Here is a 115,343-nt window from a genome sequence, read left to right on the forward strand (position 1 = left end):
CGCCGGTGCGTCAGTGATGGCGTCAAGGGCGAACTGGACGCTTGGCCGGACGTGTTGTGGCGCGGTCCGGCGCTGCCTCTTGCTTGTTCCCGCCGTACGCGCGAGATCGAACAGGTGTGCGCTCTCAGCCTCGTCTAGTTTCAGGGCCCGGGACAATGCTTCCAACACGCTCTCGGACACGCCTGCAAGATTTCCGCGTTCGAGCCGCGTGTAATACTCCACGCTGACCCCGGCCAAGGCCGCTACTTCGCCGCGGCGAAGTCCCGGCACTCGCCGGTTGCCGCCCGACTCCGGCAGCCCGGCCTGTTCGGGGGTGATTTTCGCGCGCCGGGAGGCGAGGAAATCGCGGGCGTCGTTCCGGTTGTCCATGCGATCAACGATAGTGACCTCTAGGTCCCGGGAGGGAGTCCATGCCGGTACCTCTATTGGCAGCGACGGGCACAGCGCTCAACGCGACGAGCCGAGGTCGGCCTAGAAAATGTGGAAATCACCGGCGTCGGCGTTTGCTGACGGATACACCACAGGTTCCCGGCCCAACTCAAGCAAGACGTCATTGATGCTCATCTGTCCGTCCAGTTGCACGGCCGGGACGAAGACGGTTTCGGATTCGACTTCAGCGGTCATGGACCGATCATATGTGCGGCGGGGGCCATGGACACGGTGAACACGCGGCCTTCAGCGTAAGAGCCGGGCCCACGTGTCCCATAGCTAACGGTGAACACGCTGATTCAACGAGATGGTTTTGAGACGTGGTAGCGGGCACTTGTGGGCCCCTTCCCGAGGGTGCTTGCGGCACGGGGGAGTACTTCCCCGTGCCGCGCGGAGGAATCGCGCTCAGCGCCTCGTCTCGTACCTGGTCAGGACCACGCCGCCGGGAAACGTCCGCGTCTCCACCAGGTTCAGGTTCACCCAGCTGTCCAGCGAGGTGAAGAACGGAGTGCCGCCGCCCACCAGGACCGGATGGGTAACGATCGCATACTCGTCGATCAGCCCGGCCCGCATGGCCGCCCCGGCGAGCGTTGCCCCGCCGACGCTCACCGGGCCGCCGTCCCCGGCCTTGAGCCGGGTGACCTCGGCGACCGCGTCGCCCGTGACCAGTCGGGTGTTCCAACCGACCTTCTTGATCGTCGAGGAGAACACCACCTTTGGCGTGTCCCGCCAGTTCCGCGCGAACTCGACCTCCGCCGGGGTGGCGTTGGGCTGCTGGTCGCCGGTGGGCCAGTAGGAGCTCATGGTCTCCCAGAGCTTCCGGCCGTACAGCGACAGGCTGCTAGCCCGCTCCTGATCGAGCCACCACTGGAACAGTTCCTCGCTCGGCCCGCTCCAGCCGATGTCGTCGCCAGCCGCGGCGATGTAGCCGTCCAGGGTCAGATTCATGCCGTAGATCAGTTTCCGCACGGCGCCAGCCTTCCGTCTCGTAGTGGGCGAGGGCGTCATGGAACTCTGTCGTCCCGCATATGATCGGCAGCATCCTGTCCCTCATGGAGCCACCGTAACTACCCATGATTCGGATGCGATAGCTTTCGGTCCGCGTTTCACGGAGCTGCCCGGTGAAGGACCCTCTGCGGGCGGAATCTGGACGCCGGATAAGGACGCGATCGGGAGTCCAGGGCGGAGGCCGCCATCGGGGAGGCGTCTGTCATTGAGCGATAACAGCTCGTGTGCCCATCCATTCGGCGCGAAGTATTGAAAATACCTCCTTGTCGTAACGATTCTCGTCGTAGACCCAGCTGCTGCGAAGAACGCCCTCTGAACGCATACGTAGTCGCTGCGCGACAGCAACACTGCGGTCGTTGTCGGTGCGGCACCGCCATTCAACGCGAGACATCCCCCGCTCTACGAAGGCCCACTCCATGAGCAGTTCGACTGACCGGGTGATGAGGCCGCCTCCGACAGCATCGGGTTCGAGCCAGCAGCCGAGCTCGCAAATGCCCCAGACGGGATCAAACGTGACAAACATCACGCCTCCAACGATCTTGCCGCCGTCCCAAAGGCCATAGATGCGCGCACCATCACTTGCGGTGGCTGTCGCGTAACGCTGAAGGGTAGCGCGGGCACCTTCGACGGTGTCTGTAACAAAAGTCGGTCCGACCCACGGACGGATATGGTCTCGTGCCCTGCTCATGTGCTCGGCAAACTCGTCGGCGTGCCATGTCTCAAGAGGCTTCAAGACGACCGCGTCTCGCACGACTGTTTCAAACACAGTTTCTCCAGAGGGTCTGCCCAGGGCTTGGTTGCACTGGGGGCTTGGTGGGATGGGAGGACTCTGAGGCAGGAATGGCCCGGGTTACGGCTTTTGGGATGCGGCCGCGGAGGGGGAGAGCTCGGACAGTTCCAGCCGATGGGCCGGTTCCGCAGGGAAGGGATAACTTATTGTCACCCCCAAATCGGGACTCACGTGGACCAGCGAGCCACCCTCCAGTGCACGCCACTCCGGGTTGTCATCCATCGGTTCTGTGGCGATGATGACGTGACGCGAGCGGCCGAGATCCTTGCTGAGCGCCCGGATGCGGGAGCTCCGCGCATCGAGCGGAGCAGCCTCGCCGGAGCTTGCAGGCAAGCGTTCCAGAATATGCAGCTCATGCGTGTCCGGGTACCTGACTGCCCACAGCTCTGTTGCTGTCGTCAGGATGAGGTTCAAGCTGAACACGGGAAGCTCCCTGGCGATCCAGTTGATTGCCCGGGTGATTCCTTTCCCGACGTCCCCTTCGGCACGCCGGCTCTCCGCGGTGATCAGCGCGAAGAGCCGCTCACTGTCCGTCTGGCCCTTGACCAGATTCGAAACACCCAACTCGGCCAGCCGCCCATCCAGCCGTTCGAGATCGGCGAAGGTGCCGTTATGGGCGAATAGCCGCCCGTCCTGTTCGAACGGATGCGTGTTGACCATGGTGTGAGCGCCGGTGCTGGCATACCGCACATGGGCCAGGAACGTGGTGCTTTTCAGGACACGTGCCTCGCGCGCAAAGGCGTGGTCCTCCCAAGCGGCGAGCGGCTGTTTGGCTACGTGGGCATCACCGTCAGCGTCAAAGGTACCTATGCCGGCGCCGTCGGGCTCGCGTCGGCTCTGATCAGCCAGGCTGTCCGGTGCGTCCAGAAGCCAGAAAGTGGCCCGGACTGGCTCCGAACCGGCATGCAAACCGAACAAGCGGCACATGAGCGCTCCTCCTTGAAACTAATTAGTGGTGGAACGCCTGGGTTTGTCCGCCGGCAGGCATGGGTGCGGTGAGGCCATCCAAGTAGGCAACCTCTTTTTTCAGATCTCTGAGGAAACTGGATGCGAGATCGCGCGTGAAACCGTTGCGGACAACGATCCTTTGGACGGTAATCTCGCTCAAGCCTTCTGGCAACGGGTAGGCGGGGACGAGCCATCCATTCATCCGCAAGCGTTCGGAGAGGTGGTGCAGATTCCACTTGTCCGTGTAACCGTCGGTGAGTTGCCAGGCAAAGACCGGGATGTCCGATCCGTTGCTCCACAAAGTGAACGACTCCATCGCGCCAATTTCGTTGGAGAGGTAGAGCGCAACATCCTGGGAGGTTGCCTGAACGGCTTTGTATCCTTCGTAACCCAAGCGGAGAAACAAGTAGTACTGAAGAAGCACCTGCGCACCGGGGCGTGAGAAATTCAGGGCGAAGGTCGGCATGTTCCCGCCGAGGTAGCTGACGTGGAAGACCAAATCCTCCGGGAGGGCCTCCTCATCCCGCCAAATGACCCAGCCAAGGCCCGGGTACACCAAACCGTACTTGTGGCCCGAGGTATTGATCGAGGCCACCCGTGCCAAACGGAAGTCCCAGACTGTCTCCGGCTGCAGGAAGGGGGCAATCATGGCACCGGATGCGCCGTCCACGTGGATGGCGATATCCAAGCCGCGCTGTGCCTGGATCTCGTCCAGGGCCTCGGAGATCTTTTCGATCGGTTCATAGGCGCCTGTATAGGTCACTCCCATGATGGCCACAACGCCGATCGTGTTCTCGTCCACGTACTTGTCCAGCTCATAGCCGTCGAGCACCGGGTGTTCTTTTGACACTGGAACGTACCGGGCTTCCACGTCCCAGTAGTTGCAGAACTTCTCCCAGCACACCTGCACGGCCGAACTGAGGACCAGATTGGGTTTGTCGGTCGACTGACCGGCCGCCCGCCGCGCGTGCTGCCAGCGGCGCTTCAACGCGAGGCCGCCCAACATGCACGCTTCCGAGGAACCGATGGTCGAGGTTCCAATGGCTTTGGCGGGATCGGGCGCGTTCCACAAATCTGCGAGCATCCGCCAGCAACGGGTCTCGATCAAGGCCGTCTGCGGGTATTCGTCCTTGTCGATCATGTTCTTGTCGAACGTCTCGGAATAGAGTTTCGACGCTTCCGATTCCATCCACGTCCCAACGAACGTCGCGAGATTCAAGCGCGAGTTCCCGTCCAGCATGGCTTCGTCGTGGACAACCTGGTAGGCCGTCGAAGGCAGGGACTCGCCGTCCGGGAGGGTGAATCGCGGGAAGATGCTGGACTCTCCGGGCCGGCTGAAGATGGGGTTCAGCTCCACTGTGGTGTCCGGTTCATGAGCTGATGTGCGGTGTGACCTATTGATGGTTCGCTCCTTTGACTCGCCATGACGCCGGTCAATGCGGTGGCAGCGACCGGCCCACGCCCACGCTACCGCGCGTGGCGGCCACGCCCAAGCGCTGTCCTGCATGGTGCCAAGGAGGTTCCGGGGGCATAATCGCAGGGAACGGAGCTCTGTCACGCGAGCGTAGGAGGCAATAATGTCCACGGAGACCCCCGAAGAGCAGCGGCCGGAGGAAACGCAAAGTGTCCCGCTGGCAGGATCGGAAAGGGCACCCGCTCCGGGTGTTCGCGACATTCACGGTCCCGTTGACCCTTCCCGCCGGATTGAGGTCACGGTCATCCTTCGGCGCCAGGAAGAATTGACGGAACTTCCAACTACTCCGATTTCGCGGGACGAACTGGCCTCGCGGTATGGTGCTTCGGCAGCGGACCTTGATCTTGCAGTGCTCACTTTCTCCGGCTTGGGACTCGACGTCATCGATTCGGATGCGGCCAGCCGCCGGATTCGGCTGGCCGGCACTGTGGGGCGGCTAAGCAGCGTTTTCGGAACGTCGCTGGATGAGCTGACAAGCCGCGGTCCGGACGGCACCGCAGTCACGCACCGGCACCGCACGGGAGGCCTCCAGGTGCCTGCAGCGCTCGACGGCATCGTTGTCGCCGTCCTTGGCCTTGACGACCGGCCCCAGGCCCGGGCTCAATTCCGCATCGTTCCCCTGGCTTCGACGGGCACCAGCTACACCCCACCCCAGTTGGGAAAGATCTATAACTTCCCTGACGGTACCGACGGCTCCGGGCAAACCGTGGCGATCCTCGAACTCGGCGGCGGGTTCGGGCAACAGGACCTCGACACTTACTTCCAAGGCCTCGGCATTTCGACGCCGACTGTCACCGCCGTGGGAGTCGACGGCGGGTCCAACCAACCCGGGCAGGACCCTACCGGGGCCGACGGGGAAGTCCTGCTCGACATCGAGGTGGTCGGCGCCTTGGCTCCCAAGGCCAACATCGTCGTCTACTTTGCCCCTAATACCGACGCCGGGTTCCTCGACGCGATCGTCGCGGCCTCCCACGCGAGCCCGGCACCGACGTCGATCAGCATCAGTTGGGGCCAGAGCGAGGACGCGTGGACGGCCCAAGCCCGGGCAAGCTTCGACCAGGCCATGGCCGACGCCGCGGCCCTCGGAGTGACGGTAACAGCGGCAGCCGGAGACAACGGCAGTTCCGACGGCGCAACAGACAGCAAGGACCACGCGGATTTCCCGGCGTCGAGCCCTCACGTCCTGGCTTGCGGCGGAACCCGACTTCAAGCGGATGCCGCCACGGGAGCGATCAGCGCCGAGACCGTCTGGAATGATGGCCCGAACTCGGCAACCGGCGGGGGATACAGCGATGTCTTCCCTGTCCCCTCCTGGCAGTCCGGGAGCGTGGGACACGCCAAGCACAAACCCGCTCCGAAGCAACCGGGACGGGGCGTGCCCGATGTCAGCGGCGTCGCCGACCCGCAGACCGGCTACCAGGTTCGCGTTGACGGGAAGGACGTGGTGATCGGTGGAACGAGTGCGGTCGCGCCTCTCTGGGCGGCGCTGCTCGCCCGGCTGGCCCAAGCCACGAATCGGCGCTTTGGGCTGATTCAGCCTCTGCTTTACCAAAAAGGCATCCCCTCGGCGTCAGGATTCCACGACATCACCAGCGGTTCCAATGGAAGCTACAACGCCGGGACCGGCTGGGATCCCTGCACGGGCCTGGGTAGCCCGGACGGCAAAGCTCTCCTTGCGTTGCTGGAGGCCCGGTCCTGAAACGGACGCCGGTGCCGGTTGAGTCAAAAAGGGTGGGCCGCGGCGTGCTTTGGCGGCCCCAGCCGGAGCGGATACGATGGACGGTGGCTGGCTGTGGTCCCCGTACGCCACAAGCTATGAAGCCTTATCAATGAATAGGAGACACCGTGTCAGATGCCCAGCAGATCACCCTCATCGTCGATGGCGAAGAGACCAAGGTGACGGAAGGGACCACCGGCGCGGAACTCTTCTTTGAGCGCCGCGACGTCGTAGTAGCCCGAGTCGACGGCGAACTCAAGGACCTTGACCAGGTGCTGCCCGAAGGCGCCCAGGTTGAAGGCGTTACCATCGAATCGCCGGACGGCCTGAACGTCCTTCGCCATTCGACCGCACACGTCATGGCCCAGGCCGTGCAGCAGCTGCGTCCTGACGCCAAACTCGGAATCGGCCCGTACATTACCGATGGCTTCTACTTCGACTTCGATGTTGCCGAGCCCTTCACCCCGGAAGACCTCCGCCAGCTCGAAAAGATGATGCAGAAGATCATCAACCAGAACCAGAAGTTCGTCCGCCGCGTCGTCACTGAAGACGAAGCCCGCGAAGCCATGAAGGGCGAGCCCTACAAGCTGGAACTGCTGGGCAAGAAGAACGAGGCGGCCGACGCCGGCGAGGGCGTCAATGTCGAGGTGGGCGCTGGAGACATCACCATTTACGACAATGTAGACCGCAAAAGCGGAGACAGCGTCTGGTGCGATCTGTGCCGCGGCCCGCACCTTCCCAATACCAAGCTGATCTCCAACGCTTTTGCGCTGACCCGCTCGTCGGCGGCTTACTGGCTGGGCAACCAGAACAACCAGCAATTGCAACGTATCTACGGCACCGCCTGGCCCACCAAGGACGCCCTGAAGGCCTACCAGGAGCGGATCGCAGAGGCGGAGCGTCGCGACCACCGCAAACTCGGCGCCGAGCTGGACCTGTTCTCCTTCCCGGACGAGCTGGGCTCGGGCCTGCCGGTGTTCCACCCGAAGGGCGGCATCATCCGCAAGGCCATGGAGGACTACTCCCGCCAACGGCACGTGGACGCAGGCTACGATTTCGTGTACACGCCGCACATCACCAAGGGTCACCTCTACGAAGTTTCCGGGCACCTTGATTGGTACAAGGAAGGCATGTTCCCGGCGATGCACATCGATGCGGAACTGAACGAGGACGGCACTGTGCGCAAGCCCGGCCAGGACTACTACCTGAAGCCGATGAACTGCCCCATGCACAACCTCATCTACCGTTCGCGCGGGCGCTCCTACCGGGAACTGCCGCTGCGGCTCTTCGAATTCGGCTCCGTGTACCGCTATGAGAAGTCCGGCGTCGTTCACGGACTGACCCGCGTGCGCGGCATGACACAGGACGACGCCCACATCTACTGCACGCGCGAGCAGATGAAGGACGAGCTCACCACCACCCTGAACTTTGTCCTCGGCCTGCTCAAGGACTATGGACTGGACGACTTCTATCTCGAACTGTCCACCAAGAACGAAGACAAATTCGTTGGTGAAGACGCTGCATGGGAGGAAGCAACCCGAACCCTGGCCGAAGTGGCGGAGGCTTCGGGGCTGGAGCTGGTCCCGGATCCAGGTGGAGCAGCGTTCTATGGTCCGAAAATTTCCGTGCAGGCCAAGGATGCGCTGGGCCGCACGTGGCAGATGTCAACCATCCAGCTCGACTTCAACCTGCCTGAGCGTTTCGAGCTGGAGTTCCAGGCGGCCGATGGCACACGCCAGCGTCCGGTCATGATCCACCGTGCGCTGTTCGGCTCGGTGGAACGGTTCATGGGCGTTCTCACCGAACACTATGCAGGAGCCTTCCCGGCATGGCTTGCCCCCGTTCAGGTCGTCGGCATTCCGGTGGCGGAAGCGTTCAACGACTACATGTTCGACGTCGTTGACCAGCTCAAGGCCGAGGGCATCCGTGCCGAGGTGGACATTTCCTCGGACCGCTTCCCGAAGAAGATCCGCACTGCGAGCAAGGACAAGATTCCCTTCGTTCTCATCGCCGGCGGCGAGGATGCGGAGGCCGGTGCCGTGTCGTTCCGCTTCCGCGATGGCAGCCAGGACAACGGAGTGCCCGTTGCCGAAGCCGTCCGGAGAATCGTGGACGCCGTCAAGAACCGCGAGAGCTGACGAGCCGGGCGACGCAGGGGACAGGAAAAGTGCAGGAGAATACGGGCGTGACAGCTGACTATCCGGGCGATGCCGAAGTGACCGACGACTTCAGCCTGGCAGGTGTTCCTGACGCCTTCCAGCGCCTCTGGACTCCGCACCGCATGGCCTACATCAAGGGTGGGCAGAACCAGTTCAAGAACGAGGACGACTGCCCGTTCTGCCTGGCTCCAAGCCGCCCGGACAAGGAATCCCTCATCGCGTACCGTGGCAAGACGTGCTACGTAGTGCTCAATTTGTTCCCCTATAACCCGGGCCACTTGCTGGTGTGCCCGTACCGGCATGTGCCGGACTACACGGACATCACCGTCGAGGAAACAGCCGAGATGGCGGAACTTACCCAGACCGCAATGCGCGTACTGCGCAAGGTGGCCAACCCGAGCGGCTTCAACCTGGGCATGAACCAGGGCGTCGCCGGCGGGGCGGGAATCGCTGCCCACCTGCACCAGCACGTGGTTCCGCGCTGGGGCGGGGACGGAAACTTCTTCCCGATCATCGCCCAGACGAAGGCCGTCACCCAGACCCTTGACGAGGTCCGTCAGCAAGTGGCCGACGCCTGGCCAGGGGAGTCGGATTTGTCCGGGGAGACGGATGCTTAATCGGCATGCCCGCGGGTTTTTCACCGGGCTGTTTTCGCCCCTTGCCCGCTTCCTGCTCAAGGCGGGGGTATCGCCCGACGCCGTAACCGTCGTCGGGACCGCCGGCGTCATACTCGGGGCCCTGATTCTGTATCCCCTAGGCCAGCTCTGGTGGGGTTCGCTCGTGATTGCGGTCTTCGCCTTGTCCGACGTGGTGGACGGCATCATGGCGAGGGAACAGGGCCGTAGCGGCCCATGGGGAAACTTTCTCGACTCCACGCTGGACCGGCTGGCCGACGGCGCCATTTTTGCCGGCGTCGCCATCTGGTTTTTCACGAGTGGCGCGAACATCTCCATCGCCATGGCGGCCCTCGCCTGCCTGGTGCTCGGAATGGTGGTTTCCTACGCGCGGGCCAAGGCCGAGTCGCTGGGCTTCTGTGCCAACGTCGGCATTGCCGAACGGGCCGAGCGGCTCATCTCCGTGCTGCTCGTGACAGGCCTGAGCGGTCTGGGGCTGCCGCCCGTCGTGTTGCTTGTGACGCTCGTGCTGCTCGCCGCAGCGACGGGCGTCACCGTCGTCCAGAGGATGGCGGCTGTCCGCGAACAGGCCATGGCAGACGTCGACGGCGGCACGCCCGCCTAGCCGCGCACCTGGCCTGCGCAAGGCCTGCCCGGACCCCGGGAGCTGGCAGCATCGATGCCGGTAATCAAGTACGACCGGCCCAGCACAGGGGACTAGTATTGAAGGTACTTGGTCAATGTGACCTGGAAATCCGGTGTGCGCTGTGTATGGCCCCCTGTCCGCCTGCGCCCCGGCCAAGGTCTTCTATCTACCCATAGGGGTTTTTGTGTCTACACCTGATGTAAGCAACGAAGCCGGTTCGTCCGCAGCCAGCGTTACGGGCAGCAGCCGCGTCAAGCGCGGCATGGCCGAGATGCTCAAGGGCGGCGTCATTATGGACGTCGTCAACGTCGAGCAGGCCCGCATCGCCGAAGACGCTGGTGCCGTTGCCGTGATGGCGCTCGAGCGAGTTCCCGCGGACATCCGCGCTCAGGGCGGCGTGTCCCGCATGTCGGACCCGGACATGATCGATGCGATCATCGCCGCCGTGTCCATCCCTGTCATGGCCAAGGCCCGGATCGGCCACTTCGTCGAAGCCCAGGTCCTGCAGTCGCTCGGGGTGGATTACATCGACGAGTCCGAGGTCCTGACCCCGGCCGACTACACCCACCACATCGACAAGTGGAACTTCACGGTCCCCTTCGTCTGCGGTGCCACCAACCTCGGTGAGGCGTTGCGCCGCATCAACGAGGGCGCTGCCATGATCCGTTCCAAGGGCGAGGCCGGCACCGGAGACGTCTCCAACGCAACCACCCACATGCGCCAGATCCGTGCGCAGATCAAGAACCTGGCCTCCCTGCCCGAGGACGAGCTGTACGTCGCGGCCAAGGAGCTGCAGGCCCCGTACGAGCTCGTGAAGGAAGTTGCCGCCACCGGCAAGCTCCCCGTGGTGCTGTTCACCGCCGGTGGCATCGCCACCCCGGCCGATGCTGCCATGATGATGCAGCTGGGCGCGGACGGCGTGTTCGTCGGCTCGGGCATCTTCAAGTCCGGCAACCCGGCCCAGCGTGCCGCGGCCGTTGTGAAGGCCACCACGTTCTTCGATGACCCCGACGTCATCGCCAAGGTCTCCCGCGGCCTGGGCGAAGCCATGGTCGGCATCAACGTCGAGGACATCCCCGAACCGCACCGCCTCGCCGAGCGCGGCTGGTAACCAAACCCCGGAAGCAGTTCGACGGCGGTGGGTCACCAATCAATGGAGACCCACCGCCGTCGTGCGTTAACCCAACTAGTCCCCACCGCCACCCTCGCCTCGCAAGCTCGGCCAGGGAACCCCGGCGGTGTGGGCCCACGCAGTTGTCGTCGTTATGAGCCTTCATAACGACGACAACTGCGGGGGGACTACTTGGGTTCGAGCTCAGCGATCGCGACCCGTGTTGCGGCTGCGATGAGTGCGTCGTCGTACTTGGCGTCCTTCGTGCCCTTGCTGGACATGACTGCGAGGACAATGGGGGCACCTGTGGGGGGCCAGATAACGGCGATGTCGTTGCGGGTCCCGAAACTGCCGCCTCCGGTCTTGTCTCCGACTGTCCAGCCGCTGGGGACGCCGGTACGGATGAGTTTTCCGCCGGTGGTGTTTCCTTTGAGCCAATCGGTCAGGAGCGTCCGGGATTCGCTGGGGAGGGCGTCGCCCAGGGTGTATGCGGCCAGGTCTGTTCCGAGGGCTTTCGGGGTGCTGGTGTCGCGGATGTCCCCGGGAACGGCTTCGTTGAGCTCGGGTTCGGTACGGTCTACGTGGGTGGTGTTATCGCCGATTTTTTTGAGGCTGTCGCCGAGACCCTGCGGACCGCCGAGCTGCTTGAACATCAGGTTCGCTGCGGTGTTGTCGCTGTATTGCAGGGCCGCAGCGATCACCTCACGCATCGGCATACCGGTATCGAGGTGCTTCTCGGTGACGGGTGAGTAGCTGACCAGATCGCCGCTGGTGTATCGGATGACTTGCTCGAGGTCCGGGATGCTGGTCTTGGCAAGGACGGCCCCGGCAAGCAAAGCTTTGGACGTTGAGGCGTAGGCAAAGCGTTCGTCGGCCCGGTGCGTCACGGTTTTCCCCGTGCCAGTATCGATTCCGTACACGCCAAGGCGCGCGTCGTACTCCTTTTCGAGCAGCGAGAACGCCTCTGTGGGTGCTGAGGAGATCGTGTTCGAGGCTTGGAAGGAGGTCGGAGATGGGTGGGCGATTCCCGAATCCGGGTTTGGACCATTCGAACACCCGGACAGCAGCCCGGTGACGATGGTGAATGCTGTGATGATTGGGAGGAGTTTCTTGCTTTCCACGATGGTTCTCCTTAGCTGACGTGAACTGCGCCCACGCGGGTGGCTGGCAGTGATTCCGCTCTGACTAAACGCGACGACATCCCAAGCGTCAAAGGCTAGAAAGGCATGCGGTCATGCACATTTCGCATGCGCGCCCCGTCCGTCACCCCGGTTAGGATGTGCAGATGAATCTCCTCGCCGCCTGCGAAGCGTTCGTGCACGTTTGCGACGCGCGAAGTTTCACTGTCGCCGCTGCCAGGATCGGGATTCCCCAGTCGGCAGCAAGCCGCCGCGTCGCGGCCCTTGAACAGCACCTTGGACACATTGTGATCGACCGTGACAACCACCGACCAAGCCGGTTCGGGGCAACCCTCCTGCCCTATGCCCGCCGTCTGACCCAACTTGCGGGCCGGATCGAGGAGATCGCTGGGCAATCCCATCTGCAAGCGATTACCTTGGCTGTCCCCGAGGGCTGCCTGGCCCAGAAAGTGGCCCGCCTCATACGTGACGCCCAGAAGGGCTCGATCGACCTCGAAGTGGTCTATGCCGGGTGGGACCTTGGAGACAAAGACATGAGCGACCCTGAACCGAGGACAGCCCTTGTTCCTTCCCCACCGGACATTTCAGCGTGGGCGATTCCGTTGGGTGTGGGGCAGGCCCACAGGGAAGAGACCGGACCCTTCTTTCTCGATTGCCTCCGCCCGCGGCGGCGGCTAGACGCACGCACGAGCCGGCTGTGGATACTGCCGGAGGACGACGTTTCCCACATTCGGGACCGTCTCTACCACCTCCGGGACAGCAACGGCCTCAAACCCGGCCAAGTGGAACGTGCACCATCAGCCCAGGCTGCTGCACTGGCTGCCTTCCGTGACGATGACCTCGTCCTTTGCACACCGGGGGAAGCACAGCGATTCGAATTGCACTGGCGGCCCCTCGGCGAAGTTCGCCTCAACCGCACCTACGCGATCACCGGCGTTGACACCACTGAGGTAGCGACACTGAAAGACAAGCTTTGGGCCCACATCGCAGACGTCCTTGGAGCCCAGGCGATTGAATACTGAAACCCTCCTGGACCGGCTCCGCACGAAACTCCTCGAAGGCGGAATCCTCGGGTCCTTCACAGCCCGCAACCTGGCAACGGGCCAGCAGATCAGCCTCGACCCAGACCGTGTTTTCCCCGCCGCGTCGCTCGTCAAGGTCCCGCTTGCGCTGGCCACCATGCAACGCATCATCGACGGTGAGATCAGGGGGAGCACACGCGTTGACGTCAGCCCTGGCCGGCTCACCATTCCAGGTCCCACCGGGCTGAGTAAATTCCGGCACCCTGCAACCATTGCCATCGACGATCTGCTCTACCTCAGCGTCAGGATCAGCGATAACTCCGCCACGGACGCGCTCTTGGAAATCACTCCGCCCGAGCACGTCACTTGGCTGATGCGGGAGCTGAACCTGGGCGGCATCATCCTACGGCACAGCCTGGGTGAGCTGGCCGATACCGCAGAGGCGCGGCTAAGGCCCGAGGAACGATACCTGGCCCACCACCTCGCTATCGATGGCGTGAACCGGGCCGCCGGCCCATTGCTCCCTCAACTGGATCCAGCCCGCGCCAACACCGGCACCGCGGAAGCTTTCACGAACCTGTTGAACGAAATCTGGCGCCCCACCCGAATCCATGAGGCCGCAGCCCAACGACTCCGACAGCTCATGAAGGCCAACGTCCTCCGCCACCGGCTCGCTCCTGAATTCGACACCGACGCCACCGTCTGGTCATCAAAAACAGGGACGCTTCTCAACCTCCGGCATGAAATCGGCGTCGCCCAACACCGCAACGGCCACACCATCGCAGTGACAGCACTCACCGAATCCACCACCGCCGCGGCGAATCAACCGGCCGCGGAAGAGCTCATCGCCCACGTCGCCCGCCAACTACACAACCGTGTGCGCACACTTCAGGATTTCTAGGAGCCTTCCGCCGAGGCGAAATCCACGGCTCCCGGGGCCCGGTCCACCACGATCTTCAGCGGGGGCGCTTTGCCGCGTGTTCGCGCGCGAGGCGGGCAAAACCGTCGTCGGGCGTTCCAGGGACAAAGGTGCCGTACTTGCGTTCTACGGCGGTCCGGATCAGGAAGTCGGCGATGGCCGGATTCTTGGGCAGGAGGGACCCGTGCAGGTAGCTCGCAACCACATTCCGGTGCCTGGCACCTTCATGACCATCTTTGCTGTTGTTGCCGGCGCCCTTGGACACTGTGCCGAGGGGCTCGACGCCGCCGCTGAGGGTGGTTTGCCCGCTGTGGTTTTCGTAGCCCAGGATTTCGCCGAACTCGGGAGACGTGAGCGTGACGTTTCCGATGAGTCGTTCATCGGTGCCGACGGTCTCCACATCCAGGATGCCGATACCGGGAATGACCGGGCCGGCCTTCGTTTTGAAGAACTTGCCGAAGAGCTGGTAGAGCCCGCAGATCACCAGCATGGGCGTTCCTCCCTCGGCCATTTCGCGGAGGTGCTCGGCGCGTGATTGGAGATCGTCCTGGATGACTATTTGGCCGCTGTCCTGGCCGCCGCCGCCCACAATGATGTCGATATCTTCGGGGAAGTCGTCGCCTACGTTGTATTCAAGGAGCTCAGGCGTGTAACCGTGCCAGAGTAAGCGCTGCTGCAAGACCAGTGCGTTGCCCCAGTCTCCATAGATGTTCATCTCACGGGGATACAGCTGCAGTACCCGGATAGTGCCTTTGCTAGCGTAGTGTGCGGTATCTTCGGCCGGGGTCATGAGACTACCTCCACAGTGGTGATCTTGGAGAGTTCGCGCCGGATGGCCAACATTGCCGTGTAGGTGCAGAAAATCCGTTTCGGTTTGCCCGCCGAACCCCGGATGAATTCAGCCAAGGCCGCGGGAATGTCGGTGTCCACCGAGCCGCAGCGGACGTCGTCGTATTGGAGGCGCAGCGCCATGTCGTACGCTCGGACCCCGGTGACGAGCTCGACGCCGTCCTCGCGCAGGGATTCGAATTCAACGTCCCACAGCCACGACATGTCACGGCCATCGGCATAGTTGTCATTGATGGCGATCATGGAGGCGTAGCCCTTTGCCGGAAAAGACTTCAGGCCCAGACGGAAACCGCTCGGGTTCTTCACCAGCACCAGCTCAAGGGGCTGGCCATCCACTGTCAGGCTCTCCCCGCGGCCAAAGGCCGGAGCCACCTCGGAAAGCGCTTTGACCAGCTTGGCCGCATCGCCGGGCCTTCCGCTTGCGCCGGTGATGCTTCTGGCAAGTACCAACGCAGCGGCCGCATTGAAGATGTTGTAGACGCCACGGAGTTTCATGTGCGTCGTCACCCGGGTTCCGTCGAACTCGAAGTCCGCGTCGTCGGTACCGACCCGGCGGAGTACGACGTCGGCCGTTTCGACGGCGGGAACGTCGCCGTGGGCGCTGGTTCCGGGAGCCGCCGCGCGCATGTCGTCGTCGTTCGGGAAGGTGCTGCGGAGCGATTCGTCCAATCCGAAGTAGCGCACCTCGGGACCGCTGATGGCCCCCGCGATGCGGGCAACCCTGGGGTCTTCGCGGTTCAGCACTACGGTTCCGGTGGTTCTTTCGGCGATCCGCTGGAGGAGCATCGCCGTCGCGTCGATTTCGCCGAAGCGGTCCAGCTGGTCGCGCAGGACGTTGAGGAGGAGGCAATAGCGCGGCGGCACCTTGTTCACGAAGTGCACGGCATGTGCCTCGTCGAGTTCCAGGACGGCGACGTCGGCGTCCAGCCTGCCGCGCCAGTCCACCTCGCCGAGGATGGCCGCTGCCACCCCTCGGGTGAAATTGCTCCCTGTCCGGTTCGTGAAGACCTTCAGGCCTTGGCTTTCCAGGAGCTCCACGACCATTTTGGTGGTGGTCGTCTTGCCGTTGGTCCCACTCACTACGGCTACCCCGTGGGGGAGTGAGGACAGTGTCCGCTGCATGAAGCCGGGGTCGATTCTTTCGACCACGAGACCGGGCAATGCCGAACCTCCGCCGCGAAGCCGGGACACAGCACGGACCAGCTTGCCGAGTGGAACGGTGAACGAAAACATGCTCTGTAATATATCCCAGTTGGTGCATAAACCACGTGCCGCCGGCGCGTAGCCGGGTTGCCAAGGCGAGCCCGGCAGCGGCGGCGCATTATGATGGTCGAATGACCAATCCCCCTTCCGAGGCGTCATCAAGCGTGGGCTCGGGCCTACGCATCGGCGTCCTCGCACTACAAGGCGATTTTCGTGAGCACATTCACGCCGTCGAAGCGGCCGGAGCCACCGGCATCGGCATCAGGCGGCCCGCGGAGCTCGACGATATTGACGGCCTCATCATCCCCGGCGGCGAATCCACCACCATCGACAAGCTGGCGCGCATCTTTGAACTTGCCGATCCGATCCGCAAGCAGATCGCGTCCGGGCTGCCGGTCTATGGCTCCTGCGCGGGCATGATCCTGCTGGCGGACGACATCGCCGACCCCGCCTCCGACCTCGCCGGGAATCCGCAGCAGACGTTCGGCGGACTGGACATCACGGTCCGTCGCAACGCTTTCGGCCGGCAGCGGGAATCCTTTGAGACGGACCTTGACTTCAAGGGTCTCGACTTCAGCGCGGGGGAGTCCGGCGTGGCTCCCGTCCACGCGGTCTTCATCCGCGGACCGTGGGTGGAACGCGTTGGTCCCGGCGTCGAAATTCTCGCCCAGGTGGAGCCGGGCAAGGCAGCCCACACGGATACGTTGCACGGGTTGGCTAGAATTGTTGCAGTTCGCTCGGGCCAGTTGCTGGCCACCTCCTTCCACCCGGAAGTGACGGGGGAGAAGCGCGTGCACGAACTATTCATTCGAATGATCAGAGGAGAAGCGTAAAGCATGTCAGGCCACTCCAAATGGGCAACCACCAAGCATAAGAAGGCCATCCTCGATAGCCGTCGCGCGAAGTCGTTCGCCAAACTGATCAAGAACATCGAAGTCGCCGCCCGCATGGGCGGACCAGACCTTGCCGGCAACCCCAGCCTGGAGCTGGCTGTCACCAAAGCAAAGAAGACGTCGGTTCCCGCTGACAACATCGATCGTGCCATCAAGCGCGGTGCCGGCCTGACCGGCGAAGTGGTCGACTACACGGAAATCATGTATGAAGCCCGCGGCCCGCAGGGATCGGCACTCCTGATCGAGTGCCTTACGGACAACAAGAACCGTGCTGCTTCGGAGGTCCGGCTCGCTATCTCCCGCAACGGCGGCACCATTGCCGACCCCGGCTCCGTGAGCTACCTCTTCACCCGCAAGGGCGTCGTCAACCTGCCGAAGAACGGGCTCAGCGAAGACGACATCCTGATGGCCGTGCTCGACGCCGGCGCCGAGGAAGTCAAGGACAGCGGAGAGAATTGGGAAATCCACTCGGAGCCCACCGATCTCCAGGACGTCCGTGACGCCCTCAAGGAGGCCGGCATTGAATACGAGTCGGACGAAGCCGAGTTTGTGCCGTCCATGCAGGTGCCCCTTGACCTCGACGGTGCAAAGAAGTTCATGAAGCTCGTGGACGCCCTCGAGGACCTCGACGACGTCCAGAACGTCTACACCAACGCGGACATGAGCGAGGAAGTCCAGGCTGCGCTCGAAGCCGAGTAACAGTTTCTTTCGATAGACAAACACAGCCTGACAACTAAAAAGGGGGCCCGGACTTGACTCTTCGCGTACTAGGAGTCGATCCGGGCCTCACCCGTTGCGGCATCGGAGTGGTCGACGTCGAACGGAACAGGCGCGCCACGATGGTGGCAGTCTGCGTCGTGGGAACCTCCCCGGAACAGTCGCTGGACCAGCGCTTGCTGGTTATCGCCGAAGCCATCGATGAATGGCTCGACCTGTACAAACCCGACGTTCTGGCCGTCGAACGGGTCTTCTCCCAGTTGAACGTCAGTACGGTCATGGGAGTGGCCCAGGCGTCCGGCGTGGTCATCGCGGCTGCTGCACGGCGCGGCATCCCGGTGGCGCTCCATACGCCGTCGGAGGTCAAAGCCGCCGTCACGGGAAGCGGTACCTCCAACAAGGAGGCGGTAACGAAACTCATCACCAAGATTCTCCGCCTCGACGCGCCGCCCCGGCCGGCCGACGCTGCCGATGCCTTGGCCCTCGCCGTCACGCACGCGTGGCGGGCAGGCAGTGGCGCCGCCGTTTCCACCGCCGGGTCAGGTACCGGTGCCTTGACGCCGGCACAGCGGGCCTGGGCGGAAGCGGAAGCGAAAGCGCGCCGCGCCCGGTAATTGTCGGTGGCACTTGTTAGGGTATTCGTAGATATGTTCGGATAGCCCGCGGCGCAGCATGCACGGGGCAGTACTTCAGGAGCCGGGTCTTGATCAGTTTTCTTCGCGGAACCGTGGCACACGTCAGCCTTTCCACGGCCGTCATCGACCTCAACGGTGCCGGAATGAGCGTCTACGCCACGCCCCAAACTCTCAGCCACCTGCATGTCGGGGAGGAGGCGAAGCTGTTCACCTCGTTGATCGTCCGGGAGGACTCCCTGACACTCTTTGGTTTCTCGAACGACGACGAACGGGAAGTCTTCGATGTCCTGCTCAGTGTGAGCGGGGTGGGGCCGCGGTTGGCCCTGGCGGTCCTTGCCGTCCATGAACCCGAGGCAATCCGGGTGGCCGCCCATTCCGGTGATGCCAAGTCATTCACCAAAGTCCCCGGCATCGGGCCCAAAGTGGCCGGCAGGATCGTGCTGGAGTTGGCTGGCAAGCTCGTGCCGCTCGGCACCGCGCCAGGGCTTGCCCCCGCCGTCGCGTCCGAGTCCGCTTGGAAGCCGCAGGTGGTTGCTGCCATGGCAAGCCTTGGCTGGTCGGAGAAGGACGCCGCCGGCAGTATCGATAAAGCCATGGCAGATTCCCCGGAGCTGGCCGACGCCGGCAACGTCGCCCAGATCCTGCGTGCGACGCTCCGCTGGCTTGGCCAGGACGGTGCCCGTGCGGGAAACCGGGTAGGCAGCCGTGGCTGAGCCGTCCCTCGTTACCGGGGGAGAGGAGCCCGAGGAACGCATCATCGAGGCGGCCCTGCGCCCGAAGAACCTCCACGACTTCGTTGGCCAGCACCGCGTTCGCAAGCAACTTTCGCTCGTGCTGGAAGCCTCGAGAATGCGCGGCCGCAGCGCGGACCACGTTCTGCTTTCCGGCCCTCCGGGTCTGGGCAAGACCACGCTCTCCATGATTATCGCCGCCGAGATGAATGCTCCCTTGCGGATCAGCAGTGGACCCGCCATCCAACATGCCGGCGACCTGGCGGCTATCCTCTCTTCGCTCTCGGAGGGCGAGGTGCTCTTCCTCGATGAAATCCACCGGATGTCCCGGCCTGCCGAGGAAATGCTGTATATGGCCATGGAAGATTTCCGGGTGGACATCGTGGTAGGCAAGGGCGCGGGGGCAACGGCCATTCCGCTTGAGTTGCCGCCCTTCACCCTCGTGGGCGCCACTACCCGGGCCGGCCTCCTGCCGGGCCCCCTTCGCGACCGCTTTGGTTTCACCGGACATTTGGAGTTCTACTCCGTCGCCGAGCTCGAGTTGGTTCTGCGCCGTTCGGCGGGACTGCTTGACCTGAAGGTCAACTCGGCCGGATTCAGTGAGATCGCAGGCCGTTCCCGGGGGACGCCGCGTATCGCCAACCGGCTGCTGCGCCGTGTCCGGGACTGGGCGTTGGTCCACGGGATCGAGCAGATCGACGCCCGCGCGGCTTCCGCCGCTTTGGACATGTACGAAGTGGACGAGCGCGGACTGGACCGTTTGGACCGCGCCGTCCTGGAGGCGCTCATCACCAAGTTCAACGGGGGTCCTGTGGGGCTTTCCACCCTCGCGATTGCGGTAGGTGAAGAGCCGGAGACAGTCGAGACCGTGGCTGAGCCGTACCTCGTACGCGAAGGACTTTTGGGGAGGACGCCGCGCGGCAGGATTGCCATGGCGTCCGCATGGACCCACCTTGGATATGCAGTGCCGGCCGGAGTGTTCGGACAGGACCCTCTGACGGTGTTCCAGGACGGCGAAATTGAGGCCGAAAGCATAGATACCGGCCGCTAGCGCGATCTATTCAGCTTATGCCTCTAGACTGGTATGACACTCGGCACGTTCGAGTCCTTGGTTCTGTGCCCGCCCGTCGGAGCATTGTGCGGCCAAATGGAGGAAGCTCCACGGCCGCCGGATCCACCGGGCAGACATAGCCGTGAAACTAAAACGTAAGTAAAGAACGGAACTTCCCTGTGGATCCAATGACAATCCTGCTGTTTGCCATGCTTGGCGTTTTCATCTTCATGATGTTCCGCCGCAACAAAAAGACGCAGCAAACGCAGGCCAAGCTGCAGTCCCAGTTCGCTCCCGGCGTTGACGTCATGACCAGTTTTGGTTTGTTCGGCCGGATCGTCTCGATGGACGACGCTGAGAACAAAGTTGTCCTTGAACTGTCTCCGGGCAACCTCGCTACGGTGCACCGCCAGGCTGTGACCAAGATCGTTGAGCCCACCGAGGAAGCGGCTGTTGACGTTCCGGATGACGCTTCGTCGCTGACGGCCGCTGACGCCGACGCGCCGGCACCGGCTGAGACTTCCGAGGAAACCCTCAAGCGCCTCAATGATGAGGGCAAGAAGGACAGCTAGTCCGTACCCGTACAACCAGCGGGAATAGTTCTACGGCAATGAACCGCCGCCGGCCTGCGCTTACAAGTGCACGTCGGCGGCTGTTCCGTCATCAACAGGAAGATCGAACATGGCACGAACCGGCCACAAAAATGCAGCCCGCAGGGTGCTGATCTGGCTTGTCGCAATATTTGCTGTACTGACCGCAGTCCTCGGTGGCGGCGTTATCACTGGCCACGCAAGTTGGGCACCAAAGCTCGCACTTGACCTCGAGGGTGGCACGCAGATGATCCTCGCGCCCAAGGTCGAAGGATCCTCGGGCATCAATGAGGAGCAGTTGAACCAGGCCGTTGCGATTATTCGTCAACGCGTTGACAGCTCCGGCGTGGCCGAGGCGGAAATCACCACCCAGTCGGGCCGTAACGTGGTGGTGAGCCTACCCGGCACACCAAGCTCGGAAACCCGCGCCCTGATCCAGGCTTCGGCCGATATGAACTTCCGCCCGGTCATCACCACCGGGGACCCTGCGGCGGTCCCGGTGGCATCGCGAACGCCGGACGCCAGCCTGCCCAAGCCCACAGCTGCGCCCACCAACGCCAGCGACAGCAACTGGGTGACGGCCGATGTCTACAAGGCCTTCGAAGCCCTGGACTGCGTCAATCCTTCCCAGGACAAGCAACCCCGGTCCGATCCGGCCAAGCCGCTGGTCACCTGCGAGGCAGCAACCGCCACCACTCCTGCCGTCAAGTACATCCTCGGACCTGTGGAAGTGAAGGGCCAGGACATTGTCTCGTCCTCCTTCGATCCCGTCCAGGGCGCACAGGGTTCGGTCACCAACGCCTGGGGCGTGACCATCACGTTCGACTCCGCCGCCACCAAGACGTTCAAGGACGTTACCCAGAGGCTCAACCAGTTCTACGTGGCATCGCAGGCCTCGGGCGGCAACGATCCCAAGTCCCAGTTCGCCATCGTTTTGGATGACCAGGTGATTTCTGCTCCGCGATCCCTCGCTGTGATCACTGATGGCAAGCCGCAGATTACGGGTAACTTCACGCAGGCATCCGCGCAGGCTTTGTCGGACCAACTTCGCTACGGCGCCCTACCCATCAGCTTCGACATCCAGTCGGAGGAACAGATTTCGGCAACCCTTGGTGGGGAGCAGCTGCGACTTGGGCTGATGGCCGGTGTGATCGGCCTCCTGCTCGTGGTGGTCTATTCTCTCTTCCAATACCGCGCCTTGGGCTTTGTCACCATCCTCTCCTTGGTGGTAGCTGGCGGACTTACCTACCTTGCGATTGCGATTCTTGGCTGGACTGAAAACTACCGTCTCTCTCTTGCCGGTGTGGCAGGTCTCATCGTCGCGATCGGGCAAACCGCGGACTCCTTCATCGTGTACTTCGAACGTATCCGCGACGAATTGCGTGAGGGCAAGGGACTCGTGTCCGCCGTCGAGAACGGCTGGAAGCGGGCCAAGCGCACAGTCCTTGCCTCCAAAGCGGTCAACCTGCTCGCCGCCCTGGTGCTGTACTTTGTCGCTGTTGGGAACGTCCGTGGTTTTGCCTTCACTCTTGGGCTCACCGCGCTGGCCGACCTCCTGGTCGTGTTCATGTTCACGCACCCGACGCTCCAGGTGCTGGCCCGGACCAAGTTCTTCGGTGAAGGTCACCGCTTCTCCGGGCTGGACCCCGAGCGCCTGGGAGCAGTGCCGCTGTACCGCGGTGCGGGGAGGCTTCGTACGCCAACGGAAAAGCCCGCCGTCGTGCGCGCCCGCAACACTGGTGCCGCCGCGGAAGCCGAGCGCCGCATGACCATCGCCGAGCGCCGACTTGCCGAGAAGCAAGCCCAGCTGGCCGGTTCTTCCAATGGCACCAAGGAGGAGAAGTAATGACCACCAGCTTCGCAAAGTTCGGCAATGAGCTCTACACGGGCAAACGCTCCTACGACTTCGTAGCCAACAAAAAGATCTGGTTCATCATCGCCGCTGTAGCGGTGGCGATCTCGATCCTCCTGCCGGTGGTCAAAGGTGGTTACAACCTGGGCATCGACTTCCGGGGTGGTTCCGAGTTCACCGTTTCCAACGTCAAAACCACTGATTCCGGCGTGGGTGAAAAGGCGGTCCATGACGTCGTGCCCGGTGCTGTTCCGCGCGTTGCGAACGTCGCCGGCAACACCATGCGTATCCAGACGGACAAACTCAGCGATGACCAGACGATCAAGATCAAGACGGACCTAGCCAAGGCCTACGGCGTCACGGACAACGAGGTCACCTCGACCTTTATCGGCCCCACATGGGGGCAGGACGTCACCAAGCAGGCGCTGATTGGCCTGGCGGTGTTCGTGGGATTGGCTGCGCTGTTGATGGCCTTGTACTTCCGCACGTGGAAGATGTCCGTCTCGGCCCTCGCCGGCATGCTGGTCACGATGTTCACGACGGCCGGTGTCTACTCGCTCAGCGATTTTGAAGTGACCCCGTCGGCCATCATCGGCTTCCTGACTGTTCTCAGCTATTCGCTTTACGACACCGTGGTGGTTTTCGACAAGATCCGCGAAAACACCTCTGACATCACCACCTCGAGTCGGCGTACGTTTGCCGAAGAGGTCAACCTTGCCGTCAACCAGACCTTGGTACGCTCCATCAACACCATGATGGTGGCCGTGCTGCCCGTCGCCGCGATTCTCTTCATCGGTGCCGGACTTTTGGGCGCGGGCACGCTCCGCGACCTGTCCCTGGCGTTGTTCGTCGGTATCCTCATCGGCACCGCAGCGACAATCTTCATCGCAGCTCCGCTCTATGCCTGGCTGCGCCAGAGCGAACCGCAACTGCAGAAGCAGGCCAAGAAGGTCGCGAATCGTCGCTCAGCGGCCGCCGCATCGGATTCGGAAGCCGCTACTGTTTAGCCTGGTTTCCTTGTGAAAGGCCGGTCACCGCCCAGGTCAGTGACCGGCCTTTCGTGTTCCTGCCTCCGTCATCTGGGTACCGGTTCTTGGACAGGTCACCGGCGGGAATAGACTGGAAGAATTAAGTCAGTCGTGAGGGGTGCTCTTGTGGAGGAACGTACGACGTCGGCGCCGCCGACGGGCGGGGAAGACGGCCTGAGCCGCGTGCCCGGCACCGCGACCGCATCTACGGGGAACACTGCGGGCGGTGTTCCCGTGGACAGCCCAGGCGTGCGTCCAACGTTTCCCGGACGGCGCGAAAGGACACGCTCCAGGCTCGCGAAACTGACGGGGCGCGGCGCGAGCACCTATTCGCCCATTCTCGAGCCGCTCCTCAGGACAGTGCGGGCGAATAACCCCAAGGAAGACCTCGACCTGATCCAGCGGGCCTTCACGGTCGCGGAGCGCAGTCATCAAGGACAGAAGCGCAAGAGCGGCGATCCCTACATCACCCACCCGGTAGCGGTGGCCACGATCTTGGCCGAGCTCGGGCTCACCGGCACCACCTTGGCCGCTGCGCTCTTGCACGACACCGTGGAGGACACTCCTTACACGCTCGCTGACCTGACCCGCGACTTCGGTCCCGAGGTTGCGATGCTCGTGGACGGTGTCACGAAGCTGGACAAGGTCCAATTCGGTGAGGCTGCGCAGTCAGAGACCGTCCGCAAGATGGTTGTGGCCATGGCCAAGGACATCCGCGTTTTGATGATCAAACTTGCGGACCGGCTGCACAATGCCCGCACGTGGCGTTTCGTTTCCGCTGAATCATCTTCCCGCAAAGCCCGTGAAACGCTTGAGATCTTTGCTCCGCTGGCCCACCGCCTCGGCATGAACACGATTAAATGGGAACTTGAGGATCTCTCCTTCGCCGCCCTGTACCCGAAGGTCTATGAAGAGATCGTCCGGATGGTGGGGGACCGCACGCCGGAGCGCGAGAAGAGCCTGAGCGTCATCCGCAACCAGATTGCCGAAGACCTCCGGGCTGCCCGCATCAAGGCAACGATCACGGGCCGGCCCAAGCACTACTACTCGATCTACCAAAAGATGATCGTCCGTGACAAGGACTTCGACGACATCAACGACCTCATGGGCGTGCGTGTCCTGGTGGACTCCGTCCGTGACTGTTACGCAGCTCTTGGCACCTTGCATTCGCGGTGGAACCCCCTGCCGGGGAGGTTCAAGGACTACATTGCGATGCCGAAGTTCAATATGTACCAGTCCTTGCACACCACGGTGATCGGGCCTGGCGGCAAGCCTGTCGAGATCCAGATCCGCACGCACGAGATGCACCGCCGTGCCGAGTACGGCGTGGCGGCCCACTGGAAGTACAAGGACCAGCCCAACCGGACTGCCGTGGGCCCAGGGAGTCCCAAAGACGGCGACATGGGCTGGTTGCGTTCATTGGTCGACTGGCAGCAGGAAACATCTGATCCGGGCGAATTCCTGGACTCCTTGCGTTTTGAGATCAATGCCCGCGAGGTGTTCGTCTTTACGCCAAAGGGCGAGGTCATGGCCCTTCCTGCTGGATCGACGCCGGTGGACTTCGCTTATGCTGTCCACACCGAGGTGGGTCACCGGACTATCGGCGCGCGTGTCAACGGCAAGCTGGTACCGCTTAACAGCGAACTGAATCACGGCGACTGGGTGGAAATTTTCACGTCCAAGGCCGAGGGTGCAGGGCCGAGCCAGGACTGGCAACATTTCGTCAAGAGCGCCCGGGCCCGTAACAAGATCCGGCAATGGTTCAGCAAGGAGCGCCGCGAAGAGGCGATCGAGCGGGGCAAGGACCAGCTGACCCGTGCGATGCGCAAGCAGAACTTGCCCCTTCAGCGGCTCATGACGCATGACGCCCTCTCCACGGTGGCGGAGGAATTCCACTACGTTGATATTTCGGGTCTCTACGCCGGTGTAGGTGATGGCCACACCTCGGCGCAGTCCGTCATGGAAAAGCTCATGGAGCACCTCGGTGGCCATGAAACTCCAGACGAGGACCTGGACGAAGTCAGTATCCCCTCGCAGCTCCAGAAAGCCCGGTACTCGGACTCCGGCGTCGTTGTCCGGGGAGTGGGAGATGTCTGGGTGAAGCTCGCCCGCTGTTGTACGCCCGTACCGCCCGATCCGATCCTTGGCTTCGTCACCAGGGGCTCGGGTGTTTCGGTTCACCGCACGGACTGTACGAATGTCTCGGATCTCCGGGACCAGCCGGACCGTATAGTCGAAGTCGAATGGGCCCCGACCCAATCCAGCGTTTTCCTGGTTGAGATCCAAGTGGAAGCTCTCGACCGGAAGTCCTTGCTCTCGGATGTCACCCGTGTTCTGTCGGAGAACCACGTCAATATCCTGGCTGCTTCCGTGCACACTTCCAGCGACCGTGTGGCGATCTCCCGCTTCGCTTTCGAAATGGGCGATCCCAAGTACCTGCACCATGTACTCAGCGCCGTGCGCAGGATCGACGGCGTCTTCGACGTCTACAGGACCACCGGAAACCACCGGCGAAGCTGAACCATCGAAACTCACGCGGCCGCCTTGGGCGGGAGAGCGTCAGTCTGAAGCGCGTCTTGTTGAAGGGCGTCTTGTTGAAGCGCAAGGGCTGTGAGCTTGCGCAAGGCGGCTTTTTTGTACGGGACCCTGGGGAACGCCTCCACGGCAAGCGTCAGGAGCCGAAGCCGAACGCCCAGCTGCTCCTGGGACAACAACATCCGCAGGGCCGGCACGGCCCTGTCCGCTTCCACATGCAGGGCCACATCCACAGCCGTCCGGAGGGGAGTGGTTACCAGAAGGCCGCCGATGCTGACCACGTCCAGTTGGCCCAAGCGCACTTCGTGCAGAATGCAGGCCCGGGCCGAGCGAAGGCTCGATATGCGGTGTTTGGCGTCAACTAGCAGCGAGAGCCTTTCGGGAGCATCCGCGCATCCGTAGATCCAGGCCGCCGTCATTCGGCCTGCAATGACTTTCCTCCGGATGCGATCCGGAACTACCAATGCAGCTGCACGGGCGCGGAGTCGTGGGGTGACGGCCAGTCCGGGAGGGGTGAAGCTCTTCTCGTAGAGGGGCGTGAGCACGCCGTCGGCGGCCATTGACTGAAGCTCAGCCCACGTGAACAGCGGACTGGGCGAGTACAGTTCCTGGGCAGGAGAGTCCTGTTGTTGCGAAGGCGGGAATCCTGTGTCCATTCAGCAATCATCGCGTGGCGGCCGCAACGGGAACAGGCCCCGTCCTGGTTATGTGGATAACCGGGACGGGGCCTGTCAGCTCAGTTCGTACTGTCAGCCCACGTAGTACTAGGCGAGATCGCTGGCCGAGCGCTGAATCTGGTCAAGCCACGCCTCGCGGGCCTCGAGGGCCTCGCGGGCATTCTTGATGCGGCGCTGGTCTCCGGCGTTTTCGGCCTTCTCCAGATCTTCCTTGAGGCCGACGATGGCAGCCTCAAGCTGTGATAGGGCGCTATTGGTGCGGGCCTTCGTCTCCGGGTTGCTCCGGCGCCACTTGTCCTCTTCAGCTTCCCGGACGGCGTCCTCGACCTTGCGCAGGCCGGCTTCGATCCTGCCCATGTCGGCACGGGGGACCTTTCCGGCTTCTTCCCAGCGGTCACGGATGGACTGCAGGGACTTCTTGGCCGCGTTGAGGTCCGCGATCGGCAAGAGGGCTTGGGCCTCCACAATGAGCTCTTCCTTGACGGCGAGATTGGCCGTGTATTGCTGGTCGATCTCATCGTTGGCAGCCTGGCGGTTGCTGAAGAAGACGTCCTGGGCGGCACGGAAACGGAGCCACAGGGCGTCGTCGTCCTTGCGGCTGGCGCGGGGCGTGGCCTTCCACTGGTCCATAAGGCGGCGGTACTCGCCCGCCGCGAAGCCCCAGTCAGTGGAACCCGAGAGTGCTTCGGCCTCCTCGATCAGCTGTTCCTTGGCCACCTTTGCGGCCGAATTGGTGCTGTCCAACTGCGAGAAATAGGCGCGCCGGTGGCGGTCGAAGACCGTACGGGCCGAACGGAACCGCTTCCACAGCGCGTCCTCGTTGCTGCGTCCAAGCCGGATGCCGTTCTTCTGGGCTGTCTTCCAGCTCTCGAAGAGTTCGTTCATGCGGGCGCTGGACGTCTTCCACTGCACCTGGGAGGGATCCTGGGAGGCGATGGATTCGGCTTCGGAAACGATCGCCTCGCGGGCGGCCAGCTCCGCGGAACGTGCGGCTTCGTGCGCAGCTTTCTCGGACTTTTCCAGTTCGGAAATCTGCCCAGTCAAAGCATCCAGGCGGGACTCAGCGGTGCGGATGTCCCCCACCATATTGCGCTCGGCGAGCTGCTCACGCAGGTGGTCCACTGTCTTCTGCATGTCCGTGGCCGGAGCCTTGGATTCCACACGGTGTTCCATGAGGACGATCTGCGCGACCACGTCCTCATACTTCCGGGCGAAGTACGCCAATGCCTCGTCGGTGCTTACTCCCGGGTACTGTCCCACCGGCTGTTCTTCGCCGTCGATGGTCAGGAAAACATGGCCGTCACCCTCGGCGCGCCCCCACTTGGCGGCCTCCGCGAGCGACACAGCCGTGGGCTGGGCCGCCGGAGCGGCCGGAATCACGCTAGCTGCGGCCTTCGGACGGGCAGCAAAGGCTGCAGGAGACGGTGTATGCGAGGGGGCCGGACGTGGCGTCGGAGAAGCAGGCGTCGGGGCGGACTCTGCCGCTTCGTCTGCCGGCGCAGCCGACTCAACGCCGGCGTCGGCGGCTGCCGGTGCCTGGACTTCTTCTTCGTTGGCCACTACTGCAGTTTCGTCGGATTTCTGACTGTCTGTCACCGCTAAAAGTCTTTCGCTTGGAGGGATTACTAAGGTAAGGCGCCGCGAACGGTAGTCCGGGCTGGTTACTTCAGAGAAAACGAGTCTATCGTGACAGGTGCCACAGGGGCGCCGTCGGTGGTGCTGCTGCCCGGATTAATACCCGCCTGGGCAATCTTCGTCACGACGTCCATGCCACTCGTCACTTTCCCCACCACCGTGTACCCACCTGCAGAATCCGGCGGAATGACAGTGTCTTTATAGACAATAAAGAACTGGTGCCCGTTGCCGTACGCATTGTTGCCAGTACGGGCGACGGCGATGGTTCCGGCCGGGTAAGTGTTATTAGCGGGCGTGTTCTCCAGCGGTCCCCAGTGGAAGTTGGGATCATCGCTCGTGTCCGTGCCCTTGGCCCCGCACTGCAGCACCGCAAAGTTGTCGGCGGTGGTGAGTCGAGGGCACTTGAGCCCGCTGTAATAACTCGCGTCAGTGAGGGATTTGAACACCGCTGCGGCTTGGGGAGCCGTTGTGCCATCCAGTTCGACGCCGACCGCCCCTCCGTTGAGGCTTAGCTGGCCAGTGAACGTCTTACCCGCGGCGGTGTCCGCTTTGGGAATGTCGGCACTATTCGACCCTGTCGCCGCGGTGGAAGCGGATGGGTTCGCTGAGGGAGCGGCGGACGGCGAACTCAGCCCGGCCTGCGCCGCTGCGAACTGCGATTCGCTCGGGTTCGAGTTGAACACCGTGAGTTGAAGCACGACGGCGGCAATCAGGGCGGCAGCGCCCACACCGACGGCGATCACATTGTCCCGACGGCGGCGCTTGCCCTGTGTACGCCGAAGCTCGCGCTTGGCTTCCATCTGCCTGATGCGCCGTTTGGCTTCACGGTTGTCCCGCGGCCTTGTAGACAAGAGTCCTCCTGGTTGTATGGACAAGCTTCCATCACAGGCAACCCGAATCGGGTACCCGCATTAGATGTGCAGGCGCCGAAAGCATAAACTGGCTGCCGCACATAGTTTATGCATGACTGGCTGGGCGCCCGCCTAACCTGAGCCGAATCGGCCCGTGGTTCGTGGCGCAAGGTCCGGCCCGCGCAATCATTGAGGAGAAATTTCCACCATGGCCCGTACCGCCTCCCTGTCCGGATTCCCCGAGTGGCTTCCCCAGGAGCGGTTGGTGGAACTGCATGTCCTGGACACTTTGCGCAAGACGTTCGAACTCCATGGCTTCTCTTCGATCGAAACCCGCGCTGTGGAAACAGTCGGCCAACTCCTGCGCAAAGGCGAGATCGACAAAGAGGTATACGGCCTGAGCCGCCTGCAGGAAGACGAAGATACCAGCGAGGGCGGGAAGTCGGACAAGGCAGATCCCAACGCCCTGGCCCTCCACTTCGACCTCACAGTGCCGTTTGCCCGATACGTCGTGGAGAACGCCGGTTACCTCGCCTTCCCGTTCCGCCGCTACCAGATCCAGAAGGTGTGGCGGGGGGAGCGTCCCCAGGAAGGCCGCGCCCGGGAGTTCACGCAAGCGGACATCGACGTCGTGGGCGACGGCGAGCTGCCCTTCCGCTACGACGTCGAGATCGCCCTCGTCATCGCCGAAGCGCTCAGCGCACTTCCCATTCCGGATTTCCGCCTGCGCATCAACAACCGCAAGTTGGCCGAGGGCTTCTACCGCGGTATCGGCCTGACGGACACGGCCGGCGTGCTTCGCAGCATCGACAAACTCGAGAAGATCGGTGAAGCGAAAGTCGCCGAATTGCTCAAGAGCGAGCTTGGCGCCACGGACGAGCAGGCAGCACTTGCCTTGAAGCTCGCAAGCATCCGCACCGAGGACACGTCCTTCGTGGCGCAGGTCCGGGCCCTTGGCGTCACGGACGAGCTTCTGGAAGAGGGCCTCAGCGAACTGGAACAAGTCATCGAGGCCGCCGTGCAGCGCGCCCCCGGCAAGGTTGTGGCGGACCTGAGCATCGCCCGCGGCCTTGACTACTACACCGGTACCGTCGTCGAAACCGTCCTGGTGGGACATGAGCAGCTCGGTTCCATTTGCTCCGGCGGCCGCTACGACGCCCTTGCCAGCAAGGGCAACCGCAAGTTCCCCGGCGTCGGCCTGTCGATCGGCGTGACCCGCCTTGTCTCGCGCATCCTGAGCCAGGAATTCGCGACGGCGTCGCGCTCGGTGCCCACCGCAGTGCTCGTGGCGCTGAACAACGATGACAGTTGGTCTGCTGCCCAGGATGTCGCGGCCCAGCTGCGCGGGCGGGGGATCGCAACCGAGGTTGCGGCCAAGGCCGAGAAGTTCGGCAAGCAGATCAAATTCGCCGATCGCCGCGGCATTCCTTTCGTCTGGTTCACGGACGACGACGGCAAGCACCAGGTGAAGGACATCCGCACCGGGGAGCAAGTCGACGCGGATCCGGCCAGCTGGGAGCCGTCCCCCGAGGACCTACACGTCCGCGTCACCACGCGCTAGGGACGAACCGGCGCCTCAAAGGCAAAACGCCGTGGGCCTCAGCCGGGAACGGGCCGCGCCCGGTGGGGCGGCGCTTCATCCATGCGGGTAAACTCGAACGGGATCGTTTTTATCATGATCCGCTGAAAATCATGTTGAAAGGAATGCTGTGCTGCGCACACATGACCTCGGATCCTTGCGTTCCGAGCACATTGGACAGACCGTCACCCTGGCAGGCTGGGTCGCCCGCCGTCGAGATCACGGTGGCGTGGCCTTCGTCGATCTGCGTGACGCGTCCGGTGTCGCCCAGGTGGTTGTCCGCGAGGAAGAGGTCTTCCACGGCCTGCGCAATGAATACGTGCTGCAGATCGTGGGCACCGTGAGCAAGCGTCCCGAGGGCAATGAAAACCCGCACCTCGCCACCGGAGAGATCGAGGTCATCGCCGAGAAGGTAGTGATCCTCAACACCTCGGATCCCCTTCCGTTCCAGATCGACGAGCACGTTGAGGTCGGCGAGGAAGCCCGCCTCAAGCACCGCTACCTTGACCTGCGTCGCCCGGGCCCCGCGCGGAACCTGCGCCTGCGCTCCGAAGCTAACCGCGTGGCCCGCGAACTGCTTCACCAGCAGGGTTACGTGGAGATCGAAACCCCCACGCTGACGCGCTCGACGCCGGAAGGCGCCCGCGACTTCGTTGTTCCGGCGCGTTTGGCGCCGGGTTCCTGGTACGCGCTTCCGCAGTCGCCGCAGCTTTTCAAGCAGCTGCTGCAAGTGGGCGGTTTCGAAAAGTACTACCAGATTGCCCGTTGCTACCGCGACGAAGACTTCCGTGCGGACCGCCAGCCGGAATTCACCCAGCTCGACATCGAGGCCAGCTTCGTTGACCAGGACGACGTCATTGAGCTCGGCGAAAGCATCGTCAAGGCACTGTGGCAGCTGATCGACGTCGAGATCCCGACGCCGATCCGCCGCATGACGTACCACGAGGCCATGGCCAAGTACGGATCCGACAAGCCGGATCTGCGCTTCGGCTTGGAGCTCACCGAATTGACTGAGTTCTTCAAGGACACCAACTTTGGTGTCTTCAAGGCACCCTATGTTGGAGCTGTCGTCATGCCTGGTGGAGCGTCGCAGGCCCGCCGCGCGTTGGACGCCTGGCAGGAATGGGCCAAGCAGCGTGGCGCCAAGGGACTTGCTTACGTGTTGTTCAAGGAAGACGGTGAGCTCACCGGTCCTGTTGCCAAGAACCTCACGGACGCCGAGCGGGCCGGTTTGGCCGACGCCGTGGGCGCAAAGCCCGGCGACTGCATCTTCTTTGCCGCTGGTGAGAAATCCCCGTCCCGCGCTCTGCTGGGCGCTGCCCGCGTCGAGATCGGCCACCGCACCGGCCTGATCGATCCCAAGGACTGGGCTTTCGTCTGGATCGTGGACGCTCCGATGTTCGAACCCGCAGCCGCAGCCGTTGCCTCCGGCGACGTCGCAGTGGGCGGCGGCCAGTGGACGGCACTGCACCACGCATTTACTTCTCCGAAGCCCGAGTTCCTGGACTCCTTTGACAAGGACCCGGAATCGGCCCTGTCCTACGCCTACGACATCGTGTGCAACGGCAACGAGATCGGCGGCGGATCCATCCGTATTCACGAGGCCGATGTCCAGGAGCGTGTTTTTGAGCTCATGGGTCTGGACAAGGAAGACGCCCAGACCAAGTTCGGCTTCCTGCTCGAGGGATTCAAGTACGGCGCACCTCCCCACGGCGGCATGGCCTTCGGTTGGGACCGCGTGGTGGCCCTGCTCGCCGGCGTCGATTCGATCCGCGACGTCATCGCTTTCCCCAAGTCCGGCGGCGGCTACGACCCCCTGACCGCTGCTCCTGCCCCCATCACGGCGCAGCAGCGCAAGGAAGCCGGAGTTGACTTCAAGCCTGAAGCCAAGGCTCCCGCAGCACCGGCAGCCAAGCCGGAGTAGCTGGAAACCTTGGAAGTAACCCGAAGGCCCTCGCACATTGCGGGGGCCTTCGGCATAGCATGACGGCGATTGACGTTGAGGAGGACTCGTGGCGCAGGAAATGGGCTTTGCATTGCTTGAGGAGCTGATGGACCGTGCGTGGCCGGCCCCGGATCGTGAGGACGCCGGTGGATGGGTCCTGCGGGCCGCGGGAGGTGTCACACAGCGGGCAAACTCGGTCTGGCCGAGGGAACAGGCCCATGACCACGAGTCGGCAGTACGCATCGCCACGCAGTGGTATCGCTCCCGGCGCCTGCCACTGATCTTCCAGGTTTTCGACGACGAACGAAGCGTGGGCCTCAACGCGGTGCTGGATGCGCAGCGATTCACCCGGCAGTCCGAGACCCTCATTATGATTCGCGCGGCCAGGGCCCTTCCCGTTGCCCCGCCGGCTGGCTGGGTGAACGACGTCGAGCTCTCCGACGAGCCTTCCGAAGAGTGGCTCCGGCTGTGGTGGTCCGTCGACGGGCGCGGCGGGGACGCCGAGCTGGAGATTGCCCGGAAGATCTTGGCGCCGTGTCCCTCGATCTACGCCCTCGTAAGGGACGACGACGGCGCTTCGGCCGCCGTCGGGCGCCTCGCCCTGGTGGACGGCGGCGGAGGCATCTACTGCATGGCAACCGAGGCCGGACGCCGTCGGCAAGGCTTCGGGCGGCGGGTGCTGGGTGCACTTCTGGAAGCGGGCGGCCACCGAGGCGTATCCGAGTTCTGGCTACTGGTGATGGCCTCGAATACCGGCGCCCAGGCTCTGTACGAGGGCGCCGGGTTCGCAGAGCGAGGCAGGTACCTCTACCGGCAGGCACGGCCCCGGCGGGCGTTGTCAGGCTGCTAGGAAACGTGGTCGCGCTGCGCCGTTTACGAGGGCGTTCAGAGCCGGAGCCGTTGTCCCCTGTATGAAGTTTTCGCCGATCAGGCGCCTTCGAACGCGCTGGATTCCGGGAAGGGGTCGTTCATGTCGTCCATGTCGGCGTCTGGCCATGGGTGTGCGGCCGTGAAGGAGTGCCAGTCCGGGAATGGATCCGGGGGCATTTCCGGTCCGGGGTATGCGGGCAGCTCCTCGTCGGGGCTTGGATCTGGGCCTGGCTGTGTTTCGGTGATCGGGATGTGGTGTGGCCAGTGGGGTGGTTCCCAGTCTTGGTGTTCGCTGGGGTAGTGGCGTTGTGAGGGTGATGTCCATCCCGGTGGACTATTTTTGCTGGCTGTGGTGGGGGTCCAGCCGGTCCGGTGTTTGAGGCGGTGGTGTTTGGGGCAGGGCTGGGCCAGGTTGGAGATGCCGGTGGTGCCTCCGTGGGCCCAGGCCAGGAGGTGGTCTGCTTCGTTGTCCAGGGAGTGGTTGTTGCAGCCGGGGAAGGGGCATTTGCCGTCGCGGAGCCGGAGCCATTGGCGTTGGGCTTTGGTGACGCGGTAGCTGGTGCGTCCGATTTCCAGCGGGGCACCGTCGCGGGGGTCGGTCAGGACGCGGTGGAAGGAGTCTGCGCCGTCGGTGATCAGGCGCCGCGCCATGGACGGCGGGATCGGCCCGTACCCGTCCAGCATGGCCGGTTCGTCCGTGGCGCCCAGCAGTGACAGGACGGGGACGGTGATCAGGACCTGTGCTTTGGGGGAGGGGACGCGCCCGGCCTGTCCTGGTTCCGCCCCGCTGACTTCCGTGCCGCCGTCGGGCATTTCATCGTTGGTGTTGTTGGTGCCGTTGGTGAGGAGCCAGGTGGCGGTGATGTCGGCGCGGAGCTGGGCGAGGGTCCGGGGTTCGTGGGGGCTTTGGAGGGCGCGGGCCGCGGTGGTGGTGCGGTTCCAGATCGCCGCGGCGGTGGCTGCGGGGAGGTGGGCTGAGAGCCATGCCATGCCGTCCTTGTCCGGGGTGTATTCGACGCGCCGGTCCTGGGCTCGTTTGGCGTGGCGTTTTTCGATGCTGATCGGGTGGTGGCGTTCGCGCCAGGTGAGGGCTTTGGCGCGGAACCGGGAGGGGACGAGGTCTCCGGCGGGGCAGCCGCGGGCGGGGGTGGGCGTGTCGGGGTCCAGGAAGTGTGTTTCGAGGGCGGCGGGGTCCAGGGTGTCGGTTTCGTCGATGATGATGCGGGCGTGCTGCCAGGAGATCGTCCCGGATCCAAGGGCGGTCAGGGTCCGTGGCAGGGCCGTGGTCAATGCGTGGCTTTCGGAGAGGAGGGCTGCGGCGGTTCGTTCGCTGACGGTCAGGGCGCAGGCGAGCTCGGCGATCAGGGCGAGTTCGTGGGCGGTGCGTTCCTGCGGGGAGGGGGCCGGTGATGCCAGGGCCCTGGCTGCCTGGACGTAGTTGGCGGCGAGCTTGGCTTTCAGGGCGGCGGTCCGGGCTTCCAGGCGGGCGACCTCGGCGAGGCCGTCCAGGCAATCATCCGCCAGGCTGCGCAGGGGATCGGGGCGGTCCGTACCGGCTTCGGCCAGGGCAGCAAGCACGGCAACGGACGCGGCAACGGCCTCCACGGCCGCGCTGCTGTCAGCACTGTTGTCCGCGCTGCTGTCCACACTCAAAGCTGTCCCTCCATCCATACCCACAGCATCGCAGGAGGCGCCGACAATTTAGCGCGGTCGCGAGGAAGATGCCGCGGTGTTGCGCTGCGGTTCGCTACAGCGGGTCCGTGACCTGTATCTGCACGGCGCATGCATCTGCCGCAGCCCTGCGGAGCACGGTGGCGTTGGGATCGGCAACCGCCAGGAACGCGAGCCTTTTCCGCGAGGCGTATTCCCTCAACGCCGCTTCCTCCACGACCGCCACGGACAGCGCTGCGTCACCGCCCAGGACCAAGTATTCAATGCTGTGCCCAGCGAACACACCAGCGGCATATCCGGCCACAGCTTCCGTCAGCGCGTTGGCCTGGTTCTCGCGCCGCCGGGCAAACCGCTGCTGCGAGGATCCCCCCGCTGCGGACCGCGACTGAACGTAACGGGAACCCGATTTGGACGCAGACACTCTCCCGCCGCTCACGACCCCTACGGCATAGCCGCCCCGGCGAACCAGAATGATGCCGAGCCGCCTTTCCTGTGAAGCAAGCGACGCCAAACGCTCAACCGTGGTGGATCCCTTGCCGGGCCTTCCATCGACGGGCCAGGGGGCTGTCAGTAGCGCCGTGGCGCCATCAGCCGCCCGCAGGAGGGTACCGCCGTCGTTGGGCTCTTCCTCAACAGCGCCATGGCTCGCGGCGAAGCGTTCCACCCAGCCGGTGAGGCGCGGGGCAGGGATGAACGCGGTGCGGGACGCCGCCGATGGTTGCTTTCCGCTGGGACCAGATGGCCGGATCTGCACGTCGATGTCTCCTTAACTGGAATCATGAGTAGCCTATCCATGTGGAAGATCTCTTTGGTGCCGGCGCGGACAACGACGACGACGCCGGCAGCCGGGCGACGGACCCGGACCGTTCCGGGGCAGGGCGCACGGCGTCGCCGCGCAGCCCCCTGGCCGTCCGGATGAGGCCGCGAACGCTGGACGACGTCGTGGGCCAGCAGCATTTGCTGGGCCACGGGTCGCCCTTGCGGCAGCTCGCCGCCGGAGCTGACGCCGCCGGCCCCGCCGGTCCCAGCTCAGTCATCCTGTGGGGACCGCCAGGAACAGGAAAGACAACGCTGGCACACGTCATCGCCCGCGGACCGGGCAGGAAGTTCGTGGAATTGTCCGCCATCACCGCCGGTGTCAAGGATGTCCGGCTCGTCATGGAAAATGCGTTGACTGCACGGGATCTTTACCGGACCACCACCGTGCTGTTCCTCGATGAGATCCACCGCTTCAACAAAGCCCAACAGGACGCCCTGCTTCCCGGAGTCGAGAAGGGCTGGGTGGTGCTGGTCGCAGCCACCACGGAAAACCCCTCGTTCTCGGTGGTTTCGCCGCTGCTGTCGCGGTCATTGCTGCTTACTCTCAAGCCGCTCACGGGCGGTGACATCGAAGGGCTTCTGCAAAGGGCTGTTGCCGATGCCCGCGGCTTGGCCGGGGGAGTGCAGCTCACGCCCGAAGCCCTCGAGCATTTGGTCCGGTTGTCCGGTGGAGATGCCCGCCGTGCGCTCACGGCCCTTGAGGCCGCTGCCGGGGTGGCCTACGGAGACCGCACCAACGACGGCGGCGACGCTTCCGAAGACGCGTCCGAAGAGGCAAGACTGGCGGGCGACGACGCTCCGGAGCTTCCAGTGCGCGTCGAGCTCCGCCATACGGAGCGGGCCCTGGATGTGGCCGCAGTTCGATACGACCGGGCGGGCGACCAGCACTACGACGTCGCCAGCGCGTTTATCAAGTCGATCCGCGGCTCCGACGTCGACGCGGCCCTCCACTACCTGGCCCGTATGCTCGAAGCAGGCGAGGATCCGCGCTTCGTGGCCCGCCGCATCGTTATCTCTGCGGCCGAGGACATCGGAATGGCAGATCCCACGGCACTACAGACCGCCGTCGCCGCTGCCCAGGCCGTACAACTCATCGGCATGCCCGAGGGCCGGATCATCCTCGCCGAAGCCGTGGTGCATTTGGCAACGGCGCCCAAGTCCAACGCCGCTTACATGGGCATCAACAAGGCCGTCGCCGATGTGCGCGCCGGCATGGGAATCGGGATTCCGGCGCACCTGCGCGACGCCCACTACCAGGGCGCGAAGGGACTTGGCCATGGACAGGGCTACCAATACGCCCATGATGCCCCGCACGGCGTTGCCACCCAGCAATATGCTCCGGATGATTTGGTGGGCAGGGACTATTACGAGCCCACAGCGAACGGCGCGGAACGGGACATTGCTCCCAGGCTTGAGCGACTACGCAGGATCATCCGGGGCACTTAGCCGTCATGGTAGGCTAGATGCTTGTCTGGCAAGGCACGGAGGCACAATCCTTCAGAACGTAGCTTCTGATGTTGTGCCCTGCGCCCCGTAGCAAAAGGCAGCGGTTGGCCGATGCTCTCCCTCATGGAGGCCAGTAACACTGACACACCGCAGATATTGGAAGGACACAAGTGGCTAACAACACTCGTGCTCGCCGTACCGCACGTCTTTCGCGTGCACTCGGCATCGCTCTGACTCCCAAGGCCGCCAAGTACATGGAGCGCCGTCCGTACGGCCCCGGTGAGCATGGCCGTGCCCGCAAGAAGCAGGACTCTGACTACGCTGTACGTCTGCGCGAAAAGCAGCGTCTGCGCGCCCAGTACGGCATCCGCGAAGCCCAGATGACCCGTGCCTTCGAAGAAGCACGCCGCACCAAGGGCCTGACCGGTGAGAACCTGATCGAGCTGCTCGAAATGCGTCTCGACGCCCTCGTGCTGCGTGCCGGCTTCGCCCGCACCATCGCCCAGGCCCGCCAGCTGGTTGTGCACCGCCACATCCTTGTTGATGGCATTCGCGTGGACCGCCCGTCATTCCGCGTTGCGGAAGGCCAGCTCATCCACGTTCACAGCCGCAGCGAAGTCATGGCTCCGTTCCAGGTTGCAGCTGCCGGCGCACACGTCTTGAACGTCGTTCCGGCTTACCTGGACGTCAAGATCGACGCCCTCCAGGCTCGCCTGGTTCGCCGCCCGAAGCGCTCTGAGGTCCCCGTGACCTGCGAAGAGCAGCTCGTCGTCGAATTCTACGCTCGCTAAATTCCAGCGCGCATACAAAGAAGCCCGTGGCACGCGCCGCGGGCTTCTTTGTATGTAAGGTACTTGGGGAAGCCACGCCGGGGGTGCTTGCGCAGACCCGCAAGGAGAACTGCACCGTGCGTCCACCGCTACGCAACAAATGCTAGGAGATGAGTGTCCATGACTGGTGGCGATATTGCAGGCCTGATCGCGGCCGGAGTTTTCGCGCTCCTTGTGCTGCTGTTGGCTGTGCCGATCCTCAAACTTGGGCGCGTCTTTGACGAAGTCCGCACTTCCATCCGCTCTTTGAGCGACGGAGCGACGCCCCTGATGGACGAAGTCACAGCGACCGTTTCCACCACGAACCAGCAGCTGAAGAAGGTGGATGGCATCACCTCCAACGTCTCTGATGCCTCCGCCAACATCTCGGCGTTGTCCTCGCTGGTGGCAGCGACGGTCGGTTCGCCCCTTATCAAGGTGGCTGCGTTCAGCTACGGAGTGCGTTCGGCCTTTGCCAACCGCCGCAAACCGGGCAGCGGCCGTCGCAGCCGCTGAATCCGTTCGTCAATCTCGGCCTTCGTACGTCAGGAATATTGTGAAAAGAATCGTCTGGATGGGGATCGGTATGGCAATCGGTGTCATCGCCTTCCGCAAGTTCACCGAAGCACGGGCCAATATCGGACCCGACGGCCTGAACCGCGCCGTAACTCGCCTGGCTGATGGTGTGTACGACTTTGCCGACGCCGTGCGAGCCGGAATGAGTGAACGCGAGGGCGAGCTCCGGGCCGCACTCGGCGTCAACGGGCCGGACGCCGATAGGCGCTAGCAGCCGGGGTACAAGCTGCCGCGGTTCGCCCAAGCGGCCGTCAACAGGGCAGAATTAGAAGCTGCGGCAATGGCACATGCCAGAACCGCGCACAAACTCATGTGCAGTGAATTGAGAAGGGTAAGTAATCAGCTAATGAAGTCGCAGGAGATCACCAAACGCTGGGTGGACTTTTTTGTCAGCAAGGGCCACACAGCCGTGCCCTCCGCGTCGCTCGTATCCAGCGACCCCTCCCTGCTTTTCACTGTGGCCGGTATGGTTCCCTTCATTCCTTACCTGACCGCCCGCGAAGAGCCGCCCTTCAAGCGCGCCACGAGCGTCCAGAAGTGCATCCGCACCGGGGACATCGAGGAAGTGGGCAAGACTGCCCGCCACGGCACGTTCTTCCAGATGTGCGGCAACTTCTCCTTCGGGGACTATTTCAAGGAAGACGCCATCAAGTTCGCCTTCGAACTGCTCACCAAGAGCGTCGACGACGGCGGCTACGGACTGGACGTCGACCGTCTCTGGGTGACTGTCTACGAAGAAGACGACGAAGCCCAGGAATTGTGGCTGAAGAACACCGGCATCCCGGCCGAGCGCATCCAGCGCATGGGCAAGGCCGACAATTATTGGTCCACGGGACAGCCCGGACCTGCCGGTCCGTGCTCGGAAATCTACTACGACCGCGGTCCTGCCTATGGTGCCGAGGGCGGCCCCATCGCGGATGAGAACCGCTATGTGGAGATCTGGAACCTGGTGTTCATGCAGTACCAGATCGACAACGTCCGCTCAAAGGTGGACTTCGACATCGTGGGCGAACTGCCCAAGAAGAACATCGACACAGGCCTCGGTATGGAGCGCCTCGCGATGATCCTGCAAGGCGTCGAGAACATGTATGAGACCGACCAGGTCCGTCCGGTCATCGACAAGGCCGCAGCGCTCTCCGGCAAGGAATACACTTCCGCCGAGTCCGCTGACGATCCACACCACACGGACGATGTCCGCATGCGGGTCGTCGGCGACCATATCCGTTCGGCCCTTATGCTGATCTCCGACGGCGTGTCCCCGTCCAATGAGGGCCGCGGCTACGTGCTGCGCCGGCTCATCCGACGTGCCGTCCGTGCCATGCGCCTCCTCGGCGTCGAAGAAGCCTGCCTCCCGCAGCTGCTTCCGGCATCACGCGACGCCATGAAAGGCGTGTACCCGGTGGTGGAGACCGACTTCGACCGCATCAGCCGTATCGCCTACGCCGAAGAGAGGGCTTTCCTCCGCACCATCGCTTCAGGTACTGCGCGCCTGGAGGAAGCCGTGGTGCTCTCTAAAGCCGCCGGTAAGCCGTTGTCCGGCGAAGATGCCTTCGCGCTCCATGACACGTACGGATTCCCGATCGATCTCACTCTCGAAATGGCCGAGGAAGCCGGGCTGAAGGTTGATGAGGCTGAATTCCGCAGCCTCATGCTGGAACAGCGTCAGCGCGCCCAGGCCGACGCCAAGTCCAAGAAGGGCGGGCACGCCGATGTCTCGGCCTTTCAGGAGCTCCTGGCAGAAGGTGCGACCGTCTTCACGGGCTACACCGAGTTGGAAGGCGAAGCCCGCGTCCGCGGCATCGTCAGTTCCGGAAAACGCGTCGCCCACGCTTCCACGGGCGACGAAATCGAGCTCGTGCTCAACGAAACTCCGTTCTACGCCGAGGCCGGTGGCCAGTCTGCCGACAAGGGACTTATCACCGGCGACGGCTTCGTCGTCGAGGTTCTCGACGTCCAGCGCCCCGTGAAGGGCCTGAGCGTCCACAAGGCGATCGTCCGCGAAGGGGAGATCGCCTCGGACGCCCTGGTGCGTGCCGCCGTCGACCGCGAGCGACGCCACGCTGCAGAACAGGCGCACACCGGCACCCACATCGTGCACGCGGCCTTGCACCAGATCCTTGGCCCGGAAGCCACCCAGCGTGGTTCTTTCAACAAGGCCGGCTACCTGCGCTTCGACTTCGCCTGGGGCGAGGGGCTGAGTCCAGCCACGAAGTCCGAGATTGAAGAAGTCTCAAACATCGCTATCCGGAACAACTTCCGGGTGGACACCAAAGTCATGGGGCTCGCTGAGGCCAAGGCATTGGGCGCCATGGCCCTGTTCGGAGAGAACTACGGCAGCGAGGTTCGCGTCGTGGAGATCGACGGCGCATGGTCCCGTGAACTCTGCGGTGGCACCCATGTGGCCAACACGTCCCTCATCGGAAGCCTCTCGCTGCTCGGCGAACAGTCTGTCGGTTCGGGAAACCGCCGCGTGGAAGCCTTTGTCGGCCTTGACGCCTTCCGGCACCTTGCTGCTGAGCGCGCCTTGGTCACAGAGCTCACTGAGATGCTCAAGGTTCCGTCGGGCCAGTTGGCGGACCGGATCTCCAGCACCCTGGCTAAACTCAAGGCGACCGAGAAAGAACTTGACCGCCTCCGGAAAGAACAGCTGACCGCAGCCGCGGCGAACCTCTTTGCCACAGCGCGGGATGCCGCCGGTGTTCGGGTAATCGCGCACGACGCCGGCCAGGTCGGGGGAGCGGACGACCTCCGCGGCCTCGCCATGGACCTGCGCAACCGGCTCGGCTCCGACGCGTCCACCGTGGCGGTGGCGGGTGTCAGCAACGACCGTCCCGTGATCATCGTGGCGACGAACGAAGCGGCCCGCGAAGCAGGCGTCAAGGCAGGCGCCCTTGTGCGGGTGGCTGCAGGAATACTCGGCGGCGGCGGTGGTGGCAAGGACGACGTCGCCCAAGGCGGCGGAACCGACCCCTCGAAGATCGCACCGGCCCTTGCGGCCGTTGTGGACGCGATCGCCAAGCGCTGATCTTGGAGGCCATTGCGAGCAACGACGACTACCCGCGGGGAACCAAGCTGGGGGTAGACGTCGGCACGGTCCGTGTGGGCGTTGCCATCTGTGATCCCGACGGGATCCTGGCTACGCCGTTCAAGACCGTGAGCCGGGACGCCAAGAAGAATTCCGATATCGGGGTCATTGTCCGGCAGGCTGCCGAGCTCGGCGCCGTCCAGATCTTCGTCGGCCTGCCTCGAACCATGAAGGGTGAGGAACACGCGTCCGCGGTCATGGCCAGCGACTACGCCGAGTTGCTCGCCGCCCACTTGCAGCGGCGCGGACTTGACGTTCCTGTCAACCTGGTTGACGAGCGGCTCAGTACCGTGACGGCTCACCGCAATCTCCATGAAGCTGGCATGAGCAGCAAAGATCATCGTAAAGTGGTGGATCAGGTTGCCGCTGCCGGAATTCTGCAGCACGCGATCGACATGCAAAAAGCCAGAGGTGCAGATGTAGGCAGGCGCGTGCAGGCGCCGTTGCCGCTCCAACACGTTGACGGTGCCACGGCGCCGCTGCAATCCTCCGACATTGATCCACACTCTCGAACGAGGGGAAGACAATCGTGAGCCCGGTCAACAACGACCCCTCCAACGACGCTTCAGAAGACCGCACCCGGCAGCTGACTCGTCGTGAAATCCGTGCCAGGGAACGCTTCCTGGAGACCCAAAACCAAGAAATACTTCCACCGCCCGTGCCGGTCCACGTTGAACCTGTAGCGGTACCGAAACCACAGCTGGCATACGTTCCGGACTACGCGTCGGCCGACTCGGAAGCGACCTCCCACGCCTCTGAGCTCCATGACGACGGAATCCAGGATGAATCCGTTCCTTCCGAAAGCTTGCCTCTCCAGGCCGAAGCGGCTCAGCACGCAGAAGACGCGCACCCGGAGACTGCCGAGCCCCACGACGTCGAGCACTTCGCCGCTGTTCCGGCCTACGAGGACGCGCATGGTGCAGAGTTCCACGATCCACATGCGCATGACGAAGTTTATGAGCACCACGATCCTGCCTTTGATTACGAACTCCACGACACGCATGACCCCCATGAACTCATGGCGTCCGCCACGCCTGCGCCAAAGGCTCCGTCGAAGAAAGTCCGCAGGCGGCGTCGCCTCGTCGCGCTCCTGCTCAGCCTCACAGTGTTCGTAGCAGCGGTCGCGATCGGGGCGCAGTTCCTGAAGCCACTTCTCGGGATGGACAAGGTCAGCGACTACCCCGGCCCGGGCACTGGTTCCGTCACCGTGACGGTCGCCCCAGGTTCCGGCCCCAAGCTGGTCGCGACCACGCTCCAGAGCCAGCACGTCATTGCCAACGCCGACACGTTCCTTGCTGCGTTCACTGCTGCCGGTGGTGAACTCTCACCCGGCGATTTCACTTTCCGCACGGAAATGAAGAACTCAGATGCAGTGAATGTGCTCCTCGGCAAGGATTCCTCCAAGGTCATGTACTTCGCGCTGAGTGCGGGGCTGCGCATCGGCGAGTCGCTCGATGCTATCTCCAAGGGCTCGGGTATCCCCGTCTCCGAGTTGAAGGCCCTCAGCGATTCGCCGGCCCAATTCGGCGTCCCCGCCCCGGCAAAAAATCTCGAAGGCTTCCTGGCACCGGGGGAGTACCGCTTCCCCCTCGGAACCTCCGCGAAGGACATCCTACAGAAGCTCGTCACCGCTACGACCGATGAGCTCAAGGCGCAGGGTGTCACTGATCCCGCCAGGCAGTACCAGATCATCACGGTCGCCAGCATCGTCCAGGCTGAAGGCGGCCAGGCCGACTACGGGAACGTGGCCGGGGCCATCTACAACAGGCTCAAGCCGGGCAACACTGAGACAAATGGCCTCATCCAGTCCGACGCAACCGTCACCTACGGCCTCGGTACCAAGACCTTCCACTTGACCGATGCCGAGAAGGCCGACAAGAGCAACCCCTACAACACCTACGCCAATGTGGGCCTGCCGGTTGGCCCGATCGGCTCGCCCGGCAAGACGGCAATCGATGCTGCAGCGAAGCCGACAGCCAACAACTACCTCTACTGGGTGACCATCAACCTGGACACCAAGGAGACGAAGTTCTCCAGCACGTTGGCGGAACACCTCAGGTACGTTGACCAATACAACCAATGGTGTGCCGCCAACGCCGGACGGTGCGTGTGAGCAGACGTGCCGCCGTCCTGGGGCACCCGATCAGCCACTCGAAGTCTCCGGCGCTCCACCGTGCGGCTTACGCGAAGCTGGGGCTCGACATCTACTACTCAGCGATCGACGTCACTGTCGAGCGGCTGCACGCCTTTATGGCGGACCTTGAGGACAGGGACAATTGGTGCGGCTTGTCGGTGACCATGCCGCTCAAAACCGCCATGGTGGACGAAGTCGACGAAGTCCGTGGGGCCGGTTTGCACCTGGGTGTCATCAATACGGTGTCGTTTGAAGCCACAGCGCACGGTGTGCGGCGGGTTGGCCACAACACGGATGTGGCCGGCATCGTGGAAGCTGTCCGGAATGCAGGGGGCCGGGCGCAGCCGAAGTCCGCTATTCTCGGCGGCGGCGGAACTTCCGCCGCGGCCATCGCGGCGCTGCGGGAGCTCGGTTCGCACCACGTTGATGTCTACGTGCGCGACACCGGACGTGCCGCCGAAGCGAAAGCCGCGGCTGCCGGCGTCGGGCTCTCTCTTCAACTCCGCCCCATGACTGAGGCGGCCGAGGGGATGGCGGGCGCCGATCTGGTGATCTCCACCCTTCCCCCGCGGGCGGCAGACAGCATTGCCGCGCAGCTCGGCAGGCTGTCCGACGGCGGGGCGGGTGTCCTGCTCGATGTCGCCTACGATCCGTGGCCCAGCCGCATCGCCGAAGCATGGCATTCACGGGGTGGGGTTGTGGTTCCTGGGCTCGAGATGTTGCTCTATCAAGCCGTGGAGCAAATCCGTTTGTTTTCCGGCGCTGACGTCACGGCCGATGTCATAGATGTGATGTGTGACTCAGTCGGGCTTCCCCGGCGGGTCTACTAAGGGCCTTACATGGCAGGATTGGATATATGTTGCGTTGGTTGACCGCCGGTGAATCCCATGGCCCGGCACTGCTCGGAATTGTTGAAGGCGTTCCCGCCGGTGTGGAACTCACCAGCGAGGAAATCCGTGACGCTTTGGCGCGCCGCCGTCTCGGATATGGCCGTGGCGCCCGGATGAAATTCGAGCAGGACGAAGTGAGCATCCTTGGCGGCGTGCGTCACGGCGTCACACAGGGCGGACCCGTCGCCATCCAGATCGGCAACACGGAATGGCCCAAATGGGAGCAGATCATGTCTGCCGACCCCGTGGACCCGGCGCTCCTTGCCGACCAGGCACGCAATGCGCCCCTGACCCGTCCGCGGCCGGGGCACGCGGACTTCACAGGCATGCAGAAGTACGGGTTTCCTGAGGCCCGCCCCGTTCTGGAACGGGCCAGCGCCCGGGAAACCGCCACACGAGTCGCGTTGGGCACTGTTGCCTCCCAATTCCTGAAGCAGCTCGGCATCGAGCTCGTCAGCCACACGGTCTCCATTGCGAGCGTCTCCGTGCCTGAGGGCCGTCCCCTGCCCGTGCCCTCCGACGTTTTGGCGCTCGACGCCGATCCTCTGCGTTGCTTCGACCGCGAGACCTCGAACGCCATGGTGGCCGAGGTTGACGCGGCACACAAGGAAGGCGAGACCCTCGGCGGTGTTGTCGAGGTTTTGGCCTACGGACTTCCCCCGGGACTGGGCAGCTACGTGCACTGGGACCGTCGCCTCGATTCCCGACTGGCTGCTGCCCTGATGGGAATCCAAGCCATCAAGGGCGTCGAAGTGGGCGATGGCTTCCTCACCGCCGCCCGCCGAGGCTCAGCCGCCCACGATGAGATAGTCAAGGACGACACCGGCCGGATCGTTCGCCAGACCAATCGGGCCGGCGGCATTGAAGGCGGCATGAGCATCGGCGAAGTCCTGCGTGTCCGCGCCGCCATGAAGCCCATCGCCACCGTCCCGCGCGCACTCAAGACCATCGACGTCAGCACTGGTGAAGCCGCCAAGGCCCATCACCAGCGCTCCGACGTTTGTGCCGTCCCGGCTGCGGGCGTCGTGGCCGAAGCCATGGTGGCCCTGGTACTCGCCGAAGCTGTTGCTGAGAAGTTCGGCGGGGACTCGGTCGCCGAAACCGCCCGGAACCTTCGGGGTTACCTGGACAGCATCCCGGCAACCCTGGACTCGGTCGGCCACTAGTGATCCCCAATACCTCGGGCGCCAGTGCCGGGCGTGCGATTGCCCTGGTGGGGCCGATGGCGGTTGGCAAGTCGGTCATTGGGCACCAGCTTTCGCAACAATTGGGCGTCCCGTTCGTGGACACCGACGCCGTCATTGTTGAACACCACGGAACCATCGCCGATATTTTCGCGGGTCGCGGAGAACACGCGTTCCGGGAGATCGAGGCCAGGACAGTTGCGCGGGCCATTGAAGCCGCGAACATCAGCGGTGCGGTTGTCTCGCTTGGCGGCGGAGCGGTACTGGACTCCGGCACGCAACAACTGTTGGGTGACTGCACGGTGGTCTACCTCGAATGTGATGCCGGGACTGTCGCCGAACGCATCGCCCGCAACACCGGCCGGCCGCTCCTTGCCGGCGACGCGATGGCCCGATGGGAGACCCTTTTTGCGGCCCGGCGCCCTGTCTACGAACGCCTGGCAGATATCGTCATCGACGTCCGGACTGGAACCGTGGCGGAAATCGCGCTCGACGTGGAGGAAGGACTGCGTGAATACGCGGCCTTGAAAGAGGAAGTGCAAAAGTGAGTAACGAAGCAACTGTCATCAAGGTCACTGGCCAGTCGGCCAACGAGAATTACGACGTCGTCATCGGACGAGGCCTCTTGGAGACCCTTCCCGCGAAGCTGGGGGAGCGCGTCAAGCGCGTCCTGGTGGTCCATCCACGGGCCCTGCGCCTTACGGGCGACACGGTCCGCGCTGAGCTGGAGGCTTCCGGATTCACCGCCGTCACGGCCGAGATCCCAGATGCTGAAGAAGGCAAGCATATCCAGGTTGCCGCTTTCTGCTGGCAGGTGCTTGGCCAGAATGACTTCACCCGCTCCGACGCCATTGTGGCGGTCGGCGGCGGTGCGGTCACCGATTTGGCTGGCTTCGTCGCCGCCACGTGGCTGCGCGGTGTCAAAGTCATCCACATGCCCACGAGCCTCCTCGGCATGGTGGACGCCTCCGTGGGCGGTAAGACCGGCATCAACACGGCCGAAGGAAAGAACTTGGTGGGTTCCTTCCACCCGCCCGCAGCTGTCTTGGCGGACCTGGACACGCTTCAGACGCTTCCCAAGAATGAGTTGATTTCGGGAATGGCGGAGGTCATCAAATGCGGTTTCATTGCTGATCCCGCCATCTTGGACCTCGTCGAGAACAAGCCGGAAGAGGTCACCGACCCCGGTTCGGCCGTGCTCCGCGAGCTCATCGAACGGGCCATTGCGGTCAAGGCGAAAGTGGTTTCCGAAGACCTCAAGGAATCCGGCCTGCGCGAAATCCTGAACTACGGCCACACCCTCGGCCACGCGATCGAGCTCGTGGAACGCTACTCCTGGCGCCATGGAGCAGCGGTCTCTGTGGGCATGATGTTCGCGGCCGAGCTCGCCCGCAGCGTCGGTAGGCTTTCCGAGGTCGACGCCGACCGGCACCGCACCATCCTCGAGGGACTTGGGTTGCCTGTCAGCTACCGCCGGGACCGCTGGCAGGGCCTGCTCGACGGAATGCGTCGTGACAAGAAGTCGCGCGGCGACCTTCTGCGTTTCGTGGTGCTCGACGGCGTGGCCAAGCCTGGAATCCTCGACGTTCCGGACACATCGCTCCTTTTCGCTGCCTACCAGGAGATCGCATCATGACGACCGAAACGTTCAGCAGCATCAGCGATTGGCCCACGGGCGGCTTTCCCGGTGTGCGCATCAACCCGGACACGCTCCTGCCAGCCATCGTCAACGAGGAAGCCATGCATTCCGCGTTGGCCGAGTCCGCCGATCCAGCCGACCGGATCATGGCCCTCATGCTCGAAGGACACCCGGGTGAAGCTGCGGAGTTGCTCGCGGAGGCCCGTTACAACGCCCCCGAGTGCTTCAATCTGCGGATTATCGAAGCCGAACTGCACCGCGCCACGGGCCGCTTCGACCGCGCCGTGGAGCTCTTCCGCCAGCTCCTCGCGGAGGTCCACGGAACCGTCAGGGAGCCAATCGTCCAGCAGTATCTGGGGCGGGCGTATTTCGTAGCCGGAAATCCGGTCGCCGCGGCGGAGTCGTTCAACAAAGCCTTGAACCTGCGCGTCGCCCAGGCAGCCGACGCTTCACTGATCTATTCCTCTGCTGTGGCCCTTCAGCGCGCCCGGTACGTCCTCGAATTCGCGTCCTAGGCGGGCTCGCCGCCTGGACAATCTCCCGCTTGGACATGGGCCGCTGCAGCCGGAGTGCTTTTTGCCGGTAGAATGGTCTTTGGATTTTTGATAAATACGCGCTGGCGGCCGTCAAGGCATGCCTGCTTGGCATAATCGGCTGGAACCCAGCGAGCGTAGCTAGAACCAGTGAGAGAAACCAGAGGATACTAGTGGCAACCACAAATGACATCAAGAACGGAACGGTGCTGAAGCTCGAGGGCCAGCTCTGGAACATCATTGAGTTCCAGCACGTCAAGCCGGGCAAGGGCGGCGCGTTCGTGCGGACCAAGATGCGCAACGTTATGTCGGGCAAGGTGGTGGACAAGACCTTCAACGCCGGCCTCAAGATTGAAACCGCCACGGTGGATCGCCGCGATTACCAGTACTTGTACCAGGACGGTGCAGATTTCGTCTTCATGGATACCCAGGACTTCGACCAGATCACCGTTTCCGGTGCCACGGTTGGCGATGCCACCAACTTCATGTTGGAAAACCAGATGGTCAACATCGCCATCCACGAGGGCACCCCGCTCTACATTGAACTACCCCCGAGCGTGGTCCTCGAAATCACGTACACCGAGCCGGGCCTGCAGGGCGACCGCTCCTCCGCCGGAACCAAGCCGGCCACTCTTGAGACCGGCTACGAGATCCAGGTGCCCCTGTTCGTTGAGAACAACACCAAGGTCAAGGTCGACACCCGCGACGGCAGCTACCTGGGCCGGGTCAACGACTAGTGAGCGCCCGTGGCAAGGCCCGCACAAGGGCCCTCGAAGTACTGTTCGAAGCGGAGCAGCGTTCCGCCTCCGCGTTCGAGGTCTTGAAGGCCCGCAGGGAAATGACCGATCTCGTGGTCAACCCGTACACAACGGACATCGTGGAGGGCGTGGTTTCCATGCAGCCCACTATCGACGAATTCCTGCAGACCTACGCGCAAGGCTGGACCTTGGAGCGGATGCCCGCCGTTGACCGCATCATCTTGCGTATCGGCGCTTGGGAACTTCTCTACAACGACGACGTCCCGGACGGTGTCGCGGTCAGCGAAGCCGTGGCACTGGCCAAGACCATGTCCACCGACGAATCGCCCGCGTTCATCAATGGCCTCCTCGGCCGCCTGCAGACGCTGAAGCCTTCCCTGCTCGCCTAGGCGGCGCAGAAAGCACACGCAGGGCCGGTGGCCGCAGGAAACTGTGGGCACCGGCCCTGCGTTTTGCGCCGGCCGTGATGGGAACTCCGCCAATGCCGGCGCATGTGAGCTAAAACGCATCCTCGGCGCCCCCGGGCGCGTCGGACCGGCGTCGCCCCTGTGGTAATTTTGAAGGGCAAATGTTCCTTTTTTAATTCCGTCCCGTGAGGCGGGGAAAGGGGAGACGAGCGTTGACTGAAGTCACTGCACCGGTGCCGTCCCGGGTTGTCCTCAACCATGCGGATATCGACCGTGCTCTCACTCGTATCGCCCACGAGATCCTCGAAGCCAACAAGGGCTCCCAGGATTTGGTTCTTTTAGGCATCCCACGCCGCGGCTATCCGCTGGCCGTGCGGCTGGCAGACAAGATCGCCTCCGCAGATCCGTCCGTCAATGCCTCGGCCATTGTCGGCCAGCTGGACGTCACCATGTTCCGTGACGATCTTTCACACCAGCCCGCCAGGCCGCCTTATCCCACGAGACTGCCGTTGTCCGGCATCGACAACAAGGTTGTTGTCCTGATCGATGACGTCCTGTACTCAGGCCGTACCATCCGGGCCGCCCTCGACGCCATCATCGATCTTGGCAGGCCGCGCATCGTCCGCCTTGCAGTCCTGGTTGACCGCGGCCACCGCGAACTCCCCATCCGCGCGGACCACGTAGGCAAGAACCTGCCAACGTCTTCCTCGGAAAAGGTCCGGGTCCACCTCGAGGAAATCGATTCGGTGGATGGCCGGCCCATCAATGAAGTAGTCATCGAGGCCGGCGCGTGAAACATTTACTCTCCACCGAGAACCTCAGCGCGGGCGACGCTATCCGGATCCTGGACACCGCGGAAGAGATGGCTGCAGTGGGGGACCGGGAGGTCAAGAAGCTGCCCGCCTTGCGTGGCCGGACCGTGGTCAACCTCTTCTTCGAGGACTCCACCCGCACCCGCATTTCCTTCGAGGCGGCGGCAAAGCGGCTTTCTGCCGACGTCATCAACTTTGCCGCCAAGGGTTCGTCGGTGTCCAAGGGCGAGTCGCTCAAAGACACCGCGCAGACCCTCGCAGCCATGGGGGCCGATGCCGTGGTCATCCGTCACTGGGCGTCCGGGGCGCCGCACCGCCTGGCGTCCACTGACTGGATCGACGCCGCGGTCATCAACGCCGGGGACGGCACCCATGAACACCCCACGCAGGCTCTCCTGGATGCGTTTACGATGCGTCGGCATTGGGCCAAACTCAAGGGCTCGGCGTCCACTGGCGCCGATCTCGCGGGCATGCGCGTAGCGATCGCGGGTGACGTCCTGCACTCCCGCGTCGCCCGTTCGAACGTGTGGCTGCTGCGCACGCTCGGCGCGGAAGTAACATTGGTGGCCCCGCCCACCTTGCTGCCGATCGGCGTCGAGCATTGGCCGTGCAAGGTCAGTTACAACCTCGACGAGACACTTGAGGCCGGTGTGGACGCGATGATGATGCTGCGCGTCCAGGGTGAGCGCATGAACGCATCCTTCTTTCCCTCCACGCGCGAGTATTCGCGCCGCTGGGGCTTCGACGATGCGCGCCTGCGCGCGCTCGACGACCTCGGCCTCAAGGACACCATCATCATGCACCCCGGCCCCATGAACCGCGGACTGGAGATTTCGTCCGCCGCCGCCGATTCACCCCGCTCCACCGTGCTGGCCCAGGTTCGCAACGGTGTATCCGTCCGGATGGCCGCCCTGTACTTGCTGCTTTCGGGGGATTCCCGTGAAGCCGCCAGCCCGCCGGGCACCGCCCGTTCCGACAAGGAGAACAACTGATGACCGAGACCGCACCAGGTACAGCAAGCGGCACCTATCTGATCCGCGGCGCGGCCATCCTGGGCGGCGGCGCCGAAGACCTGTTGATCCGCGAAGGAGTTATCGCCGAGCGTGGCACGGGCCTTTCCGCCGAAGGCGCCACCGTCATCGAAGCCGCTGGCCTCGTGGCACTTCCCGGCATGGTCGACATCCACACCCACTTGCGCGAGCCCGGTCGCGAAGACGCCGAAACGGTTGAAACGGGGACGCGCGCCGCAGCCCTTGGCGGCTACACAGCCGTACACGCCATGGCCAACAGCAACCCGGTGGCCGACACTGCCGGCGTCGTCGAGCAGGTCCACAGCTTGGGCCGCGCCTCGGGCTGGGTGGATGTCCGTCCGGTAGGTGCGGTCACAGTGGGACTTGCCGGCGAGCAGCTTGCCGAGCTCGGCGCCATGGCAGACTCGCGCGCCCAGGTCCGGGTCTTCTCCGACGACGGCATCTGCGTGCACGATCCCGTGCTCATGCGCCGGGCCCTGGAGTATGTGAAGGCGTTCGACGGCGTTGTCGCCCAACATGCGCAGGAACCCCGCCTTACTGCCGGAGCACAGATGAACGAGGGCACTGTCTCCGCGGTGCTCGGCCTTGCAGGGTGGCCTGCAGTGGCCGAGGAGAGCATCATCGCCCGCGATGTTCTGCTCGCCCAGCATGTGGGGTCCCGCCTGCACGTCTGCCACGTTTCCACGGCAGGATCCGTGGAGATCGTCCGCTGGGCCAAGGAACGCGGCATCAACGTCACCGCCGAGGTCACGCCCCACCACTTGCTGCTCACCGATGAGCTGGTCCGCAGCTACGACCCCGTCTACAAGGTCAACCCGCCGCTCCGCACCGATGCGGACGTCCAGGCGCTCCGAGCCGGGCTGGCCGACGGCACCATCGACGTCGTCGGAACGGACCACGCTCCGCATCCGAGCGAGCACAAGGAATGTGAATGGGCCCAGGCAGCCATGGGCATGACGGGACTGGAGACCGCCCTGTCGGTAGTCCAGGAAACCATGATCGAAACCGGGCTCATGACGTGGGCCGACTTCGCCCGCGTCACGTCCACGGTGCCCGCCGCCATTGGCCGCGTGACTGACCAAGGACGTCCGCTCGAGGCCGGTGAACCCGCCAATGTGATCCTCGTGGACCCGGCTGCCCGCTGGACAGTGGATCCACATAAGATGGCGACAATGGGCCGGAACTCACCCTTTGCGGGCAGGGAGCTGCCGGGCGCCGTCGTAGCCACGTTCTTCAAGGGCCACCCGACCGTACTGGATGGCAAGCTCAACACGCCATACCGCTACGCCGCGGATTCTTCCGGCACAGGCAGCAGCAACTGATGGACAAGATCGCATCCTTGCTCATTGTCGTCGTCCTAGCTGCGCTTGCCGCGGGGCTCATAGCGAAAGGCTGGCGCAGCCGGCTCAAACGGCAGGCCAGCCTCGGGCAACTTCCGGATGTGCCCGAACTACTCAGTCCAGCGGTGCTTGTGACGGAGGGACAGTATGTGGCCACGACGACGGCGGGAGACTGGCTCGACCGGATCGCCGTCCACGGGCTGGGCTTCCGTGGGAACGCGGAAGTGAGTGTCCATCCGGAAGGCGTCTTGTTCGACCGCACCGGGACAGGACCATTGTTCGTTCCGGCGGGCGCCGTGTCCGATTGCCATAGTGCCAACGGAATGGCCGGCAAGTTTGTAGAAAAGGACGGACTCGTGGTCTTGAGCTGGATGCTCGGGGAACGTGAGCTCGATACCGGATTCAGGACCAGGCACGCCTCAGACAAGCAGCCGCTCCTCGAAGCGCTTGAAGATTTGATTTCTGCAGCCCCCCAGGCAGATGCCGATAGTGGAAAGTAACAAAGTGACGGATAGCAATGCAGTAGAAGGCACAGTGACAGGCAATACCACCCCCGTAGAATCCACCGCAGCGGTGCTGGTGCTCGAAGACGGCCGCACGTTCCGCGGCCGCAGCTATGGCGCCACGGGCGTCGCCCTAGGCGAGGCGGTCTTCGCTACAGGCATGACCGGGTACCAGGAAACCATCACGGACCCCTCTTACGCCCGCCAATTGGTGGTCCAGACGGCTCCGCACATTGGGAACACCGGTGTGAACAAGGAAGACGCCGAGTCCCGCCGCATTTGGGTGGCCGGCTATGTGGTCCGCGACGCCGCACGCCGCCCCTCGAACTGGCGTTCTGAGCGATCTCTCGACTCTGAACTGGTTGAACAAGGCATCGTCGGCATCCAGGCCGTGGACACCCGCGCCATTACCCGGCACTTGCGCGAGCACAAGACCATGCGCGCGGGAATCTTCTCCGGCGAGGCAGCCAACGCCACTGATAAGGAGCTCCTGGACACGGTCCTCGCTAGCGCCCCGATGGAAGGCGCCCGCCTGGCCGAGGAAGTAAGCATCGATAAAGCGTATGTCGTGGAACCCGCAGACCACGGCTGGACGGGCGAAGCGAAGTTCAGCATCGCCGCGATCGACCTTGGCATCAAAGCCATGACTCCCACCCGCTTCGCTGAACGTGGCGTTCGCGTCCACGTGCTGCCAGCCACCGCCACGCTGGAAGACGTCAAGGCAGTCAATCCGGACGGCTTCTTCATGTCCAACGGTCCTGGCGACCCTGCCACCGCCGACGCCCAGGTGAAGCTGCTCCGTTCGGTGCTTGACGAGAAACTGCCATACTTCGGAATCTGCTTCGGCAACCAGATCCTGGGCCGGGCTCTCGGATTCGGCACCTACAAGCTCAAGTACGGCCACCGCGGTATCAACCAGCCGGTGATGGACCGCCGCACCGGGAAAGTCGAAATCACTTCGCAGAACCACGGCTTCGCCGTCGATGCACCCATGGACGGCGCCACCCTGGCTCCGGAAGAGCGCTTTGGCCGCGTCGAGGTCAGCCACGTCAGTCTCAACGACGACGTCGTCGAGGGACTTGCGTGCCTCGACATCCCGGCCTTCTCGGTCCAGTACCATCCCGAAGCCGCCGCCGGACCGCACGACGCCGCGTACCTCTTTGACCGCTTCATCGAGCTGATGGAGAGCACGAAGAACAGCCAGACCGTGCAGGCAGCCGACACTCAGACATCGAACTCCGCGAAGAACGAGGACACCAAGTAATGCCAAAGCGTACAGATCTCAAGAGCGTCCTGGTCATCGGTTCCGGCCCGATCGTCATCGGCCAGGCGGCTGAATTCGACTACTCCGGAACCCAGGCGCTGCGCGTGCTCAAAGAGGAGGGCCTGCGCGTCATCCTCGTGAACTCCAACCCGGCCACTATCATGACCGACCCCGAGTTCGCCGATGCCACCTACATCGAGCCCATCACTCCCGAGGTGGTCGAGAAGATCATCGCCAAGGAACGCCCGGACGCGATCCTGCCCACCCTGGGCGGCCAAACGGCCCTCAACACCGCCATCGCCTTGGACAAGAACGGTGTACTCGAGAAGTACAAGGTCGAACTCATCGGCGCCAACATTGCTGCAATCGAACTTGGCGAAGACCGCGAAAAATTCAAGGGCGTGGTGGAACGCTGCGGTGCCGAGTCGGCCCGCAGCCATATCATCCACACGATGGATGAGGCACTGACTGCGGCGGAAGACCTCGGCTACCCCATGGTTGTCCGCCCGTCCTTCACGATGGGCGGCTTGGGCTCGGGACTGGCGTACAACGAGGAGGACCTGCGCCGCATCGTGGGCCAAGGCCTGCAGTACAGCCCCACGTCCGAGGTCCTGCTGGAAGAAAGCATCCTCGGCTGGAAGGAATACGAGCTTGAGATGATGCGGGACAAGAACGACAACGTCGTTGTTGTCTGCTCCATCGAGAACTTCGACCCGGTAGGCGTCCACACGGGCGACTCGATCACCGTTGCTCCGGCGCTGACCTTGACTGACCGCGAGTACCAGCGGCTGCGGGACATCTCCATCGCCGTGATCCGCGAAGTCGGCGTCGACACTGGCGGTTGCAATATCCAGTTCGCCATCGAACCGGACACTGGCCGTGTGGTCGTCATCGAAATGAACCCGCGCGTTTCGCGTTCCTCGGCGCTGGCCTCCAAGGCTACGGGCTTCGCGATCGCAAAGATCGCTACCAAGCTCTCCCTTGGCTACACCCTCGATGAGATCCCGAACGACATCACCCAGAAGACTCCGGCGAGCTTCGAGCCGACGCTCGACTACGTCGTCGTCAAGGTTCCGCGCTTCGCGTTCGAAAAGTTCCCGGCCGCGGACAACACGTTGACCACCACCATGAAATCCGTGGGCGAAGCGATGGCCATGGGCCGAAACTTCACGGAAGCCTTGCAGAAGGCCCTCCGCTCCTTGGAGCAGAAGGGCTCGCAGCTGGACTTCAGCCACGTGCCCGAATGGGAAGTCCCGGAGCTGATCGAAAAGTCAAAGCGCCCGACGACGGACCGCCTCTATCAGGTCCAGCGCGCCTTGCTCGGTGGTGCTTCGGTGGAAGACCTTTACGCCGCCACGAAGATCGATCCGTGGTTCCTGGACCAGCTCCAGCTGCTCAACGAAACGTCCCAGGAGATCCGTTCGGCCGGCGCCCTGACCGAAGACATGTTGCGCCACGCCAAGCGCCATGGCTTCTCGGACGAGCAGATCGGTCTCTTGACCCACAATCCGGAAGCTGTGGTCCGCGGCGTCCGCCAGGCCCTCGGCATCCGCCCGGTCTACAAGACCGTGGACACTTGTGCCGCTGAATTCGCCGCGTACACCCCTTACCACTATTCGGCGTACGACGAAGAGGACGAGGTTGGCCTGCACTCCAAGCCGTCCATTATCATTCTGGGTTCCGGTCCCAACCGCATCGGTCAGGGCATCGAGTTCGATTACTCCTGCGTCCACGCCTCCATGGCGCTGCGCAAGGCCGGCTACGAGACCGTCATGGTCAACTGCAACCCGGAGACTGTCTCCACGGACTACGACGTCTCCACTCGCCTCTACTTCGAACCGCTGACCCTGGAGGACGTTCTCGAGGTCATCGCGGCAGAGGAGCGGACCGGCGGTGTCATGGGCGTGTTCGTGCAGCTCGGCGGCCAGACCCCGCTCAAGCTCGCACAGCAGTTGGCGGATGCAGGCGTGCCGATCCTGGGCACCTCGCCCGAAGCGATCGACCTCGCCGAACACCGCGGCATGTTCTCCCTCGTGCTGGACCGTGCCGGCCTGATCGCCCCGAAGAACGGCACCGCGGTGTCCTTCGAGGATGCGAAGAAGATCGCTGACGAAATCGGCTACCCCGTCCTGGTCCGCCCGTCCTACGTGCTTGGCGGCCGCGGAATGGAAATCGTCTATGACGAGCCCAACCTGTCGCGCTACATCGCCAATGCCACGGAAATCACGCCGGATCACCCGGTGCTGATCGATCGCTTTCTGGAGGACGCCGTCGAAATCGATGTGGACGCGCTCTTCGACGGTACGGACATGTACCTCGGCGGGATCATGGAGCACATCGAGGAAGCCGGCATCCACTCCGGTGACTCCGCTTGCGTGTTGCCCCCGATCACCCTCGGCAACAACGTCATCGAACGCGTGCGCACGGCTACCCGGGCCATCGCGGAAGGCGTCGGCGTGCGCGGCCTCATCAACATCCAGTTCGCGCTGGCCTCCGACGTTCTGTACGTGCTTGAAGCCAACCCGCGGGCTTCCCGCACCGTGCCGTTCGTCTCCAAGGCAACGGGCGTGCAAATGGCCAAGGCCGCTGCCCTGATCGGTACCGGCGTCACGATCAACCAGTTGCGCAGTGCCTACAAGATGTTGCCGGAAACGGGTGACGGCTCCAATCTTCCGCTGGACGCGCCCGTGTCAGTGAAGGAAGCCGTGCTGCCCTTCAGCCGTTTCCGGACGCCTGAGGGCAAAGTGGTGGACTCACTGCTTGGCCCTGAAATGCGCTCGACCGGCGAAGTCATGGGCATCGACAAGCACTTCGACACCGCCTTCGCCAAGAGCCAGGCAGCGGCTAACAACGCGCTGCCCACCGAAGGAAAGATCTTCGTCTCGGTGGCCAACCGGGACAAGCGTTCGGTCATCATGGGCGTCAAGCGCCTGTCCGATCTCGGCTTCGAGATTGTCTCCACGGGTGGCACCGCGGATGTCCTGCGCCGCAACGGCATCCAGGCCACCCCGGTCCGCAAGGTCGCAGAAGGCAGCAGCGCCGAAGGCGAAGGCACCATCGCAGACCTCATCATTGCCGGCGAGATCGACATGGTCTTCAACACCCCCTCCGGAGGCGAAGCCCGCAGCGACGGCTACGAACTCCGGGCGGCTGCTACGTCCATCGGCATCCCCTGCATCACCACGGTGGCGGAGTTCAATGCGGCGGTGCAGGCAATCGAGGCGCAGCGCACCTACGAATGGTCGGTGACCAGCCTGCAGGAGCATGCCGCGGCGCTGCTTGCGTCGCAAAAGGCAGCCACCGAGGCCGTCAATGCCTGAGTCTGCCGCAGCCCGGCAGCCGTTCGGCTCGCGGCTGGCTGCCGCCATGGCCGCACGCGGCCCCCTGTGTGTCGGTATCGACCCCCACCCGGCTCTCCTGGCGGACTGGGGATTGAACGACGACGTCGCCGGGCTGGAGCGTTTTTCGCTCACGGTGGTGGAGGCCGTGGCGGTCCTCGCTGCCGCGGTCAAGCCGCAAGTGGCGCTTTACGAGCGTCACGGTTCGGCAGGCATGGCTGTCCTGGAACGGACCCTCGCGGCGGCATCCGACGCCGGAGTGTTGAGCATCGCCGATGCCAAACGCGGAGACATCGGCTCCACGATGGCTGCCTATGCCGACGCTTGGCTGCGTGACGGATCGGCCTTGGCAGCGGACTCCGTCACCCTGAGCCCCTACCTGGGATTCGAGTCACTGCGGCCCGCGCTGGATCTCGCAGCCGAGTATGGCCGTGGGGTTTTTGTGCTCGCCTTGACGTCCAACCCCGAGGGCAAGTCAGTGCAGCATGTTGGCGGTTCCGAGTCCGTGGCCCGGCGGATCGTCGAGGCTGCGGCCGATGAGAACCGCCGCTATGCCGGAACCGTGGGCCCTGGGGGTCTGGGATCGGTCGGGCTCGTGGTAGGTGCCACGATCGGCGTAGCACTCACGGAACTTGGATTGGACCTCAATGCCGTTCACGGACCCATCCTGGCTCCGGGCCTGGGTGCCCAAGGAGCTACCCCGGCAGATTTGCGTGCCACCTTCGGTGACGCGTATCCGGCGGTCCTTGCGACGTCGAGCCGTGGAATCCTCGCCGCAGGTCCGACGATTTCCGGACTGCGCTCGGCCACCGAGGCCACCCGTGACGGCTTGTTGCAAGCCTGAGCGCAATCTTGGTGGGTCTGGTGCATTGCGCTCTGCACGGAGCAGGCGGTAGCTTCGGGATCAGTCCAAACCGCTACGCGCTCGATTGCAGCCAAAGGGGGATGTGTCAGTGACGTTGAAGGCTTTGTCTCCAGAGGAACGTTCCGACGCCTTGGAAAAGGCGGCGAGAGCCCGGGCACGGCGGGCTCTCGCGAAGGAACAGCTCAGGACGGGTGGACTGAGCATCGCCGGGCTGATCAAATCTGCGCAGACAGACGAGGCCATCGCGCGCATGCGTGTCTCCGAGCTCCTTGAGGCTGTTCCGGGTATCGGTCCGGTCAGGGCTGCTGCCATCATGGGGGAGATCGGAATCGCCGCTTCACGAAGACTCAGGGGTCTGGGAATTCACCAGTCCCGGTCGCTGATAGATTTTATGGAAGACAAATACAGCGTTTAAACAAATACAGCGTTTAAACAAATACGGCGTTTAAGCAGAAATGCAGCGTATTAATCCTCTCCACGAAGGACGATGTGAGCAAGAATCCGGGACTGACCGTCCTCGCAGGCCCCACTGCCGTTGGCAAGGGAACCGTATCCACGTATATCCGTGACAATTACCCCGAGGTCTGGCTTTCAGTTTCAGCCACTACCCGCGCGCCGCGTCCAGGGGAGACCGACGGAGTCCACTACTTCTTCAAGTCTGCCGAAGAATTCGACGCACTGGTTGAAGACGGGCAGTTGCTTGAGTGGGCCGTCGTCCATGGCAAGAACCGCTATGGGACCTTGCGCACCACGGTGGATGCCGCGATCGCCGAAGGCAAGTCCGTGCTGTTGGAGATCGATTTACAGGGTGCCCGCCAGGTCAAGGCCGCAGTACCGCACGCCAATTTCGTCTTCCTCGCGCCACCCAGCTGGGACGAAATGGTCCGCCGCTTGGTCGGACGCGGCACCGAAACCCCGGAGGAACAGCATCGACGGCTGGAAACCGCTAAACTGGAACTTGCCGCTGAACCGGAGTTTGACCACACTGTCATCAATGACGACGTACGCCGGGCAGCGGACGAGCTTGTTTCACTCATGGGGCTTACCCCGCACCAGCGCTGAGCGCTAGCACTAGTCGGCCCGTTAGAATTTGGAGAATTCGTGTCCACGAACCTTGAAGGCATCATCAACCCGCCGATCGACGAGCTTCTTGCTGCCGCCGATTCGAAGTACGGCCTGGTGATTTTCGGCGCCAAGCGCGCGCGTCAGATCAACGCCTACTACGCCCAGTTGCACGAGGGCCTCTTCGAGTACGTTGGCCCGCTGGTCGACACGAAGCTTAACGAGAAGTCGCTTTCGATCGCCCTGCGCGAGATCAACGAAGGCCTGCTGGTTTCCACCCCCATCGAACCCGCAGAGTAGTACAGACTGCTTGTTGACGGAGGTCACGTGCGCATAGTCCTCGGAGTCGGGGGAGGGATCGCAGCCTACAAGGTTGCATCGCTCCTCCGGCTTTTTACTGAGGCCGGACACCATGTCACGGTCATCCCCACGGAGGCCGCCAGCCGATTTGTCGGTGTCGCTACGTGGGAGGCCCTCTCGGGCAACCCGGTGAGCAACAGCGTCTTTGACGACGTGGAGAAGGTCAACCATGTCCGGCTCGGTCACGAAGCCGACCTCATCGTGGTTGCCCCGGCAACCGCCGATCTGCTGGCCAAGGCCGCAACCGGCCAAGCGGGGGATCTGCTCACCAACACGCTCCTCATGGCCCACGGCCCGGTGGTTTTCGCCCCCGCGATGCACACCGAAATGTGGCACAACCGAGCCACCCAGGCGAATGTGGAAACACTGCGCAGCCGGGGCATTACCGTCCTGGAACCCGCAGTGGGCCGGCTGACAGGCGCGGACTCCGGGCCCGGCAGACTGCCCGAGCCGGAAGCGATCTTCGCAGCCGCTATGGCTTTGGTCGACGACTCCTCGCCCTCAACCCAGCTTGCCGGCCTGAAGCCGCTGTCCGGACGAACCGTTACCATTTCCGCGGGAGGTACCAGGGAAGCCCTGGATCCGGTCCGCTTCCTGGGGAACAGATCGTCCGGCAAGCAGGGCGTTGCGCTGGCCACCGCGGCCCTTGACGCCGGGGCCCAAGTCCGGTTTCTCGCCGCCCACATGGATGTCCAGCCACCCGCTGGCGTCGAGCTGATCCAGGTTGAATCCGCTCTGGAACTCCGCGATGCGGCGCTGAAAGCCGCGATCGGCTCCGACGTCGTGATCATGGCCGCCGCGGTCGCTGACTTTCGTCCTGCTGAAGTCTCGGGTACCAAGATCAAGAAGGTCAACGGCAGCGACGCTCCGGTAGTACACCTTGTGCAGAACCCGGACATCCTCCATGAACTGGTTGAGCGCCGCGACGCTGAGGCATCCACCCAGTTGATCGTCGGATTTGCCGCGGAAACCGGGGATGAAGACGGCGACGTCCTGCAGCACGCCACCGCCAAACTGAAACGCAAGGGCTGCGACCTTTTGGTGGTCAACCAGGTCGGCGTCGGACGCGTCTTCGGACAAGACCAGAATTCTGTGATCATTCTCTCGGGCCGTGGCGCTGCGCCGCAGTCTGCGGCCGGTTCCAAATCCGACGTCGCTGCCGCCGTCATTGACCGGGTCAGTACTGAACTGAGCCACGTACACCCGGCCAGTTAGGCGCCGGATGACGCTCAATCCTTAGCTAGTCCATCCTTAGCATAGGGACATACGGCGGAAGCCGGTCGGCCCCAACCAAGTAAGGTAGTCGAGTGACTCTACCGCTGCACCATGAATCCCACGGAAACCCGTCCAAGCTCCGGCTCTTCACTTCGGAGTCGGTTACTGAAGGGCACCCGGACAAGATCTGCGACCAGATCAGCGATGCGATCCTTGACGCCCTCCTGGCGGTAGACCCGGAGTCCAGGGTTGCGGTTGAAACCATGGCCACCACCGGCTTGGTGCACGTGGCTGGCGAAGTCACCACGGATGCGTACGTCGAAATCCCGCAGATCGTCCGCGAGACCATCCTCGGAATCGGCTATGACTCCTCCGCCAACGGCTTCGACGGTGCACGTTGCGGCGTGTCCGTCTCCATCGGACAGCAGTCCAACGACATCGCTGGAGGTGTCTTCAACTCCCTCGAAGCACGGGAAGGCCGCCAGGAGGACGACTACGACCTGCAGGGTGCCGGTGACCAAGGCATCATGTTCGGCTACGCCAGCGACGAAACCCCGTCCTACATGCCTACCCCCATTTGGCTTGCGCACCGGCTTTCGGAGCGCCTCACCGTAGTCCGCAAGAGCGGCGAGCTGGCCTACTTGCGTCCTGACGGCAAGACCCAAGTGACAGTCGGATACGACGGCGACCGGCCGGTCTCCGTCGAAACCGTGGTCATTTCCAGCCAGCACGCCGAAGGAACCCACCTGGATCGCCTGCGCGCGGATCTTGCCTCGCACGTCATCGACCCCGTCCTGGCGGTTTCCAATCTGGATATTTCCCACGTCGCGAACATCCTGAACCCCGCCGGCGCATTCGTCATCGGCGGACCCGTCGGGGACGCCGGGCTGACCGGCCGCAAGATCATCGTCGACACCTATGGAGGCTTTGCCCGCCACGGCGGCGGTGCCTTCTCCGGAAAGGACCCGTCGAAAGTGGACCGTTCGGCCGCCTACGCAATGCGCTGGGTAGCCAAGAACGTCGTCGCGGCAGGATTGGCCAAGCGCGCGGAGATCCAGATCGCCTACGCGATCGGGCAAGCGCGTCCCGTCGGTACGTACGTCGAGACCTTCGGCACGGAGACTGTCGACCCGGCCAAGATCAGCGAAGCGATTGCGGAGATCTTCGATCTCCGCCCCCGCGCCATCATCGATGCGCTGGACCTCAAGCGCCCGATCTACGCCAAAACGGCGGCGCACGGCCATTTCGGCCGCGACGAGCCCGACTTCACGTGGGAACGCCTGGACCGCGTGGACGAGCTGAAGGAATTCTTCAACGCCTGAACCCGTCGCCGGAGCTCAGTCAGCCCGAGCCCAGCCAGCCGGAGTCCGATTGTCGGTGGTGTGTGTTTGGCTTGACCCAAGAGCCGAACCAGGGAGGTGACAAGTGTGAGCGATGATTCGCTGCTTCCCTTTGCCTTGGGGGTGCCTTCGCCGGCCCGTCAGCCGTCCTTGTTGCAGGGCTTCCCCAATCGAGCGAACGACTCCGGCGGTCCGCCGCTCGCGTCAATCAACCCCGTGGCGCGGGTTCTGGTCGAATCATCCTTGCCACATTTGGACCGGCCCTTCGACTACGGCGTCCCGGCCGAGCTCGCGGACAGTGCATCGGCGGGCGTCCGCGTGAAAGTACGCTTCAGCGGCCAGGAACTCAACGGCTACGTGCTGGAGCGTGCGGAATCGTCGGAGGCGAGGCACACCCTGACTCCGCTCCTCAAAGTGGTTTCGCCGCTCAGCGTGCTCACTCCTGTCTTGCTGGAGCTTGCCTCCAGCGTCGCGGCCCGTTACGCCGGGACCTTGAGCGATGTGCTCCGCACCGCTATCCCGCCGCGCGTCGCACGCCTCGAGAAGGCGTTGCTGTCCGGCGAGTCCCTTTTCGAGGGGCCGGCCGAATCCATCACGTCCGCACACGTTTCCTCCACCGCCGGGCAAACGGCGTGGGCTTCGTATACCAACGGCGCCCCGTACCTGCAGCACCTTGCCGCTGGTGGCGCGCCTCGGGCTGTCCTGACCGCAGTGCAAGGTTTTGGGATTGCGGGCTGGCCGCAGCTGGTGGCGTCAGCGGTAGCCGCGGTCCGCTCTTCCGGGAGGGGCGCCGTCGTGGTTGTGCCCGACTACCGAGATCTCGACCGCATGGAGGCGGCGTTACGCTGTGTCCTTCCCGATACGGACCTCGCCCGCCTGACGGCCGATGACGGCCAGACGCCGCGGTACCGAAGCTACCTTCGGCTCCTCAGCGGCGAGGCCAAGGTGGCTTTCGGCACACGTTCCGCGGCATACGCTCCGGTGCGGGACGTCGGGCTCGTGGTGTGCTGGGACGACGGCGACGACCTCCACATTGACCAGCGCGCTCCTTACGCCCACACGAGGGAAATCCTGCTTTTGCGTTCGGAACAGGAATCCTCAGCGTGCCTCATGGCCGCGCATAGCCGCAGCACTGAACTCCAGCGGCTTGTCGAGGTGGGCTGGGCCGTGCCTGTGGAAGCCCCGCGCACCGTGGTCCGCGCAAAGACGCCGCGTGTGCTCAACACCGCGGACAGCTTCGAGCAGGAGCGGGATCCTCTGGCAAGGATCGCACGTTTGCCTGGCGCCGCCTGGCGGGCTGCCAAGGACGGACTGGAGCGCGGTCCCGTCCTGGTACAGGTCGCCCGGGCAGGGTATGCTCCGTCCCTCGTATGCGAGGATTGCCGCGAACCCGCCAGATGCAACAACTGCCAAGGCCCTCTCGCCATCGCCGGGCAGTCGGCGCTGCCGCAGTGCCGCTGGTGCTCGACCCCGGCCCCGGAATGGCGTTGTCGCACGTGCGGTGGTGGCCGGCTTCGCAGGGGGGCAGCCGGAGTGCTCCGGACCGCGGAAGAGTTGGGCAGGGCCTTTCCTGGCAAGGCCGTTGTGACGTCTTCGGGAGACCAGGTCAAGGCCACCGTCCCGGATGCCGGTGCCTTGGTGGTGGCCACGGTGGGCGCTGAACCGGTCGCTTCCGGGGGTTACGCTGCCGCCCTGCTCCTGGACGGTGATTCGCTCCTACGCCGGGAAAACCTGCGTGCAGGTGAAGACACCGTGCGTCGCTGGTTCAACGCGGCTGCACTCGTCCGGCCCGCCAGCGAAGGCGGGCTCGTAGTCATCACGGCCGACGACACTACCGCGACCGGGGCCCTGTTGCGCTGGGACGCGGCCGGGTACGCCTCAAGGGAGCTGGCACTGCGGCAGGAACTCCAGTTGCCGCCTGCGGTGCGGATCGCGTCCGTGACGGGCCAGCGGGCCGACGTCGTGCACTTCATGGAAAGCCTGGCCAAAGGCATCCAATTGCGCACCGCCGGCCCGGCTCCGGTTTCGCTCACTCCCGCGGCACAGCGCGGAACGGGGCAGCGGGCAACAACGCAAGAGAGCGATCCGGAGGTCCGGACGCTGCTCTTCATCCCGTACGCCCACGCGGCCGAGGCCACCCGGGCCATGCGGGCAGTCAAGGCTGCCAGCGCGGCGAAGCGGACGTCGGGACCCGTGCAGTTGCGGCTCGATGGCGTCGACGTCCTCTAGCGCCGCTTGCCGACTCGCATCGCAACGATCTCTTCGGCCACGGCCAGAAGCTGCCGGGCCGACTCATCCCAGTTGAAGACTGCCGCGCGTTCCACCGACCGTCGTGAGCGGGCCCGCCATAATTCCCGGTCGTCAAGGGCTTGGACGGCCGCGGCAAATTCGGCAGCCGAGTTCGGGTGCACGTAGCTCACGGCATCCCCGCCTACTTCACGGAAGATCGGAATGTCGCTGGCGATCACGGGAGTGCCAAGCGCCATCGCCTCGACCAGAGGCAGGCCGTAGCCCTCTGCCTTGGACAGGCTGATGAGGGCGGTGGCCCGCAGCAAAAGCGAATCGTACTCGGCATCGGTGACGCCGTTGTGGAACTCCACCCGTGCACCCGGCGGAACCAAGGGCTCCAACTCGGCACGGCGTTGGGGGGTGATCCTGCTGAGCAGATGCAGGGTGAACTCGGGCAATTCGGCCATGCCCTGGAGCATGGTCTCCACATTCTTGTACGGCATGAACGAGCCCATGTAGAGCAAGGATTTCTCGGCACCCGCTGCGGGATCCCGCGGCGACTGGCCGGGCTGCGGGGCATTGCCTACGATCCGCACCGGGCGGCGGGTCAGATTGAACTTGGCCATGAGCGACTCGGTGGTATGGCTGATGGTGGCAACGATGTCTGCCCGGTTGAGAAGCAGGCGCTGCGGCCAGTAGGCCTTGTGGTAGAGCCGCCAGAGCAGCCGCACCGGCGCAGGCAGGAAGCCCGGAGGAGCCGGGTGTTCGTAGTAGATGAGGTCGTGCAGGGTGAGGACCAAGCCGTATTTGCGTCCCCAGGTTCCCATGGTCTGCATGGGACAAACCACAACATCGGCCCCAAGCCTATTGACTTCGCGGGCCACGAACAGTTCACGGGGAGACAGCGGGCTGCTGATGTGCACGTAGGGGACGTCGGGAAGGAGCGCCAACTGGCGTTTGTCGCTGATCAGCATGGTGACATCCGCAATCTTGGACGTCGCCGCAATGAGGCTCGAGCCGTAGCGGCTGATGCCGTCATGATGGTCCGTGCGGGTAAAACGGGCGTCGATGACGATCTTCACGCGGGGTGTTCCTCCAGGAAGCTGCGGATGGCGGCCGCGGCCGGCGCCGGGGTCTCGTAGTGGATCAAGTGCCCGACGTCGGGAATTACTTCCAGCCTGCCGTCCGGGAGGACTTCCATCAGTTTGTGCTGGTCCCGGAGCAGCGCGATCTCGTCCTTCTCCCCGGCCACCAACAATACGGGGAGGTCCAGCTGCCCGGCGACCTCGGCCACATGGCTGGACACGGAGGCCCGGAAAGATTCCAGCAGGCTGGCGCGGTCGGCGAAGGCGGAGAAGTACGCATCGTGCTGTCCATGGACGAAGTTCCGGAGTTCCTTGTCGCGGGTTTTGGCCATCGTGGCACTCATGATGCGAACGATCACGCGGCTGCGCAGCATGGCAAGGCCCATCCGGCGCGGGAGGCCAGCGGAGAGCTGGTAGTAGAGAACTGCCAGTTTGGTCATGAGGCCCTTGGGCCCCTCAAGCGCGGGAGCCGCGATCGGATTGATCAGGATCAAGGGGCGCACGGCACCGGGGTTCGCGGCGACGAAATGGCTGGCGACTATGGATCCGAAGGAATGCCCCAGGAGGACCGTGTCCGATCCGAGATCCAAGGCCGCCATGAAACCGGTGATGAACTTCCCGTAGCGCTCCACGGTGTGGGGATCGCCTGCGAATGGCTCCGAGCTGCCAAAGCCGGGGAGGTCCGGCATGATGATCCGCATCTCGGGCAGATGGTCCACTACCCGCAACAGTCCGTGGTGGTCGCCGCGGAAACCGTGGATGACCAGTATGGTTCGTGTCTCCGCGGTCGGGGTGACCGGTTCGTAGCACCAATAGGCCACGTTGCTGCCGTCGAGGTCGATGTCCGTGGCACTGGTCCTGGAAGCCAGTGCCTTGCTGAAGAACTCCCGGGTGGAGGCTGGTGCGGGTTCGGGGGAGTGGTTGGAGTCCACTTGTTCCATTCGGCGGGTCCTAGTTGACGTTATCCGGGTGTGACCCGGCGCGGTGGTGGCGTTCGAGGGCGGCCAAGCCATCCATGTCATCGGTATCTAGCTCGAAGCCGAAGACACTGAAGTTCTCCTGGATGCGTGCGGCGGTGCTCGCCTTGGGAATGACGATATTCCCCAATTGGAGGTGCCAGCGGATGATGATTTGCGCGGGTGTCTTGCCATATTTGCCTGCGAGGGCTTGGATGGCCGGATCGTGGAGAACCTGTCCGCGGCCCAACGGGCTCCACGCCTCGGTGCGTATGCGCAACTGCTCATGCAAGGTCCGAAGCCGGGTCTGCTGCAGCCATGGGTGCAGCTCGATCTGGTTCACTGCGGGCACCACTTCGGCTTTTTGCATGAGGGCCTCGAGATGGGCCGGCTGGAAGTTGGAGACTCCGATCGCGCGCACGCGCCCCTCGCGGTACAAGGTTTCCATGGCCCGGTAGCTCTCCTGGAAGAGTCCGCGCGCCGCGCAGGGCCAGTGGATCAGGTACAGATCGACGTAGTCCAGTCCGAGGTTTGCCATGGAAGTGTCGAATGCCCGGAGCGTGGAGTCGTATCCCTGATCGTCGTTCCAGAGCTTGGTGGTCACAAAGACGTCTTCGCGTGCGAGCGAGTGGGTGCCTTCCCCGGAACCTCCCGTGTTGCTGTCGACGCCGGCCGGCGGTACTACGGCGCTGCCGATGCCGCGGCCCACACCGGTTTCGTTGCCATACATGGCGGCGGTATCGAAATGCCGGTAACCTGTGCCGAGCGCCGTGGCGACCAAGGACGTGGCGTCCGCCGGTGGCACTTTGTAGAGTCCGAACCCTAGCTGGTCAATCAAGACACCGTTGTTGAGACTGAGGCGGGGCGAGGGTTTCATAGCCAAGACTCTACCTACCTCGATGCCGGGAATGTTTCAGGATCATTCAAACATTCAGGACGGGCTGCCGAAACTCACCAGCCGTTTGGCCGTGGCCTCGTCCACGATCAGGTCGGTGGCCAACCTCGCTGCCAGGGCGCCGCGTAGGCCGTTGATCTTGGATGCACCGGATACGACGCAGATCCGCCGCCTGACCTGCCGTAGCTGCTCGTGGCTTGGACCGGTGGAACGCTCGTTGAGGGTAATCCCGTCAGAGGAGCCATCGGCACGGAAGAAGACCGTCGCGACATCACCCACGACGTCCGAGCCCGCCAGCAGATTGAGGTCTGTTTCGTCGAGGTACCCGCCGGCATATACGTGGCTGGGGTAGTCCGCATGCACCGACCCCACGCCGAAGATGGCGATGCTCATTTTGGCTTGGAGCTCGAGCACGCGTTGGACGCTTCGCTCATTCCACATGGCAGTCTTTGTCGACGCGTGGTCGAAGAATGCGGGCACGGGGAACTGTTCCACCCGTGCTCCATAAGCGATGCCAAAGCGCCGCATGATGTCGCTGGCGTACGTGATTCCGGTGGTTTGCATGTTGCCCGCACCGTTGAGCTGGACGATGGTGCTGTCGTGGGTGATCTTGCGGGTCAGATGCCTGCTGACGGCGCTGATGGTGGCACCCCAGGCGACGCCGATGATGGCATTTGAATCGACGAGGGGACCTATGGTGCGTGCTGCCTGCATCGCGACCCGGTCAAGGGTTTCCGCCTCGTTCAAGGTGTCCAGAACGGGAACCACGTGCACGTCGACCCCATATTGGCTGCGGATCATGCGCTCCAGTTCGGGGGCGGAGTCCAGCGGGCTGCGGATCTGGACTTGCACCAGTCCCGACTCGCGGGCCGAGGACAGCAGGCGGGAGACGGTTGAACGCGAGGTCCGAAGTTCCCGGGCGATCGCGTCCATCGTGAGGTCCTGAAGGTAGTACATCTGCGCTGCCCGGAGGGCGTCCGAAGCTCGTGATCGTGGCATCTGGGTTCCGTTCTGCACGTTTGTGCAAATAGCTTGACTTCATTTTCCACTCCTTCGAAGAATAGTTGTGCAAGGTGCGACGTCAAGAGATGCAGCGCACATACCAATGCCCAAGGGAGCAGTTTTGGGATACAACAGCATTTTCAGTTCCGCAGAGGGATCACCTCGCCGAAACTCGGCTTCCGCGCTTCGTGAACGTCCGCAAGCCCGGGTGCTGATCATCGGAGGCGGCATCAACGGCGTGGCTACCTTCCGTGATCTGGCGCTGCAGGGCGTGGACGTTGCCCTCGTCGAGCGCGGTGACTATTGCCAAGGTGCCAGCGGAGCCTCGTCCCATATGATCCACGGCGGTATCCGCTACCTTGAGAACGGCGAATTCCGCTTGGTGAAAGAGTCGGTGCTCGAGCGCAACCGGCTTTTGAAGATCGCTCCCCACTACGTCAAGCCACTGCAGACCACCATCCCCATCTTCAGCACCTTCTCCGGCATCCTTTCCGCTCCCACCCGATTCCTTACCCACAAGCAAGGGAAGCCGAAGGAACGCGGCGCCTTCCTCATCAAGCTTGGGCTGAGCATGTATGACTTCTTCTCCCGCGACGGGGGCAGCGTCCCCCGCCACCAGTTCCGCGGCAGGGAAAAAGCATTGACCGAACTGCCGCGGCTGCATCCCGGCATCAAATACGCAGCCACGTACTTTGACGCTTCCGTGCACAATCCCGAGCGGCTCACGCTCGACGTGCTGCAGGATGGCGAAAGGGCCGGCATCGGAAGCGGGCTGCCGGGCGGCAGCGCACGCGCAAGCAACTATGTGTTCTTGGTGTCCATGGACCACACAGCTGGTGTGGATGCTACAGCGGATTCTGTCTTGCTCCGGGATGAGCTCACGGGCGAGGAGTTCAGCTTCCATGCCGACGTCATCGTCAACACCACCGGGGCGTGGGTGGATCTCACCAACAAGGCGATGGGGACCGCGAGCCATTTCATGGGAGGGACCAAAGGTTCCCACATCGTGCTGGATCACCCGGAACTTCTCGCAGCCTGCGGTGGTCGCGAAATCTTCTTCGAACACACGGACGGGCGGATCGTCCTGATCTACCCCATGGGTGACCGTGTCCTCGTGGGCACCACCGATGTGGACGCCGACATGGCCGAGGACGCAGTGTGCACGGAAGCCGAGATCGACTATTTCTTCGATCTCGTTGGACACGTCTTCCCCTCCGTCACCGTGGACCGCAGCCATATCGTCTACAGTTTCGCCGGGGTCCGGCCGCTTCCGCGCCACGATGACACTCAGCCCGGGTTCGTTTCCCGCGACTACCGCATCGAACGAAGCGAGGGCCCGGCCTCCGGTCCTGTGGCCGCCGGTGACTTGACCGCCGGGGGCGGGAAGGCCGCCGTCGTACTTTCCTTGATCGGCGGAAAATGGACCACTTTCCGGGCCCTTGCCGAACACCTCAGCAATGATGTGCTCCGCGAACTGGGCATGGAACGCAAGGTCTCGACGGCGAAGCTCGCCATCGGGGGCGGATCCGGCTTCCCGGACAGTGAAGAAGGGATCCAAGACTGGGTCAAGGGACACATGGCTCCCGGCCTCGGCGCCGACCGGGTCAGCGGCTTGCTGACGCGCTACGGGACCCGGGCCGAAGACGTCATCGCCTACCTCCATGCGGGCGAGGACCGGAGACTGCGCTCCACGAACGAGCTCAGCGTCCGTGAACTGGAATTCATGGCCGGCAACGAACAGATCGGGCACCTCGTGGATGTCCTCATCCGCCGCACCTCGCTGGCTTTCCGGGGTCTCGTGACAGGGGAGCTCCTCAACGAAATCGCCGAAGTCCTTTCCGCGCAGCTTGCCTGGGACGCAGCGAGGCGTGACGCCGAGATCCAGCATGCACAGGAGGTCCTTCAACGTTTTCATGGCGTGACTGTTCACAGCCTCGTCGCATGAACGTAATGTACGTCACATCAGCTTGATTGTTCCGGCCAAAACGCCCTAACAAAACCTGCAGGGCTGACAACAGAAGAAAATGAGGAGTCAAAGATGTCTCTCGGAATAGTTTTCCTTTCCGAAGTGTTCGGAACCGGCATGCTTACCCTGCTTGGCTGTGGCGTTGTGGCAAACGTCGCGCTGAAGGGCACGAAGGGTAACAACGGCGGGTTCCTGATGGTGAATTTTGGCTGGGGCATCGCAGTATTTGCCGGCGTGTACGTGGCTGCCATGTCCGGTGCGCACCTGAACCCGGCCGTGACGCTTGGCCTTTTGGTTGATGGCAAGGCCGAGTTCGCCCCCGGGGTGGCGGTGAGTGCGGCATCCACGTTCACTTACTTCGGTGGAGAACTGACCGGCGCCTTCTTGGGTGCCATCTTCGCTTGGCTCGCCCACAAGCAACACTTCGATGCTGAGCCGCTGGCAGCCAGCAAACTCGCGGTGTTCTCCACGGGTCCGGCTATCCGCTCGTACCCTTGGAACCTGGTTACTGAAATCATCGGCACGTTTGTGCTTGTCTTCGTGATCCTGACCTTCGGCGGCACGCCTTCCGGCCTGGGTCCGCTGGCAGTGGCATTGCTCGTCGTCGGCATCGGCGCGTCCCTTGGCGGGCCAACCGGCTATGCCATCAACCCGGCACGTGACCTCGGCCCCCGCATCGCGCACGCTCTTCTACCGATCAAGGGCAAAGGCTCCAGCGACTGGGCCTACTCCTGGGTTCCGGTAGTAGGTCCCCTCCTGGGCGGAACCATCGCCGGTCTCGTCGCGCACTCGGTGCCGATCATGGCAACCGTGGCCAAGTAGTAAATCGCTCAGACCATATCCCGTATCCGCACCACAGCAAGCAGACAAGGACGTCAAAATGTCGCAATACGTCATCGCCATTGATCAGGGAACCACCAGCTCGCGAGCCATCGTGTTCGATCACACAGGCAACATTGTCTCCACCGGCCAGATGGAGCACGAGCAAATATTCCCTCAGGCCGGTTGGGTGGAGCACAACCCGGTGGAAATCTGGAACAACGTCAGGGAGGTCGTCGGTTCGGCGTTGTCCAAGGCCAACCTGACCCGCCACGACATCGCTGCCGTGGGTATCACCAACCAGCGCGAAACCGCCGTCGTGTGGGACAAGAACACGGGCGAACCGATCTACAACGCCATCGTCTGGCAGGACACGCGCACCCAATCGATCGTGGACGAACTCGCCCGGGACGGCGGTGCCGAGCGCTTCAAGCAAAAGGTCGGCCTTCCCTTGGCCACGTACTTCTCCGGCACCAAGATCAAGTGGATCCTGGACAACGTTGAAGGAGCGCGGGCCAAGGCCGAAGCCGGCGACCTGGTCTTCGGCAACACCGACTGCTGGGTCTTGTGGAACCTGACCGGCGGCGTCGACGGCGGTGTGCATGCCACCGATGTCACGAACGCCTCGCGCACGATGTTCATGGACCTCGACACCCTGCAGTGGGACCAGGACATTCTGGACGCGTTCGGCGTGCCGGCGTCGATGATGCCCGCTATCAAGTCCTCCTCCGAGGTTTACGGCACCGTCCACACTTCCCAACTGCTGCGCGAGGTACCGGTCGCGGGTATCCTGGGTGATCAGCAGGCGGCGACCTTTGGCCAGGCGGCGTTCGAGCCGGGAGAAGCGAAGAACACCTACGGCACCGGCTGCTTCCTGATCTTCAACACGGGCGAAGAGATCGTCCACTCGAAGAACGGCTTGCTGACGACGCTTTGCTACAAGCTGGGCGATGCCAAGCCGCATTATGCCTTGGAAGGTTCCATTGCCGTCACGGGTTCACTGATCCAGTGGCTCCGCGACAACCTCGGCATGATCAGCTCCGCTCCGGAGGTGGAGACGCTGGCGGCCAGCGTCGAGGACAACGGCGGCGTATACATCGTGCCCGCGTTCTCCGGCCTGTTCGCCCCGTACTGGCGCGCAGACGCGCGCGGAGCCATCGTGGGCCTCACCCGCTTCGCCAACAAGGGTCACATCGCACGCGCAGCGCTGGAGGCCACAGCGTTCCAGACCCGCGAAGTGCTCGACGCCGTCAACGCGGACTCCGGCGTTCCGCTGACCGAGCTGAAGGTCGACGGCGGCATGGTCGCCAATGAGGCGCTCATGCAGTTCCAGGCGGACATCCTGGGTGTGCCGGTGGTCCGTCCGAAGGTCGTGGAAACCACGGCCCTGGGAGCGGCCTACGCGGCAGGCCTCGCCGTCGGCTTCTGGAAAGACCTCGGCGAGCTCAGCGCAAACTGGGGCGAGGACAAGCGCTGGGAGCCGCAGATGGACGCGGGCGAACGGGACCGCCAGATGCGCCTGTGGAAGAAGGCAGTCACCAAGTCCATGGATTGGGTCGACGAGGACGTTAAGTAGGCCTCCTTGAGAGAGGTTCCGGGGACTCCCGCCCGCCCGTCCCCAGCTGCTCCCAACGCTCGCAAGCTCGCGTCGGGACCCTCGCAGCTGTGGGCCCACCGCGGTGCCCACCACACCATGGCGGGGAGTCCCCGGAACCTCAACCGGCGCTGCATCGGTTCTTGAAACCACGCCATGGACTTGGTGCGGTAAGGTGGCTTTATGCGTGCGATCCTTCTGCTTGGCTAGCCGCCCGGTAAACGTCGACCTTAGAGAACGCGAACCGAGCGGCCGCCCCTCCTTGCCGAGGGGCTTTTGTGTGTCCGGGACCTTCCGGGACCCGGAGCAGGAGGCAAAACCGTCATGGAAGAACAGAAGAGGGCAGCAGTGAGCGTTCAGCCGGAGACAGAAACCGGAGCACAGTCAGTAGTGGCAGGCGAGACGCCCGAGGAGGGTGTCTACAGCTTCGCTTCGATGGAGGCCAAGTGGCCGCAGGTCTGGGAAGACCTCAAAGTCTTCACTCCCGTTGACGACGGCTCCCGCGAGCGGCGCTACGTCCTGGACATGTTCCCCTACCCTTCCGGGGACCTCCACATGGGCCATGCCGAGGCCTTCGCCATGGGCGACGTCGTGGCCCGGTACCTGCGGCAGAAGGGCTTTGACGTCCTGCACCCTATCGGCTGGGACTCCTTCGGGCTGCCCGCGGAGAACGCCGCCATCAAGCGCAACGCCCACCCAAGCGAGTGGACGTACGCCAACATCGATACCCAGGCGGCATCGTTCAAGCGTTATGCCATCTCTGTCGATTGGTCCCGCCGGCTGCACACTTCGGATCCCGAGTACTACCGCTGGACACAGTGGCTGTTCAAGCGCTTCTACGAGCGTGGCCTGGCCTACCGCAAGGATTCCCCGGTCAACTGGTGCCCGAAGGACTTGACCGTACTGGCGAACGAGCAAGTGGTCAACGGCGCTTGCGAACGCTGCGGAACCCCGGTCACCAAGAAGTCCCTGAATCAGTGGTACTTCAAGATCACCGACTACGCTGACCGCTTGCTGGACGACATGTCCGAACTGCAAGGGCACTGGCCCGAGCGGGTGCTGGCGATGCAGCGCAACTGGATCGGCCGCTCCGAGGGCGCACACGTGCGGTTCGTCATCGAAGCCGCGGATACCAGGGCCGAACGTGAAGTGACTGTCTTCACCACCCGCCCGGACACCCTGTATGGGGCAACCTTCTTCGTTGTTGCCGCGGACGCGCACCTGGCATTGGACCTGGTCACGCCCGAACACCACGACGCCCTCATGGCCTACCGTGAAAGGGTCAAGGCCCTGTCCGACATCGAGCGCCAGTCGACTGAGCGCGAGAAGACAGGCGTGTTCACCGGCCGTTACGCCATTAATCCCCTCAACGGTGAAAAACTTCCCGTCTGGGCCGCCGACTACGTGCTCGCGGACTACGGCACGGGGGCCATCATGGCGGTACCCGCCCATGACCAGCGCGACCTTGATTTCGCCCGGGCCTTTGATCTGCCGGTGCGTCCCGTGCTGGACACCGGTGCGGAAAACCCCGCGGAAAGCGGCATTGCGTCCGCCGGTGAGGGAACCCTGATCAACTCCGGCGAACTGGATGGATTGTCCAAGGCTGAGGCCGTCCCGGCAGCCATCGACATTTTGGAGAAGCTGGGCACGGGGGAGAAGTTCGTCAACTTCCGCTTGCGCGACTGGCTGCTGAGCCGGCAGCGTTTCTGGGGAACACCGATCCCCATCATCCACTGCGCCGAATGCGGCGAGGTCCCGGTCCCGGACGATCAACTTCCGGTCAGGCTGCCTGAAGACCTTCGCGGCGAGGCTTTGTCGCCGCGGGGTACGTCTCCTCTCGCTGCCGCGGCTGAATGGGTCAACGTGGAGTGCCCGAATTGCGGACGGGCGGCCCAGCGCGACACGGACACCATGGACACGTTCGTGGACTCGTCCTGGTACTTCTTGCGCTTCGTTTCCCCGCATTACACCGAAGGCCCCTTCGATCCGGCCAAGATCAACGACTGGATGCCCGTGGGGCAATACGTGGGCGGCGTGGAGCACGCCATCCTGCACTTGCTGTACGCCCGCTTCTTCACCAAGGTCATCCACGACATGGGAATGCTTGCGGCCGACGAGCCATTCAGCGCCCTGCTCAACCAAGGCCAGGTTCTCAACGGCGGCAAGGCCATGAGCAAGTCCCTCGGTAACGGCGTGGACCTTAGCGAGCAACTGGACAAGTTCGGCGTCGATGCCGTCCGCCTGACCATGGTCTTCGCCTCCCCGCCCGAGGACGACGTCGACTGGGCGGATGTTTCGCCGTCGGGCTCGGCGAAGTTCCTTGCCCGCGCGTGGCGCCTCGGCCAGGACGTCGCGAGCGAACCCGGCGTCGACGTCTCCACCGGTGACCGTGCCCTGCGCACCGTCACCCACAGGACCATCGCCGACGCCGTGGAGTTGTTGGACAACAACAAATTCAACGTCGTGGTGGCCAAGCTGATGGAACTCGTCAACGCGACCCGCAAGACCATCGATTCCGGGGCCGGTGGCGCAGATCCTGCCGTCCGCGAAGCCGCCGAGGCCGTGGCGGTCATCTTGAGCCTCTTCGCGCCGTACACGGCCGAGGACCTGTGGAACCAGTTGGGCCACCCGGCCTCCGTGGCAAACGCGGGTTGGCCTTCCCACGATCCTTCGCTCCTTGTCCAGGACACCGTAACGGCCGTGGTCCAGGTCCAAGGCAAGGTCCGCGACCGCCTCGACGTATCGCCGGACATCAGTGAAGACGCCCTGCGCGAGCTTGCGTTGGCAAGCGAAAACGTGCAGCGGGCACTCGACGGCCGTGGCATCCGCACCGTGATCGTACGTGCGCCTAAACTGGTCAACATCGTCCCGGCATAGCCGGGAATGCGGCCGCCGGCGTTTGCCGGCGGCCGGGCAGCAGCCCAGGAGGCATCGTTGACGGACCGCGAACCACCTGCATGGATGTGGCTCAAGGAACGTCTGGCCCGCCTACGCCAGTCGACGACGCCGGGCCGCGGCGGAGCTGAACCAGCGCCTGTTCCGGTCCGCACCGCCGTCGTCACTGACTCGGCAGCCGCGCTCCCGGCCGAATGGGTCAAGGCGTTCGTCGCCGACGGGCGCCTCGCCGTGGTGCCGATGCCTGTGATGGTGGGTGAGGAAATCTACGGCGAGGGTGAAGACGATATCACCCAGACGCTCGCACTGGCACTGGCGGCCGGATCGCAAGTGAAGACTTCAAGGCCTTCTCCCGGCCAGTTCGAACAGGCTTATCTCGCCGCCAAGGCTCGCGGCTTCGAGGCGGTCGTCTCCATCCATATCTCCTCCGGGCTGTCGGGCACGGCCGACGCCGCCAGGCTGGCCGCCGAGCGCGTTTCAATCCCCGTCGAGGTCATTGACTCCCGCACTGTCGGAATGGCCCTGGGCATGGGTGTCCAAAGCGCCCTTGTGGCTGCAGCGGACGGTCGTTCGGCGGCCGAGGTCCGGCGCTTTGCCGAGGAGCGCATGGGCCGAACCAAGGTCTACTTCTACGTGCCGAGCCTTGAGCAGCTCCGGCGCGGCGGCAGAATCGGCACTGCTGCGTCTTTTCTGGGGACGATGCTGTCCATCAAGCCGATCCTCGCGGTCGACGACGGCAAGATCGTGCCGCTTGAGAAGGTGCGCTCGGCGGCGAGGGCCGTCGCCCGGCTTGAGGAAATCGTCGCTGCGGATGTCACTTCCCGCCCGGCAGGACAAGCGCGGCTTGCCGTGCACCACTTTGGAAACCTTGCAGAGGCCGAGCGGCTCGCCGCACGGCTGGAAGCGCACTGCCCGGGGTGCCCACCCGCACAAATCAGCACCTTACCGGCCGTGCTGGCTGCCCACGCTGGCCTCGGCGTCCTGGCCGTGATCGTCGGGGAAAGCAGTACACCTGGCCTTGCGGAACGCCCGGCAGGCAGTTCCACGGAGGGTGCCGGGGCCGGTAAGCCGACCGCGGGCAGCAGCTGATCCTCCACAACGTCTCTCGATAGGAGAGTTGTCCACATAGGGCCGATGCTGCCTGCCAATGGTGGATTGGCCGTTCTACGCTCGGGGATATGCCGCGCAGGAAAGGTTCCCCCTCAGCCAACCACGCTGCGAGCGCTGCCCGGCAACGGTTCGCGGCGCGCCTTGCACCGGAGGGGCCGGACAGTGCCGGGCCCGGCGGTGCCCATCGCGGGCATGACAACGATCCTCTACCGCTTTTGCCCTTGGGCGAGTCCATTCAAGGCGGCCCGGGAAGCTCCCAGACCGGCTTCGTCTGCGATGAATGGGAGGGTCCGGGGGAGTCCGGAGCCTCTCCACGGCTACGCTGGCGAACTCCGTGGCGTGTAGCCACCTTGCTGGCCATTCCTTGCTTGCTGTTGCTGTCGTGGTGTGCCTGGCAGGTCTGGGCGCGACAGCCGACGGCAGAGCCGTTGGTCCGTAGCTCGTCAGCGGGAGGACGGGCGGTTGCCGGCGTTGACGGAGCTGCGGTTGACGGGGCTGGGAGGGACGGGGCCGGGAGGGACGGGGCCCAGACGGGGTCGCCGGACCCGCACGGCCGGATCACTGTCCATGTGGCCGGTGCGGTAAAGAATCCCGGAGTCGTCACGTTGCCCGTCGGAGCGCGTGTAGTTGACGCGATTGGCGCCGCCGGCGGAGCAGATCCAGCGGCCGAGCTGAACAGGCTCAACCTTGCGGCGGTGGTGCAGGACGCCGCGAAGATCCATGTTCCTCTGCCAGGAGAACCCGCTTCCTCGGCAGATGGACCAGCTCCTGGCGCGGCCGTGAACGAGGCTACCGAAAGCAGGAACCCGGGAACCGGGAGTTCAGCAGCTCGCAAGATCAACCTCAACACGGCAACGGCCGAAGAACTCGACAGCCTGCCCAAGGTGGGTCCCGTCCTGGCCAAGCGCATCGTCGAGTGGCGGCAGCAGCACGGACCGTTTGCGGCAGTGGAAGACCTCGATGCCGTGGATGGTGTCGGGCCAAAGATGCTGGAAACCCTCTTGCCCCTGGTGACTGTCTGACATGGCACGGGAGGGAGAAAGCCGCATCGACCTGCGCTTGGTTCCGTCGGCCTTGCTCACGTGGGCCGTCTCCCTCTCGGCCGCTTTCCTGCCCACATCATCGACTGTGGGCCTTTGCGCGGCCTTGTTCGTTGGCTCGTGCGTTCTCCTGGCCGGGTGGCGTCGACGGGCCTTTCAGCGTAGCCCGCGTCCGATCATGAGGACGCTTCAAGCCACCTTGGCGGTTGCGTGCCTGTTCGGGGCTGCCGTGGCCGCCCGTGCTGCGTTAGATGCCGCACCCCGGCAGGACGGTCCGGTCGCACAGGCTGCGGCATCCCGTGACTCGGTGGTCATCCACGTGCTGATTGTGGGAGATCCGAGGGAACTGGGCACCGCCTCCCGTGGATCCGGACGGTGGGCTGTTCCGGCCGAAGTGATTGACATCGCCGCCGACGGATTGTTGATTCGTTCGCGCGCGAAGATTCTGCTGACCGGTGGAGAAGGCTGGGACCAGGTTGTAACGGGCCAGAAAGTCAGAACCGCAGGAAGGCTGAAACAGGCAAAAGCGGGCCAGGCGGAGGCCGCCGTTCTCGCGGCTGCCACGCCTCCCATGCAGCCGGAGGCGAAGGAAAGCGTCTCCCACGGTCCGGCGCAACTGAAGAAACAGTTCAAGTCTGCTACCGAGTGGCTGCAGGGCGACGCTGCGGGTCTTCTCCCTGGAATGGTCACGGGTGACACCACGGCCCTGGATGAAGGCCTTGAAGCCGTCATGAAGACGACCGGAACCACTCACCTCACAGCCGTCAGCGGGGCAAATTGCAGTCTGATTCTTGGGGGCCTTGTGCTTTTGGCCAGGACCTTCCGGCTTGCCAGGGGAGTCACGGCAATCGCGGCCCTGATGGGGTTGGCCGCCTTTGTCATGATGGTAGGACCGGATGCGAGTGTCCTCAGGGCTGCGGTCATGGGGGCGATCGGCCTCGCAGCGCTGAGCGGCGGGCGGAGGGGCCGGAGTCTGGGGTTTCTCTGCCTTGCGGTGATTGGCCTGCTGATTCTGGATCCTTCACTTGGCATGAGCATTGGATTCCTTTTGTCGGTCCTCGCCACGTTGGGAATTGTCGTGTTCGCACGCCCCATCGCATCCTGGGCTCCAGCTTGGGTGCCTTCCTGGCTCGCTTCGGCCATTGCGGTTCCCTTGGCGGCGCAGCTTCTGTGCAGTCCCGTGATTGTCGGCCTGCAGCCGCAGTTCTCCAGTTACTCGTTGATCACAAATGTCGCGGTGGCGCCGTTCGTCGCACCAGTCACGATTTTGGGGACCATGGCCGTTCCCTTGGTTCCCCTGCTTCCTTGGTTTGCGGTCATTCCCATAGCCGTTGCCGGGGCGAGTGCCGCCGTGGTGGCAGCGACTGCCAGGTTGTTTGCGGGACTTCCAGGCGCGTCCCTGCCTTGGCCGGAAGGACCGACGGGAATTGCCACCATGATTCTGTGCTCGCTTGCCACCCTTGTGCTGGTGTGGTTGGTCCTGCATCCAGTGTGGGCTGGCGCTGCTGTGCTGGCTTTGCACCGCCGCTTAGTACTCCTCATGGCCGCCGGAGAGTCAGCTGTTCGCCGCCAAGGTGCCAAGGGCCATCACAGGGGGTGCGGGCACCGGTCAAGGGAACCGCAGCCTGGGCCACCGCCGGCCCGGCTGGACGTGGGAGACTAGAACTCTGAAAGAAAACTTCTGGAAGGAAGCAACATTGGCTGCTGCCTCGGTCTCCAAGGCTAAACCCTCCGCGGCAAACACCGTCAGCTGGCGGGAGGTCACCCCGTCCGCCGTAGTCCTCATCACCGGACCTGAGGAGTACCTCGGAATCCGTGCCATGGACCGCATACGTTCCCACGTGCGGTCAGCGGCGCCGGACGTGGAAATCAGCAAGCTTAATGCCGGCAGCTACGAATCCGGATCCCTCGCCATGACCGTCACGCCGTCGTTGTTCGATGAAGCCAAGCTCATCGAGATCGAGGGCCTCGAGTCCATGAACGATGCCTTCCTTGCCGATGCCCTGGCCTACCTCGCACAGCCGGAGAACGACGTCGTGCTGGTCCTTCGGCACGGAGGCGGGACGCGGGGTAAGAAGCTTCTGGATGCCGTGAAGTCCTCCGGGTGGCCCGTTGTGGACTGCCAACCTTTGAAAAAGGACGCCGAAAAAACAGCATTCGTCGTTTCGGAATTCAAGGCAGGCGGGCGCCGCATCGAAGCGGAAGCTGTCCAAGCCCTCGTCAACGCCGTCGGGGCCAGCCTCTCGGAGCTTGCCGCGGCGTGCAACCAGCTCATCGCGGATGCCACCACCCCAGTGGATGCAGCCACGGTAGAGCGATACTACGGCGGCCGCGTGGAAGCCACGGCATTCAAAGTTGCCGATGCCGCCATGGCCGGCAATGGACCGCAGGCCCTGTCCAGCCTCCGGCATGCACTGGCCACCGGAGTCGACCCCGTGCCCCTCGTTGCCGCGCTTGCCGCAAAGCTCCGCACCCTCGCCAAGGTTGCAGGCGCACAAGGATCGTCAGCACAGATCGCCAAGCAACTCGGCATACAGCCATGGCTCGTGGAACAGGCCCAGCGGGATGTCCGGCGCTGGACTCCGGACGGCCTGATCCGCTCGATCCAAGTCACCGCGGAAGCGGACGCCCAAGTCAAAGGCCTCTCCCGCGATCCCGTGTACGCGGTCGAACACGCCGTCACGGTCATTGCTACCTCAGCCCGGGGCCGCTAGCCCACGCGCGACTCCCAGATTCTTGGACGACACAAGCAATCCGTGGCGACGCCCGAATCCACGCGTCCCAGGTCCTTTTGCGCGTCGTGAGTCGATTAAATACTTGAGGCCGGCACCCAGGGGTGCCGGCCTCACGTTCAGCTCAGTCGAACTGGGAAAACCTTAGAGTGCGTTGACCTTTTTGGAGATCGCCGACTTGCGGTTTGCGGCGTTGTTCTTGTGAATAACGCCCTTGCTGACAGCCTTGTCCAGCTTGCGGCTGGCAGCAACAAGAGCCTTTGCAGCGGCATCCTTGTCCGTGGACTCAACGGCGGTGGCAACGGCGCGGATGGCCGTCTTCAGCTCAGACTTGACAGCGTTGTTACGCAGGCGAGCCTTCTCGTTGGTGAGGATGCGCTTCTTCTGGGACTTGATATTAGCCACGTGTGTGAACTCTCTTTTTAATGCGGAAATTGGTCTAGAGGGTTATCAGGTTGGCCATCGACTGAGCGGCGTGGGGATGCCTATGGCAGCCAACCATGAGTGCCCGTCGACCTGCACGGACACACAGCCATAAATATTATCAGACTCATCGCTTTTCCGGGGATTTGGCATCTAGGCCGAGTCGTGTCGCCCGCCCAGCCTCCGCGCCACGAGCTGGAAAGTGCGTTGGTCCAGGATGGCGCCCTCGCGCCGCACGTCCGAAGGGTTGATCCGCACCACCCGGTCCACCTTGACTTCGCTGGGCCGCCCCTGCCGGTCCCAGGCACCCGTGCCAATGTCGACGTAGTCTTCGGAGCGGTAGCCGTCGTCGTGGTCTTTGCTGGTGAGCATCAGCCCGAGCAGCCACCCGCCGTCGCGCCCTATCAAGAGGACCGGCCGGTCCTTGCCCCGCGAATGGTCCTCTTCGTAGGGAACCCAGGACCAGACGATCTCTCCGGGATCCGGCTTGCCGTCGGGGTTGGGGGAGTATCGCGGAGACACCGTGCCCCGGAAGTCACCCGGATATGGACGGGCAAGCCGCCCGACGCCGGTGCCTGCGTTTCGGTTCCGGAGTGCGTTGTTTGCCGTCCCGGCTTGCGGCGGCCGGCGGGGGCGCGTGCCCGCGGGGGATCCGAAGGCCCGTCGAAGGTAGCCCAGGGAGCCCTTGAGGAGCATGCCAAGGAAATGTGTGTCCGATGCCATGGAACTACCGTACTTTCCTCGATGTTCCTCGTTGCGCAAGCACCGCAGCGGCTAACGTTTCCGAGCACTTGTTCACAATGCGTCGGCGCTTGATCACCGTGCACAACCGGCGCCGCGTTCATGGGAGACTATAAGTTCAGATATGCGGCGTCGGCCGGAATGGTGAAGACCAGTCCGGGGCGGAGCCGTGTGAGTATCGACAGTAAGGATCCTGCGTGTCTCCCATGGCCCGCACCGCACCGGTGCCCGCCGCGACAGATCCGGCCATCATCCGGAACTTCTGCATCATCGCCCACATCGACCACGGTAAATCCACCTTGGCCGACCGCATGTTGCAGTACACCGGCGTCGTTAAGTCCCGCGACATGAAGGCCCAGTATCTGGACCGAATGGATATCGAACGCGAGCGTGGCATCACCATCAAGTCCCAGGCTGTCCGCATGCCCTGGGAACTCGACGGCACCAGCTATGCCCTGAACATGATCGATACCCCTGGCCACGTTGACTTCACCTATGAGGTTTCCCGTTCCCTTGCCGCCTGTGAAGGTGCAGTCCTTCTGGTGGACGCAGCTCAGGGCATCGAAGCCCAGACGCTGGCAAACCTCTATCTGGCGATGGAAAACAACCTCACCGTCATCCCGGTGCTCAACAAGATTGACCTCCCGGCCGCCCAGCCCGAAAAGTACGCCGCGGAACTCGCCAACCTGATCGGTGGCGATCCCGAAGACGTGCTGCGCGTATCCGGCAAGACCGGGGTCGGAGTGGAGGCCCTCCTGGACAAGATCGTCCGCGATCTGCCGGCTCCTGTAGGGGACCCCAGCGCCCCGGCCCGCGCCATGATCTTCGACTCCGTTTACGACACCTATCGCGGTGTAGTCACCTACGTCCGCGTGGTGGACGGCATGCTGCATCCGCGCGAGCGGATCCAGATGATGTCCACCCGCGCCACCCACGAGCTCCTCGAAATCGGTGTCAGCTCCCCGGAACCCACTCCTTCCAAGGGACTGGGCGTCGGCGAAGTGGGCTACCTGATCACCGGGGTGAAGGACGTCCGCCAGTCGAAGGTCGGCGACACCGTGACCAATCTGGCCAAGCCGGCAGCGGAGTCCCTTGCCGGTTACGCCGACGCGAAGCCCATGGTCTTCTCCGGCTTGTATCCCTTGGACGGCACGGACTATCCGGTGCTGCGGGATGCCCTCGAGAAGCTGATGCTCAATGACGCAGCGCTCGTCTACGAACCGGAGACATCTGCGGCCCTGGGCTTCGGTTTCCGCGTGGGCTTCCTTGGCCTGCTGCACCTGGAAATCACCCGTGAGCGGCTTGAACGGGAGTACAACCTCGACCTTATCTCCACCGCTCCCAACGTTGAGTACGAGGTCACGCTGGAGGACAAGCGGGTCCTCCACGTCACCAACCCGAGCGAATACCCCACCGGCAAGATCGCCGAGGTCCGTGAACCGATGGTGTCCGCCACCATTCTGGCGCCCAACGAATTCGTGGGTGCCATCATGGAGCTGTGCCAGAGCCGCCGCGGCGTCATGGGCGGCATGGATTACCTCTCCGAGGACCGGGTGGAAATCCGGTATCGCCTCCCGCTGGCCGAGATCGTCTTCGACTTCTTCGACATCCTCAAGTCAAAGACCCGCGGCTACGGTTCGCTGGACTGGAAGGCCGACGGCGAGCAGGTTGCCGATCTGGTCAAGGTGGACATCATGCTCCAGGGCGAGCAGGTTGACGCTTTCAGTGCCATCACCCACCGCGACAAGGCGTACGCCTACGGCGTCATGATGACAGGCAAGCTGCGTGAGCTCATTCCCCGCCAGCAGTTCGAAGTGCCCATCCAGGCCGCCATCGGCTCGCGAATCATTGCCCGTGAGAGCATCCGCGCCATCCGCAAGGACGTCCTTGCCAAGTGCTACGGCGGTGACATCACCCGTAAGCGCAAACTTCTGGAAAAGCAGAAGGAAGGCAAGAAGCGCATGAAGATGGTGGGCCGCGTGGAGGTTCCACAGGAAGCGTTCATCGCAGCCCTTACCACCGACGAATCCAAGGACAAGGCCAAGAAGTAATGGGGCTGTTCGCCCGGAACACTCCGGGACCGGAGCGCGTTGAAGAATCGGGCACAGCATGGGCCCCCGGAGGACCCTGTGCCTAGTGTCCTTCCCCTCGGGGATCCGGCACCTGCGGATGGGCTCTTGCCACCGCAGGTGCTCGACGGCGTCGAGTCACGCAAGTTCGGACTGTACGTCCACATACCTTTCTGTGCCGTGCGTTGCGGGTACTGCGATTTCAACACCTACACCGCCACTGAGCTTGGGGGTGGCGCCTCCCAGGACGCCTACGCGTCTACTGCCATTTCGGAAGTGGAGTTCGCCGTCCGGGCCATGGAGGCCTCCGGGCTCCCGCAGCGGCCCCTGAGCACGGTGTTCTTCGGCGGCGGCACACCGACGCTGCTGCCCGCTGAAGATCTGGCACGCATCCTGACGGCCGCCGTCGGGCATTGGGGTCTGGAAACCGGAGCCGAAGTCACCACTGAGGCGAACCCGGACTCGGTGACGCCCGAATCGCTCCAACTGCTCGCAGACTCCGGCTTCACAAGGGTCTCCTTCGGCATGCAGTCGGCGGTCCCGCACGTCCTCAAGGTCCTGGACCGAACCCACACGCCCAGCCGGGTCCCGTTAGTGGTCCAATGGGCGCGCGACGCCGGCTTGGCAGTGAGCCTGGACCTCATCTACGGCACTCCGGGGGAATCGATGGCCGATTGGCAGACCTCCTTGGAGACGGCCCTGTCATACGATCCGGACCACATCAGCGCTTATGCGCTGATTGTGGAAGAAGGCACCAAGCTGGCGGCACAGATCCGGCGCGGAGAAGTTCCCGGCATCGACGACGACGACCACGCCGCCAAGTACGAACTCGCCGATCAGCTGATCAGCGCAGCCGGGCTGGACTGGTACGAGGTCAGCAACTGGTCCAGCACATCCGAACAGGCGTGCAAACACAACCTTGCCTACTGGCGGGGAGACGATTGGTGGGGCATCGGACCCGGCGCGCATTCCCACATGGGCGGCGTCCGCTGGTGGAACGTCAAACACCCCACGGCCTATGCCAACAGGCTCGGTGGCGGAGTGTCGCCCGCCGCTGGACGGGAAACGCTCGACGCCGGAACCCGGGAAGTGGAACGCATCATGCTGGAGGCGCGCCTCGGCACCGGGCTTCAGGTCGATGCCCTCGACAAGGTGGGTCGCCACGCTGTCGCAGGCCTTATTGCGGACGGCCTGGTTGAACCTGCAGCGGCCTTCCAAGGACGGCTTGTCTTGACACTCAAGGGCCGGCGACTGGCTGACGCCGTGGTCCGGCGTATCCTTCCGGAGTAGCTATTTGATCCAGCGGAGGTTGAAGCGGTAGCGGTGCGGTTGCCCGTGGTTGACCCGGATGCCGGCGGACACCGAGAAACACGTCAGCGCCACCCAGATCGCCGTGGCAAGGACAGCGAACAGGTTTCCCACTGCCGGGAGCAAGACCAGGATGTTGGCGAGCACTGCAGCAACCGTTGGAGGCAAGGTGAAGTTCAGCGCTTCCTTGGATTCCTGTGCCGTGAACGGGCCGCGTTCGCGGAAGATCAGGTAGATCAGCAGCGAAGGCACGCAGCCAAGGATCCCGCCGAAATGCGCCAGCGTGGCCCATTGACGGTCTTCCGCGGCTGTTAGGGGCAGCGCGTTGGCAGGAACGCCGTGGTACTGGGATCGGCCAGAGGCGCCGTCCTGTTCGTCAGGAGCGTTGTCTGCCACAGTTTCTTCCTTCAAGTAACAATCGGTGAAGTGTTGCTGTCCCAGAATACTTGCTCGGCGTGTGATCACGGGACCAAGTATCTGACCTGGGGGCGGATATATCGCGTATACCGCGCCTGAGCGGGTTGTGAAGCGAGCGCTGTCCGAAAGGAATCGTCACGGCATGGTGAGGAAATCAATAACTTCTTCGACGCGCCCGAGCAACGATGCCTCCAAGTCCGCATAGCTGTGGACGGCCCCGAGAAGTTTCTGCCAGCCAAGGCCGATGTCCTCGGCCGTCTCGTGGGGCCAGCCGAACGACTTCAGGATGCCGGTCTTCCAATCGGTGCCGCGGGCGATAGTCGGCCATTGTTCGATCCCGAGGACCTTGGGGCGGATGGCCTGCCAGACGTCTACGTAGGGGTGCCCCACGATCAGGACGTTTCCTGCCGCGCCGGGCACCGTCATGGCGTCGGCAGCAATCCGTGATTCCTTCGAATCCCGCACCAGGTGGTCCACGAGGATCCCGAGCCTGCGGCCCGGCCCGGGGGAGAATTCGGCGATAGCGGCCTTGAGATCGTCCACCCCATGCAAAGGCTCGACGACGATGCCCTCGACCCGAAGATCGTCTCCCCAGACCTTCTCCACCAGTTCGGCGTCGTGTTTGCCTTCCACCCAGATCCGGCTTGCCTTGGCGACCCGGGCTCGCTGGTCCGCCACGCGGACGGATCCCGACGCGGTCCTGCCTGGTTGAACCGCACCCTTTCCGGCTGCCGCACGGGGCGCGGGCGGCAGGAGTTTGACTGCTTGCCCATCCAACAGAAACCCGAAGCCCAGCCGGAACGATTTGTTTTTCCCTCGTCGGTCCTCCAGCACCACAATGTGCATGCCGCCGGACTTTTCGACCCTGGTCACGGCCCCGACCCAACCGGATTGCACATCTTCGAGAACCATCCCGCGTTCGACCGGCACCTCGGGCAGCTGCTTCTTGGCGGGCGAGGAGAGATCTTGCGGGCCCCAATTGTCGTAAGACACAGTCTTCACACCACTTTGCGCTAGGAGGATCGATGACGTCCTGGCGATTCCGCAGGACCGCGCGGGAATCATGTTCGCCGCGAGCGGTACCAATGCTAACAACGGGGTGGCTCATACTAGACTTGTTAGCACTTGGGCATGTTGAGTGCTAATTGTTGTTGAGGGCCGGTTAAGGGCCAATCGTTGAAGAACCGGCTGTTGAATGGAGGTGGGCAGTGAGCGAACCACGCAAGCTCGAAGTGTTGCGCGCCATCGTGGAGGACTACGTTCACTCCCGCGAGCCCGTCGGATCCAAAGCCTTGGTCGAGCGGCACCATTTGGGTGTGTCGAGTGCCACCATCCGCAACGACATGGCCCTTTTGGAAGAAGAAGGCCTCATCGCCGCACCGCACACGAGCGCCGGCCGCATCCCGACGGATAAGGGCTACCGCCTGTTCGTCGACCGCATTTCCGAGGTGAAGCCGCTTTCTGCTGCTGAGCGCCGGGCCATCCACTCTTTGCTGGAAGGGCCGGACGACGTCGAGGACATCCTTGAGCGCACCGTCCGCCTGCTCTCGCAGCTGACCAACCAGGTCGCCGTCGTCCAGTACCCGCACGTGAGCCGCGCACGGGTGCGGCACATTGAGTTCGTCCTTCTGGCGCCCCGACAGGTCTTAGTGGTATTGATCGCAGACACCGGCAAAGTGGAACAGGGAGTTGTCCACGCCGGAGCGGATGCCAGCGATGAGGACATCATGGCCTTGCGCGCGCGTTTCCTCGGGAGCATTGCCGGTTCCCAGCTTGATCTGATGACGCAGGTCCTGCCTTCGGTCGTTGCCCTGTGTCCACCGGCGCTCCGGGGGCTTGCGGGCGTCCTTGCCCACGGCCTGGAAAGGCTTGCCGACAGAAGCAGGGACGAACGGATGGTCATGGCCGGCACGGCGAACCTGGCCCGCTCCAACGTGGATTTCCCGCTGAGTATCGGCCCTGTCCTCGAAGCGCTCGAGGAGCAAGTGGTCATGTTGCGACTGCTGTCGGACATGGCTGAGGACCCCCGGGGAGTCACCGTGAGCATCGGTCGCGAGAATCCCTACGACGGTCTCTCCGAAGCCTCAGTGGTTGCCACCGGCTACGGTCCCGGAAGCAGCGCGAAGATCGGCATTCTTGGGCCAACCCGGATGGACTACCCCAACACCATGGCGGCCGTTCGCGCCGTCGCACGCTACCTTTCCCGCATTCTGGGCGGATGACGGCCTCGGCTGGAAACCTCCTGGCAAGATACGCTGTGTAACAGTAAAACAAGGAAGAGATACCGACTTTGAGCAGTCACTACGACGTTCTGGGCGTCTCGCCGGAAGCAACCGGCGAGGAGATCAAGAAGGCCTACCGCAAGCTCGCCCGCAAGCTGCACCCCGATGTAAACCCCGGGGCAGGTGCGGCCGAGGAGTTCAAGGCCGTCACCCACGCCTACGAGGTCCTCTCCGACCCCCAGAAGCGCCGCGTCTATGACGCTACGGGCAACGAGAACGGGACCGACAACGGTTTCGGCGGAGGGTACGCAGGCCAAGGATTCGCCTTCCAAGACATTTTCGACACCTTCTTCGGCGGAGGAGGCGGCGGCATGCAAGGACCCGCGTCGCGCATGCGCCGCGGCCAGGATGCCCTGATCAGCGTCCGTATCGATTTGCGGGAGGCCGTCTTCGGCGTCAACAAGAAGCTTGAGGTCGATACCGCGGTCATCTGTCCCACGTGCGAGGGCTCATGCTGCCGTGCGGGCACCCACCCCGAGCGTTGCGACATCTGCGGTGGCTCGGGTCAGGTCCAGCGGGCTGTGCGTTCCATCCTCGGCCAAGTCATGACCGCCGCACCGTGTGGCTCATGCGAGGGCTTCGGCTCCATCATCAAGGACCCTTGCAATGAGTGCAACGGCCAGGGCCGCATCCGCAGCCGCCGTTCGCTGACCGTCAAAGTGCCAGGCGGCGTGGCCACCGGAACACGCATCCAGTTGTCGTCGCAAGGCGAAGCGGGCCCCGCCGGTGGCCCTCCCGGCGACCTCTACGTGGAGATTCGGGTCAACAACGATCCCACTTACGTGCGTGAAGGCGACGATCTGCACGCAACCCTGAGCGTCCCCATGACAGCCGCCGCACTCGGTACTGAGCTGCAGCTTGACACTTTTGACGGACCCCAGGAGATCGACGTCAAGTCCGGCACACAGTCCGGCGAGGTCATTACCCTGCGCGGGCTGGGCGTCACCCATCTCCGCGGCTACGGGCGCGGAGACCTCAAGGTGCACCTGCACGTTGAGACGCCCGGCAAGCTCGACCCCGCACAGGAAGATTTGTTGCGCCAACTCGCCAAAATGCGCGGAGAGCAGTTCACCGAGGGCAAGCTCGTGGCCAGCGGTGGCATGTTCGCGAAACTGCGGGACAAGCTCGGTAACCTGTAGCGGTGAGCAACCCCGTATTCTTCACAGCAGCCGGAACGCTGGACGGGCTCGGGCGTGGCGATGTTTTCGTACTCGAAGGAGCCGAAGCAAGGCACGCTGTTACCGTCAAGCGACTGGAGATCGGTGAAGCAGTTGACATTGCCGACGGCGTCGGCAAACGGCTGACGGGAACCGTGACTGAATCGGGCCAGGGAACCCTCACGGTTCTTGCCTCGGATGTGGTGGAGGAACAGCAGCCGAGGGTGCGGCTTGTGCTGGTCCAGGCCCTCGCCAAGGGCGATCGCGACGAGCTCGCCGTCGAGACGGCAACGGAACTCGGGATCGACGCGGTCGTGCCCTGGCAGGCAGAACGCTCCATCGTCCGTTGGAAGGGCGACCGGGCAGCCAAAGCCCACGCGAAGTGGCAATCCGTGGCCACCGCGGCCGCCAAACAAGCGCGGCGAGCGTGGATTCCGGAAGTGCGTGCCGCCGTCGACGGTTCCGGCTTGATTTCGGCTGTCGCCGCCGCGGATCTGGCGATCATCCTCCACGAGGACGCAAAGCGCCCCCTGCGGGACGTGCTGGAGACGTGGCAGGAGCACCTTCCTGACACGGACGACGACGCCGGACGGGAAGTCCTGCTCATTGTTGGCCCGGAGGGTGGTATTTCGCCGCGCGAAGTGACCAAGCTCAGCGACGTCGGCGCCGTCACCGCTCTCTTGGGGCACCACGTCCTTCGCTCATCGACGGCAGGACCGGCCGCCGTCGTGCTCGCCAGTGACATACTCGGGCGCTGGTAGCCAAGACTCTCTGTGAGGATTGGGGAGGTGAGGATTGGGGAGGCGCTGGCCGCGTACCGGAATCAGCGGACGTTGAAGGAGCGGGTATCCGTAGCGATATCCGCGTCGTTGGGTCCCACTAGGGAAACACGCAACTCATAGCGGCCCGTTCCGAGCCCCACAGTGAGGGTGAAAACTCCGCCCTGTCCTGCCACGGTGGAGGCGGTGGTCTGACCGGCCAGATAGGATGTTTTCTCGCCGTTGGAGTTCTCGCGAAGGATCTGCCAGTGCAGTTTCTTTGAGGGGTCGGTGCTGCGCCCGTTGAACTTCACCGGACCGGCAGGCAAGGTCAGATCCTCTTGCGGGTCGATGATCCAGACGGGAGCCACCATGGCAGCGTCGCGGACCATCGCGTCTCCGAGTTTCACTTGTCCGAACGCCAGATAGTCCGTGTGCCCGTCCACCAAGATGGCCACCTTGATTTGCTGACCGGAATCGATCAGTCCCGAACTCGCCGCAGCAGCGGTTGCGGTGTAGACGAGTTGTTGGACCGCCCGCTGCGCCATGCCGGGGTCGAGGTTGGAATTGAACGCGTCGCGGGAAACATCTACGGTGACCACGTTCTTGCCGGAAATCGACGTTGCCAAGCTGCTTGGATTCTGCCACGGCGTGAAGAAGTCGTGGTCCAGCGGCTTCTGGGACATCATGATCCGCAGGGCCGTGGTGATGGGGTTCTCGTTGCCCGGGTTGTCGCGGAATTCGCGATACAGGAACGTGTCCTGGTCGCTCCGTCCAATCCAATACACCGGAATCTTGTTTGAGGCCTGGGTTGTTTCTAGCGGAGCGTTATTGTCCGGGGCAGCCTGCAGGCTGGCAGGCGGACTCGGGAGCGGCGTTGTCGATCCCTGTTCCGTGCGATCGGCGACGCACGCCGAAAGGGACAAGGCAGCCGTCAGCGAGGCCACAAGCACGGCGGATCGAATCCGGGTGCGTGTGCCCTGTGAAATGCCGGCTGGCCTGGTGATGGTGGATTCCTGCTCGTGTTCGGCCGCTGCAGTGCGGAGGAGTCATGCGCCCGATGGCGGGCACAGGGGCATTTTTGCCCATTAATCAGCTTGTCATAGAGTGACCGGCGCTGACCGGCGATTCGATGCCCCGGAGGGCAACTGCAATCCGATTGATACGAGGTCGATGCGGAGTTGATACCAAAAACGGCAAGGTCCGGCTGTTCGACGCTGTGCTCGATACTCGCTGGCATCACCTCGGACACCGGCTGGCGTAGGATTGAAAGCAATCCGAGGCCCGCGATCCTGCGCCCATCCAGCGAACGGACATCGGAGCAAAATCGATGGACATGACCAAGCCGGAGGAGCACAGGCCACAAGGCCAGCACTATGACAGAATCATTGAACGGGCGGCCCAGGGCCAGCAGCGTAGACACAGGTCCGGCCGAGTTCCCACACTCTGTCCCGGGTGCCCGGACGGAAGTTGTTGTCTTCGACGACTCTGATCAGATGGTTCAGACCCTTGGTAGCCATGACGAGGCGCTGCGCTACATTGAAGCCCAGTTCCCCGGCGTCGATTTTCATGTCCGTGGCAACGAGCTCTCTTTCAGCGGGCCGGCCAGCGATGTCCCCAGGATCATGCGCCTGCTTGAAGAAGTCCGCGGCCTGGTGAGCAAGGGGACGGTTATCACCCCGGACGTGCTTCAGCAGCTCGTTTCCTTGTTGCGCAGCCAGTCCCTGCAAAACCCCGTGGAAGTCCTGACCCACAATATTCTTTCCAGCCGCGGACGCACCATTCGGCCCAAGACGCTGAACCAGAAGAACTATGTCGACGCCATTGACGACAACACAGTGATCTTCGGGATTGGCCCTGCCGGCACCGGTAAGACGTACTTGGCAATGGCCAAGGCAGTTCAGGCACTGCAGCTTAAGGAAGTCAGCCGCATCATCCTGACCAGGCCAGCCGTCGAGGCGGGGGAGCGTCTCGGCTTCCTGCCCGGAACACTGAGCGACAAGATCGATCCGTATCTGCGTCCTTTGTACGACGCCCTGCACGACATGATGGACCCGGAATCGATCCCGCGCCTCATGGCGGCCGGGACAATTGAGGTCGCGCCGCTTGCCTACATGCGCGGCCGCACGCTCAACGACGCGTTCATCATCCTCGATGAAGCCCAGAACACCACCGCGGAACAGATGAAGATGTTCCTGACCCGGCTTGGATTCGGTTCCAAGATGGTTGTCACGGGCGACGTCACCCAAGTGGATCTGCCCTTCGGCGCCACGTCCGGCCTGCGCATCGTGCAGGAAATCCTCCAGGGGATCGATGACGTGAACTTTACGATGCTGGACGCTTCCGACGTCGTCCGGCACCGTTTGGTGGCCGACATTGTGTCCGCATACAGCATATGGGACGAAAAGCATCGGGTGCGTGCCCAGCACGCGCCCACGCACGACAAACGGGGAGAGCACCGATGAGCATCGAGGTCAACAACGAGTCCGGCATCCAGGTGGACGAGGCACAATTGGTAACGCTTTCGCGTTTCATTTTCGAACGGCTCTACATTCACCCCCAGGCCGAACTTTCCATTCTCCTCGTGGATGAGCCTGCCATGGAGAAGCTCCACATCGAGCTCATGGACGAGCCGGGCGCAACCGATGTACTGTCCGTTCCCATGGACGAGCTGACGCCGGGAACACCAGGCAAGCCGGCTCCCCAGGGCATGCTGGGCGACATCGCGATCTGCCCGCAGGTGGCACAGGTCCAAGCGCGCAACGCGGGTCATTCGACCCAGGATGAAATGCTCCTGCTCTGCACCCACGGAATCCTCCACCTCCTTGGCTTCGACCATGCCGAGCCGGAGGAGAAGGAAGAAATGTTCGCTCTGCAGCGTGAGCTCCTCTCCGGGTTCCTTGGCAAAGACGCCCCCATGGAGACCATGCAGTGACCTCAGTCATCCTGGTTGGCATGGCCTTGGTGTTCCTTAGCGTCGTTGGCCTGCTGACCGCGGCGGAGGCTGCCTTCACCTTTCTGCCGCGGCACGATGCAGAGCAAGCCGTCGTCAGGAGCCGGGGGAATTCGCTGCGCAGTATCCTTGACCAGCCCATTGCCCACATTCGCGCGCTGCGATTCTGGCGGGTCTGGTTCGAGATGGCGGCGGCCGTGGCTGTCGCAGTGGTCATGCATAGTCTCCTCGAGAACGTTTGGCTTGCCGGATTGGCCGCAACCGGCATTATGGCCGTGATCGGTTTCGTGCTGGTAGGGGTCTCGCCCCGGCAACTAGGACGCGCCCACCCGGGCAGCGTGGTTCGCTACTCGGCTCCGCTCATCCGGTTCCTGTGCTGGATCCTGGGGCCCATTCCTGGATGGCTCGTCGCGATCGGGAGCGTCGTGGCCCCTGGTGCTCCGAGCGGCGACGAGGCATTCTTCAGCGAGGAAGAATTCCGTGAGCTCGTCGACAGGGCCTCGGAGTCGGACATGATCGAGGACAGCGAGGCCGAACTCATCCAGTCGGTCTTCGACTTCGGAGACACCTTGGTCCGCTCGGTGATGGTCCCTCGGACGGATATTGTGTGCATAGATTCCGGCTCGAGCCTGGAGCAGGCCATGGCCCTGTTCCTGCGCTCCGGATACTCAAGGATTCCCGTGATCGGGGAGAACGCAGATCAGATCCGCGGCATCCTCTATTTGAAGGATGTTGCCGCTGCATTGCACCGTCCGGAACAGCCGTCAGTGCGCCAGAACGTGGATGCCTTGGTACGCGAGGCACGTTTCGTTCCGGAGTCCAAGCCTGTGAGCGAACTCCTCAGCGAGCTTCAGCAGGAATCCACCCACGTTGCCGTGGTCATTGACGAGTACGGCGGCACTGCGGGACTGGTGACGCTGGAGGACCTCATTGAGGAAATCGTGGGGGAGATCGTTGATGAGTACGATTCCACCGATGCGGAGGTCACTGATCTGGGAGATGGCACGTACCGGGTCAGCTCACGGATGAGCATTGACGACCTCGGAGAGCTCTTCGACATTGACCTTGACGACGACGAAGTGGACACCGTGGGCGGCCTCTTGGCCAAGACCCTGGGGAAAGTCCCGATTGTCGGCAGCGCGGTGGAGGTGGGCGGGATCTCGTTGAAAGCCGATAGGCTGGAAGGCCGGCGAAACCGGGTCAGCCATATCATTGCGGCAGCCATTCCAAAAGAAGACACTGACCTTGAAGACCTTCTCGACGAGGCCGACACAACGCAACAGGGAGTTCCACGTGAGCAAGCACAATAAGAAGTTCGACGCCGATCAGGACTTCGGCGGCTTCCACGCAGGTTTCTCGGTTCTTGTGGGCCGTCCCAATGCGGGAAAGTCGACCCTCACCAACGCTTTGGTCGGCCAGAAGGTCGCCATTACCTCGGCAAAGCCGCAGACCACCAGGCACACTATCCGCGGCATCGTTCATCGCGAGGATGCCCAACTCATCCTCGTGGACACTCCGGGGTTGCACCGCCCCCGCACCCTTCTTGGCAAGCGGCTCAACGACCTCGTCGCGGACACCCTCTCCGAAGTGGATGCCATTGGCTTTTGCCTCCCGGCCAACGAGAAGATCGGTCCGGGTGACAAGTACATCGCGGCCCAGCTCGCTGCCGTCGGACGCAAGCCCATCATTGCACTTGTCACCAAGACCGATCTCGTGGACCGTCAGGCCCTGACCGAGCAGCTCCTGGCCGTAGCCGCGCTGGGCCGCGAAGTCCTCGGCGAGCAAGGCTGGGCGGATATCGTTCCGGTTTCTGCAGCCGACGGCTTCCAGGTCAATACAGTTGCCGACGTCCTCATAGGGCACTTGCCGTCCTCTCCGCCTCTTTACCCTGACGGTGAACTTACGGATGAGCCCGAAGCCGTCATGGTCGCCGAACTGATCCGGGAAGCCGCCTTGGAGGGCGTCCGGGACGAGCTTCCGCACTCACTGGCAGTGGTGGTCGAGGAAATCGTCCCGCGCGAAGGCCGTTCCGAGGACAATCCGCTCCTTGATGTGCGGGTCAATCTCTACGTCGAACGTCCGTCCCAGAAAGCCATCATTATCGGTAAAGCCGGAAGCCGCCTGCGGGAGGTCGGGACTAACGCCCGCAGGGGGATCGAAGCTCTCCTCGGGACCAAGATCTACCTCGACCTGCATGTCAAGGTGGCCAAGGACTGGCAACGCGATCCGAAGCAACTCGTGAAGCTGGGGTTCTAGAAGCTGGGGAGTTTTCCCAGTTTGGGCCCGTAAGATGGTCCGAATCCCGTTTCCGAGGAAAGGTTGAGCGAGTAGTGCAACGTCGCGATGCGCGCGTACAGGGGGCCGGCACTGTTGGTGCAACGGGCGCTGCACGCCATGGAGAACCCCCCGGCACCCCCCGCCACATGCATGCTTTCAAAGGGCTGCCGGGTTGGCTCAAGATTACTGCGGCCGCTGTGAGCGTACTGCTCATCGCTGGATTCGTTTTCGCTGCCTACTGGGTCATCCGCTTGCAGTCCAACATCAGCAAAGCACCCTTGACGGCAGGCGCCACTCGGACTGAGGCCGCCGCCAACGATGCCACGGACCGCTTGCAGATCCTGATCCTTGGGTCCGACACCCGGGACGGGAAGAACTCGCAATACGGTTCCACGCAGGACTCCACGGGCTACGGTCAGTCGGATGTCATGATGCTGCTGGACATTTCGGCGGACAACAAGAGGGTGAGCCTCACCAGTTTCCCCCGCGATCTCCTGGTAAATGTCCCGCAGTGCACCGACCCCAAAACCAACACGGTCTATCAACCCCATTCCAACGTCATGATCAACTCGGCCATGGCGGAGGCTGGCATTGGCTGTGCGGTTGACACCGTGAACAAGCTCACCGGACTGGAAATCGACCATTTCATGATGGCTGATTTCAACGCTGTCAAGGAACTGTCCAACGCCGTGGGCGGAGTCGATGTATGTGTGAGCGATGCTGTCTACGACCCCGATTCCGGGCTCCGGCTCCCTCAGGGAACCTCGAAGGTCCAAGGCGAGCAGGCCCTGGCCTTCTTGCGGACGCGTCATGGTTTTGGAGATGGAAGCGACCTTGGACGCATTCAGGCGCAGCAGGGGTTCCTTTCCTCACTGACCCGCAAGATCAAATCCGACGGAACCCTCAGTAATCCTCAGAGCCTGCTGTCCATCGCTGACGTCGTGACAAAGAACCTCACGGTGGATGACGGGCTGGCATCCGTCCAGTCACTCCTGACCATCGGGAGCCGACTCAAGGACGTCGACCTGTCCAAGGTGGCCTTCGTCTCCGTCCCGACCCAGCCGGCCGCTGTCGATCCGAATCGCCTCGAGCTGGCCCAGCCGCAGGCCACCCAACTGTTTGCCGCGATGAAGGCGAACCTGGACCTGACTACCCCCGGAGCTACCGCCGCCCCTTCGGCCAGCGCTTCGCCGGCTCCATCAAGCACCCCGTCGGCCCCCAGCGCGCCTGCCTACAATAAGGCCATTCAGCCCGTAACGGTTGCCGACGGGACGGGGATCGCAGCCCGGGGCCAAGAGATCGCAGCAGCCCTGGTTGGCGGTGGATTCACCAAGGCGGCGCACTTCCTCGCGGCGGCCGTGCCCAAGACGGTCATCTACTATGGACCCGGCTACGCCGACGTTGCGCCGGATGTCGCGAATCAACTCGGGATCCCGGCTTCCCAGATGGAATTGTCCAACGGAGTTGTCGGAGTCCAGGTCTACATCGGCAGTGACTTCGATTCCGGAACCAAATATGGAGTTGCCTCCGTTCCGGCCGACATCGTCAAGCAGACTGCCGGCGACGTGAAGTGCCAGACCGTCAACCCGGCGCTCATCGCGAGGTAGCAACACCGGAACACCTGAGACGCAGCGAAGGGAGCGGTCACCACAGGGCTTGTGGTGACCGCTCCCTTCTGTTGGCAGAGCCGGTGACGCTTACCAGATGCTCACGCGATCCTCCGGTGGTAACCACATTCCATCCCCGGCTTCCACCGAGAACGCCTCATGGAAGGAGTCGAGGTTTTTCGCGATGGCATTCGTGCGGAACTCGTTGGGGGAGTGCGGGTCCGTGGCGACGCGCCGGATGGCTTCCTCGGGCCGGATGACCTGGCGCCAGCCTGCAGCCCAGGACATGAAGAAGCGTTGCTGGCCGGTGAGCCCTTCGAGAACAGCCGGTTCCGCGCCATCAAGGCTCAGGAGGTAGGCCTTGTAGGCGATGGTCAGGCCACCCAGATCGCCGATGTTTTCGCCTAGCGTGAGCTTGCCGTTGACCTTGTGTTCGGGAGCGGCGTAAGGCGCAAGTGCGTCAAATTGGGCGACAAGCTTGGCCGCCAGTGCTTCGAAGGCCTTGCGGTCTTCCTCGCTCCACCAATTCCGCAGCGCTCCGCTTCCGTCAAACTGGGAGCCCTGGTCGTCGAAGCCATGGCCGATCTCATGGCCGATGATGGCGCCGATGCCGCCGTAGTTGACGGCGTCGTCAGCCTCCGCGGTGAAGAAGGGCGGTTGCAGGATCGCGGCCGGGAAGGCAATCTCGTTCAGCATCGGGTGGTAGTAGGCGTTGACCGTCTGCGGGGTCATGAGCCATTTGTCGAGATCGACCGGCTTGCCGATTTCATCAAGATGGCGGTCGACGTCGGCGTCGTGCGCCCGCTCCACGTTCCCCAGCAAATCAGCTGGATCGATGTCGACGGCGGAATAATCTATCCATTTGTCCGGAAAGCCGATCTTCGGCCGGAAAGCTTCCAGTTTCTTCAACGCTTCCGCTTTGGTATCTTCGCCCATCCAGTCGAGGGCGGTGATGCTTTGGCGATAAGCCTCGATCAGCCTGGCAACCAGCGTCTGCATCCTGGCCTTGTAGCCTTCGGGGAAATGGCGCTCCACATAGATCTGCCCCACAGCCTCGCCCAGCGCGGCTTCGACGACGGCGACTCCCCGCTTCCAGCGGTCCTTGTTCTGCGGCGTGCCACTCAAGGTAGTGCCATAGAAATCGAAGTTCGCGTCAACGAAGGCCGACGACAGATAGGGGGCCGCGGCATTGAGCACCCGCAGGGCCAGCCATTCCTGCCATGCGGCAAGGGGCTCGGACTCGACGAGCGCGGCCGCACCGGAGAAGTAATCAGGCGTGCTCACCACCAACTCGGTGACTTTGTCTCCCTCGATCCGCGCTGAGTGGAACCATTCATCCAGGTAGGGGAAAAGTTCGCGGCTCTGCTCCGCAGTCTTGAGGTTGTAGGTCTTCTGCGGATCACGGAGGGTGACGTTGTCCCAATGGTGCGAGGCAAGGGCCTTTTCAAGGGCGACGACGCGTGCGGCTGCTGCGTCGGCGTCGGGAATGTGTGCCAAGCCGAAGAGCCTGGCGACGTACTTGGCGTACGCCTCGACGATCGGCTCGAACTTCTCGTCCCGATAGTAGGACTCGTCCGGAAGGCCCAGCCCGCCTTGGCCGATGTACAGCAGGACCCGGTCCGGGTTCCCGGCGTCGGGGGCCGGATAGATGGAGAAGAGACCAGAGACATCGGAACGGAACAACCGCCCCGTCAACGCAACAACCTCGGGGGGCGAAGCCGTTGCAAAGACCTCATCGAGCCGGGCGCGGATGGGCTCCAGGCCTTTGGCCTCGGCGGAATCCTCATCCATGAAGCTGTTGTAGAGCTCGCCGATCTTGCGTTGGATTCCGCTGGCGTCCTCGCCCTTTGCGGCTGCTTCCTCGATGATCGCCTTTACTGCCAGTTCAGCGCCATCGCGCAACGCGGTGAATGTTCCCTCCAACGGGCGGTCATCCGGAATGACGGTCGACTTCAGCCACGATCCATTGACGTGCTGATAGAGGTCGTCCTGCGGCCTAACACTTTCATCGATGTTGGTCAGTGTGATCCCCGATTGTGGCACTAGAACTCCTTCGGACGACGAGCGGAACAGGCTATCCACCGTTACCGCGTCTGCATGGTGGACGTTGCTTCAGGTATTGCATTGTCATCATACGCACCCGTGTTACTGTGAAATGGTGCGTGCAGGAATGCTTCTCCTTAGCTGCCGCGGCGGGGCCTCGAAGGCGATCATTCGCTAGGCCGACCCTCGCTGCGGAGTTAGCTATGCCCGGCCAATCTTCCATCAAAGATTAAGAGAAAAGGCCCTAAGTCATGCGTAACGCACAAAAGCCCTCCGGAATGCCAACTCATCGGTACCTGCCTTTCCAGGACCTGATCAACGTGGAACTGCCGGACCGGACGTGGCCGGACAAGGTCATCACCAAGGCTCCGCGCTGGTGCGCCGTGGATCTGCGTGACGGCAATCAAGCCCTGATCGATCCCATGAGCCCCGCCCGCAAGCTGAAGATGTTCCAGCTGCTTGTCAATATGGGCTACAAGGAAATCGAGGTCGGCTTTCCGTCTGCTTCCCAGACCGACTTCGACTTCGTCCGCCAGCTCATCGAAGGCGGCCATATCCCGGATGACGTCTCCATCCAGGTGCTGACCCAGGCTCGCGAGCATCTGATCGAGCGTACCTACGAATCCCTCGCTGGCGCCAAGCAGGCCATCGTCCACTTGTACAACTCCACGTCGGTCCTCCAGCGCCGCGTCGTGTTCAACCAGGACGAGGACGGCATCCTGGACCTTGCCCTCCAAGGTGCCCGTTTGTGCAAGAAGTACGAGGAGACTCTTACGGACACCCACATCACGTACGAGTACTCCCCGGAGTCCTTCACGGGAACCGAACTCGAGTACGCAGCGCGCGTTTGCAACGCCATTGCCGACGTTTTCGAAGCGTCCGCCGACAAGCAGATCATCATCAATCTGCCCGCCACCGTGGAAATGGCCACGCCCAATGTCTACGCCGACTCGATCGAGTGGATGCACCGGAACCTGCACCCGCGGGACGGGATCATCATCTCCCTCCACCCCCACAACGATCGCGGCACCGGCGTCGCCGCGGCCGAGCTGGGCTACCTGGCCGGCGCCGATCGCATCGAAGGCTGCTTGTTCGGAAATGGCGAGCGTACCGGCAACGTGGACCTCGTTACCCTGGGCTTGAACATGTTTGTGCAAGGCGTCGATCCGATGATCGATTTCTCGGACATCGACGAAGTCCGTCGGACAGTGGAGTACTGCAACCAACTGCCGGTCCCCGAACGTTCGCCGTACGGTGGCGACCTCGTGTTCACGGCATTTTCCGGTTCCCACCAGGACGCCATCAAGAAGGGTTTCGAAGCCCTCGAAAAGGACGCCGCCGCGGCGGGCAAAGCCGCCGACGACTTCACCTGGCAGGTTCCGTATCTGCCGATTGATCCCAAGGATCTGGGCCGAAGTTACGAAGCCGTCATCCGCGTCAACTCCCAGTCCGGCAAGGGGGGCGTGGCCTACTTGCTCAAGAACGAGCACAGCCTGGACCTGCCCCGCCGGGCACAGATCGAATTCTCCGGCGTTATCCAACACCGTACGGATACCGTGGGCGGCGAGGTCAGCGGGGCGCAGCTGTGGGCGATGTTCCAGGACGAGTACCTGCCCGCCAGCACTGCCGATGGCCAATGGGGACGCTACTCGCTGGGCTCCATCCGCACCGAAACCGATGAATCCGGCGAGCTGACCCTGCACGCGGCCCTGCGCGTGGACGGTACCGTCGTCCAGCGAACGGGCACAGGCAACGGACCCATCGCGGCACTGCTGGACATCTTGCGTGAAGACGGCGTGGACGTGCGAGTCCTCGACTACACCGAACATGCGCTCTCGGAAGGTGGCAGCGCCACCGCCGCAGCATATGTTGAATGCGCCGTCGGCGAGCGCGTCCTCTGGGGCGTCGGCATCGATCCCAACACGAGCACCGCTGCGCTCAAGGCAGTCATCTCTGCCGTCAACCGCGCCATCAGGGCCGTCCGGGCATAACCAGTGTGCTGTGCGGCGCCGTCAACACGGCGCCGCACAGCACGGCCGGTCCCGAGAACGGCCGGTGTGGTGCGAAGATTAACTGTGGCCAATCCTTCGTTTGCAGCGCGATCCTATCGGGACGATGCCGTAGTGCTGCGTACTCACAAGCTGGGCGAAGCGGACCGCATCATCACCCTGCTGACGAAGCACCACGGCCAAGTAAGGGCCGTTGCCAAGGGCGTGCGGCGTACCTCCAGCCGCTTCGGTGCCCGGCTGGAGCCCTTCATGGTGGCAGACCTGCAACTTATCTCCGGCCGAAACCTGGACATTGTCACCCAGGCTGTTGCCAAAGGAGCCTATGGAAGCTCCATCGCCGCCGACTACTCCCGGTATACCGTGGCTGCGGTCATGACCGAAACGGCAGAGAAACTGACCGACGCCGACGTCGATTCGGGGACCGCCCAGTACAACTTGCTGGTGGGCGCTCTTGCCTCGCTGAGCCGTTCGGACCATCCGCCGGAACTCATTCTTGATTCATACCTCCTCCGTGCCCTGGCCACCGGCGGTTGGGCACCCAGTTTCACCAATTGCGCGCGCTGCGGGGCGGCTGGTCCACACACCGCTTTCTCCGCTCCCTTGGGCGGAATGATCTGTAGCAATTGCCGCCCGCCCGGTTCGCCGGCGCCCGCGCCCGCGACGGTGATCCTTTTGGCCGCCCTGCTGACGGGGGACTGGGCCACGGCCGATGGATCCGAAAGCGTTCACCGCCGCGAAGCGGCGGGTTTGGTGGCCAGCTACTTGCAATGGCATCTTGAACGAGCATTGAAGTCCCTCAAACATGTGGAGCGAAGCTGACAGTGGCACTGGGAAAAAAGAAGACAGCAACGGCACGGACAACCCCGGTAATGGCCCCTTACCACCATCCTTCAGGTGCCAGGCCTCCGGCGATTCCCGCCGAACTGATACCGCGCCACGTCGCCATCGTCATGGATGGCAACGGCCGTTGGGCAAACCAGCGCGGCCTGCCGCGCATCGAGGGCCACAAAGCCGGGGAGCCCGCCCTGCTCGATGTGATGGCCGGGGCGATCGAACTCGGCATCAAGTACGTCAGTGTCTATGCGTTCTCTACGGAAAACTGGCGCCGTTCGCCGGAAGAAGTGCGCTTCCTCATGGGATTTAACAAAGACGTGCTACGTCGGCAGCGCAACCAGCTCGACGAGTGGGGAGTGCGGATTCGCTGGGCGGGGCGACGGCCCCGGCTGTGGGGTTCCGTTATCAAGGAACTCGAGGAAGCCGAGGAGTACACACGCGGCAACGACACATGCACTTTGACCATGTGTGTTAACTACGGCGGCCGCGCCGAAATCGCCGATGCCGTGGCCGCTATTGCCCGGGATGTTGCCGACGGCCGCCTGAAACCCGGCTCTGTCACTGAGAAGACCATCCAGAAATATCTGGATGAACCGGATCTTCCCGATGTGGACCTGTTCCTGCGCAGCTCCGGTGAGCAGCGGCTCTCCAACTTCCTCCTGTGGCAATCTGCATACGCGGAGTTCGTCTTCATGGACACGTTGTGGCCGGACGTCGACCGCAGGACGTTGTGGGACGCCGTCGAAATCTACGCCAAACGGGACCGCCGCTACGGCGGTGCCGTTGACGCCGCGACCCACTGAGCACAGTCAGTCCGGATAGGAAGCCAACCAGATGGCGACGTCCCGGTAGGCCTGCTGGCGGACAGTGCGCCTTGACAGGAACACATCGTGAATGGCTCCCGGATAGCGGAACACTGCCGTCCGCCGGCCGAGGCCCAGTGCCCGGCGCGCAGTCTGTTCGACGTCGATGACGGCGTCGACGCGCATGAGTTCAGCGCTCCACTCGGCCTGGATCCGCGTACGGCCGGAAAGCAGCACCAGCACCGGAGCATCGATATTGAGTTTGCGCTCGACGGCGGCGTGTCCCGCCAGGACTGCTTTTGTCCAGCCTGCACGGATCGGGAAAGAAGCCCGGGGCCGCCATTCCGGATCGAGGGTCCATTCCCCGTGGGCCAGGTTGCTGACGCTTTCCCAATAGGCCGGCATCTCGGGGAAGCGGAAAGGCCGTTTGGGGTCGGTGCGCGCAAATGGTTCCACCACGTGCATCGCTATGCTGCGGATCAGGCTGCTCCCTTGAAGTTCCAGCCACGGCGAATTCAAGGTCAGCGTGGCAATGCGGCCGGGGTTCCTGTCAGCCCAAAGCGCAGCAATCAGGCCGCCCAGGGAATGTGCCAACAGGTGAACGGTGGGAATGTCCGTACTTCCGGTCCGCTCAGCAACGTCCTGTTGTATGGCAAGTAGGGCAGCGTCGAGGTCTTCGTCATAAACGGCCAAGTCGGTGGTGTAGCCGGGGGTCTGAGCTGGCCGCAGGCTCCGCCCGAACTTGCGTAAGTCAAGGGCATAGAAATGGAATCCCGAAGCACCCAGGAATTCGGCTAGTTCCGTCTGCAGGAAATAGTCGGCCCAGCCGTGCAGATACAGCACTACACGCGGCGGGCCCCCGGTGACGGGTACGTCGTGCCGGCGTCGGCGTCTGGTGAAAGCTGCCAGAGCATCCAGAAGCCCGTGTGGAACGGACTGGGTGGCCACCGGGCGGACGTGCCGGATGAGCGTTGCGCAAACCGGTCCTTCTTCATCGGGTGAGAGTTCAAGCTCAAAGGTTTCGAAACCAGGGCCTAAATAGTCTTGTTGCCAAACAGGCAACCCCAGCTCCGTGGTCATGGCACGTCCCCCGTCCCGCCACGCTCGAGTCCGGCCGGAGGTTCCGGCTGCGGTCCACTGGAAATGTATCCGTGAATCCATCGTGCGAGCCTCGCGTAGGCATCGGCGCGCACCGGACCGGCGGACAGGAACACATCATGGAGTCCGCCATCGACTCGTTCCAAGGTGACGGTCCGGCCAAGGGTCATGGCACGGACGGCCATGGTGTTGACGTCCAATACTGCGTCGGAATGACGCATGGACTCCTGCCAGACCATGCCATTGGCACTTGCACCGGAGATCAGCACCAGGATCGGAATGTCTATTCCAAGTCCCCGGGCCACCCTCGTGTGGCCACTGAGTACTGCGCTGAGCCATCCGGCCCGCATGGGGAATGCCAAGGGCGGCCGGTACTTGTCGTCGAGGAGCCATTCGCCCTCCGCCGAGCTGCTGATGCTGCGGTAGTAGAAGCCTCGCTCGGGCAGGCGCAGGATGGTCTTCGGGCGGAACCGTGCGAGCGGTTTCACCATGGTCTGGGCTGCACGGCGGACCATGGAACTTCCGTGCATTTCAAGCCATGGGCTATTGAGGACGAGGAACTGGACAGCACCGGGATGCCTGCTGACCCACAGCGCCGCCACAAGGCCACCGGTGGAATGCCCCATGAGTGTCAACGGACCAGGCGCCTCCCCGAGAGGATCGCAGGCACGGATCATCTCTATGGTTTTGCTGATTTCGGCGTCATAGTCGTCCAAGTGCTCTACGTAACCGCCAGGCGTTTCTGCCTGCAGGCTGCGGCCGTGGTTGTGCATGTCCAGCGCGTAGAACCGGAAGCCCTGTCCCGTCCAAAACTGCGCCAGGGCGACGTTGAAGAAATAGTCGCTCCAGCCGTGGAGGAACAGTACGGAACCATTGGCAGCCCGCGGGCGGGAACCGCCCGCGGCTTGGTGCGGGACATGACGGACCAAGGTCGCACGCCGGAGCACTCCGTCGGGTCCAGCCGCCTCGAACGCGCAACTTTCAAAGTCCGCACCGAGGATGTCGGTCTGCCATTCCATGGGATCAGCTTAGACACTCGCCGCGGCATCATGCCCGGCTGCGCGTCCAGAGAACAGGCAGCCGCCCAGGAAGGTTCCTTCCAATGCCCGATAGCCATGAACTCCTCCACCGCCGAAGCCCGCTGCCTCGCCCGCCGCGTACAAACCCGGGACTGGAACTCCGGAACCGTCCAGGACCTGTGAATGCAGGTCCGTCTGGAGTCCGCCGAGGCTCTTGCGTGTGAGCACGGAGAGCCGAACTGCGAGGAGCGGACCGTGCTTCGGATCGGTGAGGCGGTGCGGAGGGGCCACTCGCATGATCTTGTCGGTCGCGAAGCGCCGGGCCGCACGGATGGCACCGAGCTGCGGATCCTTGCCCAGCCGGCTTGCCACTTGCAGGTCCCGGTCCCGGATGAGCGACGCGAGCTGACAGGGATCTATCAGCGCCGTACCGGTCAAAGAGTTCATTTTCGACGCCAGTTCCACGGCAGTAGCGGCCTGCAGGAAATCCACGCCACGGTCCAGAAACACGCTTAGAGGCGACTCGCTGCGGGGGTTGAGCCGCGAAGCCAAGAGGCTGAGGTCCTTGCCCGTGAGGTCCGGGTTCTGTTCCGAGCCCGACAGGGCGAATTCCTTCAAGGCGATGGCGCGGTTGCACACGAACCACGAATGTCCGTGTCCACTCGCCTGGATATGTCTGAGCGCACCAAGCGAGTCGAACCCTGGAAACAGCGGCGCTGGCAGTTGCCGTCCCTCCGCGTCAATCCAGAGCGACGACGGTCCTGGCAGGATCCGAATGCCATGCAAGGGCCAGACGGGGGAGTGGTTGCGGATGCCTTCGGGATAGTGCCACATGCGGTCGCCATTGATGAGCCTTCCGCCGGAGGCTGCCGCCGCAGCCAGGAAGTCACCGTCGACGGATGCAGGCACGCCGCTCAGCATGTGCTCCGGCGCTGCAGCATCCGGCCATTGCTTCCGCACCGTTGCATGGTTTCCGCCGATTCCACCTGTCGTGACGATGATGGCGCCCCCGGTCGCCTCAAAGCTTCCGACGACGATCCTCGAGGACGATTCACCGCGTCCGGATCCGGACGGCTGAAGAACGTCGCCGCTGACCCCGGTGACGTGGCCCGTCGTCGTCGTGATTTCCGTGGCGCGATGCCGGAAGTGGAGCGATACCCTGCCGTTCGTTACGCCTTCTTGCACCTTCGCGAGGAAGGGTTCCACGATTCCCGGGCCCGTGCCCCACGTCACGTGGAACCGCGGGACTGTATTTCCGTGGCCCTGCGGCCCATAGCCGCCACGCTCGGCCCACTGCACCAGTGGAAAGAACCGCACACCCAACGCGCTCAGCCATCGTCGCTTCTCGCCGGCGGCAAAGTCGACGTACGCTTTTGCCCAACGCTTGGCCCAGGTATCCTCCGGTCTGTCGAAGGCCGCGGACGCCAACCAGTCGCCTAAGGCAAGCTCAGCGCTGTCCCGCACGCCCAATCTGCGCTGTTCGGGGGAGTTGACCAGGAACAATCCGCCGAAAGACCAGTGTGCCTGGCCACCCACTGAAGCAGCGGGTTCCTGGTCGAGGACAGCAACCCGTTTGCCGTCCGCGTAGGCCTGCGCGGCGGCGACCAGTCCTGATAGTCCCGCACCAATGACGACGACATCGGCTTCGATGATTGCCTTGGAGTGAACTCCATCACGCGGATTGCTCGGCATTCGTACATGCTACCGCCCGGTAACCGCTCCGGTTTGGTAGGAGCCCCGTAAACCGGAAAACTAGGGACATGCGCGTTTACCCCACCTTCTTCAAGTTGGCCTTCTCCTGGATGGATGCCGAAAAAGCCCACAAGATCGGCTTCGAGGCGATCCGCTGTGCACACCTTTCAGGAGTGGGGCGCGTTCTGGCCAAATTGACGGCACCCCACCCCTCGCTGCGCACGGAGGCTTTCGGCCTTACCTTCCCTTCGCCGTTCGGCCTTGCTGCCGGCTTCGACAAGGAGGGACACTGCATCGAAGCCCTCGCCGAGCTGGGCTTCGGCCACGTGGAAGTGGGCACCATCACGGGCCAGGCGCAGCCTGGCAACGAGAAGCCCAGGCTCTTCCGCCTCATTGAAGACAAAGCCGTGATTAACCGCATGGGTTTCAACAACGACGGCGCGGCGGCCGTCGCGCCCCGGCTCAAGGCTGCGCGGGCGGCACTGCAGCGAACTCATGCCGGCGTTCGTCCCGTGATCGGCGTCAACATCGGCAAGACCAAGGTTGTTGAACTCGACAATGCCGTTGATGACTACTTGGTCAGTGCCCGAACCTTGGCACCGGCCGCCGACTACCTTGTGGTCAACGTCAGCTCACCGAACACTCCCGGACTCCGCCTGCTCCAGAACGTCGAGACCTTGCGTCCTCTGCTGCGTGCTGTCGGGGAGGCCGCCGACGCGGCGGCCGGCCGGCATGTACCCCTTCTGGTGAAGATCGCTCCCGATCTGAGTGACGAAGACATCGACGACGTCGCCCGCCTCGCCATGGACCTCAAGCTCGATGGCATCATCGCCACCAACACCACTATTGGCCGGGAAGGCCTTGTGTCCGGGCCGGGCAAAGTGGAAGCCTGCGGCGCGGGGGGACTCTCCGGTGCTCCACTCAAGCAGCGTTCGCTCGAGGTACTGCGCAGGCTCAAAGCAGCGGTAGGCGATGAGTTGGTGCTTGTGGCTGTCGGCGGAGTGCAGTCTGCCGATGATGTCCGGGAACGCCTCGACGCCGGTGCAACCCTGGTCCAGGGCTATACAGCATTCCTCTATGAGGGTCCGTTCTGGGCTGCCGGAATCAACAGGGCCCTTGCGAAGCGACGTCGCTAGGCCGGGGCCCCGATCGCCGCGCATCACCACGTGCGGACAAGCAGAAAGACCCTGGAACGGTTGTTCCGGGGTCTTTCTGCTTCGACAGACTCTTGCCCTTTTCTATTGCCGGTCTTAGGAAGGAAACTGACCGCGCTGGACCTGCGGCTTGGGCAGCCGCAGCCGGCGGAATTGCAGGGAACGCATGCTGCCGTACCAGATGGTGCCGCGCTCCACCTCACCGAATTTCTGCGCCAAACCCTTGCGCAACTTACGAGAAAGGACGACGACGTCCGCGAAGACCGCAAGAAACATGACCCAGAAGCCGATCAAAACATAGCTGAGGACGTTGCTTCCCGTCGGAATGACGAAAGAGATCACCACGAACAGGAGTGCCCCGAACATTAGGTACTCACCCAGGCTGAAACGCGCGTCCACGTAGTCGCGGGCAAACCGCTTCTGCGGGCCTTTGTCGCGCAACGGCAGGTACTTTTCATTACCGGTATCCAGTGCCTGGCGCATCTTCTGGCGCTGATCCTGCACCGCGATACGCTCGGCGTCCTTGGAGGCCTTGCGGTCTGTCGGCACCAACGGGCGCTTGCGGGCTGCTTCCTGCTCTTTGCGCTTGGGCGTGGGTGCGCCCTTACCAGCACCTGCACCTTTCGCGGGGGCATCGGTGGCAAGCTGGTCTACTGAGTCTTGAGCGCTCGGCTCATCCTTTTTACGTCCAAACACCACTACAGAATACCCCGCAGCAACCGGCGGAAAGTCGACGTGTCGCGGGATCCCGTGAGTGACACCGCCACGGGCGCATGTGCGAGTTCCCCGGTACGGCTCCCGGCGGTAGTCTTTGGCCCATGACTTCAATGAATGCGGAGATCCCGCAGACCTTTTCCGGCGGTGTCAGCACGATCAATGTTGATGCGCTCAAGTCCTCCGTCGATGCCACTTTTGATGAAACCATGTCCCGATTGAAGGCGTTGGTTGCTATCCCGGGGATCGCCTGGCCAAGTTTCGACCCCGCGGAGCTGGAACGAAGCGCCGAGGCCGTTGCGGCCCTGGCACGTGAGTCGGGATTCTCCGACGTCCAGATCCTGCGCTGCGACAAGACCGATGGCACGCCCGGCGGCCCTGCGATCGTTGCACGCCGCGTGGCCGCGCCAGGAAAACCCACGGTCCTGCTCTACGCGCACCACGATGTGCAGCCGCCGGGCGACGTCAGCCTGTGGGAGACCGAACCCTTCGTGGCACAGGAACGCGACGGCCGCCTTTATGGCCGCGGCGCAGCCGACGACAAAGCCGGAATCATGGCCCACCTGGCTTCCTATGCAGCCGTAACCCAGGTGCTGGGAGATGATTTCGGCTTGGGGGTGACACTGTTCTTCGAGGGTGAGGAAGAAGCCGGCTCCCCGACTTTCCGCACTTTCCTCGAAACGCACAGGGACCTCCTTGAAGCGAACGTCATTGTCGTTGCCGACTCCAGTAATTGGAAAGTCGGTATTCCGGCCCTCACCACCAGCCTTCGCGGACTGGTGGATGGCACGTTCGAGGTGCGGGTCCTGGACCACGCCGTCCACTCGGGCATGTTCGGCGGGCCCGTCTTGGACGCACCGACCCTCTTGTCGCGGCTTATCGCCACACTGCACGACGACGACGGCAACGTCGCGATCGAGGGCTTGGTCGCCAAGGATGACGTCGTCGAGGACGTGGATGAGGAGCAGTACCGCGCGGATGCCTCGGTACTCGAAGGAGTGCGACTCGCCGGTAGTGGCAGTATCGCTTCGAGGCTTTGGACGAAGCCGGCCTTGTCCATCATCGGTATCGATGCTCCCGCCATCGACGTTGCGTCAAATACTTTGCTCCCGTCCGCGCGGGCAAAGTTCAGCCTGCGCTTGGCTCCCGGCCAGGATCCGGATGCCGCCATGGACGCAATGGGGAGGCACTTGGCGGCCCATGCTCCTTTCGGGGCCACGGTGACGTTCGTGCCGGGGGAGCGGGGCAACGCATTCTCCACCGACACCGGATCTGCCGCCGCCCGGATCGCCATGTGGGCGCTGGGCGAAGCCTGGGGCGTGCCGGCCGTTGAAATGGGGATCGGTGGATCCATACCGTTCATTGCGGATCTGACCGAAACCTATCCCGACGTCCAGATCCTCGTGACTGGTGTGGAGGACCCTGATTCCCGGGCCCACAGTGCTAACGAATCACTTCACATCGGTGATTTCCGAAATGCTGTCCTGGCTGAAGCGTTGATGCTGGCCCGCTTGAACACGGAAGGCCTCTGAGCCACGCGGACGATAGCGGGGAACAAGGTAATGGTCCCGGCGGTTACGTTAGAAGTTATAGCTATGAACCGGCTCGACGTAGCATGTAGCTATAGCCCGCACGTATTTGGGTAAGGGCAGGCAGCGCGAAAGTGCGGCCGCCAAGAGCATCATAAGAAGGTAGGCCAATGAGCACTGCAACCAACGAAAACAGCACCGGAGCGCAGCTCGCAAGCGCTGAGCTTCCTGAGCACGAGGTCAAGTTGACCGACGTCGCCGCAGGCAAGGTCCGGAGCCTTCTCGAACAAGAAGGTAGGACGGACCTGCGGCTCCGCGTCGCTGTCCAACCAGGCGGCTGCTCGGGTCTGATCTACCAGCTCTACTTCGACGAGCGCCTGCTCGACGGCGATGCCGTCCGTGACTACGACGGCGTCGAAGTGGTTGTCGACAAGATGAGCGTGCCTTACCTGAGCGGTGCCAGCATCGACTTTGAGGACACGATCTCGAAACAGGGCTTTACCATCGACAACCCCAACGCCGGCGGGTCTTGCGCCTGCGGCGATTCGTTCCACTAACCCGGACATTCGCCGACTGTTGGCCCAGCTCAGGAACGGGTTCCGACCCGATCCGACGCACTAGGCCAACATGTCGGCGAAAACCGCTTCGTAGCGGTAAGCTCTACACCGGGTAGTAAAACTTTAGTGTGCCCGGTAGGTCCTTGGCCTGCCGGGTTGCAGCAACAAGAGGAAGGGCCGTCTGTGAGTTCGCAGAACCGAACCGGCAGCCGACGCATAAAGATCACCTCGATCACTGGCTTGGCAGTCGCCGGCGCGTTGGTTTTGACCGGATGTTCACCAGAGGTAGCAAAGGGTTGGTTGCCCACCGAGCGTGGTACCACCAGCAACACCGATCGGATCATGGACCTCTGGGTCAACTCATGGATCGCCGCCCTCGCCGTGGGCATTATTACTTGGGGCCTGCTGGTCTGGTGCATCATTGCCTACCGCCGCCGCAAGGGCACCACGGGTTTCCCGAAGCAGCTTAGCTACAACCTCCCTCTGGAGGTCTTTTATTTGACCATTCCGCTGTTCATGGTGCTGGTGTTCTTCTACTTCACCGACCAGGACCAGCGTGCCATCGATGACCGCTCGCAGCCTGCCGACGTCACTATTGACGTCCGCGGCAAGCAGTGGGCCTGGGACTTCAACTACGTGAAAGGCTCGGTCATTACCGAAGACCTTCACGAGGCAGGCGTCCAGGCGCACCTCACGGGCAACAACGTGGACAAGGACAAGCTCCCCACCTTGTACCTTCCGGTCAATAAGTCGGTTGACTTGGAGCTGAACTCCCGTGACGTCATCCACTCTTTCTGGGTACCCGCCTTCCTGCAGAAGCGCGACATGATTCCCGGCAAGACCAACTACATCAGGTTGACCCCCACCAAGGAGGGCACCTATGACGGCAAGTGCGCCGAACTTTGCGGTGAATACCACTCAGAGATGCTGTTCCGCGTGAAGGTTGTTTCCGAGGCTGAGTTCCAGGCTCACATGGACCAGCTTCGTCAGAGCGGCAACACGGGTCTTCTCGATTCGAAGTACGACCGCAACCCGAACCTGAACGCAAAGAATTAAGGGAAGCGACGTGGCTACTTACACTCAATCCGCCGGAGTCCTCGAGGCTCCGGTAGTACCGAAATCCAAGGGACGCATTGTCGTCAGCTGGATCACTTCCACGGACCACAAGACCATCGGGTACATGTACCTGATCGCGTCTTTCGTGTTCTTCTGCCTGGGCGGCGTGATGGCGCTGCTGATCCGTGCAGAGCTGTTCGAACCCGGCATGCAGATCCTGCAGACCAAGGAACAGTACAACCAGCTCTTCACGATGCACGGCACTGTCATGCTCTTGATGTTCGCGACGCCGCTCTTCGCGGGTTTCGCCAATGTCATCATGCCGCTGCAGATCGGCGCCCCCGACGTCGCCTTCCCGCGACTGAACGCGCTGGCTTTCTGGTTCTTCCTCTTTGGGTCCACCATTGCCGTGTCCGGGTTCATCACCCCCCAGGGTGCTGCCTCCTTCGGCTGGTTCGCCTATGCGCCGCTGTCGGATACGACCTTTACCCCGGGCGTTGGCGGGGACCTCTGGGTCTTCGGCTTGGCGTTGTCGGGTTTCGGAACCATTCTGGGCGCGGTCAACTTCATCACCACGATTATCTGCATGCGCGCTCCGGGCATGACGATGTGGCGCATGCCGATCTTCACCTGGAACACCTTGGTGACGGGCATCCTGGTACTCATGGCCTTCCCGCCCCTCGCCGCCGCGCTCTTCGCGCTCGGCGCGGACCGGCGCTTCGGCGCACACATCTTCGATCCGGAGAACGGCGGAGCTGTCTTGTGGCAGCACCTGTTCTGGTTCTTCGGACACCCCGAGGTGTACATCATCGCCTTGCCCTTCTTCGGTATCGTCTCGGAGATCTTCCCGGTCTTCAGCCGTAAACCGATCTTCGGCTACAAAGGCCTGGTCTATGCGACCATCGCTATCGCCGCACTGTCGGTGACCGTGTGGGCGCACCACATGTATGTCACCGGTTCCGTGCTGCTGCCGTTCTTCTCCTTCATGACGATGCTCATCGCGGTACCCACCGGTGTGAAGTTCTTCAACTGGATCGGTACTCTGTGGCAGGGCTCGATTACTTTCGAAACCCCCATGCTCTGGAGCATCGGCTTCCTTGTCACCTTCCTCTTCGGTGGCCTGACGGGCATCATCCTGGCCTCCCCGCCGCTGGACTTCCAGGTCTCGGACTCCTACTTCGTCGTAGCGCACTTCCACTACGTCGTCTTCGGCACCGTGGTGTTCGCCATGTTCGCAGGCTTCTACTTCTGGTGGCCCAAGTGGACCGGCAAGATGCTCAACGAACGCCTCGGCAAGATCCACTTCTGGCTCCTGTTCCTGGGCTTCCACGGCACCTTCCTGATCCAGCACTGGCTCGGCGTCGAGGGCATGCCCCGCCGCTACGCCGACTACATGCCGCAGGACGGTTTCACTTGGATGAACCAGTTCTCCACGATTTCCTCCTTTGTGCTCGGTGCTTCGCTCCTGCCGTTCTTCTGGAACGTCTACATCACCTGGCGCAGCAACAAGAAGGTGGAAGTCGACGATCCCTGGGGCTTCGGCGCCTCGCTTGAGTGGGCTACATCCTGCCCGCCTCCGCGGCACAACTTCACGTCCCTGCCCCGCATCCGTTCCGAGCGTCCAGCCCTGGACCTCCACCACCCGGAGCTCGCACAGCACCACACAGCGCAGGCCCTTGTGCCGGCAGCAACCGTGCTCGGCAACGCTGACCAGAAGGACGCCAAGTGAAAATCGAATCTTGGATTTTTGGAGCCGGGAGTTTCTTCTTCGTTCCGGTGGCGCTGGTCTATGGTTTCCTGACCCACTGGTCTGAGTGGGTTGGCATACTTGGAATTCTCCTGGTCGGTGGCCTAGCGGGCATGATCGGGGCTTACCTGGGTTTCACCGGCAAGCGCGTCGGCCTGCGGCCTGAAGACCGTCCGGACGCAGAGATTCACGAAGGCGCCGGCGAGCAGGGGCACTTCAGCCCTTGGAGCTGGTGGCCGCTGGTCCTTGGCCTGGCTTGCGCCGGTGGCTTCCTTGGCCTCGCCATAGGTTTCTGGATCACGTTCGTTGCCGCCGGCTTGGCTCTCGTAGCCTTGGTCGGTTGGGTCTTCGAATACAGCCGTGGAGATCACGCGCACTAGAACTACTCGAATAACGACGGCGGGCCCCACCTCATCGGTGGGGCCCGCCGTCGTTGTCTTATCCGAAGGTCAGCGCCACGCATACGTCCTTATGGCGCATGGCTGGCTCAACGACCTTCTACGGCCTCCAGGACGGCCGAAAGACCCGTCAGGGCATCGTTGACCTCGTCAAGCGTGCGGTCGGCTTGTAGCGCTTCTGCGGAGACGGACAGAACCACCTCACACCCGTGGCCGAAATCCTCGGTCATGACCTCAAGCAAAGACCGGGCATCGACCGCTTGATGGCCGGGTTTCCTAATAGTGACCGGAAGCCCGGTGGCCGTCACCGCGCGGACGAAAACGGCGGCCGCCCGTGCGTGGAGGCCGATCTCTGCGGCAACGATGGCTTTGTGCTCGGGCAAACCGGCTCCTTTGACTCGGACGGCCGATGCCGACTGCGATTTTGATCCTTACAAGCGTAGCCCCGCCACGCCACGCCACCGTACGCAGCATCCAACTGGTCTAGACCTGCGGGTAGATTGGCCTACGCTTGTTTCATGGAAGATATCTTGGCCGAAGACCGTCATGCCTGCTGAAGCAGCACGCATCTCCGGGGAGATCGACCGAAAGAGCGGCACTCCCATCTACATACAACTTCGTGAAATCCTGCGCAACTACATTGCGGAGTCGTGCCGTCCCGGTGCTGCGTTGCCCTCGGAACGGGATCTCTCCGAACGTTTCGGCCTTGCCAGGATGACTGTCCGACAGGCCATTGATGCGCTCGTAGGCGAGGAAATCATCGAGCGTGTGGTTGGCCTTGGGACTTTCGTCCGCAAGCCAAAACTTGACCTCCAAGTGAAGCTCACCTCCTACAGCGAGGAAATGCAGCGTCGCGGCATGGTTCCAGCAGCGAAAGTCCTCAGCTTTGAGCAAATCGCCGCGAGTGCGTTTCTGGCGCGGGAGCTCCAGCTCGAGGAAGGGACGCCGCTGGTCCGCTTCAGACGGCTCCTTCTGGCTGACAACGAACCCATGAGCGTGGATGAGAACTTCATCCCGGCCCATCGCGTGCCGGGCCTCCTGGACGAGGCGCCCCCTAGTTCCCTCTATAACGTGCTGAGCGAAAAGTACGGGCTTGTCATGGAGTGGGGTGAAGACATGATTGAAGCAACGGCCGCTTCACCATCAACCGCCCGGCTGTTGAACGTGGATGTCGGAATGCCGTTGCTCAAGATTCAGCGCCACGCTTTCGTAGCCCGCTCCACAGTGGACTACTCCGTGTCGTACTATCGGGCTGACCGGTACAAGTTGTGGGTACCGCTGCAGCGCCCGGGCGTTCGGTCTACCCGAAGCCAATCCAACGGCTACCGCAATCACTAGCCAACGGTGTGAGGGTGCCGACGACAGTCCGGTACACGTGCTTCCGACGGCGTCAATAACCTAAGCCAAAAAGCAGGGAGGGCCCCGTCCGCGTGGACGGGGCCCTCCCTTGTGCTTTCGGTGAGAGCTAGTGGCTCAAGCTCTTCCGCTCTTCAGCGGACTCAATGGCTTCGTGAGGGCCATGTCCGTGGGCTGCTTCGAGCTCGGCCGGCGTTGCCGGGGCAACGCGGTCCTCGAAGAACCACTTGGAGAGGGCCGCGCGGCGCTTTTCCTTCCGGGTGACCACGCCGTGTTCGTTCGGCTCGGCGGGCAGCGGGGAGAGCGACTCGAAACCGACAA

Annotated in this window: 106 protein-coding genes (2 of these 106 running past the window's edge); 76 read left to right on the top strand and 30 right to left on the bottom strand. The window is 63.3% G+C overall.

Features of this window, described 5'->3' with window-relative positions; translation table 11 throughout:
- The 6 genes from ABD884_RS11650 to gad form a co-directional block, all read right to left on the bottom strand.
- A protein-coding gene (locus ABD884_RS11650) for a helix-turn-helix transcriptional regulator (protein WP_345045863.1) crosses the window boundary here: on the bottom strand, positions 1–369 show its start. The gene continues 534 nt to the left of window position 1, outside the view; 369 of the gene's 903 nt are visible here — the first part of the coding sequence; it begins with the start codon at positions 367–369; its stop codon lies beyond the left edge, outside the window.
- A 102-nt stretch (positions 370–471) separates the two neighbouring features.
- Entirely contained in the window at positions 472–624 is a 153-nt protein-coding gene (locus ABD884_RS11655) for a hypothetical protein (RefSeq protein ID WP_155854402.1), read from the bottom strand.
- Between the two features lie 210 nt (positions 625–834).
- Positions 835–1,398, bottom strand: a complete 564-nt coding sequence (locus ABD884_RS11660; protein WP_345045871.1) for a dihydrofolate reductase family protein — start codon at positions 1,396–1,398, stop codon at positions 835–837.
- 241 nt (positions 1,399–1,639) lie between these two features.
- Complete coding sequence (locus ABD884_RS11665; protein ID WP_345045877.1) at positions 1,640–2,203, bottom strand: GNAT family N-acetyltransferase; 564 nt, start codon at positions 2,201–2,203, stop codon at positions 1,640–1,642.
- A gap of 84 nt (positions 2,204–2,287) precedes the next feature.
- A complete protein-coding gene (locus ABD884_RS11670) occupies positions 2,288–3,154 on the bottom strand; it encodes a class II glutamine amidotransferase (RefSeq protein WP_345045881.1) in 867 nt (288 codons plus the stop codon).
- A gap of 22 nt (positions 3,155–3,176) precedes the next feature.
- On the bottom strand, positions 3,177–4,577 hold the full coding sequence (gad, locus tag ABD884_RS11675) for a glutamate decarboxylase (RefSeq protein WP_345054738.1): 1,401 nt from the start codon (positions 4,575–4,577) through the stop codon (positions 3,177–3,179).
- Between the two features lie 175 nt (positions 4,578–4,752).
- Between gad and ABD884_RS11680 the strand changes: the two genes are divergently transcribed.
- The 5 genes from ABD884_RS11680 (at position 4,753) to pdxS (ending at position 10,896) form a co-directional block, all read left to right on the top strand.
- Positions 4,753–6,348 (top strand): S53 family peptidase, encoded by a 1,596-nt coding sequence (locus ABD884_RS11680; RefSeq protein WP_345045884.1) that lies wholly within the window; start codon positions 4,753–4,755, stop codon positions 6,346–6,348.
- A gap of 146 nt (positions 6,349–6,494) precedes the next feature.
- Positions 6,495–8,504 (top strand): threonine--tRNA ligase, encoded by a 2,010-nt coding sequence (gene thrS, locus ABD884_RS11685; RefSeq protein ID WP_345045888.1) that lies wholly within the window; start codon positions 6,495–6,497, stop codon positions 8,502–8,504.
- 29 nt (positions 8,505–8,533) lie between these two features.
- Positions 8,534–9,142, top strand: coding sequence for an HIT family protein (locus ABD884_RS11690; RefSeq protein ID WP_028267174.1), 609 nt, complete (start codon positions 8,534–8,536; stop codon positions 9,140–9,142).
- Positions 9,135–9,764, top strand: coding sequence for a phosphatidylinositol phosphate synthase (pgsA, locus tag ABD884_RS11695; RefSeq protein WP_345045894.1), 630 nt, complete (start codon positions 9,135–9,137; stop codon positions 9,762–9,764). The genes ABD884_RS11690 and pgsA overlap by 8 nt, the downstream gene beginning before the upstream one ends.
- Positions 9,765–9,969: 205 nt before the next feature.
- Positions 9,970–10,896 carry a pyridoxal 5'-phosphate synthase lyase subunit PdxS gene (gene pdxS / locus ABD884_RS11700; protein ID WP_028267172.1) on the top strand — a complete coding sequence of 309 codons (927 nt, stop codon included), beginning with the start codon at positions 9,970–9,972 and terminating at the stop codon, positions 10,894–10,896.
- 188 nt (positions 10,897–11,084) lie between these two features.
- Here pdxS and bla read toward each other — a convergent pair whose 3' ends face one another.
- Positions 11,085–12,017: a class A beta-lactamase gene (bla, locus tag ABD884_RS11705; RefSeq protein WP_345045898.1), complete on the bottom strand. Its 933-nt coding sequence runs from the start codon at positions 12,015–12,017 to the stop codon at positions 11,085–11,087.
- A 164-nt stretch (positions 12,018–12,181) separates the two neighbouring features.
- Here bla and ABD884_RS11710 point away from each other — a divergent pair, with 164 nt between their 5' ends.
- Both ABD884_RS11710 and ABD884_RS11715 read left to right on the top strand, forming a co-directional pair.
- Complete coding sequence (locus ABD884_RS11710; protein ID WP_345045900.1) at positions 12,182–13,057, top strand: LysR family transcriptional regulator; 876 nt, start codon at positions 12,182–12,184, stop codon at positions 13,055–13,057.
- Complete coding sequence (locus tag ABD884_RS11715) at positions 13,047–13,958, top strand: serine hydrolase (protein ID WP_345045902.1); 912 nt, start codon at positions 13,047–13,049, stop codon at positions 13,956–13,958. The genes ABD884_RS11710 and ABD884_RS11715 overlap by 11 nt, the downstream gene beginning before the upstream one ends.
- 55 nt (positions 13,959–14,013) lie before the next feature.
- Here ABD884_RS11715 and ABD884_RS11720 read toward each other — a convergent pair whose 3' ends face one another.
- Both ABD884_RS11720 and ABD884_RS11725 read right to left on the bottom strand, forming a co-directional pair.
- Entirely contained in the window at positions 14,014–14,766 is a 753-nt protein-coding gene (locus tag ABD884_RS11720) for a type 1 glutamine amidotransferase (protein ID WP_345045904.1), read from the bottom strand.
- Positions 14,763–16,058, bottom strand: a complete 1,296-nt coding sequence (locus ABD884_RS11725; protein WP_345045907.1) for a MurT ligase domain-containing protein — start codon at positions 16,056–16,058, stop codon at positions 14,763–14,765. Before ABD884_RS11725 ends, ABD884_RS11720 begins: the two co-directional genes overlap by 4 nt.
- Positions 16,059–16,159: 101 nt before the next feature.
- Between ABD884_RS11725 and pdxT the strand changes: the two genes are divergently transcribed.
- From pdxT to ABD884_RS11770, 9 genes are all read left to right on the top strand, one after another.
- The gene (gene pdxT, locus ABD884_RS11730; protein ID WP_028267167.1) at positions 16,160–16,861 is read left to right on the top strand and encodes a pyridoxal 5'-phosphate synthase glutaminase subunit PdxT; all 702 of its coding nucleotides are present in this window, start codon (positions 16,160–16,162) and stop codon (positions 16,859–16,861) included.
- Positions 16,862–16,864: 3 nt separating this feature from the next.
- Complete coding sequence (locus tag ABD884_RS11735) at positions 16,865–17,620, top strand: YebC/PmpR family DNA-binding transcriptional regulator (protein ID WP_345045911.1); 756 nt, start codon at positions 16,865–16,867, stop codon at positions 17,618–17,620.
- Between the two features lie 53 nt (positions 17,621–17,673).
- Positions 17,674–18,252 (top strand): crossover junction endodeoxyribonuclease RuvC, encoded by a 579-nt coding sequence (gene ruvC, locus ABD884_RS11740; protein WP_345045914.1) that lies wholly within the window; start codon positions 17,674–17,676, stop codon positions 18,250–18,252.
- Between the two features lie 89 nt (positions 18,253–18,341).
- Complete coding sequence (gene ruvA, locus ABD884_RS11745) at positions 18,342–18,986, top strand: Holliday junction branch migration protein RuvA (protein WP_345045917.1); 645 nt, start codon at positions 18,342–18,344, stop codon at positions 18,984–18,986.
- A complete protein-coding gene (gene ruvB / locus ABD884_RS11750; RefSeq protein WP_345045921.1) occupies positions 18,979–20,055 on the top strand; it encodes a Holliday junction branch migration DNA helicase RuvB in 1,077 nt (358 codons plus the stop codon). The genes ruvA and ruvB overlap by 8 nt, the downstream gene beginning before the upstream one ends.
- A gap of 188 nt (positions 20,056–20,243) precedes the next feature.
- Entirely contained in the window at positions 20,244–20,627 is a 384-nt protein-coding gene (gene yajC, locus ABD884_RS11755) for a preprotein translocase subunit YajC (protein WP_345054741.1), read from the top strand.
- Positions 20,628–20,736: 109 nt separating this feature from the next.
- Positions 20,737–22,491, top strand: a complete 1,755-nt coding sequence (secD, locus tag ABD884_RS11760; protein WP_345045924.1) for a protein translocase subunit SecD — start codon at positions 20,737–20,739, stop codon at positions 22,489–22,491.
- Positions 22,491–23,504 carry a protein translocase subunit SecF gene (gene secF / locus ABD884_RS11765; RefSeq protein ID WP_345045926.1) on the top strand — a complete coding sequence of 338 codons (1,014 nt, stop codon included), beginning with the start codon at positions 22,491–22,493 and terminating at the stop codon, positions 23,502–23,504. Before secD ends, secF begins: the two co-directional genes overlap by 1 nt.
- Positions 23,505–23,651: 147 nt before the next feature.
- Positions 23,652–26,045, top strand: a complete 2,394-nt coding sequence (locus ABD884_RS11770) for a RelA/SpoT family protein (RefSeq protein ID WP_345045929.1) — start codon at positions 23,652–23,654, stop codon at positions 26,043–26,045.
- An 11-nt stretch (positions 26,046–26,056) separates the two neighbouring features.
- On the opposite strand, the gene ABD884_RS11775 is transcribed toward ABD884_RS11770, so the two are convergent.
- The 3 genes from ABD884_RS11775 to ABD884_RS11785 all read right to left on the bottom strand — a co-directional run bounded on the left by ABD884_RS11775 (position 26,057) and on the right by ABD884_RS11785 (position 29,172).
- A complete protein-coding gene (locus ABD884_RS11775; protein ID WP_345045931.1) occupies positions 26,057–26,716 on the bottom strand; it encodes a type IV toxin-antitoxin system AbiEi family antitoxin in 660 nt (219 codons plus the stop codon).
- Positions 26,717–26,824: 108 nt separating this feature from the next.
- Positions 26,825–28,333: a DUF349 domain-containing protein gene (locus tag ABD884_RS11780; RefSeq protein ID WP_345045934.1), complete on the bottom strand. Its 1,509-nt coding sequence runs from the start codon at positions 28,331–28,333 to the stop codon at positions 26,825–26,827.
- A 65-nt stretch (positions 28,334–28,398) separates the two neighbouring features.
- On the bottom strand, positions 28,399–29,172 hold the full coding sequence (locus tag ABD884_RS11785; protein WP_376953193.1) for a peptidylprolyl isomerase: 774 nt from the start codon (positions 29,170–29,172) through the stop codon (positions 28,399–28,401).
- 259 nt (positions 29,173–29,431) lie between these two features.
- Here ABD884_RS11785 and hisS point away from each other — a divergent pair, with 259 nt between their 5' ends.
- The 3 genes from hisS (at position 29,432) to ABD884_RS11800 (ending at position 33,597) form a co-directional block, all read left to right on the top strand.
- On the top strand, positions 29,432–30,784 hold the full coding sequence (gene hisS / locus ABD884_RS11790) for a histidine--tRNA ligase (protein WP_345045940.1): 1,353 nt from the start codon (positions 29,432–29,434) through the stop codon (positions 30,782–30,784).
- Between the two features lie 148 nt (positions 30,785–30,932).
- Complete coding sequence (gene aspS, locus ABD884_RS11795) at positions 30,933–32,726, top strand: aspartate--tRNA ligase (RefSeq protein ID WP_345045943.1); 1,794 nt, start codon at positions 30,933–30,935, stop codon at positions 32,724–32,726.
- Between the two features lie 100 nt (positions 32,727–32,826).
- The gene (locus ABD884_RS11800; RefSeq protein WP_345054746.1) at positions 32,827–33,597 is read left to right on the top strand and encodes a GNAT family N-acetyltransferase; all 771 of its coding nucleotides are present in this window, start codon (positions 32,827–32,829) and stop codon (positions 33,595–33,597) included.
- A gap of 77 nt (positions 33,598–33,674) precedes the next feature.
- On the opposite strand, the gene ABD884_RS11805 is transcribed toward ABD884_RS11800, so the two are convergent.
- Both ABD884_RS11805 and ABD884_RS11810 read right to left on the bottom strand, forming a co-directional pair.
- Entirely contained in the window at positions 33,675–35,288 is a 1,614-nt protein-coding gene (locus ABD884_RS11805; RefSeq protein ID WP_345045946.1) for an HNH endonuclease signature motif containing protein, read from the bottom strand.
- A gap of 76 nt (positions 35,289–35,364) precedes the next feature.
- Positions 35,365–36,042, bottom strand: coding sequence for an acVLRF1 family peptidyl-tRNA hydrolase (locus tag ABD884_RS11810; protein ID WP_345045950.1), 678 nt, complete (start codon positions 36,040–36,042; stop codon positions 35,365–35,367).
- Between the two features lie 41 nt (positions 36,043–36,083).
- Here ABD884_RS11810 and ABD884_RS11815 point away from each other — a divergent pair, with 41 nt between their 5' ends.
- From ABD884_RS11815 to ABD884_RS11945, 27 genes are all read left to right on the top strand, one after another.
- Positions 36,084–37,553, top strand: a complete 1,470-nt coding sequence (locus ABD884_RS11815; RefSeq protein WP_345045953.1) for a replication-associated recombination protein A — start codon at positions 36,084–36,086, stop codon at positions 37,551–37,553.
- Positions 37,554–37,723: 170 nt separating this feature from the next.
- Positions 37,724–38,344 carry a 30S ribosomal protein S4 gene (gene rpsD / locus ABD884_RS11820; RefSeq protein WP_028267147.1) on the top strand — a complete coding sequence of 207 codons (621 nt, stop codon included), beginning with the start codon at positions 37,724–37,726 and terminating at the stop codon, positions 38,342–38,344.
- Between the two features lie 159 nt (positions 38,345–38,503).
- Positions 38,504–38,878 carry a DUF948 domain-containing protein gene (locus ABD884_RS11825; RefSeq protein WP_345045961.1) on the top strand — a complete coding sequence of 125 codons (375 nt, stop codon included), beginning with the start codon at positions 38,504–38,506 and terminating at the stop codon, positions 38,876–38,878.
- Positions 38,879–38,936: 58 nt separating this feature from the next.
- Complete coding sequence (locus tag ABD884_RS11830) at positions 38,937–39,149, top strand: hypothetical protein (protein ID WP_345054749.1); 213 nt, start codon at positions 38,937–38,939, stop codon at positions 39,147–39,149.
- 135 nt (positions 39,150–39,284) lie between these two features.
- Entirely contained in the window at positions 39,285–41,963 is a 2,679-nt protein-coding gene (gene alaS / locus ABD884_RS11835) for an alanine--tRNA ligase (RefSeq protein ID WP_345045963.1), read from the top strand.
- Positions 41,964–41,965: 2 nt separating this feature from the next.
- Positions 41,966–42,556: a Holliday junction resolvase RuvX gene (gene ruvX / locus ABD884_RS11840; protein WP_345045967.1), complete on the top strand. Its 591-nt coding sequence runs from the start codon at positions 41,966–41,968 to the stop codon at positions 42,554–42,556.
- Positions 42,553–44,136 (top strand): endolytic transglycosylase MltG, encoded by a 1,584-nt coding sequence (gene mltG, locus ABD884_RS11845; protein ID WP_345045971.1) that lies wholly within the window; start codon positions 42,553–42,555, stop codon positions 44,134–44,136. The genes ruvX and mltG overlap by 4 nt, the downstream gene beginning before the upstream one ends.
- Positions 44,133–44,987: a shikimate dehydrogenase gene (locus ABD884_RS11850; protein ID WP_345045975.1), complete on the top strand. Its 855-nt coding sequence runs from the start codon at positions 44,133–44,135 to the stop codon at positions 44,985–44,987. The genes mltG and ABD884_RS11850 overlap by 4 nt, the downstream gene beginning before the upstream one ends.
- 26 nt (positions 44,988–45,013) lie before the next feature.
- On the top strand, positions 45,014–46,213 hold the full coding sequence (gene aroC / locus ABD884_RS11855; RefSeq protein ID WP_345045978.1) for a chorismate synthase: 1,200 nt from the start codon (positions 45,014–45,016) through the stop codon (positions 46,211–46,213).
- Positions 46,213–46,779: a shikimate kinase gene (locus ABD884_RS11860; RefSeq protein ID WP_376954931.1), complete on the top strand. Its 567-nt coding sequence runs from the start codon at positions 46,213–46,215 to the stop codon at positions 46,777–46,779. Before aroC ends, ABD884_RS11860 begins: the two co-directional genes overlap by 1 nt.
- Positions 46,776–47,867 carry a 3-dehydroquinate synthase gene (aroB, locus tag ABD884_RS11865; protein WP_028267138.1) on the top strand — a complete coding sequence of 364 codons (1,092 nt, stop codon included), beginning with the start codon at positions 46,776–46,778 and terminating at the stop codon, positions 47,865–47,867. Before ABD884_RS11860 ends, aroB begins: the two co-directional genes overlap by 4 nt.
- Positions 47,864–48,385: a tetratricopeptide repeat protein gene (locus ABD884_RS11870; RefSeq protein ID WP_345045979.1), complete on the top strand. Its 522-nt coding sequence runs from the start codon at positions 47,864–47,866 to the stop codon at positions 48,383–48,385. Before aroB ends, ABD884_RS11870 begins: the two co-directional genes overlap by 4 nt.
- A 191-nt stretch (positions 48,386–48,576) precedes the next feature.
- Positions 48,577–49,140, top strand: coding sequence for an elongation factor P (gene efp / locus ABD884_RS11875; RefSeq protein ID WP_028267136.1), 564 nt, complete (start codon positions 48,577–48,579; stop codon positions 49,138–49,140).
- Complete coding sequence (nusB, locus tag ABD884_RS11880; protein ID WP_028267135.1) at positions 49,140–49,550, top strand: transcription antitermination factor NusB; 411 nt, start codon at positions 49,140–49,142, stop codon at positions 49,548–49,550. Before efp ends, nusB begins: the two co-directional genes overlap by 1 nt.
- Positions 49,551–49,780: 230 nt before the next feature.
- A complete protein-coding gene (gene pyrR, locus ABD884_RS11885) occupies positions 49,781–50,362 on the top strand; it encodes a bifunctional pyr operon transcriptional regulator/uracil phosphoribosyltransferase PyrR (protein ID WP_028267134.1) in 582 nt (193 codons plus the stop codon).
- Complete coding sequence (locus ABD884_RS11890; RefSeq protein ID WP_345045980.1) at positions 50,359–51,372, top strand: aspartate carbamoyltransferase catalytic subunit; 1,014 nt, start codon at positions 50,359–50,361, stop codon at positions 51,370–51,372. Before pyrR ends, ABD884_RS11890 begins: the two co-directional genes overlap by 4 nt.
- The gene (locus tag ABD884_RS11895; RefSeq protein WP_345045981.1) at positions 51,372–52,733 is read left to right on the top strand and encodes a dihydroorotase; all 1,362 of its coding nucleotides are present in this window, start codon (positions 51,372–51,374) and stop codon (positions 52,731–52,733) included. Before ABD884_RS11890 ends, ABD884_RS11895 begins: the two co-directional genes overlap by 1 nt.
- On the top strand, positions 52,733–53,251 hold the full coding sequence (locus tag ABD884_RS11900) for a PH-like domain-containing protein (RefSeq protein ID WP_345045982.1): 519 nt from the start codon (positions 52,733–52,735) through the stop codon (positions 53,249–53,251). The genes ABD884_RS11895 and ABD884_RS11900 overlap by 1 nt, the downstream gene beginning before the upstream one ends.
- The gene (gene carA / locus ABD884_RS11905; protein WP_345045983.1) at positions 53,232–54,518 is read left to right on the top strand and encodes a glutamine-hydrolyzing carbamoyl-phosphate synthase small subunit; all 1,287 of its coding nucleotides are present in this window, start codon (positions 53,232–53,234) and stop codon (positions 54,516–54,518) included. Before ABD884_RS11900 ends, carA begins: the two co-directional genes overlap by 20 nt.
- Entirely contained in the window at positions 54,518–57,838 is a 3,321-nt protein-coding gene (carB, locus tag ABD884_RS11910) for a carbamoyl-phosphate synthase large subunit (RefSeq protein WP_345045984.1), read from the top strand. Before carA ends, carB begins: the two co-directional genes overlap by 1 nt.
- Positions 57,831–58,700, top strand: coding sequence for an orotidine-5'-phosphate decarboxylase (gene pyrF / locus ABD884_RS11915; protein WP_345045985.1), 870 nt, complete (start codon positions 57,831–57,833; stop codon positions 58,698–58,700). The genes carB and pyrF overlap by 8 nt, the downstream gene beginning before the upstream one ends.
- A 109-nt stretch (positions 58,701–58,809) precedes the next feature.
- Positions 58,810–59,136, top strand: coding sequence for an integration host factor, actinobacterial type (gene mihF / locus ABD884_RS11920; RefSeq protein WP_345045986.1), 327 nt, complete (start codon positions 58,810–58,812; stop codon positions 59,134–59,136).
- A 74-nt stretch (positions 59,137–59,210) separates the two neighbouring features.
- On the top strand, positions 59,211–59,783 hold the full coding sequence (gene gmk, locus ABD884_RS11925) for a guanylate kinase (RefSeq protein WP_345045987.1): 573 nt from the start codon (positions 59,211–59,213) through the stop codon (positions 59,781–59,783).
- 39 nt (positions 59,784–59,822) lie between these two features.
- The gene (rpoZ, locus tag ABD884_RS11930; RefSeq protein ID WP_028267125.1) at positions 59,823–60,083 is read left to right on the top strand and encodes a DNA-directed RNA polymerase subunit omega; all 261 of its coding nucleotides are present in this window, start codon (positions 59,823–59,825) and stop codon (positions 60,081–60,083) included.
- A 27-nt stretch (positions 60,084–60,110) separates the two neighbouring features.
- The gene (coaBC, locus tag ABD884_RS11935; protein WP_345045988.1) at positions 60,111–61,358 is read left to right on the top strand and encodes a bifunctional phosphopantothenoylcysteine decarboxylase/phosphopantothenate--cysteine ligase CoaBC; all 1,248 of its coding nucleotides are present in this window, start codon (positions 60,111–60,113) and stop codon (positions 61,356–61,358) included.
- Positions 61,359–61,450: 92 nt separating this feature from the next.
- Complete coding sequence (metK, locus tag ABD884_RS11940) at positions 61,451–62,680, top strand: methionine adenosyltransferase (protein WP_028267123.1); 1,230 nt, start codon at positions 61,451–61,453, stop codon at positions 62,678–62,680.
- A gap of 105 nt (positions 62,681–62,785) precedes the next feature.
- Positions 62,786–64,927, top strand: a complete 2,142-nt coding sequence (locus ABD884_RS11945; RefSeq protein WP_345045989.1) for a primosomal protein N' — start codon at positions 62,786–62,788, stop codon at positions 64,925–64,927.
- Here ABD884_RS11945 and ABD884_RS11950 read toward each other — a convergent pair.
- From ABD884_RS11950 to ABD884_RS11965, 4 genes are read right to left on the bottom strand one after another with little or no spacing between them, the layout of a single operon-like run.
- Positions 64,924–66,009 carry a glycosyltransferase family 4 protein gene (locus ABD884_RS11950; protein ID WP_345045990.1) on the bottom strand — a complete coding sequence of 362 codons (1,086 nt, stop codon included), beginning with the start codon at positions 66,007–66,009 and terminating at the stop codon, positions 64,924–64,926. The genes ABD884_RS11945 and ABD884_RS11950 overlap by 4 nt on opposite strands.
- Positions 66,006–66,953, bottom strand: a complete 948-nt coding sequence (locus tag ABD884_RS11955) for an alpha/beta fold hydrolase (RefSeq protein ID WP_345045991.1) — start codon at positions 66,951–66,953, stop codon at positions 66,006–66,008. The genes ABD884_RS11950 and ABD884_RS11955 overlap by 4 nt, the downstream gene beginning before the upstream one ends.
- A 10-nt stretch (positions 66,954–66,963) precedes the next feature.
- Complete coding sequence (locus ABD884_RS11960) at positions 66,964–67,845, bottom strand: aldo/keto reductase (RefSeq protein WP_345045992.1); 882 nt, start codon at positions 67,843–67,845, stop codon at positions 66,964–66,966.
- A 54-nt stretch (positions 67,846–67,899) separates the two neighbouring features.
- Positions 67,900–68,862, bottom strand: coding sequence for a sugar-binding transcriptional regulator (locus tag ABD884_RS11965; RefSeq protein ID WP_345045993.1), 963 nt, complete (start codon positions 68,860–68,862; stop codon positions 67,900–67,902).
- Between the two features lie 106 nt (positions 68,863–68,968).
- On the opposite strand from ABD884_RS11965, the gene ABD884_RS11970 reads away from it, so the two are divergent.
- The 9 genes from ABD884_RS11970 (at position 68,969) to holA (ending at position 81,003) form a co-directional block, all read left to right on the top strand.
- The gene (locus ABD884_RS11970) at positions 68,969–70,810 is read left to right on the top strand and encodes a glycerol-3-phosphate dehydrogenase/oxidase (protein ID WP_376954938.1); all 1,842 of its coding nucleotides are present in this window, start codon (positions 68,969–68,971) and stop codon (positions 70,808–70,810) included.
- A gap of 93 nt (positions 70,811–70,903) precedes the next feature.
- A complete protein-coding gene (locus ABD884_RS11975) occupies positions 70,904–71,653 on the top strand; it encodes an MIP/aquaporin family protein (protein ID WP_345045995.1) in 750 nt (249 codons plus the stop codon).
- Between the two features lie 58 nt (positions 71,654–71,711).
- Positions 71,712–73,226 (top strand): glycerol kinase GlpK, encoded by a 1,515-nt coding sequence (gene glpK / locus ABD884_RS11980; protein WP_345045996.1) that lies wholly within the window; start codon positions 71,712–71,714, stop codon positions 73,224–73,226.
- Between the two features lie 6 nt (positions 73,227–73,232).
- Positions 73,233–73,391 carry a hypothetical protein gene (locus tag ABD884_RS11985; RefSeq protein WP_345045997.1) on the top strand — a complete coding sequence of 53 codons (159 nt, stop codon included), beginning with the start codon at positions 73,233–73,235 and terminating at the stop codon, positions 73,389–73,391.
- Between the two features lie 201 nt (positions 73,392–73,592).
- Complete coding sequence (gene leuS, locus ABD884_RS11990) at positions 73,593–76,121, top strand: leucine--tRNA ligase (protein WP_345054761.1); 2,529 nt, start codon at positions 73,593–73,595, stop codon at positions 76,119–76,121.
- A 6-nt stretch (positions 76,122–76,127) separates the two neighbouring features.
- A complete protein-coding gene (locus tag ABD884_RS11995; protein ID WP_345045998.1) occupies positions 76,128–77,228 on the top strand; it encodes a DegV family protein in 1,101 nt (366 codons plus the stop codon).
- 89 nt (positions 77,229–77,317) lie between these two features.
- Positions 77,318–78,271 carry a ComEA family DNA-binding protein gene (locus tag ABD884_RS12000; RefSeq protein ID WP_345045999.1) on the top strand — a complete coding sequence of 318 codons (954 nt, stop codon included), beginning with the start codon at positions 77,318–77,320 and terminating at the stop codon, positions 78,269–78,271.
- A 1-nt stretch (position 78,272) separates the two neighbouring features.
- A complete protein-coding gene (locus tag ABD884_RS12005) occupies positions 78,273–79,952 on the top strand; it encodes a ComEC/Rec2 family competence protein (protein WP_345046000.1) in 1,680 nt (559 codons plus the stop codon).
- Between the two features lie 34 nt (positions 79,953–79,986).
- Positions 79,987–81,003, top strand: coding sequence for a DNA polymerase III subunit delta (holA, locus tag ABD884_RS12010; protein ID WP_345046001.1), 1,017 nt, complete (start codon positions 79,987–79,989; stop codon positions 81,001–81,003).
- A gap of 162 nt (positions 81,004–81,165) precedes the next feature.
- Here the strand turns inward: holA and rpsT are convergent, their stop codons facing one another.
- Both rpsT and ABD884_RS12020 read right to left on the bottom strand, forming a co-directional pair.
- A complete protein-coding gene (gene rpsT / locus ABD884_RS12015; RefSeq protein ID WP_028267110.1) occupies positions 81,166–81,426 on the bottom strand; it encodes a 30S ribosomal protein S20 in 261 nt (86 codons plus the stop codon).
- Positions 81,427–81,597: 171 nt separating this feature from the next.
- Entirely contained in the window at positions 81,598–82,167 is a 570-nt protein-coding gene (locus ABD884_RS12020) for a type II toxin-antitoxin system PemK/MazF family toxin (RefSeq protein WP_345046002.1), read from the bottom strand.
- Here ABD884_RS12020 and ABD884_RS12025 point away from each other — a divergent pair.
- From ABD884_RS12025 to hemW, 3 genes are all read left to right on the top strand, one after another.
- The gene (locus tag ABD884_RS12025; RefSeq protein WP_345046003.1) at positions 82,161–82,301 is read left to right on the top strand and encodes a hypothetical protein; all 141 of its coding nucleotides are present in this window, start codon (positions 82,161–82,163) and stop codon (positions 82,299–82,301) included. The two genes, ABD884_RS12020 and ABD884_RS12025, sit on opposite strands and share 7 nt — an antisense overlap.
- Before the next feature lie 81 nt (positions 82,302–82,382).
- On the top strand, positions 82,383–84,236 hold the full coding sequence (gene lepA, locus ABD884_RS12030) for a translation elongation factor 4 (protein WP_345046004.1): 1,854 nt from the start codon (positions 82,383–82,385) through the stop codon (positions 84,234–84,236).
- A 78-nt stretch (positions 84,237–84,314) separates the two neighbouring features.
- Entirely contained in the window at positions 84,315–85,544 is a 1,230-nt protein-coding gene (hemW, locus tag ABD884_RS12035; RefSeq protein WP_345046005.1) for a radical SAM family heme chaperone HemW, read from the top strand.
- Here hemW and ABD884_RS12040 read toward each other — a convergent pair whose 3' ends face one another.
- Positions 85,545–85,958 carry a DUF4870 domain-containing protein gene (locus ABD884_RS12040; RefSeq protein ID WP_345054766.1) on the bottom strand — a complete coding sequence of 138 codons (414 nt, stop codon included), beginning with the start codon at positions 85,956–85,958 and terminating at the stop codon, positions 85,545–85,547. It abuts the gene before it with no gap.
- 156 nt (positions 85,959–86,114) lie between these two features.
- Positions 86,115–86,972: a DUF3097 domain-containing protein gene (locus ABD884_RS12045; protein ID WP_345054769.1), complete on the bottom strand. Its 858-nt coding sequence runs from the start codon at positions 86,970–86,972 to the stop codon at positions 86,115–86,117.
- A 215-nt stretch (positions 86,973–87,187) separates the two neighbouring features.
- On the opposite strand from ABD884_RS12045, the gene hrcA reads away from it, so the two are divergent.
- From hrcA to ABD884_RS12060, 3 genes are all read left to right on the top strand, one after another.
- Positions 87,188–88,201: a heat-inducible transcriptional repressor HrcA gene (gene hrcA, locus ABD884_RS12050; RefSeq protein WP_028267104.1), complete on the top strand. Its 1,014-nt coding sequence runs from the start codon at positions 87,188–87,190 to the stop codon at positions 88,199–88,201.
- Between the two features lie 68 nt (positions 88,202–88,269).
- A complete protein-coding gene (gene dnaJ, locus ABD884_RS12055; protein WP_345046006.1) occupies positions 88,270–89,400 on the top strand; it encodes a molecular chaperone DnaJ in 1,131 nt (376 codons plus the stop codon).
- A gap of 2 nt (positions 89,401–89,402) precedes the next feature.
- Positions 89,403–90,179 (top strand): 16S rRNA (uracil(1498)-N(3))-methyltransferase, encoded by a 777-nt coding sequence (locus ABD884_RS12060; protein ID WP_345046007.1) that lies wholly within the window; start codon positions 89,403–89,405, stop codon positions 90,177–90,179.
- Between the two features lie 62 nt (positions 90,180–90,241).
- Here the strand turns inward: ABD884_RS12060 and ABD884_RS12065 are convergent, their stop codons facing one another.
- Positions 90,242–91,129 (bottom strand): GerMN domain-containing protein, encoded by an 888-nt coding sequence (locus ABD884_RS12065; protein WP_345046008.1) that lies wholly within the window; start codon positions 91,127–91,129, stop codon positions 90,242–90,244.
- Between the two features lie 423 nt (positions 91,130–91,552).
- Here ABD884_RS12065 and ABD884_RS12070 point away from each other — a divergent pair, with 423 nt between their 5' ends.
- From ABD884_RS12070 to ABD884_RS12090, 5 genes are all read left to right on the top strand, one after another.
- Positions 91,553–92,641: a PhoH family protein gene (locus ABD884_RS12070; RefSeq protein WP_345046009.1), complete on the top strand. Its 1,089-nt coding sequence runs from the start codon at positions 91,553–91,555 to the stop codon at positions 92,639–92,641.
- The gene (ybeY, locus tag ABD884_RS12075; protein WP_345046010.1) at positions 92,638–93,111 is read left to right on the top strand and encodes an rRNA maturation RNase YbeY; all 474 of its coding nucleotides are present in this window, start codon (positions 92,638–92,640) and stop codon (positions 93,109–93,111) included. The genes ABD884_RS12070 and ybeY overlap by 4 nt, the downstream gene beginning before the upstream one ends.
- A complete protein-coding gene (locus ABD884_RS12080; RefSeq protein ID WP_345046011.1) occupies positions 93,108–94,439 on the top strand; it encodes a hemolysin family protein in 1,332 nt (443 codons plus the stop codon). The genes ybeY and ABD884_RS12080 overlap by 4 nt, the downstream gene beginning before the upstream one ends.
- Positions 94,423–95,385 carry a GTPase Era gene (gene era, locus ABD884_RS12085; RefSeq protein WP_345046012.1) on the top strand — a complete coding sequence of 321 codons (963 nt, stop codon included), beginning with the start codon at positions 94,423–94,425 and terminating at the stop codon, positions 95,383–95,385. Before ABD884_RS12080 ends, era begins: the two co-directional genes overlap by 17 nt.
- Before the next feature lie 167 nt (positions 95,386–95,552).
- Positions 95,553–97,013 (top strand): LCP family protein, encoded by a 1,461-nt coding sequence (locus ABD884_RS12090; RefSeq protein WP_345046013.1) that lies wholly within the window; start codon positions 95,553–95,555, stop codon positions 97,011–97,013.
- 90 nt (positions 97,014–97,103) lie between these two features.
- On the opposite strand, the gene ABD884_RS12095 is transcribed toward ABD884_RS12090, so the two are convergent.
- A complete protein-coding gene (locus ABD884_RS12095; protein WP_345046014.1) occupies positions 97,104–99,056 on the bottom strand; it encodes a M13 family metallopeptidase in 1,953 nt (650 codons plus the stop codon).
- A 251-nt stretch (positions 99,057–99,307) separates the two neighbouring features.
- Between ABD884_RS12095 and leuA the strand changes: the two genes are divergently transcribed.
- The 3 genes from leuA (at position 99,308) to ABD884_RS12110 (ending at position 102,702) form a co-directional block, all read left to right on the top strand.
- The gene (leuA, locus tag ABD884_RS12100; protein ID WP_345046015.1) at positions 99,308–101,047 is read left to right on the top strand and encodes a 2-isopropylmalate synthase; all 1,740 of its coding nucleotides are present in this window, start codon (positions 99,308–99,310) and stop codon (positions 101,045–101,047) included.
- An 84-nt stretch (positions 101,048–101,131) separates the two neighbouring features.
- Positions 101,132–101,884, top strand: coding sequence for a DNA repair protein RecO (recO, locus tag ABD884_RS12105; protein WP_345054773.1), 753 nt, complete (start codon positions 101,132–101,134; stop codon positions 101,882–101,884).
- A 2-nt stretch (positions 101,885–101,886) separates the two neighbouring features.
- A complete protein-coding gene (locus ABD884_RS12110) occupies positions 101,887–102,702 on the top strand; it encodes an isoprenyl transferase (protein WP_345046016.1) in 816 nt (271 codons plus the stop codon).
- Positions 102,703–102,708: 6 nt separating this feature from the next.
- Here ABD884_RS12110 and ABD884_RS12115 read toward each other — a convergent pair whose 3' ends face one another.
- Genes ABD884_RS12115 through ABD884_RS12125 form a run of 3 tightly spaced genes read right to left on the bottom strand, consistent with a single transcriptional unit; the run spans position 102,709 to position 106,511 of the window.
- Positions 102,709–103,782 (bottom strand): alpha/beta hydrolase, encoded by a 1,074-nt coding sequence (locus tag ABD884_RS12115; protein WP_345046017.1) that lies wholly within the window; start codon positions 103,780–103,782, stop codon positions 102,709–102,711.
- A complete protein-coding gene (locus ABD884_RS12120; protein ID WP_345046018.1) occupies positions 103,779–104,819 on the bottom strand; it encodes an alpha/beta hydrolase in 1,041 nt (346 codons plus the stop codon). The genes ABD884_RS12115 and ABD884_RS12120 overlap by 4 nt, the downstream gene beginning before the upstream one ends.
- Positions 104,820–104,828: 9 nt before the next feature.
- Entirely contained in the window at positions 104,829–106,511 is a 1,683-nt protein-coding gene (locus tag ABD884_RS12125) for an FAD-binding dehydrogenase (protein ID WP_345046019.1), read from the bottom strand.
- A gap of 68 nt (positions 106,512–106,579) precedes the next feature.
- On the opposite strand from ABD884_RS12125, the gene ABD884_RS12130 reads away from it, so the two are divergent.
- A complete protein-coding gene (locus ABD884_RS12130) occupies positions 106,580–107,647 on the top strand; it encodes a quinone-dependent dihydroorotate dehydrogenase (RefSeq protein WP_345046020.1) in 1,068 nt (355 codons plus the stop codon).
- 114 nt (positions 107,648–107,761) lie between these two features.
- Here the strand turns inward: ABD884_RS12130 and ABD884_RS12135 are convergent, their stop codons facing one another.
- Complete coding sequence (locus ABD884_RS12135) at positions 107,762–108,361, bottom strand: DUF3043 domain-containing protein (RefSeq protein WP_345046021.1); 600 nt, start codon at positions 108,359–108,361, stop codon at positions 107,762–107,764.
- Positions 108,362–108,483: 122 nt separating this feature from the next.
- On the opposite strand from ABD884_RS12135, the gene ABD884_RS12140 reads away from it, so the two are divergent.
- The 5 genes from ABD884_RS12140 (at position 108,484) to ABD884_RS12160 (ending at position 113,648) form a co-directional block, all read left to right on the top strand.
- Positions 108,484–109,911 carry a dipeptidase gene (locus ABD884_RS12140; protein WP_345046022.1) on the top strand — a complete coding sequence of 476 codons (1,428 nt, stop codon included), beginning with the start codon at positions 108,484–108,486 and terminating at the stop codon, positions 109,909–109,911.
- 167 nt (positions 109,912–110,078) lie between these two features.
- Positions 110,079–110,465: a HesB/IscA family protein gene (locus tag ABD884_RS12145; protein WP_028267086.1), complete on the top strand. Its 387-nt coding sequence runs from the start codon at positions 110,079–110,081 to the stop codon at positions 110,463–110,465.
- A 183-nt stretch (positions 110,466–110,648) separates the two neighbouring features.
- The gene (ctaC, locus tag ABD884_RS12150; protein WP_028267085.1) at positions 110,649–111,521 is read left to right on the top strand and encodes an aa3-type cytochrome oxidase subunit II; all 873 of its coding nucleotides are present in this window, start codon (positions 110,649–110,651) and stop codon (positions 111,519–111,521) included.
- A 10-nt stretch (positions 111,522–111,531) separates the two neighbouring features.
- A complete protein-coding gene (gene ctaD, locus ABD884_RS12155) occupies positions 111,532–113,250 on the top strand; it encodes an aa3-type cytochrome oxidase subunit I (protein ID WP_345046023.1) in 1,719 nt (572 codons plus the stop codon).
- Positions 113,247–113,648: a cytochrome c oxidase subunit 4 gene (locus ABD884_RS12160; protein WP_345046024.1), complete on the top strand. Its 402-nt coding sequence runs from the start codon at positions 113,247–113,249 to the stop codon at positions 113,646–113,648. Before ctaD ends, ABD884_RS12160 begins: the two co-directional genes overlap by 4 nt.
- 107 nt (positions 113,649–113,755) lie before the next feature.
- On the opposite strand, the gene ABD884_RS12165 is transcribed toward ABD884_RS12160, so the two are convergent.
- Entirely contained in the window at positions 113,756–114,049 is a 294-nt protein-coding gene (locus ABD884_RS12165; protein WP_345046025.1) for an HPr family phosphocarrier protein, read from the bottom strand.
- Between the two features lie 163 nt (positions 114,050–114,212).
- Between ABD884_RS12165 and ABD884_RS12170 the strand changes: the two genes are divergently transcribed.
- Complete coding sequence (locus ABD884_RS12170) at positions 114,213–115,004, top strand: GntR family transcriptional regulator (RefSeq protein ID WP_345046026.1); 792 nt, start codon at positions 114,213–114,215, stop codon at positions 115,002–115,004.
- A 127-nt stretch (positions 115,005–115,131) separates the two neighbouring features.
- Here ABD884_RS12170 and qcrB read toward each other — a convergent pair whose 3' ends face one another.
- On the bottom strand, positions 115,132–115,343 hold the final stretch of the coding sequence (gene qcrB, locus ABD884_RS12175; RefSeq protein WP_345046027.1) for a cytochrome bc1 complex cytochrome b subunit. It continues 1,462 nt past the right edge of the window; the window shows 212 of its 1,674 coding nt (coding positions 1,463–1,674); its start codon lies beyond the right edge, outside the window — the gene reads right to left on this strand; the stop codon is at positions 115,132–115,134.

Source organism: Arthrobacter methylotrophus, from assembly GCF_039539965.1.
GTDB lineage: Bacteria > Actinomycetota > Actinomycetes > Actinomycetales > Micrococcaceae > Arthrobacter > Arthrobacter methylotrophus.

What these genes read in the sequence shown, in the direction of transcription:
- alaS (WP_345045963.1), top strand. Translation starts at nt 39,285, where the DNA reads ATGAAGTCGCAGGAGATCACCAAACGCTGGGTGGACTTTTTTGTCAGC.
- ybeY (WP_345046010.1), top strand. Translation starts at nt 92,638, where the DNA reads ATGAGCATCGAGGTCAACAACGAGTCCGGCATCCAGGTGGACGAGGCA.
- ABD884_RS11955 (WP_345045991.1), bottom strand. Translation starts at nt 66,953, where the DNA reads ATGGAACAAGTGGACTCCAACCACTCCCCCGAACCCGCACCAGCCTCC.
- ABD884_RS11830 (WP_345054749.1), top strand. Translation starts at nt 38,937, where the DNA reads ATGGGGATCGGTATGGCAATCGGTGTCATCGCCTTCCGCAAGTTCACC.
- ABD884_RS11805 (WP_345045946.1), bottom strand. Translation starts at nt 35,288, where the DNA reads ATGGATGGAGGGACAGCTTTGAGTGTGGACAGCAGCGCGGACAACAGT.
- ABD884_RS12120 (WP_345046018.1), bottom strand. Translation starts at nt 104,819, where the DNA reads ATGGAATGGCAGACCGACATCCTCGGTGCGGACTTTGAAAGTTGCGCG.
- aroC (WP_345045978.1), top strand. Translation starts at nt 45,014, where the DNA reads ATGTTGCGTTGGTTGACCGCCGGTGAATCCCATGGCCCGGCACTGCTC.
- ABD884_RS11800 (WP_345054746.1), top strand. Translation starts at nt 32,827, where the DNA reads ATGGGCTTTGCATTGCTTGAGGAGCTGATGGACCGTGCGTGGCCGGCC.
- leuA (WP_345046015.1), top strand. Translation starts at nt 99,308, where the DNA reads ATGCGTAACGCACAAAAGCCCTCCGGAATGCCAACTCATCGGTACCTG.
- carA (WP_345045983.1), top strand. Translation starts at nt 53,232, where the DNA reads ATGCCGATAGTGGAAAGTAACAAAGTGACGGATAGCAATGCAGTAGAA.
- ABD884_RS11895 (WP_345045981.1), top strand. Translation starts at nt 51,372, where the DNA reads ATGACCGAGACCGCACCAGGTACAGCAAGCGGCACCTATCTGATCCGC.
- ABD884_RS12125 (WP_345046019.1), bottom strand. Translation starts at nt 106,511, where the DNA reads ATGCCGAGCAATCCGCGTGATGGAGTTCACTCCAAGGCAATCATCGAA.
- ABD884_RS11960 (WP_345045992.1), bottom strand. Translation starts at nt 67,845, where the DNA reads ATGAAACCCTCGCCCCGCCTCAGTCTCAACAACGGTGTCTTGATTGAC.
- ABD884_RS12140 (WP_345046022.1), top strand. Translation starts at nt 108,484, where the DNA reads ATGACTTCAATGAATGCGGAGATCCCGCAGACCTTTTCCGGCGGTGTC.
- ABD884_RS11900 (WP_345045982.1), top strand. Translation starts at nt 52,733, where the DNA reads ATGGACAAGATCGCATCCTTGCTCATTGTCGTCGTCCTAGCTGCGCTT.
- ABD884_RS11720 (WP_345045904.1), bottom strand. Translation starts at nt 14,766, where the DNA reads ATGACCCCGGCCGAAGATACCGCACACTACGCTAGCAAAGGCACTATC.
- ABD884_RS11975 (WP_345045995.1), top strand. Translation starts at nt 70,904, where the DNA reads ATGTCTCTCGGAATAGTTTTCCTTTCCGAAGTGTTCGGAACCGGCATG.
- ABD884_RS11710 (WP_345045900.1), top strand. Translation starts at nt 12,182, where the DNA reads ATGAATCTCCTCGCCGCCTGCGAAGCGTTCGTGCACGTTTGCGACGCG.
- ABD884_RS12170 (WP_345046026.1), top strand. Translation starts at nt 114,213, where the DNA reads ATGCCTGCTGAAGCAGCACGCATCTCCGGGGAGATCGACCGAAAGAGC.
- ABD884_RS11870 (WP_345045979.1), top strand. Translation starts at nt 47,864, where the DNA reads ATGACGACCGAAACGTTCAGCAGCATCAGCGATTGGCCCACGGGCGGC.
- ABD884_RS12115 (WP_345046017.1), bottom strand. Translation starts at nt 103,782, where the DNA reads ATGACCACGGAGCTGGGGTTGCCTGTTTGGCAACAAGACTATTTAGGC.
- ABD884_RS12000 (WP_345045999.1), top strand. Translation starts at nt 77,318, where the DNA reads ATGCCGCGCAGGAAAGGTTCCCCCTCAGCCAACCACGCTGCGAGCGCT.
- ABD884_RS12020 (WP_345046002.1), bottom strand. Translation starts at nt 82,167, where the DNA reads ATGGCATCGGACACACATTTCCTTGGCATGCTCCTCAAGGGCTCCCTG.
- pyrF (WP_345045985.1), top strand. Translation starts at nt 57,831, where the DNA reads ATGCCTGAGTCTGCCGCAGCCCGGCAGCCGTTCGGCTCGCGGCTGGCT.
- secF (WP_345045926.1), top strand. Translation starts at nt 22,491, where the DNA reads ATGACCACCAGCTTCGCAAAGTTCGGCAATGAGCTCTACACGGGCAAA.
- carB (WP_345045984.1), top strand. Translation starts at nt 54,518, where the DNA reads ATGCCAAAGCGTACAGATCTCAAGAGCGTCCTGGTCATCGGTTCCGGC.
- pgsA (WP_345045894.1), top strand. Translation starts at nt 9,135, where the DNA reads ATGCTTAATCGGCATGCCCGCGGGTTTTTCACCGGGCTGTTTTCGCCC.
- secD (WP_345045924.1), top strand. Translation starts at nt 20,737, where the DNA reads ATGGCACGAACCGGCCACAAAAATGCAGCCCGCAGGGTGCTGATCTGG.
- ABD884_RS11825 (WP_345045961.1), top strand. Translation starts at nt 38,504, where the DNA reads ATGACTGGTGGCGATATTGCAGGCCTGATCGCGGCCGGAGTTTTCGCG.
- ABD884_RS12090 (WP_345046013.1), top strand. Translation starts at nt 95,553, where the DNA reads ATGCATGCTTTCAAAGGGCTGCCGGGTTGGCTCAAGATTACTGCGGCC.
- ABD884_RS11670 (WP_345045881.1), bottom strand. Translation starts at nt 3,154, where the DNA reads ATGTGCCGCTTGTTCGGTTTGCATGCCGGTTCGGAGCCAGTCCGGGCC.
- yajC (WP_345054741.1), top strand. Translation starts at nt 20,244, where the DNA reads ATGACAATCCTGCTGTTTGCCATGCTTGGCGTTTTCATCTTCATGATG.
- ABD884_RS11655 (WP_155854402.1), bottom strand. Translation starts at nt 624, where the DNA reads ATGACCGCTGAAGTCGAATCCGAAACCGTCTTCGTCCCGGCCGTGCAA.
- pdxT (WP_028267167.1), top strand. Translation starts at nt 16,160, where the DNA reads ATGACCAATCCCCCTTCCGAGGCGTCATCAAGCGTGGGCTCGGGCCTA.
- ABD884_RS11970 (WP_376954938.1), top strand. Translation starts at nt 68,969, where the DNA reads ATGCCCAAGGGAGCAGTTTTGGGATACAACAGCATTTTCAGTTCCGCA.
- ABD884_RS12005 (WP_345046000.1), top strand. Translation starts at nt 78,273, where the DNA reads ATGGCACGGGAGGGAGAAAGCCGCATCGACCTGCGCTTGGTTCCGTCG.
- ABD884_RS11775 (WP_345045931.1), bottom strand. Translation starts at nt 26,716, where the DNA reads ATGGACACAGGATTCCCGCCTTCGCAACAACAGGACTCTCCTGCCCAG.
- ABD884_RS11785 (WP_376953193.1), bottom strand. Translation starts at nt 29,172, where the DNA reads ATGGAAGCCAAGCGCGAGCTTCGGCGTACACAGGGCAAGCGCCGCCGT.
- glpK (WP_345045996.1), top strand. Translation starts at nt 71,712, where the DNA reads ATGTCGCAATACGTCATCGCCATTGATCAGGGAACCACCAGCTCGCGA.
- ABD884_RS11725 (WP_345045907.1), bottom strand. Translation starts at nt 16,058, where the DNA reads ATGTTTTCGTTCACCGTTCCACTCGGCAAGCTGGTCCGTGCTGTGTCC.
- ABD884_RS11965 (WP_345045993.1), bottom strand. Translation starts at nt 68,862, where the DNA reads ATGCCACGATCACGAGCTTCGGACGCCCTCCGGGCAGCGCAGATGTAC.
- ABD884_RS12025 (WP_345046003.1), top strand. Translation starts at nt 82,161, where the DNA reads ATGCCATGGAACTACCGTACTTTCCTCGATGTTCCTCGTTGCGCAAGC.
- ABD884_RS11735 (WP_345045911.1), top strand. Translation starts at nt 16,865, where the DNA reads ATGTCAGGCCACTCCAAATGGGCAACCACCAAGCATAAGAAGGCCATC.
- hisS (WP_345045940.1), top strand. Translation starts at nt 29,432, where the DNA reads ATGGCCCGTACCGCCTCCCTGTCCGGATTCCCCGAGTGGCTTCCCCAG.
- ABD884_RS12130 (WP_345046020.1), top strand. Translation starts at nt 106,580, where the DNA reads ATGCGCGTTTACCCCACCTTCTTCAAGTTGGCCTTCTCCTGGATGGAT.
- ABD884_RS11995 (WP_345045998.1), top strand. Translation starts at nt 76,128, where the DNA reads ATGCGGCCGCCGGCGTTTGCCGGCGGCCGGGCAGCAGCCCAGGAGGCA.
- ABD884_RS12145 (WP_028267086.1), top strand. Translation starts at nt 110,079, where the DNA reads ATGAGCACTGCAACCAACGAAAACAGCACCGGAGCGCAGCTCGCAAGC.
- ABD884_RS11680 (WP_345045884.1), top strand. Translation starts at nt 4,753, where the DNA reads ATGTCCACGGAGACCCCCGAAGAGCAGCGGCCGGAGGAAACGCAAAGT.
- ABD884_RS12070 (WP_345046009.1), top strand. Translation starts at nt 91,553, where the DNA reads ATGACAGAATCATTGAACGGGCGGCCCAGGGCCAGCAGCGTAGACACA.